This window comes from Bradyrhizobium sp. 155, from assembly GCF_023101105.1.
Taxonomy (GTDB): domain Bacteria; phylum Pseudomonadota; class Alphaproteobacteria; order Rhizobiales; family Xanthobacteraceae; genus Bradyrhizobium; species Bradyrhizobium canariense_D.
The window spans coordinates 1536197-1650394 of record NZ_CP064704.1; the positions used below are offsets into that span (position 1 = coordinate 1536197).

107 protein-coding genes and 3 pseudogenes (1 of these 110 running past the window's edge) are annotated in these 114198 nt (G+C 64.0%); 88 read left to right on the plus strand and 22 right to left on the minus strand.

The annotated features are described in order from the left end of the window. Positions 1-2499, plus strand: the 3' portion of a protein-coding gene (locus tag IVA93_RS07560; protein ID WP_018453924.1) for a DEAD/DEAH box helicase. 618 nt of this gene lie to the left of the window's left edge; only the last 2499 of its 3117 coding nucleotides appear in the window; its start codon lies beyond the left edge, outside the window; the stop codon is at positions 2497-2499. Positions 2500-2502: 3 nt separating this feature from the next. On the opposite strand, the gene IVA93_RS07565 is transcribed toward IVA93_RS07560, so the two are convergent. The 4 genes from IVA93_RS07565 to IVA93_RS41125 all read right to left on the minus strand — a co-directional run bounded on the left by IVA93_RS07565 (position 2503) and on the right by IVA93_RS41125 (position 7024). Further along, positions 2503-3774: a DUF892 family protein gene (locus IVA93_RS07565; protein WP_018453925.1), complete on the minus strand. Its 1272-nt coding sequence runs from the start codon at positions 3772-3774 to the stop codon at positions 2503-2505. Between the two features lie 147 nt (positions 3775-3921). Beyond that, a complete protein-coding gene (locus IVA93_RS07570; protein WP_026232628.1) occupies positions 3922-4215 on the minus strand; it encodes a hypothetical protein in 294 nt (97 codons plus the stop codon). Between the two features lie 105 nt (positions 4216-4320). Beyond that, the gene (glgX, locus tag IVA93_RS07575) at positions 4321-6558 is read right to left on the minus strand and encodes a glycogen debranching protein GlgX (RefSeq protein WP_018453927.1); all 2238 of its coding nucleotides are present in this window, start codon (positions 6556-6558) and stop codon (positions 4321-4323) included. Positions 6559-6601: 43 nt separating this feature from the next. Then, entirely contained in the window at positions 6602-7024 is a 423-nt protein-coding gene (locus IVA93_RS41125) for a DUF3606 domain-containing protein (RefSeq protein ID WP_371258499.1), read from the minus strand. Between the two features lie 114 nt (positions 7025-7138). Here IVA93_RS41125 and treZ point away from each other — a divergent pair, with 114 nt between their 5' ends. Continuing rightward, complete coding sequence (gene treZ / locus IVA93_RS07585; RefSeq protein WP_247337722.1) at positions 7139-8950, plus strand: malto-oligosyltrehalose trehalohydrolase; 1812 nt, start codon at positions 7139-7141, stop codon at positions 8948-8950. Positions 8951-9013: 63 nt separating this feature from the next. Next, positions 9014-9871 carry an SDR family oxidoreductase gene (locus tag IVA93_RS07590; RefSeq protein WP_018453930.1) on the plus strand — a complete coding sequence of 286 codons (858 nt, stop codon included), beginning with the start codon at positions 9014-9016 and terminating at the stop codon, positions 9869-9871. Positions 9872-9962: 91 nt separating this feature from the next. Here IVA93_RS07590 and IVA93_RS07595 read toward each other — a convergent pair whose 3' ends face one another. Continuing rightward, positions 9963-10478 carry a YciE/YciF ferroxidase family protein gene (locus IVA93_RS07595; RefSeq protein WP_018453931.1) on the minus strand — a complete coding sequence of 172 codons (516 nt, stop codon included), beginning with the start codon at positions 10476-10478 and terminating at the stop codon, positions 9963-9965. 86 nt (positions 10479-10564) lie between these two features. Between IVA93_RS07595 and IVA93_RS07600 the strand changes: the two genes are divergently transcribed. The 4 genes from IVA93_RS07600 to IVA93_RS07615 all read left to right on the plus strand — a co-directional run bounded on the left by IVA93_RS07600 (position 10565) and on the right by IVA93_RS07615 (position 11581). Next, positions 10565-10759 carry a hypothetical protein gene (locus tag IVA93_RS07600; RefSeq protein WP_007614011.1) on the plus strand — a complete coding sequence of 65 codons (195 nt, stop codon included), beginning with the start codon at positions 10565-10567 and terminating at the stop codon, positions 10757-10759. A 120-nt stretch (positions 10760-10879) separates the two neighbouring features. Beyond that, positions 10880-11062 carry a hypothetical protein gene (locus IVA93_RS07605; RefSeq protein WP_143273038.1) on the plus strand — a complete coding sequence of 61 codons (183 nt, stop codon included), beginning with the start codon at positions 10880-10882 and terminating at the stop codon, positions 11060-11062. Then, positions 11044-11274 carry a hypothetical protein gene (locus IVA93_RS07610; protein WP_157642902.1) on the plus strand — a complete coding sequence of 77 codons (231 nt, stop codon included), beginning with the start codon at positions 11044-11046 and terminating at the stop codon, positions 11272-11274. Before IVA93_RS07605 ends, IVA93_RS07610 begins: the two co-directional genes overlap by 19 nt. 121 nt (positions 11275-11395) lie before the next feature. Beyond that, positions 11396-11581, plus strand: coding sequence for a hypothetical protein (locus IVA93_RS07615; RefSeq protein WP_018453934.1), 186 nt, complete (start codon positions 11396-11398; stop codon positions 11579-11581). Between the two features lie 47 nt (positions 11582-11628). Here the strand turns inward: IVA93_RS07615 and IVA93_RS07620 are convergent, their stop codons facing one another. After that, positions 11629-13416, minus strand: a complete 1788-nt coding sequence (locus IVA93_RS07620; protein ID WP_018453935.1) for a peptide ABC transporter substrate-binding protein — start codon at positions 13414-13416, stop codon at positions 11629-11631. Between the two features lie 390 nt (positions 13417-13806). On the opposite strand from IVA93_RS07620, the gene IVA93_RS07625 reads away from it, so the two are divergent. The 9 genes from IVA93_RS07625 to IVA93_RS07665 all read left to right on the plus strand — a co-directional run bounded on the left by IVA93_RS07625 (position 13807) and on the right by IVA93_RS07665 (position 22994). Further along, positions 13807-14601, plus strand: coding sequence for a MetQ/NlpA family ABC transporter substrate-binding protein (locus IVA93_RS07625; protein WP_018453936.1), 795 nt, complete (start codon positions 13807-13809; stop codon positions 14599-14601). A 136-nt stretch (positions 14602-14737) separates the two neighbouring features. Further along, positions 14738-15772, plus strand: coding sequence for a putative FMN-dependent luciferase-like monooxygenase (locus IVA93_RS07630; RefSeq protein ID WP_018453937.1), 1035 nt, complete (start codon positions 14738-14740; stop codon positions 15770-15772). A 47-nt stretch (positions 15773-15819) separates the two neighbouring features. After that, positions 15820-16446 (plus strand): CMD domain protein, encoded by a 627-nt coding sequence (locus tag IVA93_RS07635; protein ID WP_026232630.1) that lies wholly within the window; start codon positions 15820-15822, stop codon positions 16444-16446. A gap of 12 nt (positions 16447-16458) precedes the next feature. After that, positions 16459-17049, plus strand: coding sequence for an alkylhydroperoxidase domain protein (locus IVA93_RS07640; protein ID WP_018453939.1), 591 nt, complete (start codon positions 16459-16461; stop codon positions 17047-17049). 56 nt (positions 17050-17105) lie between these two features. Further along, positions 17106-18263 (plus strand): ABC transporter substrate-binding protein, encoded by a 1158-nt coding sequence (locus IVA93_RS07645; RefSeq protein WP_026232631.1) that lies wholly within the window; start codon positions 17106-17108, stop codon positions 18261-18263. Between the two features lie 13 nt (positions 18264-18276). After that, positions 18277-20100, plus strand: a complete 1824-nt coding sequence (locus IVA93_RS07650) for an ABC transporter permease (RefSeq protein ID WP_018453941.1) — start codon at positions 18277-18279, stop codon at positions 20098-20100. Next, the gene (locus tag IVA93_RS07655) at positions 20100-20942 is read left to right on the plus strand and encodes an ABC transporter ATP-binding protein (protein WP_018453942.1); all 843 of its coding nucleotides are present in this window, start codon (positions 20100-20102) and stop codon (positions 20940-20942) included. Before IVA93_RS07650 ends, IVA93_RS07655 begins: the two co-directional genes overlap by 1 nt. Then, positions 20939-21679: an ABC transporter ATP-binding protein gene (locus IVA93_RS07660; protein WP_018453943.1), complete on the plus strand. Its 741-nt coding sequence runs from the start codon at positions 20939-20941 to the stop codon at positions 21677-21679. Before IVA93_RS07655 ends, IVA93_RS07660 begins: the two co-directional genes overlap by 4 nt. A 283-nt stretch (positions 21680-21962) precedes the next feature. Next, complete coding sequence (locus tag IVA93_RS07665) at positions 21963-22994, plus strand: HoxN/HupN/NixA family nickel/cobalt transporter (protein ID WP_018453944.1); 1032 nt, start codon at positions 21963-21965, stop codon at positions 22992-22994. A gap of 13 nt (positions 22995-23007) precedes the next feature. On the opposite strand, the gene IVA93_RS07670 is transcribed toward IVA93_RS07665, so the two are convergent. Together IVA93_RS07670 and IVA93_RS07675 are read right to left on the minus strand one after the other, a co-directional pair. Then, complete coding sequence (locus IVA93_RS07670) at positions 23008-24510, minus strand: helicase HerA domain-containing protein (protein WP_026232634.1); 1503 nt, start codon at positions 24508-24510, stop codon at positions 23008-23010. Positions 24511-24785: 275 nt separating this feature from the next. Continuing rightward, positions 24786-25849 (minus strand): annotated as a pseudogene (locus IVA93_RS07675) (ketopantoate reductase family protein). 853 nt (positions 25850-26702) lie between these two features. On the opposite strand from IVA93_RS07675, the gene IVA93_RS07680 reads away from it, so the two are divergent. Next, positions 26703-27785: an alpha/beta hydrolase family protein gene (locus IVA93_RS07680; RefSeq protein WP_026232635.1), complete on the plus strand. Its 1083-nt coding sequence runs from the start codon at positions 26703-26705 to the stop codon at positions 27783-27785. Between the two features lie 94 nt (positions 27786-27879). On the opposite strand, the gene IVA93_RS07685 is transcribed toward IVA93_RS07680, so the two are convergent. After that, positions 27880-28359 (minus strand): MarR family winged helix-turn-helix transcriptional regulator, encoded by a 480-nt coding sequence (locus IVA93_RS07685; RefSeq protein WP_018453949.1) that lies wholly within the window; start codon positions 28357-28359, stop codon positions 27880-27882. A 505-nt stretch (positions 28360-28864) separates the two neighbouring features. On the opposite strand from IVA93_RS07685, the gene IVA93_RS07690 reads away from it, so the two are divergent. After that, the gene (locus tag IVA93_RS07690) at positions 28865-30439 is read left to right on the plus strand and encodes a porin (protein WP_085348489.1); all 1575 of its coding nucleotides are present in this window, start codon (positions 28865-28867) and stop codon (positions 30437-30439) included. A gap of 1352 nt (positions 30440-31791) precedes the next feature. Here IVA93_RS07690 and IVA93_RS07695 read toward each other — a convergent pair. The 4 genes from IVA93_RS07695 to IVA93_RS07710 all read right to left on the minus strand — a co-directional run bounded on the left by IVA93_RS07695 (position 31792) and on the right by IVA93_RS07710 (position 36169). Beyond that, positions 31792-32427, minus strand: a complete 636-nt coding sequence (locus IVA93_RS07695) for a MarR family winged helix-turn-helix transcriptional regulator (RefSeq protein WP_026232636.1) — start codon at positions 32425-32427, stop codon at positions 31792-31794. Positions 32428-33286: 859 nt separating this feature from the next. Continuing rightward, positions 33287-34612 carry a flagellar protein export ATPase FliI gene (gene fliI, locus IVA93_RS07700; RefSeq protein ID WP_018453953.1) on the minus strand — a complete coding sequence of 442 codons (1326 nt, stop codon included), beginning with the start codon at positions 34610-34612 and terminating at the stop codon, positions 33287-33289. Positions 34613-34648: 36 nt separating this feature from the next. Then, on the minus strand, positions 34649-35377 hold the full coding sequence (flgF, locus tag IVA93_RS07705) for a flagellar basal-body rod protein FlgF (protein WP_018453954.1): 729 nt from the start codon (positions 35375-35377) through the stop codon (positions 34649-34651). A 3-nt stretch (positions 35378-35380) separates the two neighbouring features. Beyond that, a complete protein-coding gene (locus IVA93_RS07710; protein ID WP_026232637.1) occupies positions 35381-36169 on the minus strand; it encodes a DUF1217 domain-containing protein in 789 nt (262 codons plus the stop codon). 142 nt (positions 36170-36311) lie between these two features. Between IVA93_RS07710 and motA the strand changes: the two genes are divergently transcribed. From motA to IVA93_RS07895, 37 genes are all read left to right on the plus strand, one after another. Beyond that, positions 36312-37211, plus strand: a complete 900-nt coding sequence (gene motA / locus IVA93_RS07715; protein ID WP_018453956.1) for a flagellar motor stator protein MotA — start codon at positions 36312-36314, stop codon at positions 37209-37211. Continuing rightward, a complete protein-coding gene (locus IVA93_RS07720) occupies positions 37208-38146 on the plus strand; it encodes a flagellar motor switch protein FliM (protein ID WP_039798924.1) in 939 nt (312 codons plus the stop codon). The genes motA and IVA93_RS07720 overlap by 4 nt, the downstream gene beginning before the upstream one ends. Next, a complete protein-coding gene (locus IVA93_RS07725; protein WP_018453958.1) occupies positions 38127-38441 on the plus strand; it encodes a hypothetical protein in 315 nt (104 codons plus the stop codon). Before IVA93_RS07720 ends, IVA93_RS07725 begins: the two co-directional genes overlap by 20 nt. Positions 38442-38517: 76 nt before the next feature. Next, complete coding sequence (gene fliN / locus IVA93_RS07730; RefSeq protein ID WP_007595899.1) at positions 38518-38898, plus strand: flagellar motor switch protein FliN; 381 nt, start codon at positions 38518-38520, stop codon at positions 38896-38898. A 2-nt stretch (positions 38899-38900) separates the two neighbouring features. Then, positions 38901-39941: a flagellar motor switch protein FliG gene (locus tag IVA93_RS07735; protein WP_027570476.1), complete on the plus strand. Its 1041-nt coding sequence runs from the start codon at positions 38901-38903 to the stop codon at positions 39939-39941. A gap of 13 nt (positions 39942-39954) precedes the next feature. Further along, complete coding sequence (gene flhB, locus IVA93_RS07740; protein WP_018453960.1) at positions 39955-41040, plus strand: flagellar biosynthesis protein FlhB; 1086 nt, start codon at positions 39955-39957, stop codon at positions 41038-41040. An 85-nt stretch (positions 41041-41125) separates the two neighbouring features. After that, a complete protein-coding gene (gene flgB / locus IVA93_RS07745) occupies positions 41126-41506 on the plus strand; it encodes a flagellar basal body rod protein FlgB (protein WP_018453961.1) in 381 nt (126 codons plus the stop codon). 11 nt (positions 41507-41517) lie between these two features. Next, positions 41518-41934 carry a flagellar basal body rod protein FlgC gene (gene flgC / locus IVA93_RS07750; RefSeq protein WP_085385293.1) on the plus strand — a complete coding sequence of 139 codons (417 nt, stop codon included), beginning with the start codon at positions 41518-41520 and terminating at the stop codon, positions 41932-41934. A 2-nt stretch (positions 41935-41936) separates the two neighbouring features. Next, positions 41937-42266, plus strand: a complete 330-nt coding sequence (gene fliE / locus IVA93_RS07755; protein WP_018453963.1) for a flagellar hook-basal body complex protein FliE — start codon at positions 41937-41939, stop codon at positions 42264-42266. 15 nt (positions 42267-42281) lie between these two features. Beyond that, positions 42282-43070, plus strand: coding sequence for a flagellar basal-body rod protein FlgG (flgG, locus tag IVA93_RS07760; RefSeq protein WP_007595892.1), 789 nt, complete (start codon positions 42282-42284; stop codon positions 43068-43070). 13 nt (positions 43071-43083) lie between these two features. After that, positions 43084-43560 (plus strand): flagellar basal body P-ring formation chaperone FlgA, encoded by a 477-nt coding sequence (flgA, locus tag IVA93_RS07765; protein ID WP_083926354.1) that lies wholly within the window; start codon positions 43084-43086, stop codon positions 43558-43560. Continuing rightward, the gene (flgI, locus tag IVA93_RS07770) at positions 43557-44687 is read left to right on the plus strand and encodes a flagellar basal body P-ring protein FlgI (RefSeq protein ID WP_007595884.1); all 1131 of its coding nucleotides are present in this window, start codon (positions 43557-43559) and stop codon (positions 44685-44687) included. Before flgA ends, flgI begins: the two co-directional genes overlap by 4 nt. A gap of 64 nt (positions 44688-44751) precedes the next feature. Then, a complete protein-coding gene (locus IVA93_RS07775) occupies positions 44752-45510 on the plus strand; it encodes a MotE family protein (RefSeq protein ID WP_018453965.1) in 759 nt (252 codons plus the stop codon). Continuing rightward, positions 45511-46206 carry a flagellar basal body L-ring protein FlgH gene (gene flgH, locus IVA93_RS07780; protein ID WP_018453966.1) on the plus strand — a complete coding sequence of 232 codons (696 nt, stop codon included), beginning with the start codon at positions 45511-45513 and terminating at the stop codon, positions 46204-46206. A gap of 42 nt (positions 46207-46248) precedes the next feature. Continuing rightward, positions 46249-46692 (plus strand): flagellar basal body-associated FliL family protein, encoded by a 444-nt coding sequence (locus IVA93_RS07785; protein WP_018453967.1) that lies wholly within the window; start codon positions 46249-46251, stop codon positions 46690-46692. Next, a complete protein-coding gene (fliP, locus tag IVA93_RS07790; protein ID WP_007595877.1) occupies positions 46689-47429 on the plus strand; it encodes a flagellar type III secretion system pore protein FliP in 741 nt (246 codons plus the stop codon). Before IVA93_RS07785 ends, fliP begins: the two co-directional genes overlap by 4 nt. 264 nt (positions 47430-47693) lie before the next feature. Continuing rightward, positions 47694-48602, plus strand: coding sequence for a flagellin N-terminal helical domain-containing protein (locus IVA93_RS07795; RefSeq protein ID WP_018453968.1), 909 nt, complete (start codon positions 47694-47696; stop codon positions 48600-48602). A gap of 266 nt (positions 48603-48868) precedes the next feature. Then, positions 48869-49780 (plus strand): flagellin N-terminal helical domain-containing protein, encoded by a 912-nt coding sequence (locus tag IVA93_RS07800; protein WP_007613947.1) that lies wholly within the window; start codon positions 48869-48871, stop codon positions 49778-49780. 302 nt (positions 49781-50082) lie between these two features. Then, positions 50083-51714, plus strand: a complete 1632-nt coding sequence (gene fliF, locus IVA93_RS07805) for a flagellar basal-body MS-ring/collar protein FliF (protein WP_018453970.1) — start codon at positions 50083-50085, stop codon at positions 51712-51714. Further along, positions 51711-52406: a hypothetical protein gene (locus IVA93_RS07810; protein WP_018453971.1), complete on the plus strand. Its 696-nt coding sequence runs from the start codon at positions 51711-51713 to the stop codon at positions 52404-52406. Before fliF ends, IVA93_RS07810 begins: the two co-directional genes overlap by 4 nt. Positions 52407-52412: 6 nt before the next feature. After that, positions 52413-53750: a MotB family protein gene (locus IVA93_RS07815; RefSeq protein WP_018453972.1), complete on the plus strand. Its 1338-nt coding sequence runs from the start codon at positions 52413-52415 to the stop codon at positions 53748-53750. Further along, on the plus strand, positions 53747-54940 hold the full coding sequence (locus IVA93_RS07820; protein ID WP_018453973.1) for a chemotaxis protein: 1194 nt from the start codon (positions 53747-53749) through the stop codon (positions 54938-54940). Before IVA93_RS07815 ends, IVA93_RS07820 begins: the two co-directional genes overlap by 4 nt. Continuing rightward, positions 54937-56298, plus strand: a complete 1362-nt coding sequence (locus IVA93_RS07825) for a flagellar hook-length control protein FliK (RefSeq protein WP_018453974.1) — start codon at positions 54937-54939, stop codon at positions 56296-56298. The genes IVA93_RS07820 and IVA93_RS07825 overlap by 4 nt, the downstream gene beginning before the upstream one ends. Next, on the plus strand, positions 56249-56830 hold the full coding sequence (locus IVA93_RS07830) for a transglycosylase SLT domain-containing protein (protein WP_026232641.1): 582 nt from the start codon (positions 56249-56251) through the stop codon (positions 56828-56830). Before IVA93_RS07825 ends, IVA93_RS07830 begins: the two co-directional genes overlap by 50 nt. A 95-nt stretch (positions 56831-56925) precedes the next feature. Further along, positions 56926-58167, plus strand: a complete 1242-nt coding sequence (locus IVA93_RS07835; protein ID WP_026232642.1) for a flagellar hook protein FlgE — start codon at positions 56926-56928, stop codon at positions 58165-58167. A 34-nt stretch (positions 58168-58201) separates the two neighbouring features. Further along, on the plus strand, positions 58202-59680 hold the full coding sequence (flgK, locus tag IVA93_RS07840; RefSeq protein WP_018453977.1) for a flagellar hook-associated protein FlgK: 1479 nt from the start codon (positions 58202-58204) through the stop codon (positions 59678-59680). Between the two features lie 3 nt (positions 59681-59683). Next, positions 59684-60730, plus strand: coding sequence for a flagellar hook-associated family protein (locus tag IVA93_RS07845; RefSeq protein ID WP_018453978.1), 1047 nt, complete (start codon positions 59684-59686; stop codon positions 60728-60730). A gap of 67 nt (positions 60731-60797) precedes the next feature. Continuing rightward, positions 60798-61142 (plus strand): flagellar biosynthesis regulator FlaF, encoded by a 345-nt coding sequence (gene flaF / locus IVA93_RS07850; protein WP_018453979.1) that lies wholly within the window; start codon positions 60798-60800, stop codon positions 61140-61142. Then, positions 61142-61552 (plus strand): flagellar biosynthesis repressor FlbT, encoded by a 411-nt coding sequence (gene flbT / locus IVA93_RS07855; protein WP_018453980.1) that lies wholly within the window; start codon positions 61142-61144, stop codon positions 61550-61552. Before flaF ends, flbT begins: the two co-directional genes overlap by 1 nt. Positions 61553-61566: 14 nt before the next feature. After that, positions 61567-61989 carry a flagellar hook assembly protein FlgD gene (gene flgD / locus IVA93_RS07860; RefSeq protein ID WP_018453981.1) on the plus strand — a complete coding sequence of 141 codons (423 nt, stop codon included), beginning with the start codon at positions 61567-61569 and terminating at the stop codon, positions 61987-61989. Then, positions 61986-62252, plus strand: a complete 267-nt coding sequence (gene fliQ, locus IVA93_RS07865) for a flagellar biosynthesis protein FliQ (RefSeq protein ID WP_018453982.1) — start codon at positions 61986-61988, stop codon at positions 62250-62252. Before flgD ends, fliQ begins: the two co-directional genes overlap by 4 nt. Positions 62253-62345: 93 nt before the next feature. Then, positions 62346-64427: a flagellar biosynthesis protein FlhA gene (gene flhA, locus IVA93_RS07870; RefSeq protein ID WP_085385299.1), complete on the plus strand. Its 2082-nt coding sequence runs from the start codon at positions 62346-62348 to the stop codon at positions 64425-64427. Further along, positions 64424-65176, plus strand: a complete 753-nt coding sequence (fliR, locus tag IVA93_RS07875) for a flagellar biosynthesis protein FliR (protein WP_018453984.1) — start codon at positions 64424-64426, stop codon at positions 65174-65176. Before flhA ends, fliR begins: the two co-directional genes overlap by 4 nt. Before the next feature lie 6 nt (positions 65177-65182). Continuing rightward, positions 65183-65602 (plus strand): hypothetical protein, encoded by a 420-nt coding sequence (locus tag IVA93_RS07880; RefSeq protein WP_018453985.1) that lies wholly within the window; start codon positions 65183-65185, stop codon positions 65600-65602. Next, complete coding sequence (locus IVA93_RS07885) at positions 65599-66078, plus strand: rod-binding protein (RefSeq protein ID WP_018453986.1); 480 nt, start codon at positions 65599-65601, stop codon at positions 66076-66078. Before IVA93_RS07880 ends, IVA93_RS07885 begins: the two co-directional genes overlap by 4 nt. 42 nt (positions 66079-66120) lie before the next feature. Beyond that, positions 66121-66633: a FlgN protein gene (locus IVA93_RS07890; RefSeq protein ID WP_018453987.1), complete on the plus strand. Its 513-nt coding sequence runs from the start codon at positions 66121-66123 to the stop codon at positions 66631-66633. After that, positions 66630-67088 (plus strand): hypothetical protein, encoded by a 459-nt coding sequence (locus IVA93_RS07895; protein WP_018453988.1) that lies wholly within the window; start codon positions 66630-66632, stop codon positions 67086-67088. Before IVA93_RS07890 ends, IVA93_RS07895 begins: the two co-directional genes overlap by 4 nt. A gap of 173 nt (positions 67089-67261) precedes the next feature. On the opposite strand, the gene IVA93_RS07900 is transcribed toward IVA93_RS07895, so the two are convergent. After that, a complete protein-coding gene (locus IVA93_RS07900; protein WP_018453989.1) occupies positions 67262-68032 on the minus strand; it encodes a response regulator transcription factor in 771 nt (256 codons plus the stop codon). Positions 68033-68850: 818 nt separating this feature from the next. On the opposite strand from IVA93_RS07900, the gene IVA93_RS07905 reads away from it, so the two are divergent. Beyond that, positions 68851-69852 carry a hypothetical protein gene (locus IVA93_RS07905; protein ID WP_018453990.1) on the plus strand — a complete coding sequence of 334 codons (1002 nt, stop codon included), beginning with the start codon at positions 68851-68853 and terminating at the stop codon, positions 69850-69852. Positions 69853-69865: 13 nt separating this feature from the next. Here the strand turns inward: IVA93_RS07905 and IVA93_RS07910 are convergent, their stop codons facing one another. Next, positions 69866-70444 (minus strand): MarR family winged helix-turn-helix transcriptional regulator, encoded by a 579-nt coding sequence (locus tag IVA93_RS07910; protein ID WP_018453991.1) that lies wholly within the window; start codon positions 70442-70444, stop codon positions 69866-69868. 395 nt (positions 70445-70839) lie between these two features. Here IVA93_RS07910 and IVA93_RS07915 point away from each other — a divergent pair, with 395 nt between their 5' ends. Continuing rightward, positions 70840-72132 carry an MFS transporter gene (locus tag IVA93_RS07915; protein WP_026232644.1) on the plus strand — a complete coding sequence of 431 codons (1293 nt, stop codon included), beginning with the start codon at positions 70840-70842 and terminating at the stop codon, positions 72130-72132. 111 nt (positions 72133-72243) lie between these two features. Continuing rightward, on the plus strand, positions 72244-73131 hold the full coding sequence (locus IVA93_RS07920) for a dienelactone hydrolase family protein (protein WP_018453993.1): 888 nt from the start codon (positions 72244-72246) through the stop codon (positions 73129-73131). A 7-nt stretch (positions 73132-73138) separates the two neighbouring features. Here IVA93_RS07920 and IVA93_RS07925 read toward each other — a convergent pair whose 3' ends face one another. After that, a complete protein-coding gene (locus tag IVA93_RS07925; protein WP_018453994.1) occupies positions 73139-73993 on the minus strand; it encodes an SDR family oxidoreductase in 855 nt (284 codons plus the stop codon). Between the two features lie 144 nt (positions 73994-74137). Here IVA93_RS07925 and IVA93_RS07930 point away from each other — a divergent pair, with 144 nt between their 5' ends. Continuing rightward, on the plus strand, positions 74138-74854 hold the full coding sequence (locus IVA93_RS07930) for an HAD family hydrolase (protein WP_026232645.1): 717 nt from the start codon (positions 74138-74140) through the stop codon (positions 74852-74854). Positions 74855-74922: 68 nt separating this feature from the next. Here IVA93_RS07930 and IVA93_RS07935 read toward each other — a convergent pair whose 3' ends face one another. Together IVA93_RS07935 and IVA93_RS07940 are read right to left on the minus strand one after the other, a co-directional pair. Then, positions 74923-75330: a nuclear transport factor 2 family protein gene (locus IVA93_RS07935; RefSeq protein ID WP_018453996.1), complete on the minus strand. Its 408-nt coding sequence runs from the start codon at positions 75328-75330 to the stop codon at positions 74923-74925. 99 nt (positions 75331-75429) lie between these two features. After that, positions 75430-76899, minus strand: coding sequence for a mannitol dehydrogenase family protein (locus tag IVA93_RS07940; RefSeq protein WP_026232646.1), 1470 nt, complete (start codon positions 76897-76899; stop codon positions 75430-75432). A 145-nt stretch (positions 76900-77044) separates the two neighbouring features. Between IVA93_RS07940 and IVA93_RS07945 the strand changes: the two genes are divergently transcribed. From IVA93_RS07945 to IVA93_RS07975, 7 genes are all read left to right on the plus strand, one after another. Beyond that, complete coding sequence (locus tag IVA93_RS07945; protein ID WP_026232647.1) at positions 77045-77854, plus strand: FadR/GntR family transcriptional regulator; 810 nt, start codon at positions 77045-77047, stop codon at positions 77852-77854. A gap of 105 nt (positions 77855-77959) precedes the next feature. Beyond that, the gene (locus IVA93_RS07950) at positions 77960-78919 is read left to right on the plus strand and encodes a sialic acid TRAP transporter substrate-binding protein SiaP (protein WP_018453999.1); all 960 of its coding nucleotides are present in this window, start codon (positions 77960-77962) and stop codon (positions 78917-78919) included. A gap of 136 nt (positions 78920-79055) precedes the next feature. Beyond that, positions 79056-79634 carry a TRAP transporter small permease gene (locus tag IVA93_RS07955; RefSeq protein WP_018454000.1) on the plus strand — a complete coding sequence of 193 codons (579 nt, stop codon included), beginning with the start codon at positions 79056-79058 and terminating at the stop codon, positions 79632-79634. Positions 79635-79638: 4 nt separating this feature from the next. Next, positions 79639-81045, plus strand: coding sequence for a TRAP transporter large permease (locus IVA93_RS07960; protein WP_018454001.1), 1407 nt, complete (start codon positions 79639-79641; stop codon positions 81043-81045). Next, entirely contained in the window at positions 81042-82091 is a 1050-nt protein-coding gene (locus IVA93_RS07965; protein WP_018454002.1) for an L-idonate 5-dehydrogenase, read from the plus strand. The genes IVA93_RS07960 and IVA93_RS07965 overlap by 4 nt, the downstream gene beginning before the upstream one ends. Before the next feature lie 15 nt (positions 82092-82106). Next, positions 82107-83297 carry a mannonate dehydratase gene (uxuA, locus tag IVA93_RS07970; protein ID WP_018454003.1) on the plus strand — a complete coding sequence of 397 codons (1191 nt, stop codon included), beginning with the start codon at positions 82107-82109 and terminating at the stop codon, positions 83295-83297. 263 nt (positions 83298-83560) lie between these two features. Continuing rightward, positions 83561-84472, plus strand: coding sequence for a lipase family protein (locus IVA93_RS07975; RefSeq protein WP_018454004.1), 912 nt, complete (start codon positions 83561-83563; stop codon positions 84470-84472). A 57-nt stretch (positions 84473-84529) separates the two neighbouring features. On the opposite strand, the gene IVA93_RS07980 is transcribed toward IVA93_RS07975, so the two are convergent. Beyond that, on the minus strand, positions 84530-85468 hold the full coding sequence (locus IVA93_RS07980) for a LysR family transcriptional regulator (RefSeq protein ID WP_018454005.1): 939 nt from the start codon (positions 85466-85468) through the stop codon (positions 84530-84532). A 210-nt stretch (positions 85469-85678) separates the two neighbouring features. Here IVA93_RS07980 and IVA93_RS07985 point away from each other — a divergent pair, with 210 nt between their 5' ends. The 13 genes and pseudogenes from IVA93_RS07985 to IVA93_RS08045 all read left to right on the plus strand — a co-directional run bounded on the left by IVA93_RS07985 (position 85679) and on the right by IVA93_RS08045 (position 99005). Continuing rightward, positions 85679-86761 carry an ABC transporter ATP-binding protein gene (locus IVA93_RS07985; RefSeq protein WP_018454006.1) on the plus strand — a complete coding sequence of 361 codons (1083 nt, stop codon included), beginning with the start codon at positions 85679-85681 and terminating at the stop codon, positions 86759-86761. Between the two features lie 36 nt (positions 86762-86797). After that, positions 86798-87514 (plus strand): HAD family hydrolase, encoded by a 717-nt coding sequence (locus IVA93_RS07990; RefSeq protein ID WP_018454007.1) that lies wholly within the window; start codon positions 86798-86800, stop codon positions 87512-87514. A 15-nt stretch (positions 87515-87529) separates the two neighbouring features. Further along, on the plus strand, positions 87530-88837 hold the full coding sequence (locus IVA93_RS07995; protein ID WP_247453881.1) for an NAD(P)/FAD-dependent oxidoreductase: 1308 nt from the start codon (positions 87530-87532) through the stop codon (positions 88835-88837). Between the two features lie 22 nt (positions 88838-88859). Next, positions 88860-89909 (plus strand): ABC transporter substrate-binding protein, encoded by a 1050-nt coding sequence (locus IVA93_RS08000; protein ID WP_018454009.1) that lies wholly within the window; start codon positions 88860-88862, stop codon positions 89907-89909. Positions 89910-89981: 72 nt separating this feature from the next. After that, positions 89982-90794, plus strand: a complete 813-nt coding sequence (locus IVA93_RS08005) for an ABC transporter permease (RefSeq protein ID WP_524536866.1) — start codon at positions 89982-89984, stop codon at positions 90792-90794. Continuing rightward, positions 90791-91576 (plus strand): ABC transporter permease, encoded by a 786-nt coding sequence (locus tag IVA93_RS08010; protein WP_018454011.1) that lies wholly within the window; start codon positions 90791-90793, stop codon positions 91574-91576. Before IVA93_RS08005 ends, IVA93_RS08010 begins: the two co-directional genes overlap by 4 nt. Positions 91577-91735: 159 nt before the next feature. Beyond that, a pseudogene (locus IVA93_RS08015) lies at positions 91736-92725 on the plus strand (IS30 family transposase); the annotation flags it as partial. Positions 92726-93105: 380 nt separating this feature from the next. Further along, the gene (locus tag IVA93_RS08020; RefSeq protein WP_018454012.1) at positions 93106-94767 is read left to right on the plus strand and encodes a thiamine pyrophosphate-binding protein; all 1662 of its coding nucleotides are present in this window, start codon (positions 93106-93108) and stop codon (positions 94765-94767) included. A 3-nt stretch (positions 94768-94770) separates the two neighbouring features. Then, positions 94771-96036 carry an NAD(P)/FAD-dependent oxidoreductase gene (locus IVA93_RS08025; protein ID WP_018454013.1) on the plus strand — a complete coding sequence of 422 codons (1266 nt, stop codon included), beginning with the start codon at positions 94771-94773 and terminating at the stop codon, positions 96034-96036. A 9-nt stretch (positions 96037-96045) separates the two neighbouring features. Further along, positions 96046-96789: an aspartate/glutamate racemase family protein gene (locus IVA93_RS08030; RefSeq protein ID WP_018454014.1), complete on the plus strand. Its 744-nt coding sequence runs from the start codon at positions 96046-96048 to the stop codon at positions 96787-96789. A gap of 254 nt (positions 96790-97043) precedes the next feature. Then, on the plus strand, positions 97044-97583 hold the full coding sequence (locus tag IVA93_RS08035; protein WP_018454015.1) for a thiamine pyrophosphate-binding protein: 540 nt from the start codon (positions 97044-97046) through the stop codon (positions 97581-97583). Next, positions 97583-98167: a thiamine pyrophosphate-dependent enzyme gene (locus IVA93_RS08040; protein ID WP_026232652.1), complete on the plus strand. Its 585-nt coding sequence runs from the start codon at positions 97583-97585 to the stop codon at positions 98165-98167. Before IVA93_RS08035 ends, IVA93_RS08040 begins: the two co-directional genes overlap by 1 nt. Before the next feature lie 64 nt (positions 98168-98231). Next, positions 98232-99005 (plus strand): SDR family NAD(P)-dependent oxidoreductase, encoded by a 774-nt coding sequence (locus tag IVA93_RS08045; protein WP_018454017.1) that lies wholly within the window; start codon positions 98232-98234, stop codon positions 99003-99005. A 1-nt stretch (position 99006) separates the two neighbouring features. Here the strand turns inward: IVA93_RS08045 and IVA93_RS08050 are convergent, their stop codons facing one another. The 3 genes from IVA93_RS08050 to IVA93_RS08060 are packed head-to-tail and all read right to left on the minus strand — an operon-like array spanning position 99007 to position 102768. Next, complete coding sequence (locus IVA93_RS08050) at positions 99007-99801, minus strand: IclR family transcriptional regulator (RefSeq protein ID WP_018454018.1); 795 nt, start codon at positions 99799-99801, stop codon at positions 99007-99009. 17 nt (positions 99802-99818) lie between these two features. Beyond that, complete coding sequence (locus tag IVA93_RS08055) at positions 99819-101546, minus strand: FAD-dependent oxidoreductase (RefSeq protein ID WP_018454019.1); 1728 nt, start codon at positions 101544-101546, stop codon at positions 99819-99821. Between the two features lie 7 nt (positions 101547-101553). Further along, a complete protein-coding gene (locus IVA93_RS08060) occupies positions 101554-102768 on the minus strand; it encodes an ABC transporter substrate-binding protein (RefSeq protein WP_026232653.1) in 1215 nt (404 codons plus the stop codon). 351 nt (positions 102769-103119) lie between these two features. On the opposite strand from IVA93_RS08060, the pseudogene IVA93_RS08065 reads away from it, so the two are divergent. The 9 genes and pseudogenes from IVA93_RS08065 (at position 103120) to IVA93_RS08105 (ending at position 114173) form a co-directional block, all read left to right on the plus strand. Next, positions 103120-104421, plus strand: a pseudogene (locus tag IVA93_RS08065) (MFS transporter). Between the two features lie 195 nt (positions 104422-104616). Continuing rightward, positions 104617-105966, plus strand: coding sequence for an ABC transporter substrate-binding protein (locus tag IVA93_RS08070; RefSeq protein ID WP_018454023.1), 1350 nt, complete (start codon positions 104617-104619; stop codon positions 105964-105966). A 55-nt stretch (positions 105967-106021) separates the two neighbouring features. Beyond that, positions 106022-106939: an ABC transporter permease gene (locus IVA93_RS08075; RefSeq protein WP_018454024.1), complete on the plus strand. Its 918-nt coding sequence runs from the start codon at positions 106022-106024 to the stop codon at positions 106937-106939. Further along, positions 106936-107838 (plus strand): ABC transporter permease, encoded by a 903-nt coding sequence (locus tag IVA93_RS08080; RefSeq protein WP_018454025.1) that lies wholly within the window; start codon positions 106936-106938, stop codon positions 107836-107838. Before IVA93_RS08075 ends, IVA93_RS08080 begins: the two co-directional genes overlap by 4 nt. Before the next feature lie 8 nt (positions 107839-107846). Further along, the gene (locus IVA93_RS08085) at positions 107847-108953 is read left to right on the plus strand and encodes an ABC transporter ATP-binding protein (protein WP_247371827.1); all 1107 of its coding nucleotides are present in this window, start codon (positions 107847-107849) and stop codon (positions 108951-108953) included. Between the two features lie 24 nt (positions 108954-108977). After that, on the plus strand, positions 108978-109466 hold the full coding sequence (locus IVA93_RS08090; protein ID WP_473296736.1) for a (2Fe-2S)-binding protein: 489 nt from the start codon (positions 108978-108980) through the stop codon (positions 109464-109466). Positions 109467-109468: 2 nt separating this feature from the next. Further along, positions 109469-111856 (plus strand): xanthine dehydrogenase family protein molybdopterin-binding subunit, encoded by a 2388-nt coding sequence (locus IVA93_RS08095; RefSeq protein WP_018454028.1) that lies wholly within the window; start codon positions 109469-109471, stop codon positions 111854-111856. Positions 111857-111867: 11 nt separating this feature from the next. After that, positions 111868-112665: an FAD binding domain-containing protein gene (locus IVA93_RS08100; protein WP_018454029.1), complete on the plus strand. Its 798-nt coding sequence runs from the start codon at positions 111868-111870 to the stop codon at positions 112663-112665. 17 nt (positions 112666-112682) lie between these two features. Then, complete coding sequence (locus tag IVA93_RS08105) at positions 112683-114173, plus strand: amidase (protein WP_026232654.1); 1491 nt, start codon at positions 112683-112685, stop codon at positions 114171-114173. The last annotated feature ends 25 nt before the right edge of the window (positions 114174-114198 follow it).

Below are 114198 nucleotides of genomic sequence, written 5' to 3' on the forward strand. Positions count from 1 at the left end.
ACACTGCCTGATTATTGCAGCCGCGCGCGATGGATCGCGGATGCCGGGGTATCGGCTCACGCCGAGAGCTGGCTGGGCACGATCGAGGACGCTGCCGGCCGCAGGGATGCGGAACGCGAATATCTGGGGCAGGCGGACTGGAAGCAGCTGAAGAAGCGCATCAGCGTGCTGCCGCGCAAGGCGGCCTTCATCTCGACGCCGGAGTTCTCGAAGCTGGCCTCGCCTCGCAAGGCGCTTCGCGCCTTCGTCGCCGACATGCAGCGCGGCGGATCGCGGCTGCTGTTCGTCGCGGCCGTCGAGGACGACCTTCGCGCGATGGAGCGAATGAGCGGCATCAAGGCGGAGCGCCTGGCCGATTGGAGCGAGGTGACGAAGGCACGGAGCCGCGAAGGCGCGCTGCTGGCCGATTTCGACGCGGGGTTCATTGGCGCCGGCCGCAAGCCGCTCGTCGTCGTGACCGCGTCCGACGTGCTCGGCAGCCGAGCCCATCATCCGCAGCCGATGGCGCGCGCCTGGAATCCGGCTTTCGATCATCCCGACGTGCCGGAAAAGGGCGCCGCTATCGTCCATCTGCAACGCGGGCTCGCCGTGCTCGATGGCTTGCAGACCCTGGATATGGGCAAGGGATCGCGACGCGAGATGATCAGGCTCAAATTCGCGGGCGACAATGCCGTGCTCGTACCGCCCTCCGATCTTGCCGTGATCTGGCCTTATGCCGGCGAGCCCGGGAAGCTGACGCTGGACAAGGCGGACGGCAGCAGCTGGTGGGCGCGGCGCACCGAGGCGGAAGCGGAAATCCAGGTCGCCGCCAAGGCGCTCGCCAAACACATCAGCCAGCGCCTCCGCCGTCGTGCACCCAAACTGGTGCCGCCGGGGCCGGCTTACGAAAAATTCGTCGCCCGGTTCCCCTATTTCACGACAGTGGACCAGGCCCAGGCGATTCAAGACGTCCTAGACGATCTTGCGGCGGGCCACCCCATGGACAGGGTGATCTGCGGTGACGTCGGCTTCGGCAAGACCGAGGTCGCGCTGCGGGCGGCGGCCGCAGTGGCGCTGTCCGGCAAGCAGGTGGCGATCGCGGCGCCGACGACCGTGCTGGCGCGGCAGCATGTCGAAACCTTCCGCAAGCGGTTCGGCCCTCTCGGCATCGAGGTGGGAAGCCTGTCACGAGCCAGTTCAGGCCCGGAGACGCGAGAGACCAAGGAGGGGCTGCGGCGCGGCATGCTGAAAGTCGTGGTCGGCACGCAGGCGCTTGCGGCAAAGGACGTGAAGTTCGCCGACCTCGGCCTCGTCATCATCGACGAAGAGCAGCACTTCGGCGCGGCCGAGAAGGCGAAGCTTTCAGGCCTCGCCAAGGGTGTCCATTCGCTGTGGATGAGCGCCACGCCGATCCCGCGCACGCTCGCGGCGGGTCTTGCCGGCTTCAGGGATCTTAGCGTCATCGCCTCGCCGCCGGTTCATCGCCTTCCCATCGTGACCAGGATCGCGCCGCTGTCCGATGCTGCCATTGCCGCAGCGCTGCTCCGTGAGCGCAGGCGGCACGGTCAGAGCTTCCTGATCTGCCCACGCATCCAGGATCTGGAGCCGATGCTGGCGCGGGTGCAATCGGTGGCGCCGGAGCTGCGCATCGTCTGTCTTCACGGCAGACTGCCCGTGGACGAGATCGACGATCGCATGATGAGTTTCGTCGATGGCGAGGCGGATGTGCTGCTGGCGACCAATATCGTGGAAAGCGGTCTCGATATTCCGCGCGCGAACACCATCGTGGTGTGCTGGCCCGAAAAGTTCGGGCTTGCGCAGCTGCATCAGCTCAGGGGACGGGTGGGACGCGGCGGCACGCGCGCTTTTGCTCATCTGCTCACGGAATCGACCTCGGAGCAGTCCGAGAAACGTCTGGCGGTATTGGAGGAGTTCAGCAAGCCCGGGGCCGGCTTTGCGATCAGCGAGCGCGACCTCGACCTCAGGGGCGCCGGCGATCTGTTCTCGGAACAGCAGTCCGGCCACGTCCAGGTGTTCGGACCCGTGCTCTACAGTCATCTGCTGAAGCGGGCGTCCGAGCGAGGCAGCGATACCGGGGCCGATCTGTGGGTGCCCGATCTCAATATGCCGCTGGCCGACATGCTGCCTGAAGGCTACGTGCAATCGGAAGCGGTCCGGCTCGAGATCTATGGCCGCGCTGCCAGGTGCCGAAGCGACGACGATCTGGAAGATCTGGAGGAGGAGATCTCGCGTCGTTTCGGCAGGCTGCCGCCGGAGGCCCGCGACTTCTTCGCATCCGCCAGGCTCCGGATCGATTGCAAACGGCGCGGCATCGTCAGGCTCGATGTCGGGCCCGAGGCCGTCGCCGCGACATTCCTGCCGGGGCGGCTGCGGAAATTCAGGGGAAAGTCCGAGGCACGATCGCTGCAGCGCGACGGCGACCGCGTTGTTCACGCCGGCCGCCGCGACCAGGATCCGTTCAGCCGGGTCGAGGAGTTTCTCGACCTGCTGGACGGCTAGGGATCATTCGGTCTGCTCGACTGCCGCGGGCATTTTCGCCACCGACATCAGCGAGCGAGCCACCTGGTTGAGAAGCTGATCGGCGTTCTCCTCCTCGGCGAGCGATTTCGACAGCAGGGCGACAATGGCACTGTGGCGAAGCTGCTGGGCGAGGTTGCGCGCCGTGGTATAGCCCGCGATCTCGTAATGCTCGACGCGCTGCGCTGCGCCGATCAGGGCGAGGTCGGCCGCCGCGTCCTCCTTGTCCTCGCCCTCGGCCATGATCTCCTGGCCTTCCTCGACGAGGCCCATCATGCCCTTGCAGGGCTTGGCGCGGGCGGATTTACCGAGCATTTCGAAGCATTCGTTGATGCGCTCGACCTGCGCTTCGGTCTCGGCGAGGTGCTGCTCGAACAGCTCGCGCAACTGATCGAAGCGGGCGGCCTCCGCCATCTTGGGAAGCGCCTTGGTCAATTGCTTCTCGGCATGCAGGATATCGCGCAGCTCGTTGATGAGCAGATCGCCGAGACCCGCTTCGTCCGCGGGCGGCGAGCTCTCGGTGACGATGGCCGAGGCCGGACCCGGTTCGCCCGCCTGGATCGCCGGCGACTCCGTGAACACCCAGTCGCCGCCCTCGTTCCACGGGCCGCGCGTGTCGATCTCGCCATGGTCGCCGGCGCCGGTGGAATCGTTGAAGAACTGGTCCACGAGGCCGGGCGTCGGCGCGATGCGGCCGATGCTGAACGCTGGCTTGCCCATGCTCTCGAGCGCGAGCGCGAACGCCTTCATGTGCGTGATCTCGCGGGTCATCAGGAACTGCAGCGCGTCCTTGCTGCCGGCGTCGTCGCAGAAATTGATCAGCCGCTCGTAGACGATCTTGGCCCGCGCCTCCGCGGCGATGTTGCTGCGCAGATCGACGTCAAGCTCGCCGGTGATCTTCAGATAGTCGGCGGTCCAGGCATTGCCCTGGGAGTTGAAGAGATTGACGCCGCCGCCGCCGGCGATGGCGATGAGGGGATCGGCTTCGGCCGCCTGGCGGTCGAACTTCGACGGCTTGAGATGCATCCGCGCCAGCGTGCCGACCACTTCCAGATGGCTGAGCTCTTCGGTGCCGATGTCCATCAGCAGGTCCTTGCGATCGGGATCCTCGCAGTTCAACCCCTGGATCGAGTACTGCATCGCGGCGGCGAGCTCGCCATTCGCGCCGCCGAACTGCTCCAGCAGCATGTTGCCGAAGCGGGGATCCGGCTCGTCGACGCGAACGGTGAACATCAGCTTCTTGACGTGGTGATACATGGTGGGGACTCTCGTATTGGGAGGACAGGAAAGAGGATGTCTTCCGAACGGGCGGCTTTAGCGTTCGTTCCTCGCGAAACGACCTGCGCCGATGATATCGGGCGCAGGTCGTTCGAAGTCGATCGGCAGGATTGTGGGCGTATTCGTTTAGCGTTGGTCCGGACGCTTGGCGGGCGGCCCATTCTTGTTGCCTGGCGCGCCCTGAATATTCGACGGGTCCTGCGACTGCACGGCGGTGTTGCCAGTGGAGCTCGTCGAACTCGATCCAACGGTCTCACCAGGCTTTGCGGCCGGCCCGTTCTTGTTGCCGGGCTGCCCGGCAATGCCGGCACCCGAATTCTGCGCGCTCGGCGCGGACGAAACGTCAGGCTTGCTGGCCTGCGCCCAGGCTGCTCCAGGCAGCGCGAGAGCGGCGAGGATAACGGCACCTGTGAACTTCATCTCGGTGTTCTCCGACTGATGCCCCATCTACTCGAACGCCGATAACCTGCGTGCGTTCCCTGTCGTCATCAACTCGAAAGCGTCGGCTCACCGTGTCACGACCAACTACCCCGGCAGCGGCGCCTCCACGACGTCCAGCAGCGCGCCGAGGCCCTGGCGCAGGCGGCGCGTGGCGATGGTTTCGGTGGCGAGACCGAACACCACGAGGGATCGCCCCGTCATCGCATAAACGTGCCCGAACTCGAATGCGGGCATTTGCCCCTCCGGTTGATTGGTGTCGATCAACCCGATCCAGCTGCGTCCCTCGGCGACTGCGGGCAAGGTGAAATTCACGACGTCGTAATGGGCGTTGTAGATCAGCAGCATGGTTGCGTCCGAGCCGCGGCGCTTAATCCCGGTCTCCTGGGCGCGGCCGTCGAGCAGCAGGCCGAAACATTTGGCGTTACCGTCCTGCCACTGGTCCGTCGTCATTTCCTCCCCGGACGGCGCGAGCCACGTCACGTCCTTCACGTCCAGCTCTTCATTGTGGGAGCCGACCAGGAACCGGCTGCGGTAAAGAATCGGAAATGCCTTGCGCGTGGCGATCAGCTTGCGCGTGAATTCGCGCAGGCTGCGGCCATTTGCGGTGATGCGGAGCCAGTCGAGCCATGTGGTCTCGTTGTCCTGGGCGTACGCGTTGTTGTTGCCGTGTTGGGTGTGTCCGAATTCGTCGCCGGCAAGCAGCATAGGCGTGCCGTGCGACAACAACATGGTCGCCAGCAGATTGCGCTTCTGGCGCTCGCGCAGCGCCGTGATGTCCGGATCGTCCGTCGGTCCCTCGGCGCCGCAATTCCAGGAATGATTGTCGCTGTGGCCGTCGCGATTATCCTCACCATTGGCTTCGTTGTGCTTGTCGTTGTACGAGACGAGGTCATTGAGATTGAAGCCGTCATGGGCTGTGACGAAGTTGACGCTGGCCCATGGCCGGCGGCCGCGCTTGTTGAAGAGATCGCCGGATCCGGACACGCGCTTGGCGAAGTCCGCGATCGATCCCTCATCGCCCTTCCAGAAGGCGCGCACGGTGTCCCTGAACTTGTCGTTCCACTCCGCCCATCCCGGCGGAAACTGACCGACCTGATAGCCGCCCGGACCGATGTCCCAGGGCTCGGCGATCAGCTTGACGCTGGAAAGCACGGGGTCCTGCCGGCAGGCATCGAGGAAGCCGCCGCCTTCATCGAACCCGTAAGGTTCGCGCGCCAGGATGGTGGCGAGATCGAAGCGGAAACCGTCGACCCGCATCTCGGTCGCCCAGTAGCGCAGGGAATCCGCGACCAGTTGCAGCACGCGTGGATGCGACAGGTTCACCGTGTTCCCGGTACCGGTGTCGTTGATGTAGTAGCGCTGCTGGTCCGGCAGCAGGCGGTAATAGCTGGCGTTGTCGATGCCCTTGAACGAGAGGGTTGGGCCGAGCTCGTTTCCTTCAGCGGTGTGATTGTAGACGACGTCGAGGATGACCTCGACGCCATGGGCGTGGAACTGGTTGACCATGGCCTTGAATTCGTTCGCGAACGGCGTCCTGAGGTAACGCGGCTCCGGCGCGAAGAAGGCAAGGGAGTTGTAGCCCCAGTAATTGCGCAAGCCTTTCTCGACCAGATAGCTGTCGTCAACGAAGGCATGGATCGGCAACAATTCTGCACTGGTAATGCCAAGCGAGCGCAGGTAGGCCGGAACTTCCGAGTGCGCGAGACCGGAGAACGTGCCGCGGTCTGCGTCGGGCACCAGCGGATGCAACTGGGTAAACCCCTTGACGTGCATCTCGTAGACGATCGTCCGCTCCCACGGCACTTCCGGCTTGCGCGCGGCGCCCCAGGTGAAGGCCGGGTCGATGACACGGCATTTCTGCATCAAGGGCGCGCTGTCGCGTTCGTCGTAGGAGAGATCCTTGTCGGCATGGTCGAGCTGGTAGCCGAACAGCTCCGGTCCCCAGCGCAACCGGCCGACCAGCTGCTTGGCGTAGGGATCGAGCACGAGCTTGTTGGGATTGAAGCGGTGTCCAGCGTCGGGTTCGTAGGGGCCATGGACGCGGTAGCCGTAGACGGTGCCGGGGCGGGCCGAGGGCAAATAGCCGTGCCAGACTTCGTCGGTATATTCGGGGAGTTCGATCCGCTCCAGTTCGGTTTCGCCGCTGTCGTCGAACAGGCAGAGTTCGACCTTGGTGGCATGGGCTGAAAACAGCGCGAAATTGACGCCGAGCCCGTCCCAGGTGGCGCCGAGCGGAAACGGCTTGCCCTCGCTGATGCGGGAGCGGCGCAGGCTCGAGGCCGCCCGCGTCAGGGTGTCGTCTGAATGTACCGTTTGATCCATCGCTGCCCCCGAATAGCCCCTGAAGAATTTGGTGAGGTTGCCGTCACTTCCGCGTCGCCTGCTCGCCGACGGTCGCAGAAGTAATCACCGCGACAGGAGGCACATCGTCCGGCTTCGGCAGCGTGGTTGCCCTTTGCAGCGCCGCCTCCTTGCTGATAGCCGCAATCGAGTTGCCAATCCGCTCGACGATGCTGGTCAGCTCTGCGTCGGATAGTCCGAGACGCTTTCTGACAAGGCGCACCTGAGTACGGTCGGCCAGGTCGAGCTTGTTGCGGATCGGCTGTGGCTTCGAGCGGCGCATGACGAAAACTCCCGTGTGGAGTTGCAACCGTCGCCCCGGCGATTCCGTTCCCTGTTTGCAACAGTGATCTTCCCCAACCCATCGTCGCCGCACCTCGGCCCAAAAGTGCACACAACGCACATGGCGCATCGGTGTGGCGCCGGCCTGAGGAACGAATGCCCACATCTCGGCTTCTCCCGTTGAGCATGCTCAAGCGATCGTAAAATCGAGCCTCGCGAAGCGTGCCGTAACTTCCAGCCATGCACGCAAAGGCGGCCAGGTTTGAGTCACAGTTTGGGAATGGCTGGGCCAGCGCGACACCACGGCCCTCGATGCCTCGACCACGGGGTCTGCTTCAATCTGTGGGCGCCGACGGCGCAATCGGTCGAATTGCTCGAAGCCGGCCGGCCGCCACTCCGGATGATGCGCGACCACGATGGCTGGTACCAGGCGTTGAGTCCCGCCGCGCATGTCGGCACGCGCTATCAGTTCAGGATCAACGAAGACCTGGTCGTTCCCGATCCCGCCTCGTTCTTCCAGCCGGACGACGTCGGGGCCCCGAGCGAGGTGGTGGACACTGCGGCGTTCCGAGACTCGGTGCTCTATCCCGGCCGCCCTTGGGCGGAGGCCGTGATCTACGAGTTGCACGTCGGCACCTTCAGTGAGGAGGGCACCTATGCCGGCGTCGAGAAGAAGTTGCCCTATCTGCGCGATCTCGGCATTACCGCAATCGAGCTGATGCCGCTCAATGATGTCCCCGGCCGGCACAATTGGGGCTATGACGGCGTGCTGCTGAATGCGCCGAATGCGCGCTACGGCAGGCCGGAAGACCTCAAGCGGCTGTTACGCGCGGCGCATGCCCTCGACATCATGGTCTATCTCGATGTTGTCTATAACCATTTCGGACCGCAGCTGAACTATCTGCACCTCTATGCGGAAAGTTTCTTTACCGCGCGCCACAGCACCGGCTGGGGCCCTGCCGTCAACCTCGAGGGACACGACGGCGCGTTCGTGCGCGAGTTCCTGATCGAGAACGCGTTGATGTGGCTGCGCGACTACGGGTTCGACGGCTTGCGGCTCGACGCCGTTCACGCCCTGAAGGACGATTCCGACCGCCATTTCCTGATCGAGCTTGCCGAGACGGTTCGCAGTCAGCTGCCGGACCGGCGCGTGCATCTGATGCTGGAGAACGAGGCCAATCAGGCCCGCCTGCTCGACCGTGCTCAGGGGCGAACCCGGCTCTATGACGCGCAATGGGGCGATGATTTTCACAACGCGCTCCACGTCCTGTTGACGGGCGAGGACGAAGGCTATTATCGCGCGTTCGCAGACAGGCCGCTTGAACATCTCGCGCGAGCGCTCACCGAGGGCTTTGCCTACCAGGGCGAAATCTTTCCGCTGCATGACGAACCGCGCGGCGAGCCGAGCGCGCATCTGCCGCCTGATGCCACCATCTTCTTCGCCCAGAACCACGACCAGATCGGCAACCGCGCGCTCGGGGAGCGGCTTTCCGCGCTGGTCGGTCCGGAGAAGCTGGACCAGGCCATGGCACTGGTTCTCTTGAACCCGCATATTCCCCTGTTGTTCATGGGTGAGGAAGCCGCGGCCGAGACGCCATTCCTGTTTTTCGCAGACTGGTCCGGCGAAGCTGCCGAGCTGACGCGGGAAGGGCGGCGCAAGGAGTTCGCGCACTTCAAGGCGTTCTCGACGCCCGGCATGCGCGCCAGGATTCCGGATCCGTGCGATGAAAAAACCTTCGGGGCATCGAAGCTCGACTGGGCCGGCATCGACCGCTCTCCCGCCAGCGCCAGGTTTCGCGGCCTCACAGCCCGATTGCTGAAGATACGGCGCGAGAAGATCGTTCCGCTGATCAAACGGGGTTTCGTTTCGGCTCATTGCAGGTTGCTGGGGGAGAACCAGCGTAAGGGCGGCCTGGATGCCCGTTGGCGGACGCAGAAGGGAGACATCTTGCAGATTGTTGCCAATTTCGCCGACCACGAACTGCCCATGCCGGCGCTGGTCGCGGGCGAGAGCCTATGGCGATTGGGCGCCGCCGACGCGCCAGCGCTGTTGCCGAGCGACATCATCGTGCGGCTTGGCCACGAGGCGTGATGGAACCGCGAGGAACGCTTCCGAAAGCTTTCCGTTAGCGGAGTAAATCCCTGGAGCCACTCCATGACCGAATATCCAAAGCCGCCTTATCCGTCCCAGCAGCAATCGATGCCCGGTTCGACCCGCGCGATGAATCCACGACCGGATCACGGCGAAGAGAGTTACAAGGGCTCCGGGCGACTGTCCGGAAAGAAGGCAATCATCACCGGTGGCGACAGTGGCATCGGCCGCGCGGTCGCGATCGCCTATGCCCGGGAAGGTGCCGACATCGTCATCGCCTATTTGAACGAGGACGAGGATGCCGCTGAGGTCAAGACGCTGGTGGAGCGCGAGGGACGCAAGGTCGTCCTGATCCCCGGCGACATCCGCAATCCCGATCATTGTCGCGCGATCATCCAGCGCACCGTCGAGGCGTTCGGCGCAATAGACATCCTCGTCAACAACGCGGCGCATCAGGACACGTTCAAGGAGATCGCTGAGATCAGCGACGAGGAATGGCAGCGGACGTTCGAGACCAACATTCACGCCATGTTCTATCTCACCAAGGCTGCGGTCCCCCACATGCGCCCGGGAGCGGCGATCATCAACACCGCGTCGGTGAACTCCGACATGCCGAATCCAACCCTGCTGGCCTATGCCACGACCAAGGGCGCCATTCAGAACTTTACCGGCGGCCTTGCGCAGATGCTGGCGGCAAAGGGCATTCGGGTCAATGCGGTCGCTCCGGGTCCGATCTGGACGCCGCTGATTCCGTCGACGATGCCGGAGGACAAAGTCAAGAACTTCGGCAAGCAAGTGCCGATGCAACGGGCCGGCCAACCGGCCGAACTTGCGACCGCCTATGTCATGCTCGCCGATCCACTCTCGAGCTACACGTCGGGAGCGACCCTGGCGGTCACCGGCGGCAAGCCGTTCATCTGACCGAACCTGCAACGAGAACGTGGCAGCCCCGCGGGTGGGGCCGCCACGTCTAGTACGTCTTCACCAGCACGCCTTGACCAGCAGGTCTCGATCAAGCCGCGCTGGACGCCTTGGCATTGACGCCCTTGCGAAGCGCCACGGTGTTCAGCTTGGTGTTGGCGGCCTTCTCTTCGTTCAGGTTCGTCGTGAGGAAGCGCACGATGTCGTCGTGCCCGAGTTCCTCCGCCCATGCGATCAGCGTGCCGTAGCGGCACATCTCATAATGCTCGACGGCCTGTGCGTTGGCCACGATCGCGGCATCGAGCACGGCCTTGTCCTCGATTTCGCCCGCGGTCTCATCGGCCTCCTTGATGAGGCCGTCGATGGCGGGACAGTGTGTCCCGCTGGGCTCCTTGCCGAGCTTCGCGAATGCCTTGCCGAGCCTGTCGACCTGCTTGTTGGTCTCCTCCAGATGGGCTTTCAAGCCGGCGGCAAGGTCCCTGTTTGTCGCCTTCTCGATCATCTTCGGCAGAGCCTTGAGGATCTGCTGTTCCGCGTAATAGATATCCTGCAGGCCGTGCAGCAGCAGGTCTTCCATCGATTTGATGTCCTTGGTGAAGAATCCCATAAACGACGTCTCCTTTGACAATGATGGAACTGGAACGCTGCACAGCCCTAGCTGTTCCATTCCCGTGATCAGATCAGGAGAGCCGAATGAGCGATGGTGCGGATCATCTTGCGGGCTTGCTCGGACGAGCGGCCATGGACGTGTGGGGTGACATGCCTCGCGACATCCAGGAAGCGCTGTTCGAGACCGCCATGAAGGGGCGTCCTGCGGAGCGGGAAGAGCTCGCGCGACTGCTGCACGAGCGGCATCCCCGTACGCTTCATCCGGCACGGCCTGGCTGAGCCGCGGCAGGAACGATTGTGTCAGAAGCCGATTTGTAAAATGGGCGAGGCGCGGTGAATGGGATTGACGAAGCCCGTGAGCCGTAGCTCGCCCAGGATCAAATCGGTGAGTCGATCGGCGTGACTGAAATGATGATCGGAAAATGGTACGACCCGATCTCCCAGCGATGGATCGTGCCTCGCGAGGAACGTCCGGTGGCGGACTATTCGCAGTCCAACCCGGAGAAGGGGCCGGAAAGCAGCGCATCGCGCGAGGCGCAGCGGATCTGGGACCTGTTGGTCGATTGCTGCGCGCGCGGTTGATTTCCGAGCCGCACCATCATTCGCTTCTACTTGGCAATTCAGAGAGTGATGACATAGACCGCGAAGGCAATGATGAGCGCCAGGCTTACGACGGCGGTGCTGATCAATATCTTGCCCATGGCGCGTCCGTGCTGTCTCGCCGCGTCAATGTAACAGCCGCCATTTTCGTTCCGGAGCGGCAGGTGAAGGTGGCTCCCACTGTTCACATGTGAACAAAGGGTGTCGGCACCAATGGCGTGAACTATATCATTTGATACAGACATGGCTGCGCTCGCACTTATCATCGGCAATCCGGAAAGGCACCGCATGGTGCCATGAGATGGAGACCCGATCGTGCTCAGGCGGCGTCGCGTTCAGCAAACCACCACTCTGCAAGAACGGCTTGCGGAGTTCACCAGGACCATCCGTGAAAAGGCCGAGGCGTTGCCCGACGGCAAGGAGCGGGATGAGCTGATGAAACGGCTCAGAAGCGCCGACGCGGCGTCAAACCTCGACCGTCAATTCGCCGGCAGGGATTGAGCTGGTGGTCTGCCGAGGCGGAGTTTGCGCGTTCAGCCTCTCCGGCGTCAGCTGCGATACCAACTCGCCAGATTCCAGGTCGTGACGTCCCATCCCGACATGTCGACCATGAGGTTGTTGACCCCTGCGTTGACGATGTTGCGGGATAGAAGCGGCAGGAACACGTTGGCCTCGCAAAAGGTTTCGTCGACCTTGATCAGCAGCGCGGCCCGCCTGACCGGATCAAGCTCGTTCTGCGCAGACTTGTAGGCCTTGTCGGCCTCGGGATCGGACCAGCGCGAGACGTTGCGGCCGAGCCATTTGTTTTCCTTGTTGGAGATCTCCCAGGAGACGCACTGGTTCAGGAAGCGCTCCGGGTCGGGCTGCGGCTGCGTGGTGTTGTACATCTCCATGTCGGCATAGAACTTAGAGTAGGTGTCGGGGTTGCCGACGTCGGACGAGAAGAACACCGATGCCGTGACCGCCTTGATTTCGATCTCGATCCCGGCCTTCTGGCAGGCCTGCTTGATGATGGCCTGCGTCTTCTGACGCGGCGCATTGGTCGAGGTCTGGAAGACGAATTTGAGCTTCTTGCCGTCTTTCTCGCGGATGCCGTCCGCGGCCTTGGCCCAGCCGGCCTCGTCGAGGATCTTGTTCGCCTTGTCGACGTCGAACTCGTATTTCAGCTTCGGCGACTTGAACTGTTTGGGCGCGTTGACGAAGCTCGCGGTGGCGACGCCGCCGCGCCCGTAAATGAATTTCTGAATCGACTCGCGGTCGATCAGCAGATTGATCGCGCGGCGAACGGCGGGATCGGACAGCGTCGGGTGCTTGGTCTTGGGGCTTGAGCGCTCGCCGTCCACCTCGGTCCAGGGGTCCGTCGTGTTGAGGATGATGAATTCGACGTTGCCTGATGGCGTGACGTCGAGCTTGCCCTTGCCGCTGGCCTCCATGCGTTTGAGGACCTCCTCCTCCACCTGCATGTTCCAGGCATAGTCGTATTCGCCGGTCTGCAGCACGGCGCGAGCCGCGGACACCGCATCGCCACCGCCCTTGATCTCGAGCGTGTCGAAATGCGGCTGGTTCTTGACGTGATAGTCGGGATTGCGTTCGGCCCGGATCAGGTCACCCGGCTTGAACTCGACGAATTTGTAGGGACCAGTGCCGACCGGCTTCAGATTGCCGGGCGCTTCGCGCGACTTCGCGCCGACATAGTCGCCGAAATGATGTTTCGGCAGGATCGGACCGACCGAGCCGACGAAGGGATCGGCCCAGAACGGCGTCGGCGCCTTGAACAGCACCTTGACGGTGTGGTCGTCGATCTTCTCGACCGTGATGTCTTTGTAAGACCCCGTAGTGTACGCCGCCGTGGCGAGATCCGAGGCGTATTGCCAGGTGAACACGACGTCGTCGGCGGTGAAGGGCTTGCCGTCATGCCATCTCACGCCCTGCTTCAGTTTCCAGGTCACGCTCAGGCCGTCCGGCGAAAGGCCGCCGTTCTGCTTGGACGGAGCCTCGGCCGCGAGGCAGGGGACGAGGTTGCCGTCCTTGTCCCAGCCGGCGAGGGGCTCGAAGAAGACGCGCGAGGCGATCTGGTCCTTGGTCCCGAGCGCGAAATGCGGATTGAGCAGTGTAGGGGCCTGCCAGAGCAGGATTTTGAGTGGGCCGCCGCCGGCGGCCTTGGTCGGCTTGTAGGGCAGGGTGGCGTCCGCCATCGCCACGTCGTTCCAGACCAGGATCTGGCTCGCGACAGGCGCCGCGATCCCGATCGCAGCCATCGTCTGCATGAACGAGCGTCGCGACAGGGTGCCCTGCTGCACCTCAGTGATGGACTTGCGGATTTCGTTCTCGTTCATCGGATGATCCCCCACTTCAAGGACAAGTCGTCACCGGCCAAGGCCCATCATGTTTGATCATGGGCGAGGCGGCAATGCCACCAAGGTCAGAAAACCCTGCGGCGAAATGACGAATGTGCGGGGAGAGGTCTGACGCCCGGATGGAGCCGAGCGCAACCAGGATAAGTCCAGCCGCGCTGGCGGCGCCCCGGATTGCGCATCGCTCCATCGGGCTACGGGCAACGATCCGTGGGTTTTGTCGTGACGCGTCTCACGCTTGCGCAGATGCATTCGTTCCCCGCATGCCGTCGAACGGAGAAGCGTCGTCCGCGTCAATCGGTCAATATGGATTTACATTTCATTGATTTCGCGCCGCGGAGAAGCGAATACGGTTCCAATCATTGCCGAGTCATGGAGACCAAGATGTCGTTCTGTTCCACCCTGATCCTTGCGACCGTGCTCGCCGTCTGGTCGGCCGCCGCTTCAGGCGAGACCATCAAGATCGGCGTGACGCCGGGGCCGCACGCCCAGATCTTCGAGGCGGTGAAGCCGATCGCCGCCAAGCAGGGTCTCGACATCCAGCTCATCGAATTCTCCGACTACGTCGTGCCGAACGCAGCGCTCGATGCCGGTGAGATCCAGGCCAATTCGTTCCAGAACCAACCATATTTGGACAATCAGAAGGCGGACCGTGGCTACAAGATCGAAGCCGTCGGCCTGACCGTGAATTTCCCGATCGGCGTCTATTCCAAGAAGCACAAGGCCTTCGCCGATATCCCCGAGGGCGGCAAGGTCTCGATCCCGAACGATCCGACCAATGGCGGCCGCGTGTTGCTGCTGCTGCGCGACCAGGGCGCGATCAAGCTGAAGGACGGCACGGATTTCAAGCCGACGGTGCTCGATATCACCGAGAATCCCAAGAAGCTGAAGTTCATCGAGGTCGACGCGGCGCAGGCGCCGCGCGCGCTCGACGACGTCGACGCCGCCGCGATCAACACCAATTATGCAACCCAGGCTGGCCTCGATCCCGTCAAGGATCCGATCCTGCGCGAGGACCCGAAGGGTCCCTACGTCAATCTCATCGCCGTTCGCACGGTCGACAAGGACAAGCCCTGGGTCAAGATCCTGGTGGACAGCTATCACACGGCGGAGGTCAAGGAGTTCATCCTGACCAAGTTCAAGGGCGCGGTTCTGCCGAGCTGGTAGGCAGTCTGCCCAGCCAAAGTTCAGCTCAGGGCGATCCCGGCGGGCGGGCTTGCGTACTAGCCCTGCGCAATGCCCGCTTGTCTGGAGCTGCGGCAACCGACATCATCGGGACCTATCCTCGTCCGACAGGGGTCGTATGAAACGCTTAGCAAACCTGAAACGCCTGGGGTTTTTCACACGGCTTCTCGACGAGGCCCCGCCGGCCGACCGATATCGCTTCGCGGCCGAGCAGATCGTGCGCGCCGAGACGGCGGGCCTCGATTCCGCGTGGATCGCGCAGCACCATTTCCACGAGCGCGAGGGCGGCCTGCCGTCCCCCTTCACCTTCCTCGGTTATGTCGCAGCCCAGACCTCGCGCATCAGGCTCGGCACCGGCATCGTCACCTTGCCGCTGGAGAACGCGGTGCGGGTGGCGGAGGATGCCGCGGTGCTCGATCTGCTCTGCAACGGTCGCTTCGAGCTCGGTGTCGGCACCGGCGGCAATCCCTCGGCCTTTGCCGCCTTCGGCCTCGACAGCGCCCAGCGCAACGAGATCTTTGCGCGCAATCTGGACGTCGTTCGCACCGCGTTGGTCGGCAAGCCGCTCGAAGGTGGTGACACGCTCTATCCGCAGCGGCCGCAATTGGACGACAGGATCTGGCAGGCGACGTTCTCTGTCGCGGGCGGCGCGCGTGCCGGCAAGGCAGGCGATGGCCTGTTGCTGTCGCGCACCCAGCCTCGAACCAAGGAGGCGCCGAAGGCAACGCTCGCCGAGATTCAGAATCCGGTGATCGATGCCTATCTCGAGGCGCTGCCGCCGGGACGGGAGCCCCGCATCATGGCCTCGCGCACCGTCTTCGTTGCCGACGACCGGACTGAGGCGATGCGTCTTGCCGATATCGGCCTGCGGCGCGCGCTCCCGCAATTCCTCAAGGGCGGCCACGCCAAGCCAGGCGAAACGCTCGAGGAGATGATCGCGGCGTTCGACACCCATGTCGGCGCGGCCGACGACGTCACCGCTTCGCTCCGCGCCGACGCCACGCTGGAGCGGGTGACCGATCTCGTCTTCCAGGCGCATTCGGTCGATGCCCCGCATCCCCATATCCTGCGCTCGATCGAGCTGGTGGCGGAGAAGGTCGCGCCGGCGCTGGGCTGGGCGCGGACGGCGCCCGACGTGGCGCTGGCGGGATAGTCGGAATGAACGGAATCGCGTTGCACGAGGCTGCAAGAGGCTGAATGATGGCTACGAAAGATATCATCGACACGCTCGCCGGGATCGAACCGGGTTCGGCTCTGGACGGCATTCGGGCCAAGCGCATCCAGGCGCGCGACAATGCGCAGAAGAGCTATCTCTCGCTGTTCGAGCCGATCGACGCCGGCGATGTCTCGCTGGTGGAGCGCGCCGCGGTCGCGCTCTTCGTGATCGGGCTTCACCGCGAGCCCACGATGGCCGGCTTCTATCGGGCGAAGTTAGCTGCGACCGCCGATGGCGCGCGCCTGGTCGAAGCTGTCGATGTCGAAATCGCGCGGGGCGAGACCTCGGGCCCCTACGGTGCCTTTCCAGCCGGCCCCCTGTCTGTCGAAAACAAGGCCGGCTTGATCTACCGCGTCAGCGCGGAGCGCAAGCCCGATCTCGGGGACCGGCTCGCTGCGGCGTTCGAACATGCGCATCTGCTGGTGTTCCGCCCGCGCGATGCGGCCGCCGCCGACATGAAGGCTCTGCTCGCCGCCGGTTGGTCGAACACCGGAATCGTCACGTTCTCTCAGCTCGTTGCGTTCCTGTCGTTCCAGGTGCGCGTCGTCACCGGACTGCGCGTGCTCGGTGCCTCGCTCGGGCGCACCACGAACGCCGCGGCCGGCGCGTAAGGAGGCTGCATCATGAGCGCTGCAAACAATGCCAATCCGCCCGTCGTCTTCACCCAGGACGAACTGGGCTGGGTGTCCTGGATCGACCCGCTGCTCGAAGCCGAGCTGACCGAGCGGCATTTCGCGGGCCTCGTCGATCGCTCCCGTTCCAAGTCCGAGTATTTCCGCCTGCTGGTGCGCGATCCCGAGGTGCTGGAGGCCCGCACCAAGACCGACAAGGACATCTTCTACAACGTCGCCGACGGCCTGCCGCGCGCCGAACGCGAGCTCGCGGCGGCTGCGACCTCGCGCTACAACGGCTGCATCTACTGCGCCTCCGTGCATGCGCGGTTCGCCAGCACCTATTCCAAGCGCCGCGACGATGTGCAGCGCCTGCTCGACGAGGGCGTCGGCGCCGATCTCGGGGAGCGCTGGAATGCGGTCGTCAAGGCCTCGGTGGCGCTGGCTGCGACGCCGATCGCGTTCGGCCCCGACAATATCGATGAGCTGCGCCGCGCCGGTCTCGACGATGCCGAGATCGTCGATGTCATCAACGGCGCGTCGTTCTTCAACTGGGCGAACCGGCTGATGCTGTCGCTCGGCGAGCCCTCGAAAGATAGCTGATCTCACCGGCATGGAAATTGCTAGTTGTTTCAACGCTTGACAGGATGGAGCCGTCCATGAGCAACATCGATCGTCGTACCCTGGTCAAGGGCTCGCTTGCCGCCCTGATGGCGGGGGCAGCCTTCTCGCGCGCCGCGCTTGCGCAATCGTCCGAACCGATTTTGCTGGGCGTCAGTGGTCCGTTGACCGGGCCGAACGCACAATATGGCACGCAGTGGAAGCAGGGCTTCGATCTCGCGCTCGACGAGATCGAGGCAGCGGGCGGCATCAACGGCCGCAAGCTCGCCTATAATTTCGAGGACAGCCAGAGCGACCCGCGCCAGTCGGTGGCGATCGCCCAGAAATTCGTCTCCGATCCCAGGATTGTCATGGAGCTCGGCGACTTCTCCAGCCCCGCCTCGATGGCGGCCTCGCCGATCTATCAGCGCGGCGGGCTGGTGCAGTTCGGATTCACAAATTCGCATCCCGATTTCACCAAGGGCGGCGACTTCATGTGGAGCACCTCGGTCAGCCAGGCTGACGAGCAGCCGCTGCTGGCGGCCTATGCCGTCAAGCGCCTCGGCCTGAAGAAGCTCGCCGTGCTGCACCTCAACACCGATTGGGGCCGTACCAGCCGCGACTATTTCGTTAAGGCCGCGAAGGAGCACGGCGCCGAAATCGCCGTCACCGAAGGCTACATCGCGGAGGAGCGCGACTTCCGCTCCACGCTGGTGCGTGTCCGCGACGCCAATCCCGACGGGCTGATCCTGATCTCCTATTATTCCGACGGTGCGCTGATCGCGCGCCAGGCGCGCCAGGTCGGGCTGAAGCAGGTGATCTGCGCCGCGAGCTCGGTCTACTCGCCGAAATTCCTGGAGCTCGGCGGCGAGGCCGTCGAGGACGTCCATGTCGGCACGCGCTACTTCCCGGAAGACCCGCGCCCCGAGGTGCAGACGTTCATCGCCGGCTTCAAGAAGAAATACAACGGGGTGGAGCCCGACGCGTTCAACGCCTACGCCTATGACGCGATGAACATGGCGGCCGCCGTGGTGAGGATCGGCGGCGCCGACCGGCGCGCGATCCGCGACGCCTTCACGAAAGTGAAGGACGTCTCGAGCGTGATCTTCGGCAAAGCGACGTTCGACGTCGAGAGCCGGCGCGTCAAGGGCGCCATGAATGCGGAGCTCGTCGTGCGCAAGGGCCAGTTCGCCCTCTGGGACGGCAAGCCGACCTGAGGGGATCTCCTGCGTGTCTTCCTGGCTCGACTACACGATCAACGGGCTGATCGTCGGTAACGTCTACGCCCTCGTTGCGGTCGGGCTCGCGCTGATCTTCGGCGTCAGCCGGCTGATCAACTTTGCGCAAGGATCGATCTACCTCGTCGGCGCCTATATCGGCTGGGTCGCGGTGGTGCAGCTGCATACGCCACTGCCGCTCACCATCATTCTGGTCGCGGTGGCGGCGGCGCTGGTCGGCTTGATCATCGAGCGGTTCGGCCTGCGCCCGCTGCAGAACTCGGTGCGCATCGCACCGCTGCTGGCGACCATCGGCATCAGCTTCGTGCTCGATCAGCTCGTGATGCTGACTTTTTCGCCCAATCCGCGCGCATTGCCGAGCCAGTTGCCGGATGTCCGCTTCCAGATCGGCGGCGGCACGATCGGCCCGCTCGATCTGCTCATCGCCGGTGTCGGCCTCACCAGCGCGTTGCTGCTGTTCGTGTTCCTGCGCTACAGCAAGCTCGGCTGGGCCGTGCGTGCCACCGCGCAGGACCGCGACGCCGCGATGCAGATGGGCGTCGACGTCAACCGCGTCAATCAGGCCGTGTTCGGCATTGCGGCTGCGCTCGGCGGCGTCTCCGGCCTGCTGGTCGGTATGTACTATAACCAGATCGACACCGCGATGAGCCTGCAGGCGACGCTCAAGGGCGTCGTCGCCGAAGTCGTCGGCGGTGCCGGCAATGTGCCGGGTGCGGTGATCGGCAGCCTGCTGCTGGGATTGGTGGAGAGCTACGGCGTCGCCGTGTTCGGCACCAGCTACCGCAATTTGTTCGCGTTCCTGCTGCTGGTCGTGGTGCTCGTGCTGCGCCCGAACGGTCTGTTCGCCAGCGCACGGCAGGCGCCGCCCGAGCCGCTCACCGGCACTTTCATCGCGCCGAGCCGCCCGGTGCGGATTCCGCGCTGGGCTCTGCTGATCGCTGCCGCCGTCTTCGCGATCCTGCCGCTGTTGCCCCTGTCGTTCTACGTGCTCCAGACCCTGATCAACGCCTGGCTGCTCGGCATGCTCGCGCTGAGCCTCACCCTGGTTGCAGGCACGATTGGTCAGGTCTCGCTGGGACACGCCGCGCTGCTCGCGATCGGCGCCTACACCTCCGCGCTGCTGTCGCTCACGTTCGCTGTCCCGGTCGGCCTTGCCATCATCGGCGGCGGCCTGATGAGTGCTGCGCTGGGCACGGCGCTGATCTCGCCGTCGTTCCGGCTGCGCGGACATTATGTGTCAATCGCGACGCTCGCGATCGGCGAGATCGTCTCGCTGGTGATCCTGAATTGGGAGAGCGTCACGCGCGGGCCGATCGGCATCTCCGGAATCCCGCCGCTGTCGCTGTTTGGCTATGAGCTGGTCAGCCCGATTTCGATCTACTGGTTCAGCTTCATCGTGATGGTCGTGCTGGCGCTGCTGCAGGGACGCCTGCTCGGCTCGCATCTCGGCCGCAGCTTTCGCGCCATCCGCGACGACGACATCGCCGCGCGGGCCTATGGCCTCAGCCTGAATCGCTACAAATCGCTGGCCTTCATCTTCGGCGGCTTTGCCGCGGGGGTCAGCGGCGGCATCGCCGCGCATCTCTATTCCTATATCAACCACGAGACCTTCAACACGCAGCAATCCATCCTGGCGCTGACCGTCGTCATCCTCGGCGGTCTCGGCAATGTCGTCGGGGCGATTCTCGGGGCGGTCGCGCTGGTCGGCCTGCCGGAAGTGTTCCGCATCGCGGCGGAGTATCGCATCCTGATCTACGGCATCGTGCTGCTGCTGCTGGTGCGGTTCAGGCCGCAGGGCCTTTTGGGGACGGTGTGATGATGGACGCACACACGGCGATGCTGTCCCTGCGCGGGCTCACGCGGCGCTTCGGCGGCCTCACCGCCGTCGACGCCATCGATCTCGATCTCGCCAAAGGCGAGCTGATCAGCATCATCGGCCCGAACGGGGCGGGCAAGACAACGCTGTTCAATCTCGTGACCGGGCTTGACCTTCCGGACGCCGGGACGGTTCGCTTCGAAGGTCAGGACATCACAGGTTTCTCGCCGGAACGCCTGGCGGCCGGAGGCATCGCGCGGACGTTCCAGCTCGGCCGCGTCTTCGGCAATCTCAGCGTGATGGACAACGTCCTGATCGGTGCGCATACGCGCTTGCGCGCGGTGAAACCGGCAGTGCCGGTGATCGGCCCGCTGCTGGAATTGGGTCTGGCGCTGCTGCGCCCCGCTAGCGTCAAGGCGGAGGAAGAGCGGCTGCGCGAGGAGGTGAAGGTCATTCTCGCGCGCTTCGGCGAGCGGTTGCTGCCGCGTATCGATCAGCCGGCCTACAGCCTCTCTTACGCCAACCGCCGCCGCGTCGAGATCGCGCGCGCGCTCGCCTTGAAGCCGCGCCTGCTGCTGCTGGACGAGCCGACCGCCGGCATGAATCCGACCGAGACCACGGAGATGCAGGGGCTCGTCGCCGAGCTGAAAGCCGAAGGGCTGACGATCTTGCTGATCGAGCACAAGCTCGAAATGGTGATGCGCCTCTCCGATCGCGTCATCGTCATGGACGAGGGCAAGAAAATCGCGGAAGGCCCGGGCGAAGCGGTGCGCGGTGATCCCAAGGTGATCGAGGCCTATCTCGGCCACGGCCTGACGACGAAGCAGGAGAGCGCGGCATGACGAACCCGCCTCCCGATGCGCTGCTCGCGATCACCGACGTCAATACCTTCTATGGTCAGGCCCAGGTGCATTTCGACCTGTCGATATCAGTTCCGCGCGGCCACATCGTCTGCCTGCTCGGCGGCAATGCCAGCGGCAAATCGACCACGATGAAGATCATTCTAGGCCTCGTGAAGCCGCGCTCGGGCGACGTGACGTTCGACGGCACTTCGCTACTGGGACTTACCACGCCGCAGATCGTCCGCCGCAGCATCGCCTCGGTGCCGGAGGCACGGCGGCTGTTCGCCGACATGAGCGTCCGCGAGAACATTTTGATGGGCGCCTTCGTGCGCGACGACCGCGAGGCGATCGCGCAGGATCTCGACAAGATGCTCACGCTGTTCCCGAAGCTCGGCCAACGGCTGTCGCAGCGCGCCGGCTCGCTCTCCGGCGGCGAGCAGCAGATGGTCGCGATGGCGCGCGCGCTGATGAGCCGTCCCAGGATGATCGTGATGGACGAGCCGACCATGGGCCTGTCGCCGCTTTACGTCGACCGCGTGCTGGAACTGATCCGTACCATCAACCAGGAGGGCGTCTCGGTCTTCATGGTCGAGCAGAACGCCAGCCTCGCGCTCGAGATCGCGCACGAGGCCTATGTGCTCCAGACCGGCAAGATCGTTCTCTCCGGCTCCGCCCGCGCGCTGAAGGACGATCCCCGCATCCGCGATGCCTATCTCGGCGGCTCCGAGGCGGCGTAGCGCCATCTCGGCCTGCATGGTTCGAGACGCCCGCCCTTGGCGGGCGCCTCACCGTGAGGGTCTGGCGATCTCGCGGCGAAGCAAGACCTCATCCTAAAGGAGCCCGCGCAGCGGCGTCCCGAAGGACGCCGCAAGCACTGCTGCAGAACCGTGCCGCCCCTCCGGGATTGCACTGGTCAGTATGACCACCTTATGAAAAGATCATACCGCTCGTGCGATGGGTCGTGCAGCGGACGGAATGACTGGCGTGACGAAATTATCTTTGCGGGCGGTCGACCCCGGAATGATGCTGCTGTTCGGCGGGTTGATCGCGGCCAACATCGGGGCGTGGGCTTGGGCGTTCGCGGCGTTCGGTGACCGGCCGACGGTGATGGCGACCGCGCTGCTTGCCTGGGTGTTCGGCCTGCGCCACGCCGTCGATGCCGACCACATCGCGGCCATCGACAACGTCGTGCGCAAGCTGATGCAGGCCGGCGATGCGCCGCGCAGCGTTGGTCTCTATTTCGCGCTTGGTCATTCCACCGTGGTTGTGGTCGCGACCATGCTGCTCGCGCTGGGCTTGGTGAGCCTTGGCGGCGACAGCCTGCTCAAGGACGTCGGCGGCTTCATCGGCACGTCGGTGTCGGCGCTGTTCCTGCTGGTGATCGCGGCCATCAACCTGGTCATCTTCGCCGGCCTGTGGCGGACGTTCCGGATCGCGCGCGCGCAAGGCATCCACGACGCCGCGCAGCTTGATGCGCTGCTCGCCAGCCGCGGATTGCTGGCGCGGCTGCTCGGCCCGATGTTCCGCCTGGTGACCAAGCCGGCGCATATGTACCCGCTCGGCTTCCTGTTCGGCCTCGGCTTCGACACCGCCACCGAGATCGGCCTGCTCAGCATCTCCGCCAGCGAATACGCGCTTGGTGCATCGCTGGCCGACGTCATGGTCTTTCCCGCGCTGTTCGCATCAGGCATGGCGCTGGTCGATACCGCCGATTCCGCGCTGATGGTCAGCGCTTATCGTTGGGCCTTCGTCGATCCCTTACGGAAGCTCTGGTACAACCTCACGATCACCGGTGCCTCGGTCGCGGTGGCGCTGTTGATCGGCGGCATTGAGGCGCTTGGCCTGATCGGGGATCGGCTCGGCCTGTCTGGCGGTGTGTGGACGCTGGTCGACGGCCTCAACGATTCGCTCGCGAACGTCGGCTTCGCCGTGATCGCGCTGTTCGCGATTGCATGGCTGGTTTCGGTCGTGCTCTATCGCAGGCTATACGCGCTCGAGCGGCGGCGCACGCCTGATGTGCTGGTGGGCGCCGATGCTACCGAGACAGCATGAGTCAATCGTGGGCTCAAGCCGAAGCTGCGCTCTCCGCCGGCAGATCGTCGGCATTGGGATCGCCCGGCGCGGTGGCCCAGGCCAATTCCACCAGCGTCACGAACCTGCGGCCGGCGCCGTCGAGCTGGCAGACGATCAGGCCCTGCTCTTCCATGTAGCCGAGCAGGCGCTGCGCCCGGCGCAGCGAATGCGAGCCGTAGGCGCGGGCGATCGCGGCGTCACCGGGACACGGCCAGCCTTCTTTCGCCGCACGCGCGATCATCATGAAGACGCCCTGCATGTCGTCGGGAAGGATCGAGGCGCGGAGCGACACGTCCTGCCAGGCGTCGTCTTCGGCATGCTCGGCGCCGAGCCCGGCGCGTGCCCGTGTCAGCATGCGGCGGAATTCGGTGAGGTCGGGCACCGCCGAGCCGAGGCCCTCGATGCGGCAGCGGACCACGAACTCCTGGTACAGCACGCCCACCGCGCGGAAACCGGCATCGGGCGCGGCGAGCACGGCACGAAGGGTCCGATCCACGCGTTCGCGCCGTTCAGCGAGCTCTTCGGCACTAATCGGGACCTCGATTATTTCGGGGCCGATCTCCGGTGCCGCAGCCTTCGCGGCGCGGAGCTGCTCGAGCAGATCGGGCGCGGGCCGGCGCTGCGGCCGGCTGGCATCGGGCGGCGGCGCGGCCAGGATCACGGCGCGCATATTTTCGAGTGCGGCTTCGGGCATCGGCATCAGCCGCGGCGTGGAATTGCGCGGCTGGGTTTCGGTCGCGCCGATGTTCAAACGCAGCGGCCGGCGTGACAGCGCGGGGCCGAGCGCCATGAATTGTCCGCGTTCGAGATCGCGAAACGATTCGGCCTGCCGCCGCTCCATGCCGAGCAGGTCGGCGGCGCGCGCCATGTCGATGTCGAGGAAGGTGCGGCCCATCAGGAAGTTGGACGCTTCCGCCGCGACGTTCTTGGCGAGCTTCGCCAGCCGCTGGGTCGCGATGATCCCGGCAAGCCCGCGCTTGCGGCCGCGGCACATCAGATTGGTCATCGCGCCGAGCGAAAGCTTTCGCGCTTCGTCCGAGACTTCCCCCGCGACCGCAGGCGCAAACAGCTGCGCCTCGTCGACCACGACCAGCATCGGATACCAATGGTCGCGGTCCACGTCGAACAGTCCGCCGAGGAAGGCCGCGGCGCGGCGCATCTGGTTCTCGGCGTCGAGCCCTTCGAGGTTGAGCACGGTGGAGACGCGATGCAGCCGCGCGCGCTCGCCGGCAACCTGAAGGCCGCGTTCGGTGTGATCCTGGGCCTCGATCACGAGATGGTCGAAATGCTCCGCCAGGGAGACGAAATCGCCTTCGGGATCGATGATCGCCTGCTGCACCCAGGGTGCGCTCTGCTCCAGCAGCCGCCGCAGCAGATGTGATTTTCCGGAACCCGAATTGCCTTGCACCAGGAGGCGGGTCGCCAGCAGTTCCTCGAGGTCCATGGCCGCCGCGGCGCCCGCCGTGGTCTGCCCCATCTCGATCGCAACCGTCATGCCCGACTCAAGTCCCATCATTCGCGGACAGGGGCTTATCAATCCGGCCGTGGCGCGTCGAGCACCATGGCGTAAATCATGCGTTGTTGCCCACGGCGGATTTCAGGCGCGATTCGATTGCCGTAGAAGTGCGGGCCGATAGGGCGCTTGCGGACCGGCGTCCTGGGGTATCACTTGCGCGAGTTCCCCCCTTGATGTGCGAAACCGCCATTGCACCGTGCGCTTGGCATGCGCCCAGCCAATGATGGGTGCGGGGCAAAGGGGATCGCGGCCCGTTACAGCGCGCCCGATCCGCCCTGCACGATCTTCTCGTTGAGCTTCAGGTCCACGGTCTCGACCGTGCGGTCGATCTCTGCATTGGGCGCGCCGAGCTGATGCGAGATCAGCTTGACCAGCAGGTCGACGCGCTCGATGAAGGGCGCGCCGCCGGCCACCGCGCGTGCGGCCGATGACGGCTTCAGCAGGCTCTCGGCAGCCTTGGCGTATTTCGCGAACGGCACCTGGTCCTGCGGATCGGCGCCGAGACGCCTGGCGATGGCGTCGACATGCTCGTAGATCGTCTGCGAGCGCGCGAGATCACCGTGCACGGCGTCCCGGATCGACTGCGGCTCGTGCGGCGTGATGCAGCGGTAGTTGCCGGTCAGCAGCATCGACCATTTGGCCAGCGGCACGAACAGGGAATCGAACACCTTCAGCTTCACCGGCACGTCGTGGCCGTCGAGGGTCACCGCGTCGATGTCGGCTTCGAGCTCGCGCAGCACCTTGTTGTGCTTCTCGTCGGCGAACACGGATGCCTTGAAATTCGTGGGCAGACCGACGTGCAGCACGTTCGCAGCCTCTTCCGGCGGACGGAATGCCTGCGGGTCGGGCGAGCACAGGTCACCAGCCCCGGCTCGAAGCGCTCCCACACCTGCGCATTGGTGTAGGCCTCCTCGAGATCCATGTCTGCGAGCGAGGGGATCCGCTTCAGATAGGGCAGCGGCGGCATGTTCATGATCGAGAGGCACGGCAGCTTCGCCGCGGCGATCCTGACCATGAGAACGCGCACCGTATGGTTGGTGTATTGCGGCTCCTGCATCGCAAGGCCGACCATGTCGTAACGCGACAAGTCCACATTGGCCGGCGTCACGGCGTCGAGCTTGCCGGGCAGGTCGCGCGAGAAGATGGCGCGGTGAACGGCCTCGTCACGCAACTTGATTCGCACCTCGGTCCCCTCGCGGTTGATCAGCTCCGCGGTCTTGGCGCGGCAGACCAGGGTCACATTGTGCCCCGCCATCAGCAGCTTCGTGCCCAGCAGGGAACCGTAGGAAGCCCCGAGAATCAGGATGTTACGCGCCATGTCTCGTCCCTTTGACAATTTGTGATTTTTAAGACCCGGCCGTCATCCGCGGGCGAGTTTGGCGGGCATGTAAGGCAAAGTGCGTGCGGATGGCAACTGGGATAATGGATACAAGGCGCGGATCAGCGGGCGGCCCGGCGTGTTGCTTGACGCCGAAAGCAAGACGACGCCAAACCGGCGGCGGTTGTGCAGGGTCGTTGAGTTGCTCAAATAACTGCCTTACCGAAGTAAGAAATGTTGCACATCTCGATCGCCCAGGCTCTCCCAGAACGCGATCATACCTCGTCACGTCTCGCGCGCCGGGTGCGGATGAGCGACTTCGAGGATTTTGTCGCGCCGGTTTTCCTGCGACATTGACTAGCGGAAAGCCCTTTGGCGAAGGCCATCGGCATCGATCAGGCGGTAACCCGCCGCATTTTTATCGCTGGCGTGATTGGTGGCGCGCCGGATCGGCGTCATGAGGAATCATGATGGAAGCCGACACAGGCGATGCCTTCTCCCTCGTTAAATGAGCTCCAATTTTAGTCGTCCACCGCAACAAAAAACTGCAAACGCGGGACAGCAAAAAATGGCAGAGTGGTGCGGGGCCTAAACTGTGTATCAGCAACGGAGCTGAGACGTGACGATTGAGTTGGAGTCGGCGTGCGACTTGTTTTGCGACCGGTTCGTTCGGACTGTAGTCCGTCCGGTCCAGTGCCCCCGCCCGCGAAGGGAAAACGGAACGATCATCGGGACGGCAGACGCAAGCGCGATCACGCACGCATGACATCGCCTCGAGCAGACATGCAGGGCGTTGCGCTGACAGCGCTGCGCCCAGTCCAAGCAACCGCCGACGCGCCGTTCGGGGACGGGCATGGAAGATGATCATTGGCCTCACGGCACGTGCGACGGCGCCGGTCGAAGCCTGGCGTGCTTGCGAAAACGCGCGTCCCATTTTTTCGAAAGCTTGTCCGTCGCGGAACTCGTGCGCGAGGCGCACAGGCATCGGTGGATTTCGGAGTGGTTGAGGATCTCACGCGAGTACCGGATATTCGCCGAATCGGCGCGCGTAACCAGTTCAGCTCAGATCGCGCGGGAAGCGTGGCTGTGCTCGCTGACGGCCCTTGAAGTCGCGAGGAACCTGTCTTGGCCCGGAGATCCCGGGGGTACCGACCTCGTAGACAAGGTCAGACTCTGCCTGAGGGGCTTCGAGGAGGACGCCGGTTCGGCGATCGAGCGTGTGGAGATCGACTGCTTTGATCAAGGCTCGCTTGCGGGCTACTTTCTGCCGGCGTTCCCCGATCGGTCTTTCGCACCCGCGGTTATCTGCGTCAGCGACGAGGACATCACCCTCGGCTCGATGATGAGCAGGCTGTTGCCGGCTTCAGGGCGACGGAACGTGTCACTCCTGCTCGTTGATGCCGGCGATTCATCCGGTCGTAGCCCCTTCAAGCCGGCGCATATTCTTCAATGCTGGCTGGATTACCTGGAAGCTCGTCCGGACGTCGATTCGCAGCAGATCGCGGTCTACGGCGAGGGGGCGGCCGCCAGTCACGCATCCCGTCTTGCCCTCGTGGATCGCAGAATGGCTGCCGCCGTGTGCGACGGCGGCATTGCGACGCCGGTCATGCGCCGGGCATCGCTGCGCTGGATGATCGGCGTCGAGCAGGCGGTCCGTGACGGGCCCTCGACGGGTTCGTTGCTGCCGTTGTGTCGGATACCTTGCCCGCTTCTGATGGTCGTCGGCAGCCGCTCAATGGTTTGGGAGGAGGATGCTCTCGAACTGCAAGCCGGCTATCGGCAGGCCGGAGCCGATTGCGCGACCGTCGTGCCGAACTGCATTCCGTACCCTCTGGGCGAGGTCGAGAATTTCATCGCGGTGGACGATTTCATTTTCGAATGGCTCGACAGCAAACTTGGAATTGCCCGCCAGCTGGATTCCGTGACCTACCTCTAAGGCGCCAAGAGATTGGGAAGGCGAGAAAAGATTGGGAAGGCGAGGAGAGATTGGGGATGAATCGAGGCGCGCGTTCCGCGCCTGACGTCAGGAGTCAGGAAGCGTCGATGGCCAGCAACCGTGCGGCCAGCCGGGCATTCTTGGCAATCGTTGCGAGCGCGGCATTCAGGTCGGCCAAGGTCTTCTCGTCGAGCTCGTTGAACATGGTCGAGTTCAAGGCGAGCTTTCTCTTCGACAGTTTTTCAATCTCCGTCGTTGCTTTCGCCGTCAGCGACATCAGGACGTAGCGTGCGTCGTCTGCGGCCGGCCGTCGCGACAGGAAGCCGCCCTTTTCGAGACTCTTGGTCTGGTTGGTGACGAAGGCGGGGTGGACGCGCAGCTTGTTCGCGATGTCGATTCCCGCGACACCTCGCCCCTGGTCCAGTTCGGTGATGGCCATCAGGATCAGCCATTGCGGCTCGGTAATGCCCAGCAGTCCGGCCCAGCTGGTGTGGATGTCCTCCAGCTGGGAATGAATTTCGACGACGTTCCAGATGAAGTCCGTAATCGCCCTGTCGAGTTTCTTCTCGATCATGTGGCTCCCTCCCCGTTTATCCCTTGCCTATCCTTAATGGGATATCTTGGAAGCGTCTCGAAAATCGCGCGCCGACCAAAGGGTAGATACCGCGCGGAAGAAATCGTAGGCTCACTTATTACTTGCAAAGAACAATTAATTTTATTATCGACTATCGCACTCTATTTCGCTGCTCTTGACCCACGCGACGGACGGCGATGCGAGACCTCCAAGAAGCCCTCGGGATGCCCCCCGAGGGCTTTTTCTGGTTTTTCTATGGTGATCTTCCGGGGTGATATCGCGCTGTTGCCCTCAAGCCACATCGCGACCCGAAGTGTCGATTCATCAAAGCAATAAATTGAGACCATTGTTTTTATAAACTATATGTGAAGCCGCGACGGAGGGGGCACCTCGCTGTCGTTTCAGTCCGAACCTTCGGTGCGGACCTGAATTGAACGGAAATTGAGAGGGTAAAGCGGCGTCCACCGAGGACCCGGGCCCCCTGAACCGACCTGGAGGTTTACTGATGAAGTTGACGAAGACACTCTTTCTCGGCTCGGCTGCCGGCCTGATGGCCGCCTCCGGGGCGTTCGCTGCCGATCTTCCCGTGAAGGCCAAGGCGGTCGAATACGTGAAGATCTGCTCGCTGTACGGCGCCGGTTTTTACTACATCCCCGGCACCGACACCTGCATCAAGCTGGGTGGTTACCTGCGTGCCGATGCGAACCTCAATACCAATTCGGACTTCAACCCGAACCAGAGCGGTGTTGCCGGTGCACGCAACCGCCTGATGAACTACTACACCTTCCGCGCTCGTGAAGACCTCAACATCGACACCCGCACCGCGACCGAATACGGCGTGGTCCGCACGTTCTTCGACGGCGTCTTTACCTGGACGACCGGCAACTATTCGGGCACCGGTTCGGCAACGGGTGGCACCCAGTACAGCGGTACGCTCGGTCTCAACGCTGCGGGCACAGGCCTCGTCGGTTCGGGTAGCGGCAACGTCAACGGCACCGACGGCAATACCTCGGCCGGTGCGCTCGGCGTATACTACGCCTTCATCCAGTTCGCCGGCTTCACGATGGGTAAGGCCGTGTCGCAGTTCGACGCGCCCTGGACCAACTATCCCGGCAACATCACCGACAACCTCGTCGGCGGCAGCGGCACCGTTACCGGCGTCACCCAGTTCACCTACACCGCCGACTTCGGCCAGGGCGTCACGGCATCGTTCTCCGCTGAAGATGCGACGGCCTACTATCAGGCCGGCAACCTCAACATGACCGGCGCGACCGCAGGTGGCATCATCGGCGGCTCATACGGCACCAACGCCCTCGGCGGCTCGCGTTCGCCGAACCTCGTCGGTCAGCTGCGTGTCGATCAGGCCTGGGGTCTCTTCCAGGCGTCAGTGGCTGCGCATGACAACCATGTCGCCTATTACGGCGCGACCGAAGCCACCGGCCATCCCGACGACAAATGGGGTTGGGCTGTTCAGCTCGCTTTGTCGATCAAGAACATCCCGACCGGCGCGGGTGACACGATCAACATCCAGGGCGTCTACACCGACGGCGCGACCCGCTACAACTTCCAGAACCTGTCGGGCAGCAGCTACTCGCTGTTCGGTAGCTCGGGTGTTGCCTACCAGAGCGTTGGCTTCGCCAATGCTCCTGACACGGTGTACGTGACCGGTAGCTCGCAGGAAACCGTCAAGACCTGGGGCTTCCGTGGCGCTTACACCCACAACTGGGATCCCAACTGGAACTCCTCGCTGTACGGTGCTTACGCTCAGGCCCAGTTCGGCACGCTGGCCAAGACCACCATCTGCGGCGCCGGCGGCGGCGCCGGTGTGTTCGGAGCCCTGGCAGGTGTGACGGGTTGCAACCCGGACTTCGCGATCGGCCAGCTAGGTGTCGTCACCCGGTGGACCCCGGTCAAGAACCTGACCTTCTCGGCGGACGTGTCCTGGACCCATCTCGACCAGAAATATTCTGGTACGGTTGGCGCCTCCCCGAGCGTCGCGACCGCCAAGCCGACCGCGGCCTACGAGCTGAAGGATCAGGACTCGGTCGCCATGATCCTCCGCGCTCAGCGCAACTGGTAAAATCTATCGAAACACATGAACGAACACCCGGCGGGAAACCGCCGGGTGTTTTTTTGCGCAAGGCAGATGATATAGGGCGGCGAAGCCCCGGTGCCCGGATGGAGCGCAAGCGTGATCCGGGGGCTGCTCGCGCTGCGTCCGGCACCTTCCCGGATCACGCTTCGCTTCATCCGGGCTACGGGACCGCGCCTGTGTCGCCCCCCTGTCAATCCGCTCTCACAAAAATATTCCGCTTTACCGAAATTCGGAAATGGCGTATGTGTCGTCCATCCCGGCTCATCCTTGAGGGGCGATCTTGTGGTCGTCATGTTCGCGAGCCGGGCTTGCGGTGGACGCGGCAGCGTTCGGGTGCGAGAGGCCAAGGGCAGGGCGGATTGCTCTCCGTGAGAAGGCTGCGTTCCGACGAGCGGCGCTGCTAGGCTTCGTCTCGTCTGTAAGTTTCCGGCTCCGTCGACAGGGCTGGAAAAACTGCGGCGAAATGGCGAGCCGTGCGTACGGCAAAACCGTGTGGTCCTGGCCGTCGTTGCTACGGTCAAGCCCTGGCGAATGCGGCATCCGCGTCAACCGGCGCGGTGCCGGTGACTTTCGTTGGGACGAGGGAGGCCAGAACGAACTCGGCTCCCGGGAGAGCACGGCATAAGCCGTCCAACCATCGCGCAGGGAAGGCCGAGTGATTGGCTACACCTGTATGCTGCTGTGCGGTTTCCTTGCGCTACATTTTCGCGCAGCGGACCGCGGGTGCCAGCCGGCACCCGGTCTTCCCTGCGCCCTCTTGGCTTTGAGGGTGGAATGACCAGGCAAAGCTCGGGCGAAACGCCGCGAGGACGCGAAGGCGTGTCTACGGCTACACACTCCCTGTCATCGCCCGGCTTGACCGGGCGATCCAGTATTCCGAGACAGTTATGATTGAACCGAGAAGCCGCGGCGTACTGAATTCCCCGCTTTCATCGGGGAATGACAGTGGTGCTGGGAGGACGAGCCGCCGCCTCATACTCCGTCATTGCGAGCGCAGCGAAGCAGAGTCTTACCGCGGAGAGACTCTGGATTGCTTCCGCCTTCGCTAAAGCTTCGGCGGACAAGTCGCTGCCTCGCAATGACGATGTGGGGAGAATGTGCGCCACACTCCGTTCTCGTGCCCTGGACGCAGCGCAGCGCTTTTGCGGTGCGGCTGCAGAGCCGGGGCCCATCTCGCCGCATCACGCCGTGTCGCCCTGGTCCCGGTTCTGCGCAGCAGCGCCATAAGCGCGTTTACGCGCGTCTTCGACACGCTTTGCGCGTTGCAGCTTGTCCGGAACATCAGAGGCTCTGTGCGCCTTTCAGAGATCGCCACCGCGCGGATATTTACGCGTGCCTCACCCCTGGTTCACCACACGCGCGCGGTCGAGATGCTCCTCGATCTTGGGACGGTCGCGGGTGCGCTCGAAACTGGTGCAGAGCAGTTCAGTCTCCTCGAGCGAAACCGGGGCGCGATACAGCCGGCACATGAATTCGGCCGTTGCGCGTCCCTTGCCGGTACCCGGCCCGCGTTCGGCGAGAAACATGCAGTCCCGGCAGACGCTGGCATCGAGCCGCTGATGTGCCGCGTCGAGATGATTGAGGATCTCGCGCAGCGAATCGCGCAGCCTGACGCACTCGTCGGGTCCGAGCGCCGTGACCGCGTTCAGCACGTGATTGACCGGATCGTGCTGGCTCAGGCACTTCTCGCCCTGCGCAGTGACGTGCAGCACGACAGAACGCTTGTCTTCGTGCGACGGCTTTCGCACCAGGAAGGTCTTGCTCTCCAGCGTCTTCACGATCTGCGATGCAGTCGCCCTGGTGGCGCCGATGAAGCCGGCGAGCGCGGAGGGCGTGCGCGAAAACCTGTTGGCGCGGCCGAGAAAGCGCAGCGCCATCCATTCCCGATCGCGCAACCCATGCTGATCGCCTTCGAAATACCAAGCCCTCGCTGCCTGAACAAGCAGCTCCACGGCTTCTCTTGCCAATGGCATGAATTCCTACCTTGCCCCGGGAGTCACGTCTGCGGCGCTCCGGAGCCGCCTTCCGCCGTTGCGCACGAGCCGTTTGCGAGAAGCCGGACCACCGGCAATGTCCGACACATGCACCGTGCTCTTCTGTCGCGTGAAGGCACGGCCTGCCCGGCGCCCGACCTGGACTGATGAGCACTGCAAGCTATGGCGTGGGAGGCGGTGTTGCTGTGGATATGCCATTCGCGGCGTCGTCGCACGGGAGCCCGAATAGCCGTCGCCACCAGACGATGGATCGGAGTAGTTCAACCGAAGCCCCTAAGGTTCAAGTCACACGCAGACGTTTCTTATCTTCCGACGAAACGATGAATGACCTTCTCAACAAAATCAAGTAGAGACCATCTCGCAGACAGGATGTCGTCGCAGGCGAATGTAACGTTCAAGACAATCTCGCTCCTCGGGACACATGATGGTGAACGCAATACGCTGTCCCACGAGCAACATGCACGCGACTATGCGACGGTTTTATTGCACGGCCCGTTGGCTGTCGTTGATGCAAGTTGATCGAAGCTTGTGCAGGACGACGATGTGCGTCCGCATGTCATCCACAACTTGTGCGTTCTGCCAAGAATTGTTCGAGGGAACTCACAGGAATTACACGCGGCGGTTGTCCGGACTGAATCAAGGAATCGCCGGTTCAGTCGCTTTCGGCGCGGCTCCGCTACTTTCTCACCCGAACGGTGGAGACGATCACGGCGGAAACCGGAGACGGGCGTGCATGTGCATGCGCTGGAAGCGTGGCGGCATGCGCAATCGCCTGTCGAAAACAACGAGCAAGGTGCGATCGCGTGGCGCCTCGCGCGCCGACTCAATCTGAGACTTGCTAGTCGCCCTTGAGCATGTCCCGCAGCTCGCGGAACGGATCGGCGCTTGGGGGAGCCGAAGCGTCCTGCCGCATCGCGCCATAGATTCTCGGGACCATGTCGACCGCCTGGTCGAGCCCCGAATCACGTCCCGCCTGGTATCCGCCCATCAGGCGAAGGTCGCGCGTGTCCTCGTATTTGGCGATCATGGCGCGCAGCTTGCTCACCAATTCGCGCTCTTCGGGGTCCCAGACGTTATGGGCGAGGCGGGAGACCGAACCCAGAACGTCCACCGCCGGGTAACGCGCCTGGTCGGCGATATGCCTGGAGAGCACGATGTGGCCATCAAGTGTGCTGCGGATGGTATCGGCGATCGGCTCGTTGTGATCGTCGCCATCCACCAGCACGGAGAAAATCCCGGTGATCGTCCCGGATCCCTCCTCGCCGGGTCCGGCGCGCTCCAGAAGGCGCGGCAGATCGGTAAAGACGGTGGGTGCGTAGCCGCGCGCGACCGCGGGCTCACCGGCGGCGAGCGCCACTTCACGGGCGGCGTGGGCGAAGCGGGTGATCGAATCGACCATGAGCAGGACGGATTCGCCCCGGTCTCGGAAATATTCGGCGACCGCCATGGCCGTCTTCGGCGCCAGTCGCCGCATCATCGGGCTCTCGTCTCCCGTCGACACGATCGTGACGGCGCGGTGACGATCGGCGCCCAGCACGTCCTCGATGAACTCGCGCACCTCGCGGCCGCGCTCGCCGACCAGTGCCAGCACGACCGTGTCAAAACCCTGGCTGCGGGCGAGCATCGCAAGCAGCGTCGATTTACCGACACCGGAGCCGGCAAAGATGCCGACACGCTGGCCGGCACAGATCGGGGCGAACAGGTCGATGACGCGTACGCCGGTGCGCAGCGGCTTGTGGACCCGCGCGCGCTTCATGGCCGAAGGCGCCTCCGCCTCGGCCGAGACCGGACGCGACCCGGGGGTGAGAGGGCCCTGTCCGTCCAGGGGCGCCCCGAGCGCGTTGATGACGCGGCCCTTCCAGCTCGGATCGGGCGCGAAGGACAGGGGCGGCATCCGGTAGGCGACCGAGCCGAGGCCGCCGGCGAACTGCCGGTCGAACGGCTTGGCGATGATGCCCTCGCTGTCGATCCGCACCACCTCGCCGATCTGGGGCTTGCCGCCGGAGTTGACGCCGATCAGCTCGCCAAGCCTGACGAAGCGCGACAGGCCGGAGACGCGGAAATGCGTCGACGCGATCTCGGAGATCGCGCCGCTGACGCTTGCCAGGGGAGTGCTCTGCTGAAGCTCCAGCAGCGCCCACTCAAGTTGCCGAAGAGCGTTCAAGGAAACCGTCCAACCTCATTGCGCGCGGGGCGCAGTCTATTTGCCGGGTTCGCCCAGCGTCCGGATTGCGTTCTGGAGCGAGCTCTCGGTGCCCTCGATCATCGAATTGGTGCCGTCGAAGGCGCGCGAGGCCGCGATCAGCCTCGTCAATTCCATCATCGGATTGGCGCCCGAGCCTTCGACATAGCCCTGCTTGAAGCCGTCGCGGGAGAAGTCGGCGATCGCGGTCGCAGGCCGGTTGGGCGTGACGCCCGAATTGCCGTAGCGGTCGAGATTGGCGTCGGCGGGAATGTTGAACAGGCCGATGGTGCCGATCTCGTTGTTGTCCTGGGTGATCGCGCCGCTGCGCGCGATCGAGACCGGTCCGCCGTTCGGATCGAGGGTGATCTGCGCGCCGCCGGAATCGATGACGGGGAAGCCGGACACGGTCTGAAGGTCGCCGTTGGCGGCGATCTGGAGTCGGCCGTCGCGCGTATAGACCGTTCCGTTCGGACCGGCGAAGGCGATCCAGCCCTGTCCGACCACGGCGACGTCGAGTGGGTTGCCGCTCTCGGTGATGCTGCCCATCTCGCGCGAGATGATGTTGTCGCCGGGCGAGGAGAAGGCGACCGGGTTCGCGCCCGCCTTGGACAGCACGGTCTCGAACTTCACCACGTCGGTGCGGAACGCCGCCGTGTTGACGTTGGCGACGTTGTTGGCGATCGTCTGGAGGCGCTTTTCGAGAGCGACCTGCGCCGACAATCCTACATAGAGGGCCGATTGCATGACTTACCTGTTGAACTTGATGTTCTGAAGTGTCGTGAGCACGTTGGAATCCATGCCGATCGACGTCGTGGCGCCGCCGATCAGGACCAGCGCCGGGTTGGTCGAGTTGTCGCTCTGGGCCTGGGTCGCATCCCACATCGCCGCGAAGCGCTGCACGAATTTGGTGACCTTGGCCGGGTCCTGGAAATCGGTGAGCTTGATCTTGCTCGTGATCATCTTGGCCTGGGCATCGATATCAGCCGAGCTGATCGTCGACGGCAGGCCGAGCGCCGTCTGCACCACTTGCGTCATCGCCTTGTCCGCGAGGATCTGGTAGGAATTGGTGATCGTGGAGGCCTTGCGCGTGAAATAGAGCGCCAGCCGCAGGCCCTCGTTCTGGTCGCCGGCCTTCTCCTCCATCGTCTGCGTAACGTATTGGGTCGCCGTGCCGGTCGTGGCCGCGGCGGTTTGGGTCGCCTTGTCGCCGAGGGCGGCGAAATTGAAGGCGGCGGCGAATTGCCGGTAGCGGATGTCGGTCAGCTTGTTGGCGAAGGTCTTGTTGTCGGCGATACCCTCGGTCAGCACCTTGCGCATGAACGCCTTGGCGTAGGTCATGTCGCTGAGGCCATATGCCTTCATCGCGTAAGAGTAGAGACGATAGTCCTTCAGGAAATCGTCGATGGTCTTCACGTTGCCGATGTGGCTGAGGAAATAATCGGTGTCACGGCTGACGTCCGGCTGCGTCGCGACCTGTGTCAGCGACTTGCCCATGTCCTTGGTCAGTCTGGTGTAGTCCGCGATGGTGGATAGCATGACACGCGCCCCTCTGGCCGCTCTCGCGACGTCGTCCCAAGCTGCCGTGAATCGCTTGCGCGAGGCTGGCGAGGGGGAAGCCAGCCTCGCGCAAGGCTCGCCAACTAGATATTCCCGATGGGATCGGTGATGGAGCGGCGCGTTGGGCAGTTTCGTGGGGATCGTCATCACGGTAGCGGCACTGCTGGGCGGATTTGCCGCCATGGGCGGGCATCTGGGCGTGCTGATGCAGCCGTGGGAGTTCGTGATCATCATGGGCACCGCGGCCGGCACCTTCATCATGGCCAATCCCTGGAAGACGGTCGCGGATACCGGGCTTGCCTGCGTGCAGGCGGTGACGGGAGCGGTGCCAGGTCAGCGCTACTATCTCGATCTGCTCGGTGCGCTGCACGCGCTGATGCGGGAGCTGCGGGGCAAGGGCCGCAACGAGGTCGAGGCGCATATCGACGATCCCGCGTCCTCCGAGATCTTCAAGGCGTACCCGAGCGTGCTCGGAGATCCGTCGCTGCTCCAGTTCATCTGCGACTACGTCCGCCTCATCATCATGGGTAATGCGCGAACGCACGAGATCGAAGCGTTGATGGACGAGGAGATCCACACCATCGTGAAGAGCAAGCTGGCGCCCTACCACGCGCTGGTGGTGGTCTCGGAGGCGCTGCCTGCGCTCGGCATCGTCGCCGCGGTGCTCGGCGTCATCAAGGCCATGGGCGCGCTTGACCAGTCCCCGAAGCTGCTGGGCGGCTTCATCGGGGCCGCCCTCGTCGGCACCTTTGCCGGTATTTTCCTGTCCTACGGGATCATTTCGCCCTTCGCGATGAAGGTGAAGATGACGCGCGAGAAGCGCTGCCGGCCCTACATCATCGTCAAGCAGACGCTGCTGGCGTTCATGAACGGCGCCATGCCGCAGATCGCCGTCGAGCACGGCCGCAAGATGATCGCGAGCCCCGAGCGGCCCTCGATCGACGTCGTCGAGAACGAGACGATCGCGGGCCCCAAGGCTGTCGTGACCGAGGTTGAACCGAAGGCTGCGCGCGCATCATGATGGAAGCCCTCGAAATCGATCAGCGCAAGCCGCTGCCGAACTATCTGCTGGACGCCGCCGGCATCTCGATCGAGCGCATGCCGATGCTCAATGTGATCTTCGATCGCATGGCGGCATCGTGCACGGACAGCCTGCAGCCGATGGCTGGAACGCCATGCTATTTCTCGGTCAACGGCATCACCAACGACCGTGTCGGCGACATCATCAAGGACTACGAGGCCAACGCGGTTGCGGCGGTGCTCTATGCCGAGCAGTGGGACTCCCGCATCATCATCATGCTCGACCGCGACTTCGTGTTCACCATGGTCGAGGCGATGTTCGGCTCCGATGGCGCCGAACCGCCGCTCGACGTCGAGCGCAGCTTCTCCAACATCGAGATCCGCCTGGTCCAGGCGCTGTTCGAGCGGTTCGCCAAGGCGCTGCAATCCGCTTTCGCCGGCACCTCCAACGTCACCTTCCGCGTCGAGCGGGTCGAGACCGCCATGGCGTCGCTGGCGATCGGGCGGAGCGGCAACATGTCGATCTGCGCGAACATCATGCTGCAGGCGCTCTACCGCGGCGGTCAGATGTTCCTCATCATTCCGCATTCCGCGCTCAACCCGCTCAGGCAAAAGCTCGCGACCGTCGTCGTCAGCGACGGCCGCGCGGCCGATCCGCGCTGGCGCGAGCAGATGGAGACCGAGGTTCACCGCACCGAGGTGACGCTGAGCGCCGTGCTGGACGAGAAGATGATTTCGCTGGGCGACGTCGTGAAGTTCCAGGTCGGACAGGTGCTCGAGCTCGAAGCCACGCCGCGAACGCTGGCTCGGCTCGAGAGCAACAACCAGGTGCTGTTCTGGTGTCAGATCGGCCAGCTTGATGGCTATTACGCCATGCAGGTGGCAGATCCCGTCGATCAGAAACGGGAGTTCGTCGATGATATCCTATCTCGTTGATGCCGTGCTGCTGATCGCGCTCGCCTTCACCAGCATGCGGGTGACCCGGATGCATCGCGAGCTGGCGCGGTTGCGCAGCTACCAGGGCGAGTTCTCGACCATCGTCCAGGAGACGGCGGGCGCGTTCGACACGGTCATCACCGCGGCGCATGATTCCACCGCAAATCTCGGGCGGCTCGCCAACGTGCTGAGCACGAAGATCGACCAGGCCCACGAGGCGATCGCGGCGCTCGATGCGAGGAGCGGACTCGCATCCGCGGCGACCGCGGGCGGCGCCGACGTGAACAAGCATTGAAGCCGAAGCCGGCGGAATAAATACGATCGGAACGTCGCGGCGCTCCGGGAGCGGAAATACCAAGAGGCGATACCAAATGGCGCAATCCTTCGACTATGAGTCAGCATCGGCGTCCGACGAGGGGCATACGGAGACATCTCCGCTGGAGCGGCTGGCGGAGATCGCCGCGCGCACTGCGGAGGAGACCGGCAAGTTCGCCAATGTCGATGCGATCCTGCGCATTCCCGTGACCATGCAGGTGGTGCTGGGATCGGCAACCATTCCGGTGGCAAACCTGATGAAGCTCGGCCGTGGCGCGGTGGTTCCGCTCGACCACCGGGTCGGCGAACCCGTCGACGTCGTCGTCAACGGTCGCGTCGTCGCCCGCGGCGAGGTCGTCGTGGTCGAAGAAGACAATTCCCGCTTCGGCGTCTCGCTCACCGAAATTGTCGGGCCGTTGGGACAGGGTGATACCTGACCATGGCCGCACAGGTCGGCATGGCTCCCATCAAGCAGCGCGGCGTCGCCACGCTGGGCGGAACGGAGAAGGTCGCGGCACTCCTGCTCGCCATGGGCCGGCAGGCGGCCGCCAGCGTGCTCGCGCAGTTCGAGCCGCAGGATATCCGCACCGTGACAAAGGCCGCCGCCGAGCTACGGCCGATCACGGCGCAGGAACTGGAAGCGATCGTCGAGGAGTTCGCCCAGCAGTTCTCAATGGGCGCCAACATTCTCGGCACCCTCGGCGGCCTGGAAGCTGTGCTCGGCGACGTGCTTCCGGCCGATCAGGTCTCGGCGATCATGTCGGACCTGCTCGGCAATTCGAGCCGGTCAGTGTGGGACCGCGTCTCGTCGGTGTCGGAAAACTCGCTGGCAAGCTACCTGTCCAAGGAGCATCCGCAGACCGCAGCGCTCATCCTGTCCAAGGTCAAGCCGTCCTGCGCCGCCAAGGTCATGAGCCAGCTGCCGTCGAGCCTGCGCAACGAGCTGATGCGGCGCGTGCTCAGCCTCAAGCCGATCGTCGACGACGCCATGAGGGTCCTCGAGAAGACGCTGCATGAGGATTTGACGCTGAATTTCGCCCGCAACCTCGGCGCGGACACCTATGCCCGCGTCGCCGACATCATCAACAAGATGGAGCGCGGACACATCGAGGACATGCTGAAGAGCCTGTCGGAGAAGCGGCCGAAGTCGGCCGAAGTGCTGAAGGAGCTGCTCTTCACCTTCGACGACGTCACCAACCTGACGCCGAAGGCGCGCACCATGATCTTCGACCAGGTGCCGACCGATCGCATCGTGATCGCGCTGAAGGGCACTGACAAGCACTTCCGCGAGATGATCCTGTCCTCGGTCGCCTCGCGCGTCCGCCGGGTCGTCGAGCACGAACTCGCCATTGGCGAACCGTCGAACCAGCGCGACGTGCTGGAGGCGCGGCGCGTGATCACGGACCTCGCGCTCGACCTCGCGGAAAAGGGCGAAATCGAGCTCAACCCCGAGCAGGAGGATGAGCTGGTCTTTCGCTGACCGCTGAACGGGCATGGCAGAAACAACCGATCAGGAGAGCAAGACAGAAGAGCCGACCGAGAAGAAAGTCCGCGATGCGCTCGAACAGGGCAAAATCCCGGTCTCTCGGGAGGCTTCCATCTTCGCCTCGATGGCCGCGCTGATGGTGATCCAGGCGTTCCTGATCGGTCAGGGCGTGCAGCAATTGACGCCGATGCTGACGGGCTTTCTCGACGATCCCGACGGCTTCCCTCTCAGCACCGGGGCCGACGCCCAGAATCTCCTCATCGTGGTCGGGCTTCAGGCACTGCGATTCCTGACGCCGCTCGTCGTCACCCTGGCGGCGTTCGGGCTCGCAGCCTCGCTGTTGCAAAATGCTCCCAGCCTGGTGCTCCAGCGCATCACGCCGGACCTTTCGCGAATCTCTCCGCTCGGCGGCTGGAGCCGGCTGTTTGGATCGCAGGGCCTTGTCGAGTTCGCCAAGTCGCTGTTCAAGCTCGCCGCGGTCACCGTCGTCGTCGCGTTCGTGCTGCGCTCGTCGGAAGCGAAGGCGTTCGAGGCGATGTACACCGATCCGGTCGCGCTGCCGGAGATGATTCTCAACATCGCCATGCGAATCGTCTCGGCGATCTGCATCGCGACCATCGTCCTGGTCGCGGTCGATCTGGCTTGGGCGCGCTTCCACTGGCGGCGCGAGCTGCGCATGACGCGGCAGGAGATCAAGGACGAGCACAAACAGGCCGAAGGCGATCCGCTGATCAAGGCGCGCCTGCGCTCGCTGGCGCGCGACCGCTCGCGCCAGCGCATGATCGCCTCCGCATCGCGCGCGACGCTGGTGATCGCGAACCCGACGCATTTCGCGATCGCGCTGCGCTACAATCGCGAGGAAAATCCGGCGCCGATCGTCGTGGCGAAGGGCATGGACGTGATTGCGCTGAAGATCCGCGAAGTCGCCGAGCAGAACCGGATTCCGGTGATCGAGAACAAGGCGCTGGCGCGCGCGCTCTACGAGGCGGTTCAGGTCGACCAGGTAATTCCGGCGGAGTTCTTCCGGCCGGTCGCCGAGATCATCTACTTCCTGCAGTCCAAGCAGACGCCGCAGTCCGAGAAGGTCCAGTAGAATTCCGAGGACGGCGTCCCTTCCATCAGCCCGACGAAAGCTTGCGACCCTAAGGTTACACCGTCTGAACCAGAATGGTGCTGCCGTGGGACCGCTCTATCTCTTCGAACTCGCATCGTCGCAGGCGCGATACCTCGAGCTCCGCCAATCGACGATCGCCACCAACGTCGCCAACGCCAACACGCCGGGCTTCAAGGCGCGCGACGTCGAACCCTTCAACAAGGTGCTCGACGGCATGCCGGTGAGACTGGCGACCACGTCGCCGTCGCACCTGCAGCTCTCCCCAGCCGAGAGCGACACGCGGGCGACTGCGAAGAAGGACAGCTGGGATGTGGTTCACTCCGGCAACTCCGTCAGTCTCGAGCAGGAAATGATCAAGGGCAGCGACGTCAGTCGCGATTACTCGATGAACTCGGCGATCGTGCGGTCGTTTCACCGCATGCTGCTGTCGAGCGCGAAGACCTGAGGTGAACTGACATGCTGGACTCATTGCAATCCTCGTTGACGGTCGCGAGCTCCGGGCTCGAAGCGCAGTCGACGCGCATGCGCATCGTCTCGGAGAACCTCGCCAACGCGACGTCGACAGGGCGCTCAGCCGGCGCCGATCCCTATCAACGCAAGACGATCACCTTCGACGCCGCGATGGACCGCGCCTCGGGCGCGCAGCTGGCGAAGGTCAAGGAAATCGGGGTCGACACCACGCCTTACCGCGTGGAGTACGAGCCGGGGCATCCCGCCGCCGACAAGGCCGGCTACGTCAAGCTGCCGAACGTCAACATGATGATCGAGATGGCGGACATGCGGGAAGTCAACCGCTCCTATGAAGCCAATCTGCAGGTCGTGAAACAGGTGAGGTCGATGCTGGGCATGACCATCGACCTGCTGAGGAGCTGACAATGCTTGAAGCGATTTCATCCACGGCGATTTCGGCCGGGCAAGCGGCAAGCCGCGCGACCGAGACGCAGGCCATCTCGCCGGCGGCGACGCCCGCGATTCAGTCCGGTGGCGACGTCGGATTCGAATCGGTCATGAAACAAGTGACGACGGACGCGATCGGAACGCTGAAGGCGGGCGAGGCGGCCTCGGTCTCGGCGATGCAGGGCAAGGAATCGACGCGGCGCGTCGTCGAGGCGCTGATGTCGGCCGAGCAGGCCTTGCAGACGGCGGTCGCAGTTCGCGACAAGGTCGTGCAGGCCTACCAGGAAGTCGTTCGGATGTCGATCTGATCAAGGAGTGACGCTGTGAAATCGCTTGCCATCGCGGCCACGGGCATGAACGCCCAACAGACCAACATCGAAGTCATCGCCAACAACATCGCCAACATCAACTCGACCTCGTACAAGCGGGCGCGTGCCGAGTTCACCGATCTGTTCTACCAGATGGACCGCATGCAGGGCGTTGCGAACACCAGCGGCTCGTCGCCGATTCCGGAAGGCGCCAATCTCGGCCTCGGCGTCAAGTCGGCGGCAATCCGCAAGCTGCATATCCAGGGCGCGCTCACGCAGACCGGCAATCCCTACGACATGGCGATCAACGGCCGCGGCTGGTTTCAGGTGCTCGGTCCGAACAACGAGGTGCAGTATACCCGCGCGGGTTCGTTCAACACCAATGCCAATAGTCAGCTCGTCACGACCGACGGCTATCTGCTGGATCCGGCAATCACGGTGCCGCAGGGAACGGTCCAGGTCACGGTCAACCAGACCGGACAGGTGTTCGCCAAGCTGGATACGGAAGTGAACCCGAGGCAAATCGGGCAGCTCAATCTCGCCAATTTCGCCAACGAGGCCGGGCTCGAACCGCTGGGCAGCAATCTCTATCGCGAGACCACGGCGTCCGGCACGCCGGTCGTCGGGCTGCCCGGCGATTCCGGCTACGGCAAGATCAACCAGCAATATCTCGAAGCCTCGAACGTCGATCCCGTCAAGGAAATCACCGAGTTGATCTCTGCCCAGCGCGCCTACGAAATGAATGCCAAGGTCATCCAGGCCTCGGATGAAATGGCCCAGACGGTCTCGAAGGGCATGCGCTAGTTCCGGTGTATCCATGTTGAACAGGATGGGCTCGATCATGCACGGGATGGCCGCCGTGCTGCTGGTTCTCGTCTCGGCGCGTCTCGCCGCGGCCGAGGAGAAGCGGCTCCCCGTGCCGGCCGTCTCGATCCGCGCCGGCGAACTGATCCGGGACGACATGATCACCGAGCGCGCCTTTGCGCCGAACGTGCTCGGCGTCGCCATATTCATCGAAGGACGCCAGGTCCTGGTCGGCCGCATGGCGCGCCGCGCGCTGCTGCCCGGCCAGCCGATCCCGACCAACTCGGTGGAGGATCCCTGGACGGTCGCCCGCGGCGCCATGGTCAAGGTCGTGGTCGAAGACAGCGGCCTGTCGATCGTGACCTACGGCGCAGCGATGCAGTCCGGCGCGCCCGGCGCGCTCATCCCGATACGAAACACCGATACCGGTGTGATCATCAGGGGCGTTGTGCAGCCGGACGGCACCGTCAAGGTCGTGGACGGGTCATGACCAGAGTCCTGCTTGCGCTCGTCCTGCTCGTTTCCGCCGCCAGCGCCCAGGCCGCCGTCCGCATCAAGGACATCGCGGACATCAAGGGATTGCGCGAAAATCAGATCGTCGGCTACGGCCTCGTGATCGGCCTGAACGGGACTGGCGACACGCTCCGCAATGCGCCGTTCACGGAGCAGTCCCTGCAATCGATGCTCGAGAACATGGGCATCAATGTCAGGAACGAGACCACCAGCACCAACAATCCGCCGCGTCCGACGACGCTGCGCACGCGCAACGTCGCGGCCGTCATGGTGACCGCGGACCTGCAGCCCTCGATCGGTGCGGGCGAGCGCATGGACGTGACGGTGTCATCGCTCGGCGATGCGACCTCGTTGCTCGGCGGCACCCTGGTGATGACGTCGCTGCGCGCGGCGGACGGAGCGGTCTATGCAGTGGCGCAAGGCGCCGTCACGGTCGCCGGCTACAGCGTCGGGGGCCAGGCCCAGAACGTCAGCCAGGGTACGCCGACCGCGGGTCGCATCCCGAACGGCGCGCTGGTCGAGCGCGAGGTGCAGGGTAGTCTCCATGAAATGGAATATCTTGTGCTGGAGCTCAAGAACCCCGACTTCGTCACCGCAACGCGAATCCTCGACGCCATCAACCGCTACGCGGGCGGACGCTACCGCGCCCAGATCGCCTTCGAGCGAGACTACCGCACGATCGTGCTGTCGAAGCCGCGCCACATCGGACCGGTCCGCTTCCTTGCCGAAATCGGCGAGCTGACGGTCGAGCCGGACACGCCGGCGCGGGTGGTGATCAACGAGCGTACCGGCACGGTGGTGATCGGACGCGACGTGCGGATATCGACCGTTGCCGTGACGCACGGCAATCTGACGGTCCGGGTCACCGAGCTTCCCGTGGTGTCGCAACCCGCGCCGTTCTCGAAAGGGCAGACGGTGGTCGTGCCCCAGACCGTGGTCGAGGCCAACGAAGCCGGATCGCAGGTGGCGATCCTGAGCGGCGTCGATCTCCAGCGCCTGGTGCGCGGCCTGAACCAGATCGGCCTGAAACCATCCGGCATCATCGCGATCCTCCAGGCGATCAAGACGGCTGGCGCCCTCCAGGCGGATGTCATCGTGCAATGACGCGTAAGCGCCGTGCAAGCTTGGTCGCTCAATGCTCTCTCGACCGAGAATCGCACGCGGGCCGATGTTGAAGCTGGATCATAAAGCCAAACTCCTCCTCCTGGTCGCAGCCTCGGCGCTCGCGAGCGCTTCGCCCGTTCTGGCGCTGGATGAGGCCAAGCCGTCGAAGCCGCTCAACCTGCTGTCCTTCGCGCGCGCCCGTGCGTCTGGCCCACAGAAGCCAATCTCATCGATCCCCAGCGACAATGCGTCGATGCGGGCGACAGCGTGGGCAGCCGAAGATTCGGGACCAGTGACCACGGGTGCCGTTTCGGCCTCCGAGAAGCCCGCGTCGGCACCCACAGCCGCGGCGCGACCGGCCAAGCCCGGCAGCGTCACGGCGCCGCCGAAGCCGGTGCCGCCCCAGGCCGCTGCAACCGCGGACAACGAAGTCGCCCTGTTCTGCAGCAATGTCGCCGACTCCGCCGCCGATGCAAGGCTGGCCTGGCAGCTCAAGGAGCTGGAGAAGGCCGAGAACCAGCTTCGCGAGCGGATCGCCGAGGTCGAGGCCAAGCGCGCGGAATATGAGAAGTGGATGGCGTTGCGCGACGAGTTCCTGAAGAAGGCCGAAGCGAGTGTGGTCGAGATCTACTCGCGCATGAAGCCGGATGCCGCCGCAACCCAGATCGCCGGGATGGCGGACGAGACGGCTGCGGCCGTGCTCGCAAAGCTCAGCCCGAGGAGTTCGAGCGCAATCTTCAACGAGATGGAGACGGGCCGCGCGGCGCACCTCGCCGATCTGCTCGGCGGGATGCGTCGCGTGGATGACGGAAAGACCAAATAGATGAAGAATCTGATCCTCATCCTGTCGCTGTTATCGCTTGCGGGATGCGTCACTGATCCGGCCGAGGTCCTGACTGGCCCGCGACTGTCGCCGGTCGGGAGCGGCCTGAGGACGCAGGCCGATCCGATTCCCGTGACGCCCCGTATGCACTCGCCCGTCAGCTATCGCTCGACCTGGGACGACGGCACCGACCTCTACCGCGATCCCCGCGCCCGGCGCGTTGGCGACGTCGTGACGGTGATCATCTCGATGCAGGACAAGGCCAAGCTCGACAACAAGACCGGCCGCTCGCGCGATTCGCAGATCAAGTTCGGGCTCGACTGGCTGATGGACGTTGCGGGATGGCAGGACAAGGGCTCGACGAGCGCCAACCTCAACACCAACACGCAGATCAAGGGTAACGGCCAGATCGACCGCACCGAGGATATCAAGCTGTCGATCGCAGCCATCGTCACCGACGTGTTGCCGAACGGCAATATGATGATCAGCGGCTCGCAGGAATTCAAGGTCAACACGGAAATGCGCGTGCTCAACGTCGGCGGCATCGTGCGTCCACGCGATATCTCGCGAACCAACACGATCTCCTACGAGAAGATCGCCGAAGCGCGCGTGGCCTATGGCGGTCGGGGAAATCTCTCGGACGTGCAGCAGCCTGGATGGGGACATCGGATCTATGACGCCGTGGCACCGTTCTGAGATGCGCTCCCGTCGGGCCGCGTAACGAGGGCAGGGGACGTCATGCGCCTGATTGTGGCCATCGTGGTGCTGACCCTGATCGCGATCGGCGCGGGCGCGCTTGCCGGCCTGCATCTGTTTGCGGCCGCCGAGCGCGTCGCGGATGCGAAGAAAACCGCCACGCCGCCGCCTCTTGCCTCGAGCTACGCCGGCAGCGCGCGGCTCAGGAAGCTGTCCCCGATCGTGACCAATCTCGGCGCGCCGGCCAACAACTGGGCCCGCATCGAAGCCTCCATGGTGACCGACAGCATGAGCGACGAGGATGCCGGCATCCTGGCGGCCCATATCAGCGAAGACATCGTCACCTATCTGCGTTCGGCGACGGTGGCGCAGTTCGAGGGATCGCGCGGGCTTCAGCATCTGCGCGACGACCTGACCGAACGCGCCAATATCCGCTCCTCGGGCAAGATCCGCGAATTGATCATTGAGACGTTGGTGATTCAGTGAAACTGAGAGTCCTGCTGCTTGCGTTGCTCCTGGTCGTGCTGCCCGAAGTGGCACTGGCCCAGATTCCGGACCTCAATTCGCTGCTGCCACCGGGCAACGGCTCGACCAGCGGCCGGATCATCCAGCTGATGGCGGTGATCACGGTGCTGTCGGTGGCGCCGGGACTGCTCATCATGGTGACGAGCTTCACGCGATTTGCGGTGGCGCTGTCGTTCCTGCGCGCCGGTCTCGGCCTCCAGACCACGCCGGCCAATCTGGTGCTGATCAGCCTCGCGCTGTTCATGACCTTCTACGTGATGGCGCCGACCTTCGACCGCGCCTGGGAAACCGGCATCCAGCCGCTGATGAAGAACGAGATCTCGGAGGAAGAGGCCTATCTGAAGATCACCGATCCGTTCCGCGAATTCATGCTGGCCCATGTTCGCGACAAGGATCTGCAGACCTTCGAATCGCTCGCCGCGGAGAGCTTCCGCAGGAAGTTCGACGACAAGCGCGTCGATATGCGCGTCATCATTCCGGCCTTCATGATTTCCGAGCTCAGGCGTTCGTTCGAGATCGGGTTTCTGATCATCCTGCCGTTCCTCGTCATCGACATGATCGTGGCGACGCTGACCATGTCGATGGGGATGATGATGATGCCGCCGACGATCCTAGCATTGCCATTCAAGATGCTGTTCTTCGTGCTGATCGACGGCTGGAACCTGCTCGCCTCAGGGCTGGTGCGGTCGTTCTCGTGATGGCAACGAGCGCCAGAGGAATGGTTATGGTTAGCGAGAAGTACCGGACTATGGTTACCAAAATGTACTGTTAACCAACTGATTTTACAGCGTAATTCAAGCCAATCTTAATCCGCGCGCAAGATTCGGCGTGCTAGCAATGCGTCACGGCGGGTTGGACCCCACCCACATCAGTCCAAAGGCATGATGCCGCCCCTCCGTACCGGTGAAAGCCCGGTATGTCCCCTCGTGAAAATGTAACGCGTACATAAAGGGACATTCGCAATGTCAAGCCTGCTTACGAACTCGACCGCCATGACCGCACTCCAGACCTTGCGGTCTGTGAGCTCGCAGCTCTCCACCACGCAGACCCGCATCTCCACCGGCCAGCGCGTCTCGACCGCTTCGGACAACGCTGCCTACTGGTCGATCGCGACCTCGATGCGCGCCGACAACGCCGCGCTCTCGGCGGTCTCCGACTCGCTCGGTCTGTCGGCTGCGACCGTCGACACCGAATATACCGCTTTGACCACAGTCATCGGCGACAAGGACTCCGGCCTGACCAAGCTCCAGTCCCTGCTGGTCGAAGCCAAGACAGCCGGTATCGACCGCAGCAAGATCCAGGCCGACGTCACCCAGATCCAGCAGCAGATGAAGGCGACAGCCAATGCGGCGACCTTCAACGGCATCAACTGGCTGAGCACGACCGCCACCACGCCAACGACCTTCAGCCTGGTGTCGTCGTACTCGCGTGTTGGCGGCACGCCCACCATCGGCTCCATCACCGTGACCACCGCCAACTACTCGCTCTACACCTCGGCGCAGGGGGGCATTCTGGACACGGCCGGCTCGACCGCTCCGTCGATCGACACGATGAGCATCTCCGCACTGACCGACTCGGCAGCTGACCAGACCACGCTCGATGGCTACATCGCGCAGGTCACCGCTGGCATCAACTCGGTGGCCTCGGCCGCCGCCAACCTCGGTGCTGTCAAGAACCGCCTCTCGACCAACACGGACTTCGTGAAGTCTCTGATGGACTCAGTGGATCGCGGTATCGGCCAGCTCGTCGACGCCGACATGAACCAGGAGTCCACCCGGCTGTCGGCCCTCCAGGTCCAGCAGCAGCTCGGCGTCCAGGCGCTCTCGATCGCCAACAACAGCAGCCAGAGCATCCTGTCGCTGTTCCGCTAAGCCTCGAACCATCCGAAGAGGGCCGCGCTTCTTGCGAAGCGCGGCCCTTTTGTTTGGCGTGACGTCGCGCGCCGCAATTTCGGCCGCCTTGTTGCGGCAAAGCCACAGAGCCACAAGCCTCGCACAAGCTTCGCGGGCTATCGTCGCCGTTACGACAGGTTGGGCCTTGACGCTTCTGCGCAGCCCAAAGGCATGACGCCGCCCTGCCGTACCGGTGCAAGTCCGGTATGTCCCAAACTCAATCCAATCTCCAAAGGGACATCAAAATGGGTTCTAGCCTCCTCACCAACTCGTCTGCAATGACCGCGCTGCAGACCCTTCGCAACGTCAGCTCGCAGCTCGCGACGACGCAGAACCGGATCTCGACCGGTATGCGCGTGTCCACGGCCTCGGACAACGCGGCCTATTGGTCGATCGCGACGTCGATGCGCTCCGACAACGCCGCGCTTTCCGCGGTCTCCGACTCGCTCGGTCTGTCGGCCGCGACCGTCGACACCGAATATACCGCTCTGACCTCGGTCATCGGCGACAAGGACTCCGGCCTGACCAAGCTCCAGGCGCTGCTGGTCGAAGCCAAGACCGCCGGTATCGACCGCACCAAGATCCAGGCTGACATCACCCAGATCCAGCAGGATATGAAGCTCAAGGCCAACTCGGCGACCTTCAACGGCATCAACTGGCTGAGCACGACCGCCACCACGCCGACGACCTTCAACCTGGTGTCGTCGTACTCGCGTGTCGGCGGTACGCCCACCATCGGCTCCATCACCGTGACCACCGCTAACTACTCGCTTTACACCTCGGCGCAGGGCGGCATTCTGGACACGGCCGGTTCGACCTCCCCGTCGATCGACACGATGAGCATCTCCGCGCTGACCGACTCGGCAGCTGACCAGACCACGCTCGACGGCTACATCGCGCAGGTCACCGCCGGCATCAACTCGGTGGCCTCGGCCGCCGCCAATCTCGGTGCCGTCAAGAACCGCCTCGCGACCAACACGGAGTTCGTCAAGACCCTGATGGACTCCGTGGACCGCGGTGTCGGCCAGCTCGTCGATGCCGACATGAACGCGGAATCGACCCGCCTTCAGGCGCTCCAGACCCAGCAGCAGCTCGGCGTTCAGGCGCTCTCGATCGCCAACCAGAACAGCCAGAGCATCCTGTCGCTGTTCCGCTAAGCCGCGGCTTCGAAAACGACCGTGCTCCCCAGGGAGCACGGTCTCCGCCATGAACGGCGCATCTCGGCACACGACGTGCCAACATCGATTTCCTGACGTCGCATCCCAGGCAACATGCCGTCGCCGATCGCACCGCGATGCAACCGGCCGTCCGCCTGTTGCCGACGCGCGCGATTGCGTCACTCGCTCTCTGGTAAAATTGCAACGCCTCGCCTGCGAACCGACACATTCGTGGTCTCGCGCAACCTTCAGACAAGGTTGGCAGCAGAGTGTCCTCTACGTTCGTATTGGTACGAGGTCACATGCTGCTCAGTCGTGCGCAGGTACAGCAACTGCTCAACAATCTGCTGGAGCTTGGGCCGCGACGCCTGATGGCTTTGGGATTGATCGGTTTCGCCGTTCTCGTCACCGTCGTGGGCGGCGCCTATTATCTGAGCCGGCCTGAATTCGAAACGCTCTATACCGGCCTTTCCCGCGAAGACGTGACGCGCATGGGTGCAGCGCTGCGCGAGCAAAACATCACCTTCGACGTCAACACCGCCGGCGACGCGGTCTCGGTGCGTCCGAGCCAGACCATGCAAGCGCGGATGCTGCTCGCCGAGAAGGGGCTGCCGACCAGCGCCAATTCCGGCTACGAGCTGTTCGACAAGATCGGGTCGCTCGGTCTGACCTCGTTCATGCAGGAGGTCACCAAGCTCCGTGCGCTGGAAGGCGAAATCGCGCGCACGGTGCAGTTGATGAAGGGCGTGAAGGCGGCGCGGGTGCATATCGTGATGCCGGTGCGGGGGTCGTTCCGCGCGACGCAGCAGCCGCCTTCGGCATCGGTCGTGCTGCGCACCGACGGCGCCATCGAGGCGCGCACGGCGCAGTCGATCCGTCATCTCGTCGCGGCGGCCATTCCGGGCATGAGCCGCGACAAGGTCACGGTGCTGGACGCCGACGGTTCGATGCTGCTTGCCGAAGAGGACGAGGCCACTGCCGCTCCGACCAAGATGGCGAGCCTGCAGAAGACGGTCGGCGGAATGGTGCAGGAGAACATTCGCAAGGCGCTGACGCCGTATCTGGGCCTCGACAATTTCGAAGTGAGCGTTGCATCGCAGCTCTCCACCGACAAGCGGCAGATCAACGAAACCGTCTACGATCCGGAGAGTCGCGCGGAACGTTCGGTCCGGAACGTCCGCGAGAACGAGAAGTCACAGAACGCGGACCGTTCGCAGCCGACCACTGTGCAGCAGAATCTTCCCGACCAGCAGGTGAACGCCGGCGGCACCAAGAATTCCAGCGAGGACAAGACCCGCCGCGAGGACGTCACCAATTTCGAGGTCTCGTCCAAGACCACGACGACGGTGAGCGACGGCTATTCGGTGAAGAAGCTGTTCATTGCCGTGCTGGTGAACCGCGGGCGGCTCATTGCCGACCTGGGCGACAAGAGCAACCAGGCCATCGTCGACAGCAAGCTCGCCGAGATCAGCCAACTCGCAGCCACGGCCGGCGGCCTCGACAAGGCGCGCGGCGACCAGATCCAGGTGACGGCCGTCGATTTCATCGAAGGCTCGCGCGAACTGGCGCCGGTGCCGCCGATCAGCTTCGTCGAGATGATCAACAAGCAGCTCGGCAGCGTCATCAACGCGGTCACGATCCTGGCCGTCGCTTCGATGCTGGTGTGGTTCGGACTTCGTCCTGCGGTCAACGGCATTTTGACCCATCGCGCGGCGCAGGAGCAGACCGAGGCGGCGGAAGCCGCCCAGCTCCAGGCAGCCGCCGGCGCCCTCACGCTGGCGGACAGCGAAGAGGCCGAGCTCAACCTGGTCGAAGACCTCGAAGGCAAGATGCAACGAACGCCGCAGAAGCGGTTGGAGCAGATCGTCCGTCTCGATCAGATGCAGGCGGCAGCGATCCTTAAAGACTGGATGCGACGCGAGGAGGCGGCATGAACGCGGCAATCGGAAAGCTCCTGACGCAGTTCGATGCGAACGGGCGGGTCAAGTCGCCTCCGCCTCCACCGCCGCCCAAAATCCAGGATGTGCTGACGAGGCCGAAGGAAGCCCGGCGCGAGCCTCAGCCGCAACCCGAGACCCATTCGCAGCCGCAGCTTCAGTCGCCGCCTCCGGCGCCGAACGCGGAAGCCCCCGCGGTCAGTCTCCTGGACGATGCCTTTCGGCGCGGCCATGCGGCCGGCGTAGCGGAGGGCGCGTCCAGGATCGCCGAGGAAAGAGTTCGCAGCGCGATCCGGCTCGGCGAAGAGCGGGCCAAGTGGTCCGACCAGCAGGCGGTGGCGGTTGTCAGCGGCTTCGAGACGGCTTGCCGCGAAATCGAGACCAACATCGCGAGCTCCGTTGCGCGGATATTGCTGCCGTTCCTCGCCGATGCTGTCCGCGACAAGGCGATCGGGTCGCTGGTCGAGCAGATTGCGGCGCTGACCGGCAATTCGCCAGTGCCGGTGTTCAAGGTCACCGGACCAAGCGAACTGCTCGACTTGGTGAAGACGCAGCTCGGGACGGCCAGGCGAACGGGTTTCGAGTATGAGGCCGCCGATACTTTTGAGGTTCGCGTCGTGGCCGACCAGACCGTAATCGAGACGCAGATCACGACCTGGAGCGAGCGCCTGAAAGAGGCGCGCCGGTAGTCCGTCATGAATGAGGTCAAGCCAGAACTCGTCATCATCCGCCGGCGGAGTGCCTTCGACGACGAGAAGCCGCACGGCGGCGTCTGGAAGATCGCCTATGCGGACTTCATGACCGCGATGATGGCGTTCTTCCTCGTGATGTGGCTGATCAATGCGCTCAACCAGGATCAAAAGCAGGTAGTCGCGAGCTATTTCAATCCGATCAAGCTCGCGGAGAACGCACCTGCCCCGAAGGGCCTCAACGATCTCTCCAAGAAGGAGCCGTCGTCGTTCGACGGCCAGGACGGCAGGCGCCAGCCGGGGGGACCGAGCGAGGAACGTCGCGGTGACTCTCCGACGGCCGAGAAGCCGCCCTTCTACGAGGAGAAGATCCTGTTCCGCGATCCCTATACGACGCTCGCCGAGATCGCCAGCAGTGCGAACCAGGCCTCGGGCCAGCGGCGCGCCGGCGCTCTGACGTCCGCCGAAGAGGATGGCCTCAAGGGAGGCGACGCCTACCGCGATCCGTTCGATCCCGGCTATTGGAAGCTTGCGCCGCAGGCAGCCAAGGATGCCGACCGCGTCATCGAGGGCGAGCCCAAGCCCGAGTCCAAGCCGAATGCGTCCGCGCGCGACACTGCCTCCGGCTCAAGCCAGGCCGAGCCGCAGGCGCGCCGAGCCAGGCAGGACGATGCCGGCGGAAGCCTGGCTCCGAGCGCCGATGCGTCGTCCGCAAGCCTGTCGCCTCTGCTGCCGCCGGGGCTCGCGCCATCGCAGGCCTCACGCGAAGGGAGCGCGCAGCCGGGCGCCCAGGCTGGTAATCAAGCCAATGTCGCCGCGCAGCCGCATCCCAACGACACGACCAAGGAATCCGGGCCGCGCGACGCGGTTCAGGCCCAGCAACTAACGGTCAAACAGCTTCAGTCGGCGATCGCGGACGCGCTGTCGGACGTCAAGGCTGGCGCCGGACCGGTGGCCGAGGTGCGTCAGGTTGAGGAGGGCCTGCTGATCAGCCTGACCGACGATGCGAACTTCGGCATGTTCGCGGTCGGCTCGGCTGAGCCGCGGCCCGAACTCATCCGTGTGATCGACAAGATCGGCCCGCTGCTGGCAAAGCGTCCCGGCGTGATCATCGTCCGCGGCCACACCGACAATCGGCCGTACCGTTCGGAGGCCTATGACAACTGGCGGCTGTCGACGGCCCGTGCGCAGATGGCCTATTACATGCTGGTCCGCTCCGGCGTCGATACGCAGCGCATCGAGCATGTCGAGGGTTATGCCGATCGGCGGCCGAAGCTTCAGAACGATGCGGCGGCCGCGCAGAATCGCCGGATCGAGATCATGGTCCGGGAGAAGCGCCCTTGATCAGGTCTCCTCTCCGCGCAGCGCTGCTGATGCTGCTGTTGCCGTTCACGGCGGCAGGCGCATTCGCCGAGCCGGCACCGGGGGCATCGGCATCGGGCGAGCCATATGAACTCGTTCGGGCGTTGCAGGCCGTGCAGGACGGCATCGCCAACGGCGATAGCGCGGCGTACGGCAGCCACAGCGCATTGATCCGGCAGATCGGCGAAAAATTTCTCGCCGCCGATCCGGGCCTGTGGAGCAACCCGCAGAACGGCCAGGCCGCCGTGATCTACCTGCTCAGTGGCGGCGCGCCGCAAATCATCCGCAAGCTGCCGCGCGACAAGCTGAACGTCGATGGACGGCTGTTCGATGGCGCGCTTGCCTATGTCGAGGGTCGTCAGGACGAAGCGCGCGAACTGCTCAAGGACGTCAAGCCGCGGACGGTTCCGTCGGGCCTGGGCGGACAGCTCGCGCTGATCCAGGGTGCACTGTTCGCACGCGCCGAGGCATCGCTCGCAATCGAGCGTCTGGATGATGCGCGCTTGCTCCTGCCGGGCACATTGGTGGAGGAGGCCGCGCTGCGGCGCGAGATCCTGTTGGTCGGGCAAGCCGAGGATTTCGACAAGTTCGAGTTCCTGACGCTGGCCTATATCCGGCACTACCACAACTCGGTCTATGCCGGGGACTTCTGGCAGCGCTTTGCGACCGGCCTGACGCAGTCGGGCCTCGCGCTCGACGAGCGCCGGTTTGCGCGGATCACCACCTTGCTTGAGCAGATCGACCGCGCGAGCCGCCTCAAGCTCTATCTCGTGATCGCGCGTACCGCGATGGTGCGCGGAGGGCTGGCCGTCACCCGGCTTGCCGGCGAGCGTGCCCTGACTCTCAGCGCCGATGCCTCGGCGGAGCGCGAGCGGGCGCATTTGTTCCGCGGCGTGTCGCGGGCGCTCGCCGACGAATATGACGGCGGTCTCGCCGAGTTGAAGGCGCTCGACCGGTCGAAGCTGCCCGAGCGCGACATTCCCTTTCTCAATGCAACGGTGCAGCTCGCACTCGACGTTCGCAAGCCGTTCGCTGGCGGATCCGCCGCCGCAGCCGACAAGCCTCCGGTCACGCCGGCGCGTCTCGACCTCGCGTCGTCGACCGCAACGCTTGTTCGTGCGCGGAAGCAGCTCGGGGAGCTCGAACTTCTCACCAGGGATCGCCGTCCATGACGAAGCTCAGTGGAACCTCCGGACAGGTCTTTTCGGGTCTCGCCGAAAGCCTCAGCATGCGGGGCACATCGCGCTCCGGGAAGAGCGCCGGGGCGAAAGCGCAGGCGGACTCGTCCTTCAACGATCTTCTGCACACCGTCTCGAATCTCGCGAAGCGTGCGCTCAACGACGAGGGCAGCGCCACGGCCGTGAAAGCCGGAACGCTGCGGACGCGCCTGGCGCATCAGAGCGGGAAGGACAACGCGAGCGACGAGACGGTGCACGACCGTGCCGCGGCGGTCGAGGAGCCGGGATCCAGCGAGACGTCCACCGAGAAATCTTCCGACAAAAAGACCGATAAGTCGTCCGGGAAACATGGACCTCTCGATCACATCGAGCAGGCCGACGTCCAGAGCCGATCGAGTATTGCCGGGATCGTCGGACAGGAGATCGTCGCCGGGCCGCCGGTCGTGATGCCGCAGATGCAAGCACCGGCCGGCGACAAGAAGGATGCGTCCGGGCGCGACGAGCGGTCTTCCACGACGAAGCGCGACGTTCAGGCCTTGGGCATGGCGAAGGCGACAGCCGAGCTCCCACCTCCGGTGGCTCCAACCGCCGCCCGCTCGCAGGCCGCGGATTCGCACGCGGCGACCAGCGCCCAGGCGACATCGACGGACGACAGTGAGCCATCGCCGAAGGCAACGGCACCCGGCTTCGAGGCCGTCGCGGCCAATGTCGAGCGTGCTGTCAAGGCGTCGGCGCGGGACGCATTGCCCGAGACGACCAAGGTCACCGTGGTCCAGCAAGAGACCCATCTGCCGCCGGCGCAGTTCAACGCTCCGCAACAGGTTGCCAACGCCGTTGTCGCCGAGTTGAAGGAAGCTCCGGCATCGACGGCGTCCGCAGCTCCAGATCTTGCAGCGTCCCAAGCCAATGCGCCGGATCAGCCGCTCAAGATCCTGACCATCAATCTCGAGCCGCCCGCGCTCGGCAATGTCACCGTGCGCCTTCGCCTGGTCGGCAACGAAGTGTCCGTCCACCTCGCCGCTGCGCGCAAGGACACGAGCCAGATGCTCGACCAGCAGCGCGATTCGATCCGCGACCTGATGCAGTCCGCGGGCTACGTCGCCGATATTGCGCCCGTCCAGCACGGCTCGCTGGATGGTTTCCAGAGCGGCTCCGGCCAGTCGCAGCCGCAGCTTTCGGGCCAGCAACAGCCCTCGTCGCAGTCGCAAGGCACGTTTGACGGTACGAGTAATTCGTCGGGACAAGCGGACGGCGGCGCGAAGCAGGCTCGACAGGAGCGCCAGTCCAACCAGGAGACGCGTCATGACCAGGACGTGGCGCCGCAGATTCGTCGCGGCCCTGTTTATCTGTAACGCCGGCGCCGCGGCCGCGGCGACCGACAATTCGCGCCCGTGCGAGCGCGAGATGGCGCGTGCGTCCCAGCAGCACGGAATTCCGCTCGGCATTCTCTACGCGGTCGGACTGACCGAGACGGGGCGGCGCGGCGCACTTTATCCTTACGCGCTCGGCGCCGAAGGACAGACCGTGTTCGCCAAGGACATGAACGACGCGATCGCCAACTTCGAAGCCATGCGAGCCAAAGGGATCAAGCTGATCGACCTCGGCTGCATGCAGATCAACCATTACTATCACGGCGACAAGTTCGCCTCGGTCCGGGCGATGTTCGATCCCGCAGGGAATGTCGACTACGCCGCACGCTTCCTGAAGGAGCTCAAGCAGCGCGAGGGCAGCTGGACCATGGCAGTCGCCCGCTACAATGCAGGCCCCAACAACCAGCCGGCGCAGAAGCGCTACGTCTGCCACATCGTCGCGCATCTCGTCTCCAGCGGCTTCGGCGCGTGGACCGACAAGGCGCGCTCGTTCTGTCAGCCCAAGACGACCTAAGGAGACGACGCCAAGTTGTGCATCGTTCCCCATCATCAGCCCCGCGCAAGCAACAGTCTCCATTGTAGCTGCAACCTACCAAAGGAGCCCAATTCATGAGCCTGTATGGTGTTATGCGCACCGGCGTTTCCGGGATGAACGCGCAGTCCAACAAGCTGTCAACCGTTTCGGACAACATCGCGAACGTCAACACCACCGGTTACAAGCGGGCTTCGACCGAATTCTCCTCGCTGATCCTGAAGAGCGGCTCGGGCAATTACGATTCCGGCGCGGTCGAGACCACGGTGCGTTACGCCATCTCCGACGCCGGCAATTACCAGTTCACGACCTCGGCCACGGATCTCGCGGTCCAGGGCAACGGCTTCTTCGTCGTGCAGGATCCGAACGGTACCAACTTCCTGACGCGCGCCGGTGCGTTCGTGCCCGACAGCACGGGTAACCTAGTTAACGCGGCCGGCTTCCAGCTGATGGGCTACAACATTGCCAACGGTGCCACTCCCACCGTCGCAGCCAACGGGTTCGGCGGCCTCCAGGTCGTCAACGTCAACCAGATGGCGCTCCAGGCGTCGGCTTCGACCAAGGCGACCGTCGCCGCCAATCTGGATCCGAGCGCTACCTTCTCTGCTGGACCGGCCGGCCCCGCCAACTATACGTCGAAGACGTCGATCGTGACTTACGACAATATCGGAAATGCCGTGACGCTCGACGTCTATGCCAAAAAGACTGCGGCAAATACCTGGGATATGCAGGTCTACAACGGCGCGACCGCGCTTCCATCAAGTGGGCCCAGCACCACGTTCACGTTTGACGTAAGCTCGACCGGAAAAGGCAAGCTCGATCTGGTGGGCCCGCCGCCGAGTGCGACATCGCTTACGGTGGCGATCCCCGGTGGTTCGGCTGCCTTCAACATCGACCTCTCGGCCATGACCCAGGTCGCCTCCAGCTTCGACTTCAAGGCGACCGTGGATGGCAACGCTCCGTCCGCGGTGGACAAGGTGAACATCGACGACAAGGGCGTGGTCACGGCCGTCCTCAAGAATGGCACCACGCTGCCGAGCTTTCAGATCGCGCTCGCGACCGTCCCGAGCCCGGACCATTTGACGCCCGAAGTCGGCAACGTCTACTCACCGAACCTGGAATCCGGAAACGTGCAGGTCGGCCTCGCCGGCCAGGGCGGGCTCGGCACCATCCAGTCGGGTGCTCTGGAAGATTCCAACGTCGATCTCGCGGACGAGTTGACCTCGATGATCGAGGCACAGCGCGGCTTCACCGCGAACTCGAAATCGTTCCAGACCGGCGCCGATCTGCTGGACGTGGTCGTCAACCTGAAGCGCTGATTTCTTCAGCGCTCGTCCCCGGCAAGAGCAGATCATGAACCTTACCGCCGCTCTCGAATCCGCCCGCTCCTCGTTGATGGCGTCGGGCATCCAGTCGTCGGTCATCTCGCGCAACATCGCCGGTGCCAGCTCCGCCGGCTATTCGCGCAAGATTGCCGTGCTGGACAACCTTCCGGGAACCGGCGTCTACGTGGCGGCGATCCAGCGCGCCGCGAGCTCGGGTCTCTACACCAACGTGCTGACCGCAACCTCGACGTCGGCCAAGCAGAGCGCGATCCTTGACGGTCTCCAGAAGATCGCATCTGCCACGGTGGACGATCCGGAACTCGACCAGTCGCCGACGGCGCAGCTCAATGCGCTGAAGAAGGCGCTCCAGCAGTATGCCAACGCCCCGGACAACACCACGCTGGCACAGGCCGCGGTGACGTCCGCCAAGGACATGGCGACCGCGCTCAATCAGGCGACCCAGACCGTGCAGTCGGCCCGGGAGGGCGCGGATGCCGACATGAATACGTCGGTTCAAAACATCAATCGGCTGCTCTCCCAGTTCCAGACCGTGAACACCGCGATCGTGAAGGGGACGATCTCCGGCGATGACATCACCGACTATCTCGACCAACGCGACAGCATCGTCTCGCAGCTGTCGCAGGACGTCGGGGTCTCGATGTCGCTCCGTCCCAACGGCGACGCGGCGCTCTATACCGACAGCGGCGTCGTGCTGTTCGACAAGACGGCGCGAACGGTGAGCTTTGCGCCGACGAACGCCTATACGGCCGGCACGACCGGCAATGCGGTCTATATCGACGGCGTTCCGGTGACCGGCGCCAATTCCGCGATGCCGCTCAAGTCCGGCAAGCTTGCTGGCCTGGCGCAGCTACGCGACAATGATACGGTTACTTACCAGAGCCAACTCGACGAAATCGCGCGCGGCCTGGTCGATGCCTTCAAGGAAAGTGACCAGTCGCCCGTTCCGACGCTGCCCGACGTCCCCGGCCTCTTCACCTATCCGGGCGCGCCGGCGATGCCGGCGAGCGCCACCGTCTTGGTGGGCCTCGCTGGTACGATATCCGTTGCTGCATCGGTCGATCCCACCCAAGGCGGCAATCCTAATCTGCTCCGCGACGGTGCGATCAGCGGCAACGTCGCATACCAATACAATACGGCTGGCAACGGCGGTTACTCGGCTCGGCTGCAGCAGCTCATCGGCGCCATGGATGCGTCGCAGCCGTTCGATGCGACCACGCAAGGCAAGCCGAACGGCAGCTTGATCGACTTCGCATCGTCGTCGACGAGCTGGATCGAAAACCAGCGCAAGACCGCCGACTCCAATGTCACCTACCAGAAAACGCTGCTCGACCGTAGCACGGCGGCGCTGTCGAACGTCAGCGGCGTCAACATGGACGACGAGATGTCGTTGATGCTCCAGGTCGAACGCACCTATTCGGCCTCGTCGAAGATCATCTCGACCGTCGACGAAATGTTGCAGAGCCTGCTGGCTGCCGTGGGAAATTAAGTCATGATGAGCGCAAACTACATCTCGACCTTGATGCTGTCTTCTTCCTTGAGATCTTCGATCACCAACAATCAGGCCGCGCTGGCCAAAGCTTCGAAGGAAGCCACCACCGGCCGCTTCGCCGATGTCGGCCTCGAACTTGGTGCCACGACGGGAGGCGACGTCACCTTGCGGGCGGATTTGAGCTTCGCCGATCAGCTCGTCGATACCAACGGGTTGGTCTCGGGACGGCTGGACATAACGCAGAGCCGGATCACCCAGCTTGGTTCGACCGCAACGGACTTCCTCAAGGATCTGATCGCGGCTCGCAGCACCGACGGCGGCGGACGGATCATCCTGCCGCCTGCGTCCTCCAACCTCCAGGATCTGATTGGCGCGCTGAACGTCTCCTATAACGGCTCGTCTCTCTTCTCGGGCATCAACACGCAGAACACGCCAATCACGGCCTACACCGCGGGCTCGGCCAGCAAGAACCAGGTCGATGCCGACTTCCTTGCGACCTTCGGCTTCTCGCAATCATCGCCCAGCGTGAACAGCATCACCCCGGTCCAGATGCAGACCTTCCTCGACACCACCTTCGATGCCGAGTTCGCGAGCCCGGCCTGGAACACCAATTGGTCATCGGCCACCGACCAGGTCATGCAAAGCCGTATCTCCACGACGGAGATCGCGGATACCTCCGTCAGCGCCAATCAGACAGGCTTCCGCAAGCTCGCCGAGGCCTACACCATGATGGCAGATCTCGGGAACGCCAACCTGGACCAAGCGACGTTCCAGGTTGTCGTGGACAAGGCCATCGGCCTTGTCGGAAACGCCATCACTGACCTTGCCACCCTCGGCGGCGACATCGGCACGGTCCAGCAGCGGATCACCTCCGTAACCGACAAGCTCAAGACGCAGCAGGACATTCTGAACAATCAGATCGTGGGTATAGAGAAGGTCGATCCGACGGAAGCCTCCGTCAGGGTCAACACCTTGCAGACGCAGATCCAGACGGCACTTGCGCTCACCTCGCAGCTCCAGAAGATCAGCCTCATCAACTATCTCTAAGTCCTGCTCCTTCGTAAGGCTCGTAATCCTTGTCTTGTTGTTCGGTCTCCTGCGCAGAGTTGTCCTGATGACGTTTGAAGCCTATGAAGCGGTCGTCGACGAGAGCGGCTATGAGGCGCGGGGCCGCGAGCGGCAGGCGCTCAGCCTTGGCATCGACCGGCTCGAGCGGATCCAGAAGGACCGCTTCAGCCTGGAGGATCTGGTCGAGAGCCTGCTCTATGTGCGGCGGCTGTGGACGATCTTCATCGAGGATCTCGCGCATCCGGAAAACGGGCTTCCGGAAAAGCTGCGCGCCGACATCATCTCGATCGGGCTGTGGGTGGTCAAGGAAGCCGACCGCCTTCGCGAAGAAAAGTCGAATGACGTGATCCAGCTCATCGAAATCAACCGCCTGATCCGAGACGCACTTTAATGAAGATATCCTTGCGTGCGGGCGAACGGGTCTACATCAACGGCGCTGTGCTGCGCGTGGACCGCAAGGTCTCCGTCGAGCTCGTCAATGACGTGATGTTCCTGCTCGAAGGACAGATCATGCAGGCCTCCGACGCCACCACGGCGCTGCGGCAGCTCTATTTCATCGTCCAGCTCATGCTGATGAATCCGACCGATGTCCGGGATGCTTCGGCTCTCTACGGGCAGCATCACGCCGCTCTGCTCGCGGTGTGCGAGAGCCAGGAGATGCTGGTCGGGCTTGGTGCGGTCGACGACCTGGTCGGGGCGACCCGTTACTTCGAGGCGCTCAAGCGGATTCGGGCACTGTTTCCAGTGGAGCAGGCCATCCTGGCCGGCGCCACGATTGATTCCCCATTCGAGGCTGCCTGACAGCGGAGAGATACATGAACGTCACCAGCGCGACCGATAGCACCAGCAAGTCGTCCAGTTCGACCAGCTCGACGACGTCGACGTCGAGCACCGGCGTCGACTACAATACGTTTCTCCGGCTCCTCATTGCAGAGATGAAGAATCAGGATCCGACCAATCCGATGGATACCTCGCAATACATGAGCCAGTTTGCGCAGCTCTCGTCGGTCGAGCAGGCGATGCAGACCAACACCAAGCTCGACGCTCTGCTGTCTTCGCAGTCGCTGTCGCAGGCCGACGGGCTGATCGGAAAGACCGTCAGCTTCACGGATGCGACAGGAGCGAGCTTCAGCGGCAAGGTCGCCTCGATCTCCATCAACAGCGACGGCTCGGTCGCGACACTCGAGAACGGCACGAAGGTCGCGATCGGCCCCGGTCTCACGATCAGCCAGTCATGAACGAACGGGACGCTCTCGACATCGTCCAGGCGGCGATCTGGACCATTATCGTCGCCTCCGGACCTGCCGTCGGTGCCGCGATGCTGGTCGGCACCATCATCGCGCTGATCCAGGCCCTGACCCAGATCCAGGAGGTGACGCTGACTTTCGTTCCGAAGATCATCGTCATTCTCGTGGTCGTTGCCGTCTCCGGCTCCTTCATCGGAGCCCATCTCTCCACCTTCACTGAGATGGTCTATTCGCACATCGAGCGCGGCTTCTGACCCGACGGTCCCGGCCACCTCTGCCACCCCTGCCACCACCCCCGCGTAAGCTTTGCACGGCAGATTACGGGCCGGATCCTCTGCCGGTGACCCATGTCCGATACGTTAGCTGCTAGCCTGCCGACCCCGCGACGATTGGGCGCCGACGCCTTTTTCGCGGGCGGCATCGTGGCCATGCTCACGATCCTGTTCCTGCCCATACCGCCGATCCTGATCGATCTCGGCCTCGCGTTCTCGATCGCGCTCTCGGCACTGATCCTAATGGTCGCACTGTGGATCCAGCGGCCGCTTGATTTCTCGGCCTTCCCGACCGTGCTCCTGATCGCGACGATCCTGCGGCTTGCGCTCAACGTCGCAACGACCCGTCTCATCCTGTCGCGCGGCGGGGAGGGCGAAAACGCCGCGGGCCATGTCGTTGCCGGTTTCTCGAAGTTCGTCATGGGTGGTGACTTCGTCATCGGCCTGATCATCTTTGCGATTCTGGTCACGGTGAACTTCGTCGTGATCACCAAGGGCGCAACGCGTATCGCCGAAGTGGGCGCCCGCTTCACCCTGGATGCGATCCCGGGCAAGCAGATGGCGATCGACGCGGATCTATCCGCGGGCCTGATCGACGACAAGGAAGCCCAGCGCCGGCGCCGCGAGCTGGAAGAGGAGAGCGCGTTCTTCGGCGCCATGGACGGCGCCTCGAAATTCGTCCGCGGCGACGCCGTCGCCGGCCTGATCATCACCGCGATCAACATTTTCGGCGGTATCATCATCGGCGTGACGCATCATGGATTGACGCTGGCACGCGCCGCCGACGTCTACACCAAGCTCTCCGTGGGCGACGGCCTGGTAACGCAGATGCCCGCGCTGATCGTGTCGCTGTCGGCGGGCCTGCTCGTCTCGAAGGGCGGCACCAGAGGTTCGGCCGAGCAGGCGGTGTTGCGGCAGCTCGGCGGCTATCCGCGCGCGGTGTCGGCCGCCGCGCTGATGATGTTCGTGCTCGCCTTGATGCCGGGGCTGCCGACGGCGCCCTTCCTGCTGCTCGGCGGCGTCATGGCCTTCGTCGGATACTCGTTGCCGAGGCGGCAGGCAGCCCTGAGGCGCAAGGAAGATGCGCGCAAGGCCGACGAACGCGCCCAGGTCGATGCCAAGGAATCCGTCAAGGAATCGCTTAAGACCGCGGAGATCGAGCTGGCGCTCGGCGGCCACCTCTCGGTCCATCTGCTGGGCTCGCGCACCGAGCTGGCGCACCGCGTGGCCAAGATCCGCAAGAAGTTCGCCAAGCAGTACGGCTTCGTGGTTCCCGAGATCAAGCTCACCGACAATCTGTCGATCGATCCCAAAGGATACCAGATCCGGATCCACGACACCCGCGTCGCCCAGGGCGAGCTCAGGCTCGGCGAAGTGCTGGTGCTGGTCGACAAGGATGGCAAGCCCGACGTTCCCGGCGAAGAGGTGATCGAGCCGGCCTTCGGCATGAAGGCGCTGTGGGTGACGGACGCTTTCACCGACGAGGTCAAGCGTCAGGGCTGCAAGCCGGTCGACAATCTGTCGGTGCTGCTCACGCATCTGAGCGAAGTGATCAGGGCCAACCTCGCCCAGCTCCTGTCCTACAAGGACATGCGCGGCCTGCTCGACCGGCTCGATCCCGAATACAAGCGCCTTGTCGAGGATCTCTGCCCGTCGCAGATATCGTATTCGGGGCTGCTGGCGATCCTGAAGATCCTGCTGGCCGAGCGCGTGTCAATCCGCAACCTCCATCTGATCCTCGAAGCCATCGCCGAGATCGCGCCCCATGTGCGGCGCTCCGAGCAGGTGGCCGAGCACGTGCGTACCCGTCTTGCCCAGCAGATTTGCGGCGATCTCTCCGACAACGGCGTGCTCAACGTCGTGCGTCTCGGCAACCGTTGGGATCTCGCGTTTCACCAGAGCCTGAAGCGCGACGCCAAGGGCGACGTCGTCGAATTCGACGCCGATCCGCGCCTGATCGAGCAGTTTGCGACCGAAGCCAGCGCCGCGATCCGCAAGTTCACCGAGAACGGCACCAGCGTGGTGCTGGCGGTGACCCCGGAAGCGCGTCCCTACGTCCGGATGATCCTGGAGCGGGTCTTTCCGACACTGCCGATCCTGTCGCATGTCGAGGTCGCGCGCAGCACCGAGATCCGGGCCCTCGGAGCCATATCGTGATCAGCGGCCTCACCGATAGCGTGCTGGTGACGTTCATCGTGTTCTGCCGCATCGGTGCCTGCCTGATGCTGGTGCCCGGCTATTCCAGCGTCAACGTTCCGGCCCAGGTCCGCTTGTTCGTCGCGCTCGTCACGACGTTTGCGCTGACGCCGATCCTGATCGCCGTCCTGAAACCCCTTACGGACAACGCGGCGCCCCTGACGCTCGCGCTCCTGATCTGCTCCGAGCTCGTGGTCGGCTGCGTCATCGGGCTCGGCGGTCGCGTGTTCTTCCTCGCACTCCAGACCATGGCCACCGTGATGGCGAGCGCGATCGGGCTGAGCAACATCCCGGGGACCCCGGTCGGCGATACCGATCCGGCGCCGGCCCTGGTGCCGCTGATCATGACGGCCGTCACCACGCTGTTCTTCATGACCGACCAGCACTGGCAGGTCCTGCGCGGACTGATGAACTCCTACGCCGTCTGGCATCCCGGCGACCGGCTCGGCGGCAGCATGCCGCTCGACCAGCTCGTCGGCAGGCTGTCGGAGGCGTTCGTGCTGACGCTGCGGATCGCCAGCCCTTTCATCGTCTATTCGGTCGTCGTCAACTTGGCGGTCGGCCTGATCAACAAGCTGACGCCGGCGATTCCGGTCTATTTCATCTCGGTGCCCTTCGTGCTGTTCGGCGGCTTCCTGCTGCTCTACCTCACCAGCGACGAACTCCTGACGCAATTCATGCTCGGCGTCTCGTCGTGGCTGGCGGAGTGATCGGTCATGACGTCGCGCGCGGACAAGCTCGGCCGGATGGTCTCGCTCGTGAAGCTCCAGCTTCGGCTGTCAGAGTGGCAGCTCGCTCATCTGCGCCAGCAGGAGCGCAGCTTGCAGGACGAGCAGGAATGGCTGGTCGGAACTCTCAACGAGGGGAAGCCGCCGGCGGGATCATCGAGCGAATCGATCGCGCGGCGCCTGACCAGAGCCAGCGTCGGCGCTCGCGCGATTCAGGCCCAGGCCTCGCAGCAGCTCGACCAGGTTCGCACGGAGAGCCGCCGTGTGAAGCAGTTCGAGCAGGTCGCGAAGGCGGCGCTCGCGGACAAGCTTCGCGACGCCGAGAAGCGATCGCTCGAGGAGCTGACGGGAACAAGCCTCACCGTGCGCGAGTGGCCGCCACGGCTAGCCAATCGGACCAAGACATGATCGTGACAGCGACACCCGACCTCGTTCTCGACGTCCTCGACGCCGCCGATCCCGTGACGCAGCGCGCGGCCACCGCGAAGCTCGACGCGCTGAAATCATCGGACGCGGATTTCGCCGCCACGATGGACGCGGAGGTCGGCAAGGCCAAGGCGGCTGCTGCCGATCAATTCGCGACGAAGATCTCGGAACCCCAGTCGGGTGCGGTGAACGGGGCGCCGGTGCAGGTGATCAAGGCGCCGGCATCCGGCGAGGTGTACCGCAAGTTCGAGGCCTTCATCCTCCAGACCTTCGTCGAGACGATGCTGCCGAAGGAGTCGGAGCAGGTCTTTGGAAAAGGCACGGCCGGCGGCGTCTGGAAGTCGATGCTGGCGGAGCAGCTTGGTGCTCAGCTGGCAAAGGGCAAGGGCATTGGCATTGCCAAGCAGCTCGCTGCCGCGCATCCGGCGGGACCGGACGCTTCGGGCAAGGCCGGATGACGATCCGGGAATGGATGACAGAAGTTGAAGGGTGAATTTCCTATGCAGGCACAAGAAGGCGCGGCGGCCCTGGTGATGGAACAGCCGGTCGTGGACCGCGAGGCGATGACGACGGCGGCCGTGTCGGGGGATGCCCTGTTGCCCGTGCTGCTGCCGAATGTCGGCGGCGAGGTGGCGAACGACGGCGCGGACGCGGCGAGATCGGACGAGGTACGCGGCCTGCTGGCTGCGATCCGCCGGCTCGAAGGCATCGTCGAAGAGGAGACGGCCGCGCTCGCGACCGGCAAGAAGATCGACTTCGACGAGTTCAGCGCCCGGAAGAGCCGGAGCATGCTGGAATTCGTCCGTCTGATGCGGGCACGAATGCACCTCGGCGGCGAGGTCGAGATCACCGAGGAGGTCCAGCGGCTGCGCGAGAAGCTCGAGCGAAACCGTTCCATCCTCGAAATGCATTACGATGCGGTGCGCGAGGTTGCGAGCATCATCGTCAAGGCCATCAAGGACGCCGAATCGGACGGCACCTATACCGGCCGCGCAGCACAGGACGGAAAATGATCAGACTCGTGCTAGCCGGGCTCTGGGTATGCATCCTCACCGCGGGAACGAGCTATGCCGTGGCCTATTGGAAGGAAAATGGCAGTCTGCTGCCGGCAAAGGATGAATATCTCGACGGGCTGCAGTACCAGAAGACGCGGGCCCTGAGCGTGCCAATGGTCGAGAGTGGCAACGTGCAGGGCTACATCGTCGCGCGCTTCGTCTACACCGTAGAGGCGCGGACCATGCATCAGCTCAACGTGCCGCCCGAGCCGTTCGTCGTCGATGAAGCCTTCCGCAGGATCTATGCCGACGACCGCCTGGATTTCAGAAAACTCGCCCGTTACGACCTCTCCATCCTCACAACGGCCATCAAGCAGCGTGTCAACGAGCGAATGCAGGCCGAAGTCGTCCAGGACGTCCTTGTCGAGGACTTCAATTACGTGTCGAAGGAAGAATTCCAGCAGAAGCCCTAGGCATTACCGGTTCTGATTGAATCAGAAGCGAGCCTCTAGAATCATACTTAGACGCGAGCCGCGGCGCCGGTACTGCCGCGCCTCTGTTCGCCGTTGATGTCGCTGAAACTACAACGGCCCCTGCGAAGGTGGTTCGCGAGGCCGTTGTCGGTTGCGTGGCAGCGCCCTGCCGATCAGTTTCCGGCCGGATACGCCGCCGGAGCGGCATGCGACCTGTTGAGCAGGATGCCGACTTCGTCGAGCTCCTGCATCGGCACGTCGATGGTTTCGCCGGCCGGGATGTCGAGGCGGTACCCGACGTAACGCCGCGCCACGATCGCATCGAAGCCGAGGCGGTCGCGGAGCTTCTTGCGCAGTTTGCTGACGTGGCTCTCGATCACGCTCTCGTCGAACGTCGCTTCGAAGATGCCGTAGACCGCGTTGAAGATCTGCGTCTTGGTGACCCACTTGCCGTGGTTGCTGACCATATATTCGAGAATGCGCAGTTCGCGGCGTGGCAGGGTGAGGGCGTGGCCAGCGATCTCGGGGTCACGTCCGTTGAAGAAGACCTGGATCCTGGTCTCGCAGGGCCTCGGCAGTTCCCCGACCCGGCGGCGCGCAATCGCGGCCGTTCGGGCGAGGATCTCGCGGAGGTGAATCGGTATGTGGACGACGTCATCGACGCCCGATTCGAAGAGCTCCAGCGTGTTCTTGAGCATCTTTTGGCCGCTCATGGCGATGATGGGCGCCGAGGAGCGCTTGCGCATCGCCCGCGGCAGGCTTCCGCGGGTGTCGCAATCCCCGAGGAGGAAGGCGTCCACCGCGGCCAGATCCGATTCACTCGCAGATTGCAGCCAGTCCCAGAATTCTCCGGAGGAGAAGCCGATCGACGATACACCTTCGCGAACGAGCCCTCCGACATAGCTGTTCGTGACGCTCTCGCGATCATCAACGATAATATACATCAGTCTTTCGCCCCTGTTTCGCACTTGTTACGGCCGGTTGGTTGTTGTGATGCCCGGCTCGGCAACTGTGCTGTTTGACGATATTTCTTCCCGCGAACCGTTATTATGGTTTCGATATTCGCGGGCAGCCCTACGCATTCAGTGCCTGCGTCTCGCAGGCCTGCTACTTCGACTCGATACTGAACGCTTACTGCGTGAGGCTCGGCGGGTGTCTTGCGGATCACCTCGCGGAGCGGATTGAGAAAGCGACCTAGAACAATTGCGCCAAGTCGCTCATGCGTCCGAACGCTACTGTACTGTGTCAATCCCCTCGCCAACTGGCGAGAATCACTTGAGTAGGACCGTAACAATTGCCGATTTCCTATCAAGCGTGCGCAACTAAGCGTTTGCTACACGTGCTTGATGCTGTTGGTTTGGTTCGAGTTGTTTCTTTGTATATTCAATCGCATCAGTTGATTTGGAATTCGAACTAGTTTTGCACCTTGGCGGTTCTAAAGTTCCGCATCCCCGTATGATTACAGCTATTTCGGGTGGTGCTGCGCTTCATGCACATTGATGGGTTTTCAACCCGGGATTGACTCTCGTCATCGCGTTTCCACGTGCGACAATTCGACTCATGTATGGCGAGGCGACTCCAGCTTGGCGAAATCTTGGCGAGGGTGTGTCTTTCGAGTCGCACTCTCGCCACGTGCGTGACGCGTTTGACTCATGTGACGTCGCATCGCGCGTGATGAGAAGTTTTCGATGCGCACGTTTCAGGCAAGCTTCGGCAAATAATGTCACCGTTCGACAGATCGAACCGAACGGAGCATTCTCGCATGTTGTCCGATGGACAAGCTCGTCCCAACGCGAACGCCGATGTTTCCGCAGCGGCGAAACCGGCCGCGGAGACGCGCGATGCCAGAGACAATGCGGCGCCGACGGCCAGGCCTTTTGTAAATGCCAAGCCTTTTGCAAATACCAAGCCTTTTGCAAATACCAAGCCTGCTGCAAATACCAAGCCTGCGAACACCAAGCCTGCGTCGGCAGCAGCGAGTGATGAAACTCTGGCGAAAGAGGCGCTCGAGGGTCTGAAGCGTATTCGCGCCAAGGCGCGCCTCGACAAGATGGCAATTTCCAAGCCTACGCCCATCGTGATCAAGCCGGCCGTGATCGTGGCCAAGCCGCCGCCCCCGCGTCCGACATGGGTCGTGCCGCTCGCGACATTGGCGGTCGCTGCGATCCTGGTCGTCTGCGCCTGCACCGGAGTGATCGCCTATCTCACCATGCAGCCTGCCCAGAGCAACGTCGCGGCCAACACTGAGATCAGGAATCTGCGCGAGACGGTGGCGCAACTGCGCAGGCAGGTGTCGGGCGTGTCCGACAATCTCGACGGCCTGCGCACCGCGGTCGATCAATCGAGCAAGGCGACCAATGACCGTTTTGGCCGGTTTGGCGAAAATCTTGATCGCATCGAACGGGTGAGCTCGTCCTCTACGGTGAAGCTCGACAAGCTTGCCCAGGTGCAGGCCCAGGCTCCGACGCCCGTCGCCACACAGCCAATGCCAATGATGGCCTCGGCCGCTACGCCCGAGATCACGGGATCGGTAGCACCTTCCGAGCGCATCTCGGCGCCGCGCAAGACGGTCAAGGGCTGGTCGGTCCGCCAGGCCTATGAGGGGATAGCGATCCTGCAAGGCCCGAACGGCGTCGTCGAGGCGGTGTTGGGACAGCAGGTGCCCGGCCTTGGCCGTATCGAGGAGATCAAAAACGAGAACGGACGTCTGGTGGTCGAGTCCAGCGGGGGCGTCATCTATTCGTCACGCAAGGCCACGCCCTGATCGAGGGCCACTTCTATTTGCGGTGATGCTCGAAGCTGGTGCATAGCAGATCGACCTCCGCCTCCGCGATCGGCGCCCGAAACAGGCGGCAGCTGAACTCGGCGGTCGTCCTGCTGTCCGTGGTGGTGCGATCCTCGCGGAGGAAGATGCATCGCTTGCAGACGTCGGTATGGTGCCGCTGTTCGGCCGCATCGGCCTGATCGAGCGCGTGCCGGAGTGTGTCGCGAAAGCGAGTCTTGGCCTCGTCGTCGAGAACGGCAATGGCCTCGAGCAGAACGCTGGTGGGGTCGCGCACGAGAAATTTCTTGCCCTGCTGCGTCACGCTCAGCAACACGGAGCGCTTGTCCATGGCGGAGCGCTTGCGCTCGATGTAGCCCAGTCGCTCGAGCTCGCCGATGATGAACGAGGCGGTGGCGCGCGTGGTGCCAACGTAGCTGGCGAGCGCCGAGGGCGTCCGGGAAAACCGGTTGGCACGGGAGAGGAAACGCAGCGCCATCCATTCGCGGTCGCGCAGGCCATGCTTGGCGCCTTCGAACCACAGGATGCGGGCCATCTGCCCCAATAATTCGATCGCTTCGCGAGCCAAATACATTTCAATATCTTTACTCAATTGAGCTTTTGGCAGCGCAATCCGGGTGGCTGATAATGAAGCTCCCTGAGAGAGGCGGAACCTTCCAGTCGTGGAACTAGAGCGTCACGAACAAAGTTCGAGTAAATCCCCCGGCTCAACTCTTCTGAAAATTTCACTCAAATGACCGCGGTGTACGCGCAGATTCCGCTCGCGCGGGATGTGCGTGCAACATGATGTGTCGCTGCGACCACCGCAAAGCCCATTTGTTGCGCGATGCGCTTCGAATCGCGCGAGCGGACGGATCGGCAGCAACTCGGGCAGCGGAAAAGGGGGCGAGAGAACCACCGTTTTCGGTTAATGAATGTTGCGTTGCAATGCGGCTAGGCGGTTAAATCGAAATAGGATCGAGCCCGGGAATGATAGAGCAAGTGAAGCCGTTCAGCGTCAAGCGCGCAGCATTGGCCGCCACCGTCGGCAACATGCTCGAGTTCTACGACTTCATCACCTACAGCTTCTTCGCCATCCAGATCGGCCATACCTTCTTCCCGACGGGAAGCGAGTACGGCAGCCTGATGCTGTCGCTGGCGACTTTCGGCGCCGGCTTCGTGACGCGGCCGATCGGCGGAATCGTGCTTGGGATCTATTCCGACCGGATCGGCCGGCGGCCTGCCATGCTGCTGAGCTTCGCGCTCATGGGGCTATCGATCCTGACCATCGCGCTCACGCCGTCCTATCGATCGATCGGTCTTGCAGCGCCCGTCATCGTGATCGCGGCGCGTATGGCGCAAGGCTTTGCTCTGGGCGGGGAGGTTGGACCGACCACCGCCTATCTGATGGAGATCGCCCCGCCCCAGCATCGCGCGCTGGTGGTGGCCTGGCAACCGGCCAGCCAGGAGATCGCCGCGACGACCGCAGGCGCGCTCGTCGGCGTCATCCTGAGTAAGACGATGGGGCCGGAGATGCTCGACGCCTATGGCTGGCGGGTGGCGTTTCTGATCGGAGCGGTGTGCCTGCCGTTCGGGTTCTGGATGCGCCGGACGCTGCCCGAGACTATCCCGCAGGCCGAAGCCGGTGCCCGCACCGTCGAGCACACTGGTCATCTCTCGCAGGCGAGACGGCACCTTGGCGTCATCGGACTTGCGCTGATGATCCTGGCAAGCGGCACGATCTCGACCTACGTCACCCAATACATGACGACCTATGCGCAGAACACGCTGCATCTGTCGTCGACACTGGCTTTCGCCGTGTCGCTGGTCAGCAACGGCATCCAGTTTGTCGGCGCGCTGGTCGGGGGCTGGCTGGCAGATCGTCTCGGTCGCAAGCCGGTGATGATCTGGCCGCAGCTCGCAACGCTGCTGCTGACCTACCCGACCTTCCTCTGGATCGTCCATGCCTCCGGCGCGTTGTCGCTCCTGGTTGGTTTCGGTGTTCTGTCCGTCATCGGCTCGCTGCCGTTCACTGCGTTCTACGCGACCTTCACCGAGGCGCTGCCCCAGAACATCCGCGGCGGTGTGTTCGCGACCGTCTACGCGGTCGCGATCGCCAGCTTCGGCGGTACGGCGCAGCTCGTGGTCACCTGGCTCCTCCACGTCACCGGAAATCCGCTGGCGCCGGCCTGGTACCTGCTGCTCGCGGCGATCGTCGGACTAGTCGCGATGAGCCTCATGCCCGAGACTGCGCCAGTGAAACAGCATCAGAACAAGACCTGAAAACAAGGCCTGAAAGCAGCGCGTTCGCAGGCTGGTGATTTGCGTTTGCCGGCAACTATGGCGAATGCGTCGCCTGAACGATCAGGCGCACGCATCAGGAAGGATGAACCCATGAGTATCGATACCACCATGACATCCGACGTCGTCGGGCTGACCAAGGTCGCTCCGGTCTCGCCCCGCGGATTCATGAGCGCGACTGCGGCCGTCGCCGCCGGCTACACGCTTGCGGCCGGGCCCGTGCGCGCCGAGGCGATCACGACCGACACCCGCGGCCTCCAGACCGGGGACGCCAAGATCAAGGTCGGCTCCGAGCAGATGCATGCGTATTTTGCCCGCCCCGCCGGCAACACCAAAGCGCCGGTGATCATCGTGGCGATGGAGATTTTCGGCCTGCACGAATACATCAAGGATGTGACGCGGCGCCTCGGCAAGCTCGGCGCTTTCGCGATCGCGCCCGACTATTATTTCCGCAAGGGCGTCGATTTGACCAAGGTCACCGAGATCAAGGACCTGCTGCCGATCGTCAATGCCAAGCCGGACGCGGAGCTGCTGTCCGATCTCGATGCGACGGTGGCGTGGGCGGGATCGCAAGGCGGCGACACCGGTAAGCTCGGCATCATCGGCTTCTGCCGCGGCGGACGCACCGTCTGGGAATATGCCGCTCACAGGGGCAGCCTCAAGGCCGGCGTCGCCTTCTACGGTCCGCCGGTCGATCCAGCCAATCGGCCGTGGCCGAAGAGCCCGATGCAGCTCGCGCCCGAGATGAAGGCACCGGTGCTCGGCCTCTATGGCGGCGCCGATACCGGCATTCCCGTCGCCCAGGTCGAGCAGCTCAAGACAGCCTTGGAGCAGAACAAGAAGACGGCCGAGTTCAAGATCTATCCGGAAGCGCCGCATGGCTTCCATGCCGACTACCGCGGCAGCTATCGCAAGGACGCAGCAGAAGATGCCTGGAAGCAGGCCCAGGCCTGGTTCAAGAAGTATGGCGTGTTGAGCTGACGCTTGATCATGATCCTCCTTCCCCCGCTTGCCACAACGCATCCAGGGCGTGGCGGTAGGTCGGATAAGCAAGCGTGACGCCGAGCTCGCACTTCATTTTCGCGTTGGAGACGCGGGCGCTGCTCGCATAGAAGCTGCGGGCCATCGCCGACATCTCGGCGGTCTCGAACGGCTCTTCCGGCGGCGGTGCAACATTCATCAGCTTCGCCGCGTAAGCGATCACCTCCTGCGGCGGCGCCGGCTCGTCGTCGCAGACGTTCCACGTGCCGCCGCTCGGGTGATGAATCGCAGCCATGATCGCGCTCGCGATGTCGTCGACGTGGATGCGGTTGAACACCTGTCCCGGCTTGATGATGCGCCGCGCCGTTCCAGCGCGCAGCGTCACCAGCGCGTTACGGCCGGGGCCATAGATACCCGCAAGCCGCAGGATCGCGGCGTCGCCACCGGTCGTGTCGGTCCATGCCTGTTCCGCCGCGACCCGCATGCGCGTCCGGTCGAGGTCCGCCTTCGGCGGCGTGCTCTCGTCGACCCAGCCGCCGGCGTGATCACCATATACGCCGATCGTGGACAAATAGACGATCTTGCGGTCGCCGCCCGCCGCCAGCAGGCCGGAGAAGGCCGCGATTGCGGGATCGCCGGCACTGCCGGGCGGGATCGAAACGAGAAGGACATCCGCGTCCCTCATGCGTTCGATCGTCTCGCGTGCCGGACTGCTGCCGGAGAAAGCATGCACCTCGACGCCGGCGAGAGCGCCCCGCTGCGCGGGATCGCGCACCGTGCCGGCGATATGCGAGAAGCGGCCACCGAACAGGCGGACGAAGTGCCGCGCACTGTAGCCGAGGCCAAGGATAAAGAGCCGCATACATCTTCCTTGCAGGTCGGAGTTCCCGTTCGCGCCGCAGCGCGCCTCCGCTCATAAGAGATTTTTGGGTCCGGCAAAAGATATTGCAATTTGTCTCGCCCGCCTGTGCAGGCGATGGTCGCTCACCGGAGGGACGCATCGATCATGCAGGCAGAAGCGCCAGCCATCATGCTATCTGACGCGGCTGAGCTAGTCCGCCGCGCCGCCGCGCTGATCTTCGACGTCGACGGCACCTTGGCTGAGACCGAAGAGCTGCATCGGCAGGCCTTCAACCATGCGTTCGCCCACCACGGTCTCGATTGGCAATGGGATCGGGCCGTCTACAAGGACCTGCTGCGGGTCACGGGCGGCAAGGAACGCATTCGCGCCCACCATGAAAGGCTGAGGATCGCCGCGCCATTATCGGATGTGGACATCGCGGAACTCCACCGCATCAAGACCGCGCATTATGCCGAACTGGTCCAAACCGGCTGCTGCCCCTTACGGCCCGGGGTGACGGATCTCCTCGTCGCTGCCAAGGCGCGCCGCCAGCGGCTCGCGATCGCGACGACCACGTCGCACGCCAACATCGACGCGCTGCTGTCGCGCGCCCTGGGAAAGGGCTGGGCCGCGGATTTTGATGCGATCGTCGCCGGGGATGACGTGCCGCACAAAAAGCCTGCGCCGGATGTCTATGTCGAGACCCTGGCGCGGCTGAAGCTCAACGCGTCCGACTGCGTCGCGATCGAGGATTCCGCTAACGGCCTGACCGCAGCTTCGCGGGCGAACATTCCCGTGCTCATCACCAGAAGCATGTTCTTCCGGGACGACGATTTTAGCCAGGCGCGGGTCGTGCTGGATGATCTGTCGGGGCTCGGGTGAGGCGGCAAAACAAAAAAACTGAAAAACAACCCTATGCACAGTAGAATGTGCCTGCGGGCCGGGCGCCCTCAATGGACGCGGTGGCTCGCTCTATCGTCCTCAGCTTGCTCGACAATCTGCGCGATTGGGCTGGACTGGTGGTGCACCAGGCGCCAGTCGTCGCCGACGCGCCGAAAGTGGTTGGCCGCAGCCAATGCCGTGCCGTCGACGATCTCGATGCAGAGCACGCGCGCGCTGTCGCCATCGACGATGGCCTGCGGTTCCGCGCAGACGATCTGCGGCCGCTCCGGACTCTGCAGGATGTCGCGCCAGCTTCCGATCACCGTGGCCCGGCCGATGATGGCCGGCCAGCCGGGATGAATGCAGGAAATGGCGTCATCGTCCGCCCACATCCGCTCCATTTCGTCGAAATCGCCGGTCGAAAAGGCGGCGTAGAACGCTGCGTTCGCGGCGATCACCTTGCTGTCCTTTGCCATGCCTCTCGGGTGGGGCAATGACAGGCAAAAATCAAGCAAGACTTCCGTCGACTTTCCGTCGATCTGGACCGCAATGCAGCATCGCTGCCCGTTTTGTGGTCACGCCGAGACCAGAATCTCCACCGCACGCCGCGCGCCATCCTTGTAGAGCCGGCCGAGCGCAGCGGTCACGGCTTCGCGCAGGCGCGGCTCGGCGCCCAAGGGCCCGAACACTTTTCCGACGCCGAGCAGCGCGGGTGCCAATCGTTCGGCGACAGGACCTGCCTCGCGCGCCAAGCCGGCGAACTCGGCTGCGAGCGGATCGCGCACGTCGATGGTGCGGCCCTTCTCGTCAAGGCCGCTGACGTAGCGCATCCAGCCGGCCACCGCGAGCGCATGCGTCGCGATCGGCAGGTTCCTGGCGAGACGATCCTGGATCGCGCCGAGCAGGCGCTGCGGCAGCTTTTGCGAGCCGTCCATCGCGATCTGCCAGGTGCGGTGATGCAGTGCCGGATTGGCGAAGCGCTTGAGCAGTGAGGCGCGATAGGCGGCCAGATCTGCGCCTGATGGCATCGTCAATGTCACCGCGGCCTCTTCCATCACCTGCGCGGCGAGGCGCGCGAAATGCGGATCCAGCATGGTGTCGGCGATGGTCTCGTAGCCTGCGAGATAGCCGAGATAGGCCAGCGCCGAATGGCTGGCGTTGAGCAGCCGCAGCTTCATCAGCTCGAACGGCTTGACGTCGTTCACCAGTTCGACGCCCGCGGCGGCAAGATCGGGCCGGCCGGCCGTAAAGCGATCCTCGACCACCCATTGCGTGAAGGGCTCGGTCATGACGGGCCATGCATCGCGTAAACCGAGCGCCGATGAAACCGCATCGCGGTCACTATCCGTCGTCTCCGGCACGATCCGGTCGACCATGGTCGAGGGGAAGGCCACCGTATCCGCGATCCACTTGCCGAGATCCTTCGAGCGCAGCGCGGCGAATTGCGTCACGATCCGCTGTACGGTGTGGCCGTTGGCGGCGAGGTTGTCGCAGCTCAGCACGGTAAAGGGCAGGGCGCCCAGCGCCCGCCGGCGCGCCAGCGCGGCGATGATGAAGCCGGGAGCCGAGCGCGGCGCGTCGAAATTGTTGAGGTCGTGCACGACATCAGGATGCCGTTCGTCGAGATCGCCGGTCTGCGGCGTGTGGCAATAGCCCTTCTCGGTGACGGTGAGGGAGACGATGCGAATGGCGGGATCGGCCATTCGCTCGACCAATCGTGCCGGGCTTTCGCGCGCGACCACGCTGTCGAGCAGCGCACCGATGATGCGGTGTTCGGTGCCTTTGGCTGCACGGACGGCAACCGTATAGAGATGATCCTGCGGGGCGAGGGCATCGCGTGTATCAGGGCTGCGCAAGCTCGCGCCGACGATGCCCCACGACGTCGCGCCGGCGCCAAGACAATCGTCGATGACGACGGCCTGGTGGGCGCGATGAAACGCGCCAAGGCCGAGATGCACGATGCCAGAGGTGACGCGCGAACGGTCGTAGGCCGGGCGGCGGATGCCGGGTGGCAGCCGGTCGAGATTGGCGCGGCCGAGGCGCATGTCGTCTCTCCCCTTGTTTGGCCGCTGCTTGACATGGCGCCCGTCCTCGGTCAATGCTTGCGGTCAATTGGTAAGACCAATTTTCCAAAATTGGCGGGCCGCGGGCAGCGAGAGCTGCCGGCATGACCCTTTCGGGAGGACCAGCGTGCCACTGGAAGCTGTGGAGGCGAGACGGCTTTATCGCCAAGTCGCCGATCAATTGCGAAGCCTGATCGACAGCGGTGAGTACGCGGTCGGCAGCCGCTTGCCGACCGAGCGCGAACTCGCCGAGCAGCTCAAGATATCCAGGCCGACGGTGCGCGAAGCCCTGATCGCGCTCGAAGTCGAGGGCCGCCTTCGTATCCGCGTCGGTTCCGGCATCTATGTGATCGAGCCTGCGGCGGTTGCGGCGACCGCGCCTGCTTCCGTCATCGAGGGCCCGTTCGAGCTGTTGCGTGCCCGCGAGTTCCTGGAAAGCGCCATCGCCGAAGAAGCCGCGCGCGTGGCGACGAAGGACGACCTTGCCCGCATCGATGCGTCCCTTGTCGCGATGGAGAATGTAGAACACCCCGGCGAAGCCTCGATGGTCCACGACCGCGCCTTCCACGTCGCGATCGCCGGAAGCCTCGGCAATGCCGTTCTGGTGCGCGTGGTCGGCGAGTTGTTCGACCAGCGCCTCAATCCCTATTTCGCGCAGCTTGCGCATTATTTCGAGAGCCCGGGCACGTGGCGCACTGCACTCGACGAGCATCGCGCGGTGCGCGACGCGATCGCGGCGCATGATTCCGGGGCCGCGCGCGAAGCCATGCGCGATCATCTCGCGAGATCCCAGGAGCGCTTTGCGCAGAACTTCGGAGCCGAGAGCGCGGCAGGACCGTCCTCCGGGCGCGCGGCGCGATCGACGGCAAAACCGACAAAACCGGAACGTGCGCCGAAGAAGAAGCGAGCTGCGAGCAGCAGCGCGCGACCGCGATGAGATCGTGCGGCCCGCACCCGCGTTTGGGGGCGGGCGGACAAGAAGCGGATTTAAAAGAAGCAGACTTGAAAAAGGGAGGAAAAGTCAGTGTTGAAAAAGATGACAATGGTGCTGGCGGTCTCGGCCGCGGCGATGATTGCTACGGCTGGCGCCGGCATGGCGCAGACCAAGCTCAAATGGGCCCATGTCTACGAGACCTCGGAGCCCTTCCACACTGCTTCGGTCTGGGCCGCGCAGGAGATCGGCAAGCGCACCAACGGGCGCTATGCGATCGACGTCTATCCAGCGTCGCAGCTCGGCAAGGAGGCCGACATCAACCAGGGCCTTTCGCTCGGTTCGGTCGACATCATCATCTCCGGCTCGAGCTTCGCGGCCAAGAGCTTTCCGCCGATCGGCGTGACCTATTATCCCTACACCTTCCGCGATGCCGATCATCTGCTCGCCTACACCAAGAGCGACATCTTCAAGGAGCTCACCAAGGGTTATGAGGACAAGAGCGGCCACCACATCGTCGCGGTGACCTATTACGGCGTGCGCCAGACCTCGTCGAACAAGCCGATCAAGACCTGTGCCGACCTCAAGGGTCTGAAGATGCGCGTGCCCGATGTGCCCGCCTATCTCGCTATGCCGCGCGCCTGCGGCGCCAACACCGCGCCGATCGCGTTCGCCGAAGTCTATCTGGCGCTCCAGAACGGTACCGTCGAAGCCCAGGAGAATCCGCTCACCACGATCGAGGCCAAGAAGTTCTACGAGGTGCAGAAGCACATCGTGCTGACCGGCCACATCGTCGACCATCTCAACACGGTGGTGGCCGGTGCGCTCTGGAAGAAGCTCAGCGACGAGGACAAGAAGACCTTCACCGACGTCGCGCAGGAGGCCGCCGCCAAGGCGACCGCGGAGATCAAACAGAACGAGGCCAAGCTGGTCGCCTTCTTCAAGGAGAAGGGCCTGACCGTCACCGAGGTCGACAAGAGCGAGTTCCGCGACACCGTGCTGAAGAACGTCGCGTTCGAGACCTTCGGCTACCGCAAGGCCGACTGGGAACGCATTCAGGCGGTGAAGTAATGACGTAGTCGCCATCCCGGGGCGGTCCGCTGGACCGAACTACGGTGTGCAATTGCGCACCTGAAAATCTCGAGGTTCCGGGTCTGGTGCTGACGCACCATCCCGGAACGACGTGATCAGTTTGAGGAGCACACCCATGTCCACCGCCGAAACGCACCGGCAGATCACCGCGGACGAGATCGCCCACACCTTCGAGGAAGAGGCGACGCCCAAGGTCGATCTCGGCATCTACGCTTTTGAGGACTGGGTCGCGCTGGCGATCTTCTGGGTGATGGCGCTCGCCGTCTTCCTCCAGTTCTTCACCCGTTACGTCCTCAACGACAGCTACGCCTGGACCGAGGAGATCGCGACCTACTGCCTGATCGGCGTGGTCTTCATCGGCTCCTCGATGTGCGTGCGGCTGTCGCGGCACATCCAGGTCGACCTGCTCTATCGCTATCTTCCGCACCTTGTGGCGCGCGCATTGTCGACAGTGATCGATCTGATCCGGATCGTCTTCTTCGGTTACGCCATCAAGCTGGTCTGGGTCTACATCCAGATCATCGGCGACGAATCCATGACCACCATCAATCTTCCCAAGGACTACGTCTATTACGCCGTGCTGGCGGGCTTCGTGCTGATGTTCGTCCGCTCGGTGCAAGTGGCCATACAACATTTGCGGCAGGGCTACTCGATCCTCGAACGTCCCGGCGCCTACGACGGCTTTGAAGGGTAATTCCATGTTGCTGTTGCTTGGAGGCTTCCTCATCCTCATGCTGCTCGGCGTTCCCGTGGCCATCGCCATGGCGGCGTCGTCGCTGCTCTACATCCTGGTCAGCGGCGTGACGCCCGACGTCACGCTGGCGCAGCGCATGATCGCCGGTATCGAGAGCTTTCCGCTGCTCGCCGTGCCGTTCTTCATCCTGGCCGGCAATCTGATGAACATCGCCGGCGTCACCGGGCGCATCTACAAATTCGCCGTCGCGCTGGTCGGCTGGATGCGCGGCGGCCTCGGCCACGTCAATATCATTGGCTCGGTGATCTTCTCCGGCATGTCTGGCACCGCGATCGCGGATGCCGCCGGTCTCGGTACCATCGAGATCAAGGCGATGAAGGACCACGGCTACTCCACGGAATTCTCCGTGGGCGTCACCGCGGCCTCCGCCACGCTCGGGCCGATCATCCCGCCGTCGCTGCCTTTCGTGATCTACGGCATGATGGCCAACGTCTCGATCGGCGCGCTGTTTCTGGGGGGCGTCATTCCAGGCGTCGTGCTGACGCTCCTGATGATGGCCACCGTCACCTACTTCGCGCACAAGAACAAATGGGGCAGCGATACGCCGTTCTCCTGGCCGCAATTGGGATCGGCAGGGCTTGAGATCCTCGTCGTATTGAGCTTCCCGATGGCTGTCTGGCTTCTGACGGTCGCCGGTCTCTCCACCAATTGGGCAGTTGGTCTCGGCCTGTTCGCGCTGCTCGCGATCGACTGGTACTTCGACTTCTCCGCGGTGATGGCGCTGATGGCGCCGGTGATCCTGATCGGCGGCATGACGCTCGGCTGGTTCACCCCAACGGAAGCCGCGGTCGCCGCCGTGATCTGGTCGCTGTTCCTCGGCCTGGTACGCTACCGCACCATGACGATGAAAACGGTCGCGAAAGCGACTTTCGACACCATCGAGACCACGGCTTCGGTGCTGTTCATCGTCACGGCAGCCTCGATCTTCGCCTGGCTGCTGACGGTGTCGCAGGCAGCCCAGATGCTGTCGGACTGGATGCTCAGCATCACCCACAACAAATGGGTGTTCCTGGCGCTCGCCAACGTCCTGATCCTGTTCGTCGGCTGCTTCATCGACACCACGGCGGCGATCACCATTCTGGTGCCGATCCTGTTGCCGATCGTGCTCAAGCTCGGCATCGACCCGATCCATTTCGGTCTGATCATGACGCTGAACCTGATGATCGGTCTGCTGCATCCGCCGCTCGGCATGGTGTTGTTCGTGCTCGCGCGCGTCGCAAAGCTCTCGGTCGAGCGCACGACGGTGGCGATCCTGCCGTGGCTGGTGCCGCTGATGGTTGCGCTGATCGCAATCACCTACATCCCCGAACTGACCCTCTGGCTGCCGAAATACATGGGACTTTCCAAATGACCTCAACTGCTCTCGCCGCAACCCTGTTTGGCCCCGAAGATCTGCGCATGGTCGAGCATCCGCTCGACAAGCTCGCTGAAGGCATGGTGCGCCTCCGTTTCGGCGCCGGCGGCATCTGCGGCTCGGACATGCATTATTTCCGTCATGCCCGCACCGGCGATTTCGTCGTGAAATCGCCGCTAGTGCTCGGTCACGAAATTTCAGGCGAGGTCGTGGAGATCGCGGGCTCCGCGGCGAACCTGAAGCTCGGCGACCGTGTCGCCGTCAACCCGTCGCGCTGGTGCGGCCATTGCGTCGCTTGCCGCGAAGGCCGGCAAAACCTCTGCGAGAATATCTACTTCATGGGCTCGGCCTCGAAGACACCGCACATGCAGGGCGGCTTTGCCAACTATTTCGACGCGATCCCGGCACAGTGCGTGAAGATTCCCGATCATGTGTCCTATCAGGCCGCGGCGCTCGCCGAACCGCTCGCGGTCTGCCTGCACGCCGTCGCGCGTGCCGGCAACATCGATGGCAAGCGCGGCATCATCTTCGGCGCCGGTCCGATCGGGCTTCTGACCATGCTCGCCGCGCGCCGCGCCGGCATGACCGACATCACGGTGGCCGACATCGCGCCGGCGCCGCTGGCCTTTGCGACCCGGCTCGGCGCCTCTCACGTCGAGAATGTCGCAGCCGGCGAGGAAGGCCTGAAGGCGCAGGCCGCCTCGCGCCCCTACGATGTCGCTTTCGAAGTCTCGGGCACGGCTGCAGGCCTTGCCAGTGCGATCGGTATCGTCAGGCGCGGCGGCGTTGTGGTGCAGATCGGCAATTTGCCGGGTGGCCAGATTCCGGTGCCGGCCAATGCGGTGATGGCCAAGGAGATCGACCTGCGCGGCTCGTTCCGCTTCGGGCTCGAGTTCATGACGGCGGTGGAGCTGATCGCGGACGGCAGCGTCGACGTGCTGTCGCTGGTCACCGCCGAGCGGCCGCTGTCCACCGCGCCGGACGCGCTGCTGCTGGCGCTCGACCGCTCGCAGAGCGTCAAGGTCGTGCTGACCGCGAACTGATCCGGGAGAATTCCTATGATGCTCGAGGGATGGCGCTGGTATGGGCCGGACGATCCGGTCTCGCTGGATGATGTCAGGCAGGCCGGCGCGAGCGACATCGTCTCGGCGCTGCATCAGGTGCCGATCGGCGAAGCCTGGACACGCAAGGCGGTCGAGGAGCGCAAGAACTTCATCGAGAGCGGCCAACCCGGGCGCTCGCGGCTGACCTGGTCGGTGGTGGAATCGATTCCGATCCCCGACGACGTCAAGCGTCTCGGGGCTAAAGCGACGCGCTCGATCGAGACATGGATCGCCAGCCTGGAGGCGGTTGCCGCGGCCGGCATCAAGATCATCTGCTACAACTTCATGCCCGTCGTGGATTGGTGCCGCACCGATCTCGAATGGGAGCTGCCGAACGGCGCCCGCGCCATGCGCTTCGATCAAGACCGTTTCGCGGCCTTCGAGCTGCACATCCTGAAGCGTCCCGCCGCCGTCCAGGAATACTCGCCCGAGCAGCAGGCCCGCGCGAAAAAACTGTTCGAGCAGATGAGCCAGGCAGATATCGACTATCTCGTCATGGTCATCGCCAGCGCGCTGCCGGGCTCGACCACCGAGCCGATGACCATCCCGCAATTCCGCGATCGGCTCGAAACATATCGCGACGTCACGCCAAAAATCCTGCGGCAGCATCTCGCCGAGTTTTTGGGCCGCGTCACCCCCGTCGCCGAGCAGCTCGGGGTCTCATTGACGCTGCATCCGGACGACCCGCCGCGCCCGCTGTTCGGTCTGCCGCGCGTCGCGTCCAGCGCCGATGACTATCAGGCGTTGTTCGATGCGGTGCCGTCAAAGGCGAATGGTATCTGCCTGTGCACGGGGTCGCTTGGCGTGCGCGCCGAGAACAATCTTCCCGCGATGGCCGAACGCTTCGGCCCGCGCATTGCCTTTGCGCATCTGCGCGCGACCAAGCGCGAGGCGGATGGCCTGTCCTTCTACGAGTCCGATCATCTCGACGGTGACGTCGACATGGTCTCGGTGCTGAAGGCGCTGCTGAAGGAGAACGCGCGGCGTTCGCCCGGCCAGAAAATTGTGTTCCGGCCCGACCACGGCCATCGCATGCTCGACGATCTCGCGGCCACCAAGCGCACCAATCCGGGCTACACCGCGATTGGCCGCCTCCGCGGCCTGGCCGAGCTCCGCGGCGCGATCCGCGCGATCGAGCATCGATAGAGGCCAAAACTTTATCCATACCGTCATTGCGAGCGTAGCGAACCAAACCAGAATTCCTCCGCGGAAGGACTCTGGATTGGTTCGCGACGCTCGCAATGACGCGGAGGGAGAGGTGCCTCGTCTCAACCTTGTCCCCTTAGGCGCAAAGGCAGAATACGTCCCGGGCACGCGCACAGATTGTCAAAATTCCAGCCATATGCGAAGGTAGCGTCATTCCGTTTTCGATCGACGCATTGCAGCAATAAGCCATTTAGGAGCTTGATGTGAGCATTCTGGTCGAACTTCCTCCCGATCAATATGACCGACGGGCATTTGCAAAATTCAACGAGACATCAACCGGCTTTGATCTCGACATCGCTCGCGCGATGATGTGGATGTCGCAACTCGCCTACGAGACCCATGTGCCGGACACGATCAACAGGGTCTCTCCTTTCTGGGATCTGTCCGGCGTCAAGTTGCTGAGCCAGCCGGCGCATTCGACGCTGCCGCTGACCGACACGCGCGGGATCATCACGAGCAAGGGTGACGCAACCATTGTCGCCTTCGCCGGCACCGACCCGCTTCATCTCCTGAACTGGGTCAGCGATTTCACGCTTGGCCGACCGAAGGCGCCCGTGCACCAGGGGTTCGTCGATGCGGCGGCGGCCGTGTGGGACGACGTGAAGAGCGCACTGGCGGCAGCGCTGGCGCGCAAATCACCGATCTTCATCACTGGGCACAGCCTCGGCGCCGCGATCGCGGTGGCAACGGCGGACTTCGCGCGGGAGCAGCTCCAGCTCGCGGATGCGCAGATCTATCTTTACGGTTGTCCGCGCGTGGGCCGCGACGATTTCGTCGCCCTCTACAACGGTACGTTCGGCAGGACGACCTATCGTCTCGTGCACGGCACCGACATCGTCCCGACCGTGCCTCCGCCCGGGCTTGGCTTTCATCACGTCGGCCGTTATCTCGCCTGTGCACGCGGCGCCAAATTCAGCGCCAGCCAGCTCACGACGAATGTTGGTTCGGATGAGCCAATGGCGAATGCTGGAATTGGTGAGCAGGTCCGCAATCTCCTCAGCGGCGTATCCGAGAACACGCGGACGGATGTCGTCGGCAGGCTCACGGTGCTGCTGCCGGCAGGGATCGGCGATCACCTGCCCGATCGTTACTGTGCCGCGCTGACACCCGCCTAGACTCCGGTTTTGATGCGTTTTCTTCACGTGAACCGGTCCACTTCGCCCGAAAACGCTCTAGTAGCAAGCCGCCATCGCGCCGAGCTTCGGATAGAGCCGGTCGATCGCGGCGATCTCGCTTTTCATCTGCGCGGTGATCCAGTCGCGGATCTCGGCGGCGATGGGACGCATCGGCCGGTTGCGCGGTGGCAGGAATTCGCAGATGCGGCGTGTGGTGGTGAGCGTGTCGGAGGCGGGCACCAGCGCGCCGGTCAACAGCCAGTGCGAGGCGACCGTCAGCCAACCGAGCGCGATGCCCTGGCCGAGCAGGGCGGCCTGCATCACGACGGCATAGTCCGTGAAGCTCAGCGCCTTGGCCGCACCGCGGCGCCCGGTGAGAAGCGATGCGTAATCCGCGGCCCAGTCGCCCGGCGTCTCGGCGAGCCGAATGATGGTGTTGCCTTCGGCGGGATCGGTTTCGCCGAGATAGGCAGGGCTGCACATCGGCAGCATGACCTCCTTCATCACCAGCGTGCCACCGGATGACGGCTCCTCGCGATCGCGGAAGCGCATGCCGAGGTCGACATTCTCCACTGGTCCGCGCAGCGCGCCGGAGATCAGCTGAAAGCGCAAATCGACCTGAGGAAATTGCTTCTGCAGCTTGTCGATGCGCGGCATCAGCCAATGCGTGGTGAAGGCGGAGGAGACCGACAGTGTCACCGTCTCGGTGCCCTTCCGGCGCCGCTCGATCTCGACCAGCCCGCTTTCGATGCTGCGAAAGCCTTCGAGCACGCGGCGATACAAGAGTTCGCCTTCCTCAGTGAGCACCGCGCGTCCCGCCTTGCGGTCGGATAGGCGAACGCCGAGATGGTCCTCGAACTGACCCAGCATCCGGCTCACCGCAGGCTGGGTGACGTTCAGTTCGGCGGCCGCCGCCGTGAAGCTGCCATTGCGCGCCGCTGCGTCGAAGACGAACAGGGCGTTACTTGAGGGCAGCATCCGGCGCAGCTCGGGCATAACACCATGTTATGACCCAGGTGAGAATTTGGCAATTGCCGAGTTTTGCCAAGTCTGGTGTCATTGGCGTCATAGCCAAAAGACAGGGCCTGCGAGCGAAGATGTTGGTGCGGTGCACGCTTCGACCAGGAGTGCTCAAATTCCTGTCTATAAAGCAGGCTTATGGCGCGCAGTGAAGCACGCCGGCTCAGGACATGGCGAGGTCGATCGTTGGACAAACGAGCGGAAAGCGTCGAGATCAGATCCGCGAGCAAGGCCTATGGCGCCGTTCGTGCCCTCGACGACGTGTCCCTCAATGTCGCCGCCGGCGAGTTCGTCTCGCTGCTGGGCCCCTCCGGGTCCGGCAAGACCACATTGCTCGGCATCCTCGGCGGCTTCATCCTGCCATCGAGCGGAACGATCCTGTTCGGCGGCCGCGACGTCACCTGGATGCCGCCGCACAAGCGCGACATCGGCGTCGTGTTCCAGAACTACGCGCTGTTCCCGCATATGAGCGTCGGCGAGAATGTTGCCTTTCCCTTGCGCGCGCGACGGCTGCCGAAGGCGGCCTGGCCGGATAAGGTGCGCGCGGCGCTTTCGATGGTCGGTCTTGCCGGCTACGAAGAGCGCGGTATCGCGCAACTCTCCGGCGGCCAGCGCCAGCGCGTGGCGCTCGCACGCGCCATGATCTTCGAGCCGCGGCTGATCCTGATGGACGAACCGCTGTCCGCGCTCGACAAGCAACTGCGCGAATCCATGCAGATCGAGCTGCGCGCGCTGCACAAGCGCATCGGCGCCACCATCATCTACGTCACCCACGATCAGCGCGAAGCGCTGACCATGAGCGACCGCGTCGCCGTGATGAAGGACGGCAGGCTGATCCAGATCGACGCGCCCGAGCGCCTGCACGATCATCCCGCGGATTCCTTCGTCGCGAGTTTCATTGGCGAGGCCACGATGCTTCCCGTGCGACGCGTCGATGCCTCCGGCGTTGCGCTCGGCAATGTGCTTCTGCGCAGCGCCCGCGCCATTCCCGACGGGGACGCGCTGATGCTCGCCGTGCACAGCGAAAAACTGCTGATCGACGATGGTGCGCCGGACACCGCCTGCAATCGGCTCACCGGCACGGTCACCGACATCGTCTATCAGGGCGAGAGCCTGCGCATCTTCCTGGCGCTCGCCGATGGCATCGTGCTCAGCCTGCGCCAGGCGAGCTATCACCAGGCCTACAGCCGCATCCCGCCGCTGGGCGGCAGCCTTACCGTGACCCTTCACCCCGAGGACACCATCGTCGTGCCCAGGGTGAGGGACTGAACCCAAGCCTTGTCCAACCGAGAGAAGAAGCCAAAAATGTCGTCAGCAGCCTCGTTCAGCAATTTCAAGGTTCTCACCTTCGACGTCGTCGGCACCTTGATCGATTTCGAGACCGGCGTGCTCTCCGCGGTGCGCCGGATCTCGGGCAAGTCGCCGGCCGAGCTCAGCGACGACAAGATCTTCGAATCCTACAAGCGCGGTCGCGACAAGCACCACGAGCGGTCGAGCGAGGTGATGTTCCATGTCTATCGCTATCTTGCCAAGGAACTCGGGCTGCAGGCCGATGACGCCTCCTGCGACGTGTTCCAGCTCGCGGTGCTGCGCTGGGGACCGTTCCCAGACTCGGTCGAGGCTCTGAAGCGCCTGAGAACCAAATTCCGCCTGGTCGCGATGACCAATGCCGACCGCGTCGCGCTGTCCTGTTACGCGCACGCGCTCGGCAATCCCTTCGACGATACCGTTTGCGCCGACGAGACTGGCGTTGCGAAACCCGATCCGGAGTTTTTCGCCTACAACAAGGGCCGCCAGTCCGCTTTCGGCTACAAGCAGTCCGATATCCTTCACGTCGCGCAGAGCCAGTATCACGACATCGGGATTGCGCGGAAACTCGGCTACAAGGTGTGCTGGATCGAGCGCCGCCAGGGCATGGCCGGTTTCGGAGGCACACCGGCCGTGGAGACGCTGACCAAGCCGGACTTCCATTTTCCGACGTTGAAGGCGCTTGCCGATGCGGCCATCGGGCCGGCGGCGTAAGGCATGAGCGGTGGCATGACACGGGACTGGAAGGCGCTGCCGTCGGCCAACTCGCTGTGGGCCGCCACGGCCGAGCCGGCGCGCGAGTTTCCGGTCGTGTCAGGCGAGCACCAGGCGGATGTGGTGATCATCGGTGCGGGCTACACGGGCCTGTCTGCTGCGCACCACATCGCCAAAAGCGGTTTGTCGCCGATCGTACTCGAGGCCAACCGCGCGGGCTGGGGCGCGAGTGGACGCAATGGCGGCGTGATCACCGCAAAGTTCCGCCTCTCGTTCCGCGAGATCGACGCCGTGCACGGCCGCGCCATGGCGCAGCGCATGTACGGGATCGCGCATGAATCCACTGATACCGTCGAGGAGCTGGTCTCCGAATTTGGCATCACCAGTGCCGCGTTGACGCGCACCGGCCAGGTCAAGGCCGCTCACAACGAGACGACCCTGAAGGCCGCGATCGACGAGGCCAACTGGATGAAGCGCGAGATGGGGGATGCGGAGGTCCGCATCCTCGACAAGGGGCAAGTGCGCGACGAGACCGGCTCCGACATCTTCGTCGGCGGCGTGCTCAATCCCGGCTCCGGCGGCATCCATCCGCTGAATTATCTGCGCGGCCTTGCCGATGGCGTGGCGCGCCGCGGCATCCCGATTTTCCAGGAGTCGCCGGTCGTAAGGCTCCGCCGCGACAACAGCGGCATCGTCGCTGAAACGCCGCAAGGCGCAGTGCGGGCAAAGCAGGCGATCATCGCCACCAACAGCTATTCCGACCTCACCGGCGCGACCGCGAGCATGCAGCGCACGCTGATCCCGTTCCGCAGCGCCATCATCGCGACCGACAGGCTGCCGCGCAACCTCGCGGGAAGCCTGATGCCGACCGGGCGCACCTACACCGAGACCAAGCGCATGATGCGTTGGTTCCGCATGGTCGACAATCGTGTGATTTTTGGCGGCCGCGGCGCCTTCGGCAAGCAGGATTCGGAAACCGCTTTCGACGCGTTGCGCAAGGCGATGGTCGGAATCTTTCCCGACCTTGCCGAGGTCCCGCTCGCCTACAAATGGTCGGGCCTGGTCGGGATGACGTTGGACTCGGTGCCGCATATCGGCCGGCTCGACGACCGCACGCTGTTCTCGATGGGCTACAACGGCGCGGGCGTGGCGATGTCGAGCCTGATGGGCCGCTATCTCGCCGCCTTTGTGCGCGGCGAGACGCCAGAGGTCGGGCTGCTCGACGCGAGGCGATTGAAAGCCATCCCGTTCTATCCGTTGCGCGAGCCCGCCGTGCGCATGGTCGCCGGCTGGTACCAGTTTCTCGATGCGATCGGACAGTGACATTTATCTGGAGGAGGCGAGGATGAATACGAATCGGATTTTTGGACTTGGCTACACGCTGGTTGGTGCGATCGCGATAAGCGGCACGGCTGCCAGGGCTGCCGAACAGATCACCTTCGTCTCGCAAGGCGGCGCCTATCAGCAGGCGCAGACGGTGGCGATCCTCGATCCCACGGCGAAGAAGCTCGGCATCACAATCAACCAAGATTCGATTCCCGACGCCTGGCCTGCGATCAAGACGCAAGTCGGCAGCGGCAAGCCGATCTGGGACGTCGTGGATACTCCGACCGGCAACTGCCTGCGTGGGGGCGAGCAGGGGCTGATCGAGAAGCTCGACTTCTCGAAGATCCCGAATGGCGCCGCGATGCCGGAGTCCTATCGCAGCCCCTATTCGGTTTCCTACGAGTTCTATTCCAGCGTACTGGCCTACAGCCAGAAGACCTTTCCGAAGGACGCGCCGAACAGCTGGGCCGATTTCTGGGACGTCAAGAAATTTCCCGGGCGCCGCGCACTGCGCAACCACCCGTTCGCGACGCTCGAGGCGGCACTGATGGCCGACGGCGTCGCGCCCGACAAGCTCTATCCGCTCGACGTCGACCGGGCCTTCAAGAAGCTGGAAGAGATCAAGCCGCACATCACGGTGTGGTGGACCTCCGGCGCACAGTCGGCGCAACTGCTCAACGACGGCGAGGTCGACATGGAGATGGCCTGGAATGGCCGTGTCAGTGCGGTCGCGAAGGAAGGCGCCAAGGTCGCCTTCACCTACAACCAGGGCGTTTTACAAAGCACCTCGCTCTGCATCCTCAAGGGCGCGCCGAATCTCGAGACGGCCGTCAAGTTTCTCAACGAGGCCGTCGATCCCGTGCACCAGGCCAATCTGCCGCTGCATATCGACTATGGTCCGGGAAATCCAAAGGCGTTTGAGACCAACGTGATCAAGCCCGAGCGCGCCGCGCAATTGCCTAGCGAACCGGCCAATGCGGCGAAACAGGCGCTGATGTCCTACGCCTGGTGGTCCTCGCCGGCGGGCGAAGCCGCCGAGAAGCGTTGGGCGTCGTTCATGCAGAAGTAGGCGAAGCGGGCCGCGTCGATGACATCCGTGCCGGATCCCTCCCAAAAGCATCAGCGTCGCGAACACGGCCTGATGCTGGCATTGGTGTCGCCGGCGCTGCTGGTGATCTTGGCTCTGATCGTGCTGCCGGTCGGCTGGCTCGCCTGGCAGTCGATCTACCATGACGGCTTCACGCTGGAGAATTATCGCCGCGTCTTCACCGAAGACATCTACTGGCGCAGCTTTGCGCTGACCTTCGAGATCAGCCTCGTGGTCACGGGAATCGCGCTGCTGCTTGGCTATCCCGTGGCCTACCTCGCCAACTCGGTGCCGAGACGATGGAGCATTCTCATCCTGTCGCTGGTCGTGCTGCCATTCTGGACCAGCGTGCTGGTGCGGGCCTATGCCTGGCTGGCGCTGCTCCAGCGTACCGGCGTGATCAACCAGCTTTTGCGTTATCTCGAGGTGACGAGCGAACCGCTCGCGCTGGTGCACAACACCTTCGGCACGGTGGTTGCGACGGTACACATCCTCTTGCCGTTCATGGTGCTGCCGCTCTACGCCACCATGCAGAAGATCCCGTCCGACCTCATGCAGGCCGGCGCCAGCCTGGGAGCGAGCCCGTCGCTCACCTTCGTCCGCGTCTTCCTGCCGCTGTCTCTGCCGGGCGTGCTGGCAGGCTGCACCATGGTGTTCGTGCTCTGCCTCGGTTTTTACATCACGCCGGAACTGCTCGGCGGCGGCCGCACGGTGATGGTGTCGATGCTGGTGAGCCGCAATGTCGAGCTCTACAACCAGTTCGGCGCGGCGAGCGCAGTCGCCGTCGTGCTGCTCTTAAGCGTGCTCGCGATCTTCTTCGTCGTCAGCCGCTTCATCTCGCTCGATCGCATATTGGGGCAGAAATGACGCGATTGTCACCCGCCCGGATCGCCCTCTATGTGATCAGCGCGCTGGTGCTGGTCTACCTGATCCTGCCGGTGCTGATCATCGCGCCGATCTCCTTCTCCAGCGCGCGTTTTCTGACCTTTCCGCCACCGTCGTTCTCGCTGCGCTGGTATCAGCAGTATTTCTCCAACGCGGCCTGGATGCAGGCGACGCGGGTAACGCTGACGGTCGCGCTCCTTACCGTGCTTATCGCAACGCCGCTCGGCGTCTCCGCCGCCTATGCCATCAGCCAGTCGAAGCTGCGGATCATGCGGCTGATCCACATGATGCTGCTGTTGCCGCTGGTGGTGCCGATCATCATCACTGCGGTGGGGATCTTCTTCCTCTATGCCAAAATCGGCTTGGTCGCGACGCTGCCGGGCCTGGTGCTCGCCAATGTGATGCTGGGGCTGCCTTACGTGATCATTTCGGTGCTGGCGGGCTTGCAGAGTTTCGATCCGGCGCAGGAGATGGTCGCACGCAGCCTCGGCATGAATCGCCTGCGTAGCTTCTTCGCGGTGACCTTGCCGCAGATCAAGTCCAGCGTGGTCGCAGGCGGCATCTTCGCCTTCATCTCGGCGATGGACGAGACCATCGTCGCGCTTTTCATCTCCGGCGGCCAGTATCAGCCGCTGACCAAGCGCATGTTCACCGCCCTCCGCGACGAGATCGACCCGACCATCGCCGCCATCTCGACGCTGATGACGGCGGCCTCCTTCGTGCTGGTACTGCTGGCGAGCGCGCGGCAGAAAAAGGGCGGGTGATTTTTGTTCATCGTCCTGGCGAAAGCCAGGACCCATTACCCCCAAGAAGATCTTGCTGCGCGAGCTGGCAATCCCGAATCTTCGCCAAACTGCGTTTGGTGGTTATGGGTCCCCTGAGTTCACAAACGAAGTGCAACACTTCCATCTGGAGGTGTTGCCATGGGGCGGACTTACAAACAGCTCTCCCTTGACGATCGATGCGAGATTGCCCGCCTTTCGGCCAATGGCGGCTCGGTCGGGCAAATCGCGGCAGCTTTGGATCGGCCGCCATCAACGATCTCTCGGGAGCTGAGGCGGAACCGTGGCAGGCAAGTCGGCTACAAGCCAAGCTATGCTCAGCAGCAGACCCGGGCGCGGCGCTGGAAGGGCTCTCGCCTCGAGCGGGACGCCAGCTTGCGCCGCGAGGTCTTGGCAGGCTTGAGCCGCGGTTGGTCACCCGAACAGGTCGCAGGCAGGCTGGCCCGGGAACGTGGCCGTAGGGTGATCTCCTGCGAGAGCATCTACCGCTTCATCTACGCCCAGATCACACGCACGACGGACTTCACCTGGCGGCGCTATCTGCCTCGAGGCAAGAGCAAGCGAGGCCACCGCGGCAAACGAGGCGGGAGCCCCGCAAGCTTCATCGAAGGCCGTGTTTCGCTGGCAGAACGGCCTGCCGAGGTCGCCGATCGCAAAGTCCCGGGCCACTGGGAAGCCGATCTGATGATGTTCTCCAAATACCGGCAGGCCATCCTGGCCGTCCACGAGCGAACCTCGCGCCTGCTGCTCGCCGTTCCCATCGAACGCAAGTTCGCCGCCGGTATCGCTAGCCATCTCGTACGCCTGTTCAAAGCCGTACCGGAGGCACTGCGCCGTACCGTCACCTTCGACAACGGCACCGAGTTCGCCGCCCACCTTTCCTTGCAGAGCCTCTTGATGAAGACCTTCTTCTGCGACCCGCACGCGCCGTGGCAAAAGGGCGGCATCGAGAACGCCATCGGCCGCTTGCGCCGCTTCATCCCCCGAAAGACCGACCTCGAAAAGCTCCCAACCAGGCGCTTCCGTCAGTCCATTGCCGCCTACAACAACACCCCGCGCAAATGCCTTGACTTCAGAACCCCGGCAGAGGCCTTCTCCTCTCAACTGTTGCACTTCGAGTGTGAATCCACCTCCTGGCCTTCGCCAGGACGACACCGAACGCTTGGCACGAACCTCGCCGTCTCACGCTTTCGCCGCCAGCCACGCCAAAATCATCTCCACGATCTGTGCCCTGCTGTTTGCGGCACGTCGGCCTCGCTGAGGTCGCGGTCGAATAGGGCACCAATCTGGTTCGGCCAGGTCGTCAACGAAGGCGTCGAAGCTCGCCACCTCTCGTCCGGCAAGCGGCTGCGACATGGGCTGCAGTGCAACCAGCAGGGGCGGGCATGACGCCTGCGCAGGGTGCGAGAAGCCTTTCGATCTTGCGCGCCCTGTCGGCCTGTCCTACGCCAGCTCCGAGCAAAATTTCGCGAAGCTGCGAAACGCATCGCCAAAGTCTTGAGGGAGCCGTCATGACCATTCGCAACGCCCGCACCGGGGGCCAGATCCTGATCGATCAGCTCGTCGCCCAGGGCGTCGAGCGCGTCACCTGCGTGCCGGGCGAGAGCTATCTGGCGGCGCTGGACGCGCTGCACGACAGCCCGATCGACGTCATGATCTGCCGCGCCGAAGGCGGTGCGGCGATGATGGCGGAAGCCTATGGCAAGCTCACCGGGCGTCCCGGCATCTGCTTCGTCACCCGCGGCCCCGGCGCCACCAATGCGAGCCACGGCGTCCACATCGCGATGCAGGATTCCACGCCGATGATCCTGTTCGTCGGTCAGGTCGACACCGGCATGCGCGAGCGCGAGGCGTTTCAGGAACTCGACTACAAGGCGGTGTTCGGCACCATGGCGAAATGGGCGGTCGAGATCGATCGTCCCGACCGGATTCCGGAGTTGGTCGCGCGCGCTTTCCGCGTCGCCATGCAGGGCCGCCCCGGTCCCGTGGTGATCTCGCTGCCCGAGAACATGCTGACCGAGACCGCAGCCGTTGCGGACGCCATGCGCATCGAGCCGGCGGTGAGCTGGCCGGCGCCTGCCGATATCGAGCGCGTCGGCGCCATGCTTGCGAGCGCCAAGGCGCCGCTCGTCATTCTTGGCGGCTCGCGCTGGACGGATGAAGCGACCCGGAGCATCGCGCGCTTTGCCGAGCGGTTCGACCTGCCGGTCGCGACCTCGTTCCGCCGGGCCTCGCTGATCGACGCCGATCACTCGCATTATGCCGGCGATCTCGGCATCGGGCCGAGCCCGGGCCTGAAGGCGCGCATCGACCACGCCGACGTCATTTTGCTGATCGGCGGCCGCATGTCGGAAATGCCGTCCTCATCCTACACGCTGCTCGACATTCCGACCCCGCGGCAGAAGCTGATCCACGTTCATCCCGGCTCGGAAGAGCTCGGCCGCATCTATCAGCCTGAGCTCGCGATCCAGGCCACGCCCGCCGCCTTCGCGGCCGCGGTCGAGACGCTGAAGCCGGCAGGCGCCGTTGCCTGGAAGGGCGAGGCCGCCAAGGCGCATGCCGACTATCTCGCCTGGACCGAAAAGGCGCGCGAGCTGCCGGGCACGTTCCAGTACGGCCAGGTCATGACCTGGCTGCGCGATCGCCTGCCCAAGGACGCGATCGTCTGCAACGGCGCCGGCAACTACGCCGGCTGGATCCATCGCCATCATCGCTTCCACAGCTTTGCCGCCCAGCTCGCGCCGACCTCGGGCTCGATGGGATATGGCGTGCCGGCGGCGGTGCTCGCGAAACGGCAATATCCGGATCGCACCGTTATCGCGTTCGCCGGCGACGGCTGCTTCCTGATGAACGGGCAGGAATTCGCGACTGCCGTGCAATACGATGCGCCGCTCGTCGTCATCATCGTCGACAATGCGCAATACGGCACCATCCGCATGCACCAGGAGCGCGACTATCCGGGACGCGTGGTCGGCACCCAGCTCAAGAACCCGGATTTTGCGATGTACGCAAAAGCGTTCGGCGGCCATGGCGAGCGCGTCGAGCGCACCGAAGAGTTCGCGCCGGCGTTCGAGCGTGCGCTCGCCTCGGGCAAGCCGTCGATCCTCCACTGCATCATCGATCCGCGCGCGATGTCGGTCGGCAAGGACTTCGCCCCTGCGGTGAAGGCTTAAGCGATGTCGGAGGGCCGCCACGTCGCCATCATGGGTGCCGGCGCGGTCGGCGTGATCAGCGCCATCGAGGCGCTGCGCGAGGGATATCGCGTCACGCTGATCGACGCCGGCGAGCCCGGTGGCGAACAGGCGGCGAGCTACGGCAATGCCGGCTGGCTCTCTTCGCATTCGGTAATCCCGCCGGCCGAGCCCGGCGTCTGGAAGAAGGTGCCGGGTTATCTGATGGATCCGCTGGGACCCCTCGCGATCCGCTGGTCTTATCTGCCGAAGGCGCTGCCCTGGTTGATCAAATATCTGCTCTCGGGCTGGACCGAAGCGCGGGTCGAGACGACGGCCTTTGCGCTGCGCGATCTCCTGAAGGACGCGCCGCTATTGCACAGGAAGCTCGCGGAGGAGGCGGGCGTCCCTGAATTGATCGAGCGTAACGGCGTGATGCATGTCTTTCCGTCGCGCGGCAATTTCGACGATGATCTCGGCTGGCGCGTGCGTAGGCGCGTCGGTGTCGAATGGCTGGAGCTTTCGGCCGACGAGATGCGTCAGCGCGAGCCTGATTTGCATCCGCGCTACACTTTCGGTGTGGTGGTGGAGGAAGCCGGTCGCTGCCGCGACCCGGGTGCCTATGTCGCCGCGCTCGCGCAGCATGCGCTGGCAAGCGGCGCCAAGCTCGTGCGGGCCAAGGCAATTGGGCTGAGGCTATCCGGCAACAAGCTCGTGGCTGTCCTGACCGAGACCGGCGAGATTGCGTGCGATGCCGCGGTGATTGCCGCCGGTGCGCATTCAAAGCGGCTCTCGGCGTCCATCGGCGATCCGCTGCCGCTTGAGACCGAGCGCGGCTATCACGTCATGATCGAGAATCCGGAATCGGGGCCGCGCAGCTCGATGATGGCCTCGGATGCGAAGATGGTGGTGAACTGGACCGACAAGGGTTTGCGCGCCGCCGGCACGGTCGAGATCGCCGGCCTCGAGGCCGCACCGAACTGGAAGCGCGCCGAGATTTTGCGCGACAACCTCTTCAGCATGTTCCCGAAACTGCCGACGGACATTCCGGCTTCGCGCATCAAGACCTGGTTCGGCCATCGGCCGAGCATGCCGGACGGCCGGCCCTGCATCGGTTACGCGCGGGCCTCGCGCGACGTTGTCTATGCCTTCGGCCACGGCCATATCGGCCTGGTCGGCTCGGCTCGCACTGGTCGTCTCGTCGCCCAGCTTCTAAGCGGCAAGCCGCCGGAAATTCCGCTTGCACCGTTTTCGCCCGATCGTTTTCTCTGAGATCGCATCATGACCGCTCCAGCCAATTCGTCCCCCCGAATCGCCCGCGGCGGCAAGGCCATCTATGGAGCGCCGCTCGGCATCCTGATGCTGGAGGCGCGCTTCCCCCGCATTCCCGGCGACATGGGCAACGGCACCACCTGGCCTTTCCCTGTGCTCTATCGCGTGGTGAGCGGTGCCTCGCCGGAGAAGGTGGTGCTGAAGGGCGCCGCCGGTCTGCTGCCTGATTTCATCGATGCGGCGAAGGATCTGGTGCGGCTCGGGGCCGAAGCCATCACCACCAACTGCGGCTTCCTCTCGCTGTTCCAGAAAGAGATCGCAGCTGCGGTCGGCGTTCCCGTCGCGACCTCGTCACTGATGCAGGTGCCGTGGGTGCAGGCGACCTTGCCGCCGGGCAAGCGCGTCGGCCTCGTCACGGTCTCCGGTGCGTCCTTGACGCCGGCTCATCTCGCAGGCGCCGGCGTGCCGCTCGATACGCCGCTGGTCGGCACCGAGCATGGCAAGGAATTCTTCCGCGTCCTGATCAAAGCCGAGAAGGACGACATGGACATCGCGCAGGCCGAACGTGACGTGGTCGAGGCCGGCAAGGAGCTGATCGCCAGGAACCCGGATGTCGGCGCGATCGTGCTGGAATGCACCAACATGCCGCCTTATGCAGCGGCGCTTCAGACCGAGGTCGGATTGCCCGTCTACGATATCTATTCCATGATCACCTGGTTTCATGCCGGGCTGCGGCCGCGCCAGTTTGGCTAGAGGTCGAGAAGTTGTCTATGACTCCTCTTCCTGCTCCCCGTGCGGGATACCCGTCACCCAAATGAGTTTGTATCTGTCAGCGGTGATGTCCTCTCCCGCAAGGGGAGAGGGCGCAGCCATGCGCATCGTGCGCTGTCCCACCGGCAGCGGAAGAGGCAGCTATACAATCCCTCGATACCTGATCGCGCCAGACGGTCAGAGCTTTGGCGCCTGAACATCGCTAGAGTGCCTCTCGAAATCCACGGAGACCAGCGGTGCACAGCCTTCAATCCAATCCCGACACGCGCGCAGACGATTGGCCGTCCGAGCTCTACCGCATCCTGAAAACCGCCGACGTGCGGCAGATGTCCTACGTTCCCGATGCCGGTCACAGCCAGCTCATCCGCCTGTTCTCCGCCGACCGCGACGTCACCACCAACGTGCTGACGACGGAAGAGGAGGGCGTCGCCATCGCCGCAGGCGCCTGGCTCGGCGGCCAGCGTAGCGTGCTCTTGATGCAGTCGAGCGGGGTCGGCAATTGCATCAACATGCTGTCGCTGTCGGCGATCGGACGATTTCCACTGCTGATGCTGGTGACGATGCGCGGCGAATGGGCCGAGTTCAATCCCTGGCAGGTGCCGATGAGCCGTGCGACGCAGCCCTCGCTGGAAGCGATTGGTTTGAAGGTGATGCGCGCGGAGACGGCGGAGGATCTGGTCGAGACCGTGGAATCGGCCGCAGCGCTCGCCTACGATTCCGATCAGCAGATCGCGGTGCTGATCGGGCAACGCCTGATCGGCAAGAAGAAGTGGTGATGCCAATGCAAGCTCAGCTCGACCGCCGCGCCGCCGTCGCCGCGCTCCTGAAGAATCGCAAGGACACGCTGGTCGTGTCCGGCCTCGGCTCGCCGACCTATGATCTTCATTCGGTCGGCGACCATGACGGCAATTTCTATCTCTGGGGCGCCATGGGCGGCGCCGCGCTGATCGGGCTTGGCCTCGCGCAAGCCCAGCCGGGAAAGCGCGTCCTCGCTTTGACCGGGGATGGCGAGCAATTGATGGGCCTCGGCGGCATCGCCACCATCGGCGTCGCGCGCCCGCGCAATCTCGACATCGTCGTGATCGACAACCAGCATTTTGGCGAGACCGGTATGCAGGCCAGCCACACCGGGCGCGGCGTCGATCTCACTGCGATCGCTGTGGCCTGCGGCTTTGCCGCGACCGGGACCGTGCGGACGCTCGAGGAGGTGGAACGTCTGGCGACGCAGCTCGACGAGCCGGCCGATGGCCCGCGCCTTGTTGTCATCAAGGTTCTGGCCGAAAATCCGCCGCGCTCGCTACCCTCGCGCGATGCCGTCTTTATCAAGAATCGGTTCCGTGCTCATCTTAGCTTCGCGTAGGTCTGAGCCGGGTTTCTCGCCCGGCGACAGTCTGCTGTCGAAGCAGCTACTCTGGAGTGAGACCATGAAACTATCCGGCAAGGTCGCCGCCATCACCGGCGCGGCGCGCGGTATCGGCAAGGCTTGCGCAAAGCGATTCCTGGACGACGGCGTCAAGGTCGTCATCTCGGATGTCGATGCCGAGGGCTTGGCCGCGACGGCCGCCGAACTCGCGCGACCGGATGCCTTGCGCACTGTCGTCGGCAATGTCGCAAAGCGTGCCGATGTCGACCAGCTGGTCGCAACTGCCGCAAAAGAGTTCGGCCGGCTCGACATCATGGTCAACAATGCCGGCGTCGCTCGCAACCGGGACCTCCTGGAGATCTCCGAAGAAGAATTCGATGAGATCATCGGCATCAACCTGAAGGGCGCGTTCTTCGGCGTGCAGGCGGCGGCGAAGCAGATGATCGCGCAAGGCGGCGCCGGGGTCGTCATCAACATGTCCTCGGTCAATGCACTGCTGGCAATCCCGGCGCTTGCGACCTACGCCATGTCCAAGGGCGGCATGAAGCAGCTCACCTCGGTCGCTGCCGTCGCACTCGCTCCGCACAATATTCGTGTCGTCGCGGTCGGGCCGGGCACGATTCTGACCGACATGGTGGCATCGTCCATCTACACCTCGGAAGATGCCCGCAAGACCGTGATGTCACGCACGCCGGCCGGCCGTGGCGGCGAGCCGAGCGAAGTTGCCTCCGTCGTCGCGTTTCTTGCGAGTGACGATGCGTCCTACATCACGGGGCAGACGATCTATCCAGATGGTGGGCGGTTGATTCTGAATTACACGGTGCCGGTGAAGTAGATCACTCCGCCGCAGCCGTCATCCCGTGACCCAGTCGTTTCGAAATGCCGCCCGCGCAATCGCGTAGCGCATGGGCGATCGGGCTGTCCCAGCGCGCGTCAAAAGTGCCTTCCGGCCCCATCGCGGTGATTACCAGCGCGACATGGCCGGAATGGTCGAACACCGGCGCAGAGAATGCGTTGACGCCGGGCAGGGGGTCGCCGAGCGCGCGGGCGAGGCCGTGCTTGCGGACCTCTGTGAGCATCTCAGTGACCTTCGCGCCTTTCACAGCGCGCTTCGGATTATAGCCGACGCCGTAACGATCGAGGCCGCTTTCGAGTGCGGCGTTGATCGTCTTTTCCGGCAGGAAGGCCGCAAAGGCCCGGCCCGTGGCCGTCTCCAGCAGCGCCATCACCGAACCGGCGCGCATCACGATGTGAACGGGCTGGCCGGGTTCTTCGAGCTGCACCACGGTGGGGCCGTGCGTGCCCCAGACCGCGAGCGAGACCGCATGCCCGATCTGGGTTGCGAGCGCCGCGATCTTCGGTCCTGCGATGCGTACGCCGGACAGTCGGCGCAGGCTGATCAGGCCGAGCTCCAGCGCCAGTGCGCCGATCTCGTAACGGCCGGTGGTCTCGTCCTGCTCGATCAGGCCGATGCGGGAGAAGCTGGCGAGATAGGGATGCGCCTTGGCCGGCGTCATGCCGGCCTCGCGTGCAAGATCGCGCAGCATCATCGGCTCGCCGCTGCGGGCGAGGGCGCGGAGCAATTCGCCGCCGACCTCGATCGACTGGATGCCGCGGCTTTCTCTCTTCATGCGCTTCCTGGCGTGGCTTACGCCGCGTTGCGCTTGGCGGCGCTGTCGGCGAGGTGACGGCCGGCAATGTAGCCGAAGGTCAGCGCCGGCCCAAGCGTGATGCCGGCGCCCGGATAATTGCCGCCCATGATGCTCGCCATGTCGTTGCCGGCGGCATAGAGCCCGGGAATCACCCGTCCCTCCGCATCGAGCGCCCGCGCGTTCTCGTCGGTGACGATGCCGGCATAGGTGCCGAGATCGCCGACCACCATCTTGATGGCGTAGAACGGGCCGTTCTCGATCGGCGCGACGCAGGGGTTCGGGCCGTGCAGCGCATCGCCCTGGTAGCGGTTATAGGCCTTCGAGCCCTTGCCGAAGGCGGCATCGTGCCCGTGTGGTGCGGTCGCATTGAACTGCTTGACGGTCTCGACGAACGCCATGGTGTCGATGCCCGCCTTTGCCGCGAGCGCCTCCAGCGTCTCTCCGCGCATGAGATAGCCGGTCGTGAGGTGATGACCCAGCGGCATCGGGAACGGCGGCACGCAGCCGAGGCCGTATTTGCGCAGGGTCTGGTGATCGCAGACCAGATACGCCGCGATCTCCTCGCCGGGTTTCGCCGCCTTGACCATGGCCTGGACGAAGTCGTGATAGGAATTGCCCTCATTGGCAAAGCGCTTGCCGTCACGCATCACCGCGATCACGCCGGGTTTGGCGCGGTCGATGAAATGCGGCATCACGCCGTGTGAGCCGTCCTTGCGCTTGGTGACCGAGACCGGGACCCAGGCTGCCGCGTTCGGCAGCCTGTCCTCGACATGTCCGCCGGCGCGTTCTGCGAGCCGCAGCCCATCGCCGGTGTTGCCGGTCGGTCCCGGCGAAAAATGCTCGTTCCCGGTCGGCGCGTGCGGGAACATCTTCTTGCGCCGTTCGACATCATGCGGGAAACCGCCGCAGGCGAGCACGACGCCTTGTCTCGCACGAATGCGGACGTCGCGTCCGTCGCGGGCGACAATGGCGCCCGTGACAGTGCCGTTCTCGACAGTGAGCTCGCGCACCGGCGAGGACAGCCACATCGGTATCTTCAGGTCCTGGGCCGATTTTGCCAGGCGCCCGGCGAGCGCATTGCCGTTGGTCAGCGTCATGCCGCGGCCATAGCGCAGCACGTCCATCAGATGCCGCGACAGGCGCTTTGCGACATAGACCGCCGAGGTTAGGGACTTCGTCGCGCGCATGAAATGGACGATGTCCTTGCCGGATCCGAGCATCATGCCGAATACGGTCAGCTCGGGCAGCGGCGTGCCGAGGGCCTTGATCCGGTCGCCGAGTTCGCGGCCGTCGAACGGGCGCGCCACCATCGAACGACCACCTTGGGCGCCGCCGGGCGCCTCGGCGTGGTAGTCCGGGAACACCAGCGGCATGTCGAAACGGAGCGCCGTCTTGCTGGTGAAAAAATCGATCGCCTCGGGCCCGGCGCTCAGGAATGCATCGACGCGCGCGGCGTCAAAGTTGTTGCCGGCTTCGTGCCGCAGGTAAGTCCGCGCCTGCTCCGGTGTCTCCTCGATGCCGTAGGCCTTGGCCAGCGAGGTACCGGGAATCCAGAGCCAGCCGCCGGAGCGGGCGGTGGTGCCTCCGAAGCGCGGCTCCTTCTCGACGATCAGCACGTCGAGGCCGCGATAGCGCGCGGTGATGGCGGCCGACATGCCGGAGCAGCCCGATCCGGCCACGAGCACATCGCACTCGTAAGTCTCGTTGCGCTCGTTGCCGGTCATGCAGGCCTCACTTCTTGAGCAACGGACATTTCGACTCGGAGACCGGGCGGAAGGCGTCCTCGCCCTTCACCGTCTTGATGATCTCCAAATAATCCCACGGTTCCTTGGACTGCTCGGGTGTTTTCACCTTGGCGAGATACATGTCGCGAATGACGCGGCCGTCCTCGCGCAAGCGTCCGCCATGAACGAATGTATCCTCGATCGGCAGCTCGCGCATCTTGGCCATCGCCTTGGCGGGATCATCGGTGCCGGCGGCCTTGATGGCCTTGAGATAATGCAGCACCGAGCCGTAGACGCCGGTCTGAATCATGGTCGGCATCACCTTGGTGCGCTCGTAGAATTTCCGCGACCATGCGCGGGTCGCCTCGTCCATGTTCCAGTACGAGGCCGTGGTCATGTAGGTACCCTGCGCGGATTTGAGGCCGATCGCGTGGACATCGGTGTCGAACATCAGGAGGCCGACCAGCTTCTGGCCACCCTGCACCAGGCCGAACTCGCCGGACTGCTTGATGGCATTGTCGGTGTCCTGGCCCGCATTGGCGAAAGCGACGACGTCCGATTTCGAGCTTTGCGCCTGGAGTGCAAAGGACGAGAAATCGGCCGTATTGGTGGGGTGCTTCACGCCGCCCAAAACCTTGCCGCCCATCTCGTTGATGAAGCGCGTGGCATCCTTCTCGAGCTGCTGCCCGAAGGCGTAGTCGGCGCTGATGAAGTACCAGGATTTTCCGCCTTCCTTGATCACGGCGGAGGCCGTCACCTTCGACAGCGCGTAGGTATCGTAGGTGAAGTGCACGGTGTTCGGGCTGCAAAGCTCGTCGGTCAGCGAACTCGCGCCGGGCCCGGAGAGCAGCGCAATCTTGTTGCGCTCGCGCACCATATTGTGGACGGCGATCGCGATGCCGGAATTGGGGATGTCGACGACGGCATCGACCTTGCCGTTGTCGAACCAGCCGCGCACAATCTGCACGCCAACATCGGTCTTCATCTGGTGATCGGCGCTGATGATCTCGATCGGCTTGCCGAGCACGGTGGGCCCGAATTCCTCCAAGGCCATTTTCGCGGCCTCCACGGAGCCCGGCCCGCTGTTGTCGCGGCCCCAGCTCGACAGATCCGTCAGCACGCCGATCCGCACGGCGTCGTCGGAGATTTGCGCGTTCGCAACGGTGGTCATGGCAGCCGAAGTCATGGCCGCGAGCATGGCGCAGGCCAAAAACCCTCTCATCGTCGTTCCCTCTCGTTTATGGGCGCGCTTGGCGCGGCCGGTTATTGTGGCAGCAAATTAGATATTAGCGAATAAGTTTGTCAATGGACAATAAAGGCTCCGCGTCGCCCCGGCTAAGGCCGGGACCCATACCGCGTGATCTCTCGAAGTCGGGCGGTCGCAGTACCGGAGCGCCGGTCTTTGCCAAACTCCTCCCTGTAATTATGGGTCCCGGCCTTCGCCGGGCGACGGTGAGGAGGCAGTTGCGCGAAAATCTCGCATTGTGATCTTGGGAGAACTAACACTTCCGCAAGTTGCAACAGCCACAACGATTGGCCATCATGTCGCCCAGGAATCTTGGGGCGGATGGCAATGACGGCAACATCGGGAGTCTCCGCTGCGGCGGAGAAATCGACGACGGCGCATGTGGTGTGGGCAGCCGCGCTCGGCACCGCGATCGAGTGGTACGACTTCCTGATCTACGGCACGGCGGCGGCGCTCGTGCTGAACAAGCTGTTCTTCCCGAGTTTCGATCCCATGGTCGGCACGCTGGCGGCGTTCTCGACCTATGCGGTCGGCTTTGTCGCGCGGCCGATCGGCGGTGCGATCATCGGGCATTACGGCGACCGGCTCGGCCGCAAGAAGATGCTGGTCGCGACCATGTTCGCGATGGGACTGGGCACGTTCCTGATCGGTTGCCTGCCGACCTACAGCCAGATCGGCGTCTGGGCGCCAATCTTCCTCGTCATTTTGCGCTTCGTCCAGGGCATCGGGCTCGGTGGGGAGTGGAGCGGCGCGGTGGTCATGGTGGCCGAGCACGCCGGCAACCGCCGCGGCTTTTACGGAAGTCTGGTGCAGATCGGCTTCCCCGTCGGCGTCGCCGCGTCCACCGGCATTTTCGGTCTGATGACGCAGCTGCCCGAAGCGGACTTCCTGAGCTGGGGCTGGCGCGTGCCGTTTCTGATCAGCATCCTGCTCGTCGGTGTCGGCTTCATCGTGCGGCTGAAACTCGCGGAGACGCCGCACTTCAAGGAGGTGCTCGAGCGCAAGGAGGTGCTGGCGCAGCCGGTGCTGGAAGTCCTGCGCCGCGACTGGCGCAGCTTCCTGCTGGCGATCGGCATCACGGTGTCCGAAGTCGGGCTCGCTTATCTCCTCACTGTTTTCACCGTGGTCTATGCCACGACGCAGCTCGGCCTGCCGCGGCAGGTGATCCTGAATGCGGTGGTCTATGCCGCGCTCGTCGAGCTCGCGACGCTGCCGCTCGCCGGCTGGTTGTCCGACATCTTCGGCCGCTAGGCGCTGTATCTCGCCGGTGGCGTGTTTTCGGTGGCGCTGGCGTTTCCGTTGTTCTGGTTCCTCGAAACCAGGGAGCCGGCGCTGATCACGCTCGCGCTCGTCGTGACGATGACACTGACGCATGCGCTGTTGTTCGGGCCGAAGGCGGCCTTCATGCCGGAGCTGTTCCGTACCCAGGTGCGCTATAGCGGCGCATCGCTGGGAGCCAACGTTGCCGCCGCGCTCAGTGGCGGCTTCTCGCCGCTGATTGCGACGGCACTGCTTGCATGGGCCGCCTCGTACCGGCCGGTGTCGGTGTATATCATCGCACTGTCGGTCATCACCATCATCGCAACGTTGATAGCGCCGGAGACCGCGCGGGACTCGCTCAGGTCCTGAGGGCCGCCTTCATCTTATGCGCGTTGCCAAAAGCCGGTGCAGCGGGGCGAATCATTAGCCGCGTTTATGCAGCGAATTTTTACTTCCAATTTTACTTCACGACATCCCGCCCATAGCCTCCCTCGCAATTGATCACATCCGCAGCCGGTCAATGGCGACCGGTGCGCACGTTCATTGTAGCCAACGAGGGTTGCCATGCTTGACAGGGACAAGGGGACATCCACTGCCAATCCGGCGGGGACGAGCGACAAGTCTGCGAAAAAGCTGAGCAGGCGCACGCTGTTGAAGGGCGCCGCGGCGGTGGCCGGCGCGGCTGCAGGATCGGACGCGATCCGCGGATTCCCAACCATCTGGGCGCAGGAGATCAAGGACATCGAGCTGCGCCATGTCGGCGTGTCCTATTCGGTGGTGAAGGCGATCGGTGACCAGGCGGCCAAGGATCTCGGCTTCAAGGTGACGATGCAGAACCTCGACACTTCCGCCGCCATCAACCGCTTCATAAGCCAGCCAAATACGGTCGATATCGCCGATCTCGAGGGCTGGCAGGCCAAGCTCGCTGCCAAGCGCGGCGTGATCCAGGGCATCGAGGTCAAGAAGGTCAAGGAGTTCGACAACATCCTGCCGATCTTTACCAAGGGCGAGATCGACGGTCACAAGATCCCGCGCCAGGGCATCTCGCCCTACGAGGCCATGTATATCGCCAAGCCCGATTCGACCGATTTGAGCGACGGCGTGACCGAATGGGCGACCTTCCTGCCGCAGGTCTACAACGCCGACTCCATCGGCTATCGCCCCGACCTCGTCGGCCATGAAGTCACGGAATGGAAGGATCTGATCGATCCGAAATTCAAAGGCAAGGCCGCGATCCTCGACGTGCCCGCGATCGGCATCATGGACGCCGCGCTCTGCTTCGAAAGCGCCGGGCTGATCAAGTACGGAAACAAAGGCAACATGACCAAGGAGGAGATCGACTTCACCTGCAACAAGCTGATCGAGCTCAAGAAGCAGGGCCAGTTCCGCGCGACCTGGACCACCTTCGACCAGTCGGTGCAGCTGATGGCGGCGGGCGAAGTGGTCATCCAGTCGATGTGGTCGCCGGCGGTTGCCGCGGTACGCGTGAAGGAAATCCCCTGCGTCTACGCGCCGGTCAACATCAAGAACGGAAAGGAAGGCTATCGCGGCTGGTGCAACGGCATGGGCCTGATGAAACATCTCTCCGGCAAGAAGCTGGACGCGGCCTACGAATATCTCAACTGGTATCTGTCGGGCTGGCAGGGCGGTTTCGTCGCGCGCTACGGCTATTACAGCCCGGTCCCCTCGACTGCGAAGAAATTCCTCACGGCGGCCGAATGGGCGTTCTGGTACGAGGGCCAGCCCGCGCCCGAGGTGGTCAACGACCCCTATGGCGTGCCGATGGAGAAGAGCGGCACCAAGCGTGACGGCGGCTCGTTCCTCGACCGCGTCAAGAACATCTCCTGCTGGAACACGCTGATGGACGAAGCCGCCTACATGAACAAGCGCTGGAACGACTTCAAGGTGGCCTGAAACCTGCTTTCCCTGACGTGAACGAAGCGCCGGCGCGGCGATGCGCCTGTGCCAAATGACCGACTTCGAGGCGTTTGCCGACATGAAGCCAAGTCTTAGTCCAGCTCAAACCCCACCACGCGCAAATCTCGCCGGCTGGCTCTACGTGTCGCCGCTCGTGCTGGTGCTTGTACCGTTCTTCGTGGCGCCGATCCTGGTCGTGCTGGCCGCGAGCTTCTTCGCCACCGACGGCTTCGGCGGGCTGACGCCGGGCTTCACGCTCGCAAGCTATGTCGAGGTGCTGCATTCGGCGCTGACGCTGAAGCTGTATCTGGCGACGATCAAGTTCACGTTGCTGACCTGGATCCTCACGCTGATCATCGGCTTCTTCGTCGCATACTTCCTGGTTTTCCACGTCCGCAACCAACTACTGGCGATTGGCCTGTTCCTGCTCTGCACGGTGCCGTTCTGGACCTCGAACATCATCCGGATGATTTCCTGGATTCCGCTGCTCGGCAAGGAAGGCCTGATCAACCAGGCGCTGCTGGGACTCGGTGTGATCCGCCAGCCGGTTGAGGTGCTGCTGTTCTCCGACCTTGCGGTGGTCATCGCCTATGTCCATCAGCTCACCATTTTCATGATCGTGCCGATCTTCAATTCCATGGCACGGATCGACAAGAAGCTGATCGAGGCCGCGATCGATGCCGGCGCCAGTCGTTTCGACATCATGCGGCTGATCGTGGTGCCGATGTCCAAGAGCGGCATCGCCCTCGGCACCATCTTCGTCGTCTCGATCGTGATGGGCGATTTCTTCGTGGTCAAGGTGATGTCCGGCGGCGGCTCGGCCTCTGTGGTCAGCGCCTTCTACGAGGATGTCGGCGTGCTGCAATATCCGACCGCGGCGGCGAGCGCAGTATTGCTGACGCTGGTGCTGGTCGCGATCGTCTCGCTGATCCTGCGCACGGTCGACATCAGGCAGGAGATCACGCGATGAGTGCGGTTCTCGCCGACATGCCCAAGGCTGATGTGTCAAAGGCGATCGCGCCGGTGACAAAGGCGATTGCGCCGAGCAAGGGCGGTCGGCCGTGGACGTTCTATGTTCTGGCGACACTGTTCGCGTTCTATGTGATTGCGCTGTACGGCCCGATGTTCTGTATCTACGTCCTGTCGTTCCAGGACATCCGTGGCGGCCTCGTGTTCCCGATGAAGGGCACTTCGCTGCACTGGTTCGTCGATCTCTTCACCCAAGTGCGGACCGGCGACGTCAAGGGCTCGTTCGATCGTTCGATCAAGCTCGCGATCATCGTCACTATCATCACGGTGGTGGTGTCGTTCCTGGCCGGGCTCGGTTTTCGCAAGCGCTTTCGCGGCGACACCGTCGTGTTCTACATGATGATCGGCAGCCTGGTCGCACCGGGACTCGTGCTCGGCCTCGGTACCGGTCTGTTGTTCCAGGCCCTCGGCCTCAATGCGAGCTGGTACACCTCGGCGCTCGGCGCGCAACTGTCATGGACGCTGCCGTTCGGCGTGCTCGTGATGTTCGCGGTGATGTCGCGCTTCAACCACGTCTGGGAGGAGGCGGCCTACGACCTCGGCGCCAGCCGTTGGCAGTCGATCCGGCTGGTGATGATCCCGGTGCTGGCACCCGGCCTGGTGGCGGTCGCGCTGTTCGGCTTCACGCTCTCCTACGACGAGTTCGCCCGCAGCCTCCAGACCGCGGGCTCGCTCAACACGCTGCCGCTGGAGATCTGGAGCATGACGCTGAACGTCACCTCGCCTTCGCTCTATGCGCTCGGCACCGTGACCACCATCGTCTCCTTCATTGTCATCGGCGCGAGCCTGGGCAGCATCGTGCTGATCCAGAAGAAGCGCGGCAGCAGCACAAAGGGTTGAGCTGGGAAATGAAGAGCGATCGCGGCGATATCGAACTGGCTGGCGTCTGCAAGAGCTTTGACGGAGTCGGCAATGTGGTCGACGGCGTCAACCTCAAGATCGCCGACGGCGCCTATTGCTGCTTCATCGGCCCCTCCGGCTGCGGCAAGACCACGATACTGCGCATGATCGCCGGCCACGAGGACCCGACCGCCGGCGAGATCGTGATCGGCGGCCAGAACGTCGTCGGGCTCGCGCCGGTGCAGCGGCGCACCGCGATGATGTTTCAGTCCTACGCGTTGTTCCCGCATCTCACCGTGCGCGAGAACATCGCCTTTGCGCTCCGCGTGCGCGGCATGTCGAAGGCCGATCGCCTCCGCGCAGCCGATGCCATGATCGAGAAGGTGCATCTGACGCAATTCGCCGACCGCCTTCCAGCGCAGCTCTCCGGCGGCCAGCAGCAGCGCGTGGCGCTGGCGCGTGCCGCGATCACCGAGCCGAGGGTCCTGTTGCTCGACGAGCCGCTGTCCGCCCTCGACGAGCAGCTCCGCGTGCAGATGCGCCAGGAGCTCAGGCGGATGCAGCAGGAGCTCGGCATCACCTTCATCCACGTCACCCACACCCAGCTCGAGGCGATCGCGCTCGCCGATCTCGTGGTGGTGATGGAGCAGGGCAGAATCAAGCAGGCGGGCGCGGGGCGCGACGTCTATGCCCATCCGCACGATCGTTACGTCGCCGAGTTCATGGGCGGGCAGAACGTGCTGTCGGGGCGGGTCGAGAAGGTCAACGGTTCGACCTTTACGCTCGCGCAGGCCGCGCCTGACGGCATCGAGGTCCCGCTTCAGGCGCGGCCCACGGTCAGCGTCGGCGACAAGATCGACATCGCCGTGCGCCGCGACGATGTCGCGCTGGTCCGGCCGGGCAGGGAGCTGCCGCCGGGCTGCTCCACCTCGCTGCCGAGTCGCGTGCTCGCGATCGAATACCAGGGCTATTTCGTCAAGGTCATGCTCGACACCGTGCCGGACGACGCGTTCGTGGCCTACGTGCCGGAAAAGACTTTCTTCGCGGATCCCTTCACCGTCGGCGATGTCGTGATGGCCACATGGGCCACCGGCAGCGCGCTTCCACTCGCCTAAAGACCCGTCGCGCACAGGAGTATGATCGTGCAGATATCCTTCACACTCAACGGACGGCCGACAACTGTGGATGTCGAACCGGCGACGCTGGTCGCCGAGCTGCTGCGCGAGCGGCTCAACCTCACCGGCACCCATATCGGCTGTGACACCAGCCAGTGCGGCGCCTGTGTCGTGCACCTCGACGGCCTGCCGGTGAAGAGCTGTACGCTGCTTGCGCCCGCGCTCGACGGTGCGACGCTGCTCACCATCGAGGGCCTGCAAGGTGCGCCGGGTTCGAACCGGCTGCATCCGATGCAAGAGGCATTTCGCGAGCATCACGGTCTGCAATGCGGCTTTTGCACACCCGGCATGCTGATGACGGCGGTGGCGCTCGCGGCCGAGAAGCCGAACCTGACGGAGGCCGACGTCCGTCACGGCCTCGAAGGCAATATCTGCCGCTGCACCGGCTATCAGAACATCGTCATCTCGGTCATGGCAGGCGCCGCCGCCATGAACGCGGCCAAGGGAGAGTGACCATGGGCCATGTGATCGGGATCGGCGCTTCACCTAAACGGAAAGAGGACCAGCGCTTCCTCACCGGACGCGGCAGTTACGTCTCCGACATCAAGCGTCCGGGCATGACCGCGGGTGTGTTCGTGCGCTCGCCGCACGGACACGCGATCCTGCGCGGCATCGACAAGAGTGCGGCCCTGGCATCGCCCGGCGTCATCGCGGTGCTGACCGGCGAGGATGCCGCCGCCGACAAGCTGGGCTCGCTGCCCTGCGGCTGGGGTATCTCGGATGCCAAGGGCGTGCCGATGAAGGAGCCGCCGTTCCCGATGCTGGCGCAGGGCAAGGTGCGCTTCGTCGGCGACATGGTGGCCTTCGTCGTCGCGGAGACGCCGGCGCAGGCCGGCGCGGCAGCCGAGCTGCTGACAGTCGATTACGAGGTGCTGCCCTCGGTGGTCGGCGTGCTCGAAGCCGTGCGGCCCGGCGCGCCGCAACTGTTCGACGACGTTCCGAACAACATCTGTTGCGATTGGGAGCTCGGCGACAAGGCAGCGGTCGAGACCGCCTTCCGGAAGGCGGCCCATGTCGCAAAGCTCAGCCTCGTCAACAACCGGCTGATCGGCAACCCGATGGAGCCGCGCGCGGCGATCGCCGAATACGAGCCCGGCACGGATCGCTTCACGCTTTGGACCACCAGCCAGTTCCCGCATGTCGTGCGCTTCCTGATGGGCGCGCTGGTGCTGAACATTCCGCAGCACAAGCTGCGCGTGGTCGCGCCCGATGTCGGCGGCGGCTTTGGCGTCAAGCAGTTCCACTACGGCGAAGAGGCCGTGATTACCTGGGCCGCCAAGCGCGTGATGCGGCCGATCAAATGGGTCGCGAGCCGGTCGGAAGGCTACGTCTCCGATCGCCACGGCCGCGATCACGTCACCGAGGCCGAACTCGCACTGGACGAGACCGGAAAGTTTCTGGCCTTCCGTGTCAACACGCTCGCCAATATGGGCGGCTATCTCTCGACCTTCGGACCGAACATCCCGACCAATCTCTACGGACCGTTGCTCGGCGGCGTCTACACCACGCCGGCAATCTACTGCAACGTGAAGGTGGTGTTCACCAACACCGTTCCGGTCGACGCCTATCGCGGCGCAGGCCGGCCCGAGGCGACCTTCGTGCTGGAGCGCATCGTCGACGTCGCAGCCAGCGAGATGGGCATCGACCGCGTCGAGATCCGCCGACGCAACATGATCCCAAAGGAGGCTTATCCGTACCAGACGCCGGTGCTGGTGCAGTACGATTCCGGCGATCCGATGGGGTGTCTCGACGGCGCTCTTGTCGCGGCCGACGTCAAGAATTTCGGTATCCGCAAGGCGGAGTCGGCGCGCAGGGGCAAATTCCGCGGGCTCGGCTACTCGACCTATGTCGAGGCCTGCGGCCTCGCGCCGTCGCGCTTCGCGGGACGATTGGGCGCGCGTGGCGGGCTTTATGAGAGTGCCACGGTGCGGGTGCATCCGACCGGCCAGGTCACGGTGATGATCGGCACGCATAATCACGGCCAGGGCCACGAGACGACGTTCGCGCAGATCGTCTCGGAAAAACTCGGCGTCGCTTTTGACAATGTCGACATCGTGTTCGGCGATACCGATCGCGTGCAGTTTGGCATGGGTACCTATGGCTCGCGATCGCTGGTGGTCGGCGGCGCGGCGCTGTCGAAGGCGACGGACAAGGTGGTCGCGAAAGGCAAGAAGATCGCGGCGCATCTGCTTGAAGCGGCCGAAGTGGATATCCAGTTCGAGGCCGGAAAATTCTCGGTCGCGGGCACCGACCGCATGAGGACGTTCGAGGAGATCGCGGGCGCCGCCTACGTGCCGCACGACTATCCGCTCGAAGTGCTGGAGCCGGGGCTCGAAGAGCAGGCTTATTATGATCCCGTCAACTTCACCTATCCCGGCGGCTGCCACATTGCCGAGGTCGAGATCGACCCGGAGACCGGCACGGTGACGCTGGTCAATTACACCGCGGTGGACGACGTCGGCACTGTCATCAACCCGATGATCGTGGAGGGCCAGTTGCACGGCGGCATCGTGCAGGGCGTCGGTCAGGCGCTGTACGAGAACGCGGTCTATGACGAGGGCTCGGGCCAGCTGCTATCGGGCTCGCTGATGGACTATTGCATGCCGCGCGCCGACCACATGCCGATGATGAACGTCGCGACCCATTCGACGCTGTGTACGCACACGCCGATGGGCGTGAAGGGCTGCGGCGAGGTCGGCACCATCGGTTCGCCGGCCGCCGTCATCAACGCGGTGGTCGATGCGCTGTCGCATCTCGGCGTCACCCATGTCGACATGCCGGCAACGCCGAACCGGATCTGGCGCCTGCTGCAGAACGCGTCGCTGCCGGTCGCTGCGGAATAGGGAGGATGACAATGAAGCCGTTTGCCTATCACCAGCCGGACCGGATTCCCGACGCTGCCAAACTGCTGACCTCGATCGAAGACAGCAAGCTCCTCGCCGGCGGCATGACGCTGATCCCGACGCTGAAGCAGCGGCTCGCCAGTCCGCCAGCCCTAGTCGACCTGTCGAGGCTCGGAGATCTGAAGGGCATCACCAACGACGGCGGCACCATCACCATCGGTGCAATGACGCCACATGCCATTGTGACAGCCTCGAAGCTGGTGCAGACGAAGATCCCGGGTCTCGCCGCGCTGGCCTCGATGATCGGCGATCCCGCCGTACGCATCCGCGGCACTATCGGTGGCTCCGTCGCGAACAACGATCCGTCGGCCGATTATCCGGCAGGTGTGCTCGGATTGGGCGCGACCGTCGTCACCAGCACGCGCGAGATCGCGGCCGACGGGTTCTTCCGTGGTCTGTTCGAGACCGCGCTTGAACCTGGCGAGATCATCACGGCGATCCGCTTTCCCGTGCCGCTCAGGGCGGGCTACGCCAAGTTCAAGGCGCCGGCGTCGCGCTATGCGCTGGTCGGCGTGTTCGTCGCGAAATTCGCCGATGGTGTTCGCGTGGCCGTGACCGGCGCGGGCTCCGGCGTATTCCGCGTTCCCCCGATGGAAGAAGCACTGTCGCGAAATTTCGATCCGTCCGCGATCGCGGCGATCAGGATCGACACCGACGGTCTCACCTCCGATATCCACGCCGAAGCCGACTACCGTGCACATCTCGTCACGGTCATGGCCAAGCGCGCCGTCGACGCGGCGCTCAGCTAGCTCTTTTAGGGTTGATGATGACTGATGGTTCCGGCCGAACGGCCTTCCCGCCGGTGCCGACTGGCCTTGGCTCGCTTTCCGCAACCGAGATCCTGGCCGGCTACCGGCGCAAGGCGTTCACTCCGCGCGATGTCGTCGACGACACCATTGCCGCACTGGAGGCGACGAACGAGGCCTGCAACGCGGTGGTGACGCCGATGTACGGGCAGGCGAGGGCGGAGGCCGACCGTCTCACCAGGGAGATGCGCGCCGGCGAGACCAAGGGAGCGCTCGCCGGTGTCCCCGTCACGATCAAGGACCTGGTCTTTGTCGCGGGCGTGCCGGCCTATGGCGGCTCACCGATGAACAAGGCGTTCGTGCCCGATGTCGACGCGGCGGTTGTCTCAGCGCTGAAGGAAGCGGGTGCGATCGTCACCTGCAAGACCACGACCTGCGAGTCCGGTTACAAGTTGACGGCGGACAGCCCGGTCACCGGCACCACGCGCAATCCCTGGAACCCGGGTCGCACCAGTGGCGGATCGAGCGGCGGCGCGGCGGCGGGCGTTGCCGCCGGCTGCGGTCCGATCGCGATCGGAACCGATGGGGTCGGCTCGATCCGCGTGCCCTCGTCCTTCTGCGGTGTGTTTGGCCTGAAGCCGACCTTTGGCCTGGTGCCCCGTTCGCCCGGCTTCTCGCCACCGTCCTGGGGCTCGCTCGCGCATACCGGGCCGATTACGCGCACGGTCGCGGATGCCGCGCTGACGCTGGAGATCATCGCTGCTTACGATCTGCGCGATCCCGCAAGCCTGCCGGTGACGGCGCGTCGGTTCGATACGAAGGCCGCGCCGTTGAACGGCATTCGCATCGGCGCCAGCGTCGATCTCGGCTACGCCGCGGTCAGCCCCGATGTGCGCGCGGCGTTCGGCAAGGGGCTGGCCATTCTCGATGCCTGCGGCGCGCAGGTCACCATGGATGGTCCGGGCCTCGATCCCGGGATCCTGGAGCACACGCTGAAGCCGATCGCCTTTACCGAACAGGCGGGCGCGGTCTCGAGCAAGACCACGGCCGATCTCGCCAGCTCCGAAGCAGATTATCTTGACGTCATCAGTGCCGGCAGGCGCTACAGCGGCACGGACTATATCGAAGCAGGGTATCGCCGCGCCCAGGCTCGCAGCAGCTTCCTGAAGCTGTTCGAGCGAGTCGATGCGCTGGTGACGCCGACCGTCGCGGTGACCGCGTTCGAGGCCGGCCGCCTCGGCGTCGACACGATCGACGGCGGCAAGGTCGATCCGCATCTCGGCTGGTCGCCCTTCACCTGGCCGATCAATCTCGCCGGCCTTCCGGCCGCGACGCTGCCCTGCGGCTTCGATCGCGATGGGCTGCCGATCGGCTTGCAGATCGTCGCTCCCTGGCTCGACGAGCCCATGATCTTCCGCATCGCCGCTGCGTTCGAAGCGGCCCAGCCATGGGCGGCGTTCTGGCCACAGCTGGCGTTGCGCGAACCGGATCGTGCCCGCGCGAAGGCGTGAGCCGAACCCGGCCTGGAGCGGGCCG

Excerpts from the sequence above, each read along its gene's own strand:
- IVA93_RS07990 (WP_018454007.1), top strand. The coding sequence starts at position 86,798 with ATGTCGTCAGCAGCCTCGTTCAGCAATTTCAAGGTTCTCACCTTCGAC.
- fliN (WP_007595899.1), top strand. The coding sequence starts at position 38,518 with ATGGCGCAATCCTTCGACTATGAGTCAGCATCGGCGTCCGACGAGGGG.
- IVA93_RS08095 (WP_018454028.1), top strand. The coding sequence starts at position 109,469 with ATGGGCCATGTGATCGGGATCGGCGCTTCACCTAAACGGAAAGAGGAC.
- IVA93_RS07895 (WP_018453988.1), top strand. The coding sequence starts at position 66,630 with ATGATCAGACTCGTGCTAGCCGGGCTCTGGGTATGCATCCTCACCGCG.
- IVA93_RS07720 (WP_039798924.1), top strand. The coding sequence starts at position 37,208 with ATGATGGAAGCCCTCGAAATCGATCAGCGCAAGCCGCTGCCGAACTAT.
- flgH (WP_018453966.1), top strand. The coding sequence starts at position 45,511 with ATGAAGAATCTGATCCTCATCCTGTCGCTGTTATCGCTTGCGGGATGC.
- IVA93_RS07660 (WP_018453943.1), top strand. The coding sequence starts at position 20,939 with ATGACGAACCCGCCTCCCGATGCGCTGCTCGCGATCACCGACGTCAAT.
- IVA93_RS07690 (WP_085348489.1), top strand. The coding sequence starts at position 28,865 with ATGAAGTTGACGAAGACACTCTTTCTCGGCTCGGCTGCCGGCCTGATG.
- IVA93_RS07995 (WP_247453881.1), top strand. The coding sequence starts at position 87,530 with ATGACACGGGACTGGAAGGCGCTGCCGTCGGCCAACTCGCTGTGGGCC.
- IVA93_RS07940 (WP_026232646.1), bottom strand. The coding sequence starts at position 76,899 with ATGCGCCTCGGCCGCGCCAATCTCGACCGGCTGCCACCCGGCATCCGC.
- fliE (WP_018453963.1), top strand. The coding sequence starts at position 41,937 with ATGCTTGAAGCGATTTCATCCACGGCGATTTCGGCCGGGCAAGCGGCA.
- IVA93_RS07725 (WP_018453958.1), top strand. The coding sequence starts at position 38,127 with ATGATATCCTATCTCGTTGATGCCGTGCTGCTGATCGCGCTCGCCTTC.
- glgX (WP_018453927.1), bottom strand. The coding sequence starts at position 6,558 with ATGGATCAAACGGTACATTCAGACGACACCCTGACGCGGGCGGCCTCG.
- IVA93_RS07880 (WP_018453985.1), top strand. The coding sequence starts at position 65,183 with ATGACGTCGCGCGCGGACAAGCTCGGCCGGATGGTCTCGCTCGTGAAG.
- IVA93_RS07565 (WP_018453925.1), bottom strand. The coding sequence starts at position 3,774 with ATGTATCACCACGTCAAGAAGCTGATGTTCACCGTTCGCGTCGACGAG.
- fliQ (WP_018453982.1), top strand. The coding sequence starts at position 61,986 with ATGAACGAACGGGACGCTCTCGACATCGTCCAGGCGGCGATCTGGACC.
- IVA93_RS07795 (WP_018453968.1), top strand. The coding sequence starts at position 47,694 with ATGTCAAGCCTGCTTACGAACTCGACCGCCATGACCGCACTCCAGACC.
- IVA93_RS08100 (WP_018454029.1), top strand. The coding sequence starts at position 111,868 with ATGAAGCCGTTTGCCTATCACCAGCCGGACCGGATTCCCGACGCTGCC.
- IVA93_RS08010 (WP_018454011.1), top strand. The coding sequence starts at position 90,791 with ATGACGCGATTGTCACCCGCCCGGATCGCCCTCTATGTGATCAGCGCG.
- IVA93_RS08085 (WP_247371827.1), top strand. The coding sequence starts at position 107,847 with ATGAAGAGCGATCGCGGCGATATCGAACTGGCTGGCGTCTGCAAGAGC.
- IVA93_RS07830 (WP_026232641.1), top strand. The coding sequence starts at position 56,249 with ATGACCAGGACGTGGCGCCGCAGATTCGTCGCGGCCCTGTTTATCTGT.
- IVA93_RS08055 (WP_018454019.1), bottom strand. The coding sequence starts at position 101,546 with ATGACCGGCAACGAGCGCAACGAGACTTACGAGTGCGATGTGCTCGTG.
- IVA93_RS08105 (WP_026232654.1), top strand. The coding sequence starts at position 112,683 with ATGACTGATGGTTCCGGCCGAACGGCCTTCCCGCCGGTGCCGACTGGC.
- IVA93_RS07825 (WP_018453974.1), top strand. The coding sequence starts at position 54,937 with ATGACGAAGCTCAGTGGAACCTCCGGACAGGTCTTTTCGGGTCTCGCC.
- IVA93_RS08040 (WP_026232652.1), top strand. The coding sequence starts at position 97,583 with ATGCCAATGCAAGCTCAGCTCGACCGCCGCGCCGCCGTCGCCGCGCTC.
- flgA (WP_083926354.1), top strand. The coding sequence starts at position 43,084 with ATGTTGAACAGGATGGGCTCGATCATGCACGGGATGGCCGCCGTGCTG.
- IVA93_RS07655 (WP_018453942.1), top strand. The coding sequence starts at position 20,100 with ATGATGGACGCACACACGGCGATGCTGTCCCTGCGCGGGCTCACGCGG.
- IVA93_RS07955 (WP_018454000.1), top strand. The coding sequence starts at position 79,056 with ATGTCCACCGCCGAAACGCACCGGCAGATCACCGCGGACGAGATCGCC.
- IVA93_RS07635 (WP_026232630.1), top strand. The coding sequence starts at position 15,820 with ATGGCTACGAAAGATATCATCGACACGCTCGCCGGGATCGAACCGGGT.
- fliF (WP_018453970.1), top strand. The coding sequence starts at position 50,083 with ATGCTGCTCAGTCGTGCGCAGGTACAGCAACTGCTCAACAATCTGCTG.
- flgC (WP_085385293.1), top strand. The coding sequence starts at position 41,518 with ATGCTGGACTCATTGCAATCCTCGTTGACGGTCGCGAGCTCCGGGCTC.
- IVA93_RS07640 (WP_018453939.1), top strand. The coding sequence starts at position 16,459 with ATGAGCGCTGCAAACAATGCCAATCCGCCCGTCGTCTTCACCCAGGAC.
- IVA93_RS08060 (WP_026232653.1), bottom strand. The coding sequence starts at position 102,768 with ATGAGAGGGTTTTTGGCCTGCGCCATGCTCGCGGCCATGACTTCGGCT.
- IVA93_RS07695 (WP_026232636.1), bottom strand. The coding sequence starts at position 32,427 with ATGCCATTGGCAAGAGAAGCCGTGGAGCTGCTTGTTCAGGCAGCGAGG.
- flhA (WP_085385299.1), top strand. The coding sequence starts at position 62,346 with ATGTCCGATACGTTAGCTGCTAGCCTGCCGACCCCGCGACGATTGGGC.
- IVA93_RS07685 (WP_018453949.1), bottom strand. The coding sequence starts at position 28,359 with ATGATCGAGAAGAAACTCGACAGGGCGATTACGGACTTCATCTGGAAC.
- IVA93_RS08005 (WP_524536866.1), top strand. The coding sequence starts at position 89,982 with ATGCTGGCATTGGTGTCGCCGGCGCTGCTGGTGATCTTGGCTCTGATC.
- flgK (WP_018453977.1), top strand. The coding sequence starts at position 58,202 with ATGAACCTTACCGCCGCTCTCGAATCCGCCCGCTCCTCGTTGATGGCG.
- IVA93_RS07890 (WP_018453987.1), top strand. The coding sequence starts at position 66,121 with ATGCAGGCACAAGAAGGCGCGGCGGCCCTGGTGATGGAACAGCCGGTC.
- IVA93_RS07680 (WP_026232635.1), top strand. The coding sequence starts at position 26,703 with ATGGAAGATGATCATTGGCCTCACGGCACGTGCGACGGCGCCGGTCGA.
- IVA93_RS07735 (WP_027570476.1), top strand. The coding sequence starts at position 38,901 with ATGGCCGCACAGGTCGGCATGGCTCCCATCAAGCAGCGCGGCGTCGCC.
- IVA93_RS08075 (WP_018454024.1), top strand. The coding sequence starts at position 106,022 with ATGACCGACTTCGAGGCGTTTGCCGACATGAAGCCAAGTCTTAGTCCA.
- IVA93_RS08070 (WP_018454023.1), top strand. The coding sequence starts at position 104,617 with ATGCTTGACAGGGACAAGGGGACATCCACTGCCAATCCGGCGGGGACG.
- IVA93_RS07595 (WP_018453931.1), bottom strand. The coding sequence starts at position 10,478 with ATGGGATTCTTCACCAAGGACATCAAATCGATGGAAGACCTGCTGCTG.
- flgI (WP_007595884.1), top strand. The coding sequence starts at position 43,557 with ATGACCAGAGTCCTGCTTGCGCTCGTCCTGCTCGTTTCCGCCGCCAGC.
- IVA93_RS07710 (WP_026232637.1), bottom strand. The coding sequence starts at position 36,169 with ATGCTATCCACCATCGCGGACTACACCAGACTGACCAAGGACATGGGC.
- IVA93_RS07785 (WP_018453967.1), top strand. The coding sequence starts at position 46,249 with ATGCGCCTGATTGTGGCCATCGTGGTGCTGACCCTGATCGCGATCGGC.
- IVA93_RS07950 (WP_018453999.1), top strand. The coding sequence starts at position 77,960 with ATGGTGCTGGCGGTCTCGGCCGCGGCGATGATTGCTACGGCTGGCGCC.
- IVA93_RS07905 (WP_018453990.1), top strand. The coding sequence starts at position 68,851 with ATGTTGTCCGATGGACAAGCTCGTCCCAACGCGAACGCCGATGTTTCC.
- IVA93_RS07935 (WP_018453996.1), bottom strand. The coding sequence starts at position 75,330 with ATGGCAAAGGACAGCAAGGTGATCGCCGCGAACGCAGCGTTCTACGCC.
- IVA93_RS08000 (WP_018454009.1), top strand. The coding sequence starts at position 88,860 with ATGAATACGAATCGGATTTTTGGACTTGGCTACACGCTGGTTGGTGCG.
- IVA93_RS07590 (WP_018453930.1), top strand. The coding sequence starts at position 9,014 with ATGACCGAATATCCAAAGCCGCCTTATCCGTCCCAGCAGCAATCGATG.
- IVA93_RS08050 (WP_018454018.1), bottom strand. The coding sequence starts at position 99,801 with ATGAAGAGAGAAAGCCGCGGCATCCAGTCGATCGAGGTCGGCGGCGAA.
- treZ (WP_247337722.1), top strand. The coding sequence starts at position 7,139 with ATGGCTGGGCCAGCGCGACACCACGGCCCTCGATGCCTCGACCACGGG.
- IVA93_RS08045 (WP_018454017.1), top strand. The coding sequence starts at position 98,232 with ATGAAACTATCCGGCAAGGTCGCCGCCATCACCGGCGCGGCGCGCGGT.
- IVA93_RS07600 (WP_007614011.1), top strand. The coding sequence starts at position 10,565 with ATGAGCGATGGTGCGGATCATCTTGCGGGCTTGCTCGGACGAGCGGCC.
- IVA93_RS07965 (WP_018454002.1), top strand. The coding sequence starts at position 81,042 with ATGACCTCAACTGCTCTCGCCGCAACCCTGTTTGGCCCCGAAGATCTG.
- flhB (WP_018453960.1), top strand. The coding sequence starts at position 39,955 with ATGGCAGAAACAACCGATCAGGAGAGCAAGACAGAAGAGCCGACCGAG.
- IVA93_RS07885 (WP_018453986.1), top strand. The coding sequence starts at position 65,599 with ATGATCGTGACAGCGACACCCGACCTCGTTCTCGACGTCCTCGACGCC.
- IVA93_RS07915 (WP_026232644.1), top strand. The coding sequence starts at position 70,840 with ATGATAGAGCAAGTGAAGCCGTTCAGCGTCAAGCGCGCAGCATTGGCC.
- IVA93_RS07810 (WP_018453971.1), top strand. The coding sequence starts at position 51,711 with ATGAACGCGGCAATCGGAAAGCTCCTGACGCAGTTCGATGCGAACGGG.
- flgD (WP_018453981.1), top strand. The coding sequence starts at position 61,567 with ATGAACGTCACCAGCGCGACCGATAGCACCAGCAAGTCGTCCAGTTCG.
- flaF (WP_018453979.1), top strand. The coding sequence starts at position 60,798 with ATGACGTTTGAAGCCTATGAAGCGGTCGTCGACGAGAGCGGCTATGAG.
- IVA93_RS07630 (WP_018453937.1), top strand. The coding sequence starts at position 14,738 with ATGAAACGCTTAGCAAACCTGAAACGCCTGGGGTTTTTCACACGGCTT.
- IVA93_RS07620 (WP_018453935.1), bottom strand. The coding sequence starts at position 13,416 with ATGAACGAGAACGAAATCCGCAAGTCCATCACTGAGGTGCAGCAGGGC.
- IVA93_RS07570 (WP_026232628.1), bottom strand. The coding sequence starts at position 4,215 with ATGAAGTTCACAGGTGCCGTTATCCTCGCCGCTCTCGCGCTGCCTGGA.
- IVA93_RS07845 (WP_018453978.1), top strand. The coding sequence starts at position 59,684 with ATGATGAGCGCAAACTACATCTCGACCTTGATGCTGTCTTCTTCCTTG.
- IVA93_RS07910 (WP_018453991.1), bottom strand. The coding sequence starts at position 70,444 with ATGTATTTGGCTCGCGAAGCGATCGAATTATTGGGGCAGATGGCCCGC.
- IVA93_RS07925 (WP_018453994.1), bottom strand. The coding sequence starts at position 73,993 with ATGCGGCTCTTTATCCTTGGCCTCGGCTACAGTGCGCGGCACTTCGTC.
- IVA93_RS07775 (WP_018453965.1), top strand. The coding sequence starts at position 44,752 with ATGTTGAAGCTGGATCATAAAGCCAAACTCCTCCTCCTGGTCGCAGCC.
- IVA93_RS07670 (WP_026232634.1), bottom strand. The coding sequence starts at position 24,510 with ATGACGGTTGCGATCGAGATGGGGCAGACCACGGCGGGCGCCGCGGCG.
- IVA93_RS07815 (WP_018453972.1), top strand. The coding sequence starts at position 52,413 with ATGAATGAGGTCAAGCCAGAACTCGTCATCATCCGCCGGCGGAGTGCC.
- IVA93_RS07800 (WP_007613947.1), top strand. The coding sequence starts at position 48,869 with ATGGGTTCTAGCCTCCTCACCAACTCGTCTGCAATGACCGCGCTGCAG.
- IVA93_RS07920 (WP_018453993.1), top strand. The coding sequence starts at position 72,244 with ATGAGTATCGATACCACCATGACATCCGACGTCGTCGGGCTGACCAAG.
- flbT (WP_018453980.1), top strand. The coding sequence starts at position 61,142 with ATGAAGATATCCTTGCGTGCGGGCGAACGGGTCTACATCAACGGCGCT.
- IVA93_RS07960 (WP_018454001.1), top strand. The coding sequence starts at position 79,639 with ATGTTGCTGTTGCTTGGAGGCTTCCTCATCCTCATGCTGCTCGGCGTT.
- IVA93_RS07665 (WP_018453944.1), top strand. The coding sequence starts at position 21,963 with ATGATGCTGCTGTTCGGCGGGTTGATCGCGGCCAACATCGGGGCGTGG.
- IVA93_RS07930 (WP_026232645.1), top strand. The coding sequence starts at position 74,138 with ATGCAGGCAGAAGCGCCAGCCATCATGCTATCTGACGCGGCTGAGCTA.
- IVA93_RS08020 (WP_018454012.1), top strand. The coding sequence starts at position 93,106 with ATGACCATTCGCAACGCCCGCACCGGGGGCCAGATCCTGATCGATCAG.
- IVA93_RS07900 (WP_018453989.1), bottom strand. The coding sequence starts at position 68,032 with ATGTATATTATCGTTGATGATCGCGAGAGCGTCACGAACAGCTATGTC.
- IVA93_RS07625 (WP_018453936.1), top strand. The coding sequence starts at position 13,807 with ATGGAGACCAAGATGTCGTTCTGTTCCACCCTGATCCTTGCGACCGTG.
- IVA93_RS07835 (WP_026232642.1), top strand. The coding sequence starts at position 56,926 with ATGAGCCTGTATGGTGTTATGCGCACCGGCGTTTCCGGGATGAACGCG.
- IVA93_RS08030 (WP_018454014.1), top strand. The coding sequence starts at position 96,046 with ATGACCGCTCCAGCCAATTCGTCCCCCCGAATCGCCCGCGGCGGCAAG.
- IVA93_RS07645 (WP_026232631.1), top strand. The coding sequence starts at position 17,106 with ATGAGCAACATCGATCGTCGTACCCTGGTCAAGGGCTCGCTTGCCGCC.
- flgF (WP_018453954.1), bottom strand. The coding sequence starts at position 35,377 with ATGCAATCGGCCCTCTATGTAGGATTGTCGGCGCAGGTCGCTCTCGAA.
- IVA93_RS07980 (WP_018454005.1), bottom strand. The coding sequence starts at position 85,468 with ATGCCCGAGCTGCGCCGGATGCTGCCCTCAAGTAACGCCCTGTTCGTC.
- IVA93_RS08080 (WP_018454025.1), top strand. The coding sequence starts at position 106,936 with ATGAGTGCGGTTCTCGCCGACATGCCCAAGGCTGATGTGTCAAAGGCG.
- IVA93_RS08025 (WP_018454013.1), top strand. The coding sequence starts at position 94,771 with ATGTCGGAGGGCCGCCACGTCGCCATCATGGGTGCCGGCGCGGTCGGC.
- IVA93_RS41125 (WP_371258499.1), bottom strand. The coding sequence starts at position 7,024 with ATGTGGGCATTCGTTCCTCAGGCCGGCGCCACACCGATGCGCCATGTG.
- uxuA (WP_018454003.1), top strand. The coding sequence starts at position 82,107 with ATGATGCTCGAGGGATGGCGCTGGTATGGGCCGGACGATCCGGTCTCG.